The organism is Planococcus maritimus, assembly GCF_001687625.2.
In the GTDB taxonomy this organism is placed as follows: Bacteria; Bacillota; Bacilli; order Bacillales_A; family Planococcaceae; genus Planococcus; species Planococcus maritimus.
Genome location: NZ_CP016538.2, coordinates 2,922,901 through 3,038,243 on the forward strand (window position 1 = coordinate 2,922,901; position 115,343 = coordinate 3,038,243).

Genomic DNA, 115,343 nt, shown 5'->3' on the forward strand with positions numbered 1-115,343 from the left:
GACACCGCGCCCTCTCCTGTCCTCTACATTTTTACTGCCCGCTCGCCCTTTCCATTTCATAACCGAAACCCTCTTTCCGCTTTCATTTTAATAAAGCTATACCCGTTTCAGCGGAAGATTCAATCCCACTTCGGCAACCGGTAAATCAGAAACCGCTCGCGCGGATCTTCCGTCTCTACTGGCAGCTCGATGTCGCCGGTCCATTCAAAAGCGGTACGTCGTTCGAGAAAGTCGGTATACTCGACCGATGGATAAAATAACATCACGACGATTTCCCGTGGATGCTCCGCCACAGACGCCAAAATCCTGTCTATCACCGTCATAAAAACCGGATCGGAAAATGGATTGAAAAAATAAAACCAGCGATCTTCCGGCTGTACCTCATAGTTTTGCGCATAGCCATTGATGAACTCGATGTCCGGGTTTCCTTTATAATTTTTCAAGTTCCGAAGCGAAGCCTCGTGCAGCGATGGGTCGACTTCCACTCCTGCCGACGGCGTCCCAAACAGATGGTGCGCCAAAAAATTCAAGCGTCCTTTGCCACTCCCGAAGTCAACCAGCCTGCCGCTGCCTTTCAGCGGATGCGCACGGAATAATCGAGCTAGCCAGGCATAAGGCGTCACTTCGAAACGGTGCTCATGCATCGACGCGTTAAAGCCCATTTGTTCGCCGCCCGTTTGGATATTCAATTGACGGTCCATTTGCTGATCATTCATTTGAATGCCTCCCTTTTATACATCAACTCATATTCAAGGTTTATACCTAAATTTCCCACATATTACAAAATAAAAAACGCATTTCTACTTGCCATTCCCATTTCTTTCTGTTATATTACAGCTAATTCAATAATTTCTTGCTTCCTTAGCGGAGCGAGGATAGAGGCGCAAAAACCATCAGTACGCAACCCGAGGAGTATGGGCTCTTAGGACGGTTGCCGAAAGGGGGATTTGCCGAAGCGGCAGGATGCTCATATTCCTGTGCGCTGGTTCTGCACTGAAGAAGTGCCGGACTGTCATATAGGAAACTATATGGAGGGCTATCTGACGAACAGGAACGATGGGTAAACATTGTTTCTAACGGCAGCAACGGGCCCCCGTTGCTGCCTTTTTGTTTACTGCGGACCGGCCCCCACCTCTAACTTTTGAAAAAAACTTAGAAAAGGGTGTGTTCTCTATGAATTTCGGTCAAGTGATCACTGCGATGGCGACGCCATTCGATGCAAACGGTGAAATCGATTTTCAGGCAACAACAAATCTTGTGGAATATTTGATCAATAACGGCTCTGACGGCATCGTCGTCGCCGGAACAACCGGCGAATCGCCGACTTTGTCGATAGACGAAAAAGTGGCATTGTTTGTCCATGTTGTTACCGTAGCCGATGGGCGCGCGAAAATCATCGCGGGCACTGGCTCGAACAACACGCGTGCATCGGTCGCTTTGACCGAGCAAGCAGAGCAAGCGGGCGTCGACGGTGTCATGCTCGTCACTCCTTACTATAACAAACCGTCGCAAGAAGGCATGTATCGCCATTTTGAAGCGATCGCAAGTGCGACGACGCTTCCGGTCATGCTTTACAACATCCCAGGCCGCAGTGTTGTCAATCTATCGGTCGATACCATCGTCCGCCTGTCGCTCATCGACAATATCACCAGCGTTAAAGAAGCAAGCGGTGATTTGGATGCTGCTTCTGAAATCATCGAACGCACTGGCACTGGCTTCGCTGTCTATAGCGGCGATGATAGCTTGACCTTGCCGATGCTTTCTATTGGCGGAACCGGTATCGTGTCGGTCGCTTCGCATATCATTGGCAATGACATGCAAGACATGATCAAAATGTTCCGCACCGGCGATACGGTTGGAGCCGCTGCGCTTCACCGCCAATTGCTGCCGACAATGAAAGCTTTGTTCGCAGCACCAAGCCCAAGCCCTGTCAAAGCGGCACTCAACTTGATGGGAGTGCCAGTCGGCGGCGTACGCTTGCCGATGCTCGCTTTAACCGCAGAAGAAACCGCGACGCTGCAACAATTCCTGCCGTCCGCGAAACAAGACGCCGTCACCAATTAAAAAAAGCTTCGCCGCTCCTTTTTCGGGAGCAGCGAAGCTTTTTTTTAGTTATACATCTTTTCCAAGGCTCGTTTCAAGCTGCCCCCGATATTTAAGGTGCGCACATCAACGCCAAGTGCCGTCATGGATTGCGCCGTTTCCGGCCGGATTCCTGTCAGCACTGCTTCGACACCGATCAGCCCAAGCGACTGGATGATTTTGATAATTTGCTCTGCCACCATCGTATCTACACGGACAACTCCGGATAAATCGACAATCAAGGTGCTAATTTTCAATTCACTGGCAGACAATAAGGTTCGTTCTAAAATATAACGCGCCCGGTCGATTTCGATGCTGCCGACTAATGGCAAAATCGCAACTGAATCACTAATCGGAACGACGGGTGCGGACAATTCCAGAAACTCCTTACGCGCGGTTGCCAGATTTCGTTGATAAGAAGTGGTGTAAGCGTGAGTATAAGCATACGTCGCGTGATCCAAAAGTGCATGCAATAGTTCTGCTGCATCGTACGTTATTTCCGGGGAAATAGTTAAGCGGCGGCCTTCGCTTTTAATCAAAGTCGCGATGTGCTTTCGGTACAAGGCGGTTTCCGCAAGCGCCACGTCCAATGTCATGCCATGCGCTAAAAAGAAATTGCCGGTCGCAGTTCCCCATTTTTCCATATCCGCCATAATCTTCTCTTCATAGCAGCTATTCTGTATCGACGTCCCCAACAAATCGATGAAGCGGACGCGCTCTTCCAATACCATCGCTGAAAACTCCTGATTGCTCTCTAAAGTTTGTAATGATGAGTCCGCATGCCGCTCTTCCTGAATCAATCCTGCAATCATATATTTTTCCTCTACCACTCGTTTACCGAATAACACCATTTCCTTTTCCATGGCTACCTCCGTTAGTTGCTGACAGCTTTATTTCTTTCGATAGATTCATTATACCCAATGTCTTATACCTGAATAGTCTTTTATTGCATAAAAAATACCCGCCGGATGGCAGGCATTTTTAAAATATTATTTAGCGAACAATTTTTTCAATGTATCAGATGAAACGGCCCCTTCGCCGCCTAAGATCGTGTAGTAGGAATACTTCGTGCTAAAGTCTTGAATTTGCTCTTTAGAAGCGGCTGTTGGTGTTTTAGCCGTTAAGACCAAAGGCCCGCCATACAAAGCAGCTAAAGAACTTCCTGACAATGCATCCGGATAATTGGTGCCAGTTGCAATAAAGATCTCATTTGGATTTACAACGAATTCGTTTTCCAAAGCAAATTCGTTAAATTGTTGGTTTGTCTCATAACGAGTCGCACCTGCGAAACGAATCGGCTCTTCTTCGAACAACTCTTCAACTGCCGGTCCTACTGCGCTCTTACCACCAACGATAAGCGGCCATTCCGGCTGGTTTTCTTCAATGTAATCCGCAACGACTGTTGGAACCGCGCCAGTTGCCGGCACAAGAAGGATTGGATCTGCGAAAAGCGCTGCTGATGGGGAAACGGACAATGAATCTGCGAAGTTTGCGCCTGTAGCCACGTAAAGCGTGTCTCCCATGCCTACTTCTTCTGCGATGCTAACAGCAGTTTCGTAACGCGTCTTGCCGCTGATACGATCCACTTTTACGCCAAGATTCTTGATTTGAGTTTGGACTTTGTCAGAAATAGCACCAGTTCCGCCGACTAGGATAACGTTATCCGCACCCAATCGCTTCAACTCAGCTGCAAATCCTTCAGGCAATGAATCCTTTTTCGTCAAAAGCAAAGGTGAATAATGAAGACCTGCCAGCGGTGCTGCAGCTAAAGCATCCGGGAAATCGGCGCCAGTCGCAACTACTACTGTTCCAACACTGTCATCGTCCCAGCCGGAAAAAGAAACTTCCAAGCTTGTCTGGTAACGGTCGCTGCCGAAAATGCGTTCTGAATTGTCTTCCGTCAATGTGGCTGCAGAAGCTGCGCTAGTCGGTAAAACTGCTCCAAGAGCCAAAGCTGCAGTCAATGCTGCAGTCGTTAAAACTTTGCTATAAGTCATCGTTAATCGTTTCCCCATTCTGTAATGTATTCATTTCTTTTCCAATTATATGATATTTTACGAACATTACAATAGGTTTACAAAAATTTTTATTACTAGGCACAAATGCTTTTCTACTTTTTTCATTTCAATAAGCTTTTTGCAACTTCGTACTTTCTTCTCCCGAAAGGAAAAGTGTTTATTGCTAAGCTCTTCCAAGGCAAAATAAGCTGAAGGTTTATCGATTCTCGCTTTCCGGGTACATAAGCCATAAAGAAGCGACGGTTAAAAATGACCTTACAGGAGGATACAAGGATGCAAAAACACGGCCACAAAATGATCGGTACATTCGATGTGCAGGCGGAAGTGATTCACGAAATCGGAGAATTGAAAGCACAGGGATATAGAGAACAAGACATGTACGTCGTCGCATTGAACGGCCAACAGCTACAGATGGTACAAGGCCAGACAGATGTCCAATTGAATACGGATGAAGGCGACTTCATGGATAAGTTCAAATCGTTTATTTCCGGGGAAGACCCAACGAAAGATGCGCTCATTCAAATGGGGCTCTCTGATGCGGAAGCGGAACAATATTATCAGCAGATCCAAAACGGCAAGCTCGTTCTTTACGTCGATAGCGAATACGGCATGAACTACCGGAACTTTGAGGCTGCAGCGGCGAAATTGACTGGCAAGGAACAGGACGAAAACGCCTGAATAAAAGGGAAATATTCACAAAGCGTGTTTCTCGCCCATCCAAAATGAAATGAAAAGTTTTAGAATGAACACAAAAAGCGATTCCGAAAATATACGGAATCGCTTTTTTTGCTTTCCTTTAAAATGTCGTAAACAAGATGGCCACTAAGAAAAATATAACGACAACAGCTAGTAGAAAAGAAGGAATCACGATTACGAAAAACCCTTTCCACGCTGAAAATCGATGCGCTTCTCCCACTGCCTTGCATTGAATGACGAAGGTCCAAACTGCGACGATAGACGAAGCGGCTAGAAGTATAAAACCAATTACCATGCCGATACCCGTATCCGCTTGTGTCTGGAGAGGGTCATTTTCCATATAAAATGTTGCTGGTGATGCCAGGAGCCAAATCAGCCACATCGGCAAAAGCCAAATTTGCGGAATGCTTGAGGTGGTGACTGCCCGAAACATTTCCGTATAAGTCCCGACCCCGCCGAACAATTTGCCGAACAAAAGATAAATGCCGGAAGCAATCGAAATCCCAACTAAGATAGCAAGGGGTCCTAAAAACAAAGATCCGAGGATGACCGTCACTGCAGAAAAGATTTGTTCCTCACTCGACGCACCCGAAAGTCCCCCTGCAAAACCAGTCAAAATGAGCAGAATGATAATAAAACTTGTCCGCTTTTCTTCAATAACATAGCGGACGGTCTCGCGCGGACGTGTCCAAATAGCCGTAAACGGATTTAATTGAGTGTATTCAGTCGCTTCACGCATGCCATCGACCACCCTGATGTTCTTTTTCTGTAATATTCATGAGCACTTCCCCCTTATATTTCCATCTAATCATATTCCACTATTCTTGTAAACAACTGGAAGAATAGATTCTGCTCCTATAAAAAAAGCTCAGGCACACTTGCCTAAGCTTTTCGGTGATCGCCGGGAGGTTTCTCCCTTTCCTCTGTCGATTCATGCAGAATTCCACTATGCGCCGCTTCAGGCGGCAAATTTTCAAGATTGACCCTAATGAAACGCACTGAACGTCTCTCCCTTACTTTCGGTGCCATTCGTGACAATAAGCGCACGGTTTTCATTCGTTTGCCCACTTCCACTACTTCTCTCGGCTCATCGATCAAGTCAAGGATCACTTTAGCTGCTTGCCGGGGATCGTTCATCGACTTCATATCGACGACTTTCCCTGAATAATTCCCTGCATATTCGAACCACGGTGTATCTGTTGCCCACGGGAGCACCGAACAAACATGGATGTTGTGGTAGCCTTCGAGTTTCATTTCTTCATTGAGCGCTGAACTGAAACCCAGAACGGCATGCTTGCTGGCGCTGTAGCCGGTAAAATAGGGAAAAGAGACATCACTCGCTACCGAGCCAATATTGATCAAGGTGCCGCTGCCGATTTCTTTAAAATGGCGAAGCGCAAAATGACTGCCGTTGACTGTTCCTTTGACGTTCACTTCCACCATGCGCGTGAGATCTTCAAGCGGAATAGATGTGAACGGGCCAATCACTCCCACACCTGCATTATTAATCCATACATCGATTTTCCCAAAACTGGTCAAGGCTTCCTCAAACAACCAAGCGACATCCGCTTCACGACTGACATCCATCGTTACGGCAATGGCATTTGGCCCGAGTTCACAAGCAAGCGCTTCGATCAAGCCGGTGCTGCGTGCTGCCAGGACTAAGTTGGCCCCGTCCATAGCCAATTGCCTTGCCACTTCCTTGCCGAGCCCACTGGAGGCACCGGTGATAACGATTGTCTGGCCGCGCCGTGATTTTTCCTGTGCCATGTCGCCTCCTCCTTTCTTCACAGCTCTTCTTGTTGTTCAAAACGCTCACGCAAATCTCCCGAAACCGCACGCCCTTCCTCAACCGGCTCATGCAGGTTGCCAGAAGTCAGCCCCGCTGCCGGAGCCGATTCGATCATTTCTTTTAATTCCTGTCCGCTGAGCCCCTTCGAAAGGGTTGGCACAAGCTGCCCAAAAATAGCCGCTGCTTTCCCTTTGCCAACTTCCAAGTTTTTTCTCGGTTCATCAATCAAGCCGAGAATGGCTTCGATTACTTTGACCGGGTCATCCGGCGGACCGACCACTATCTCATGCCCAGAATAATTAGCTGCATGTTCTGTCCATGGAGTGTCCGTGACCCAAGGGTCGATGGAGCAGACATGAATATCCGGAAAATCTTCCAGCCGAAGCTCTTCATACAAGCCATCCGACAAGCCGCTGACGCCAAATTTACTGCCGGTATAAGCAGCTCCATAGGGCATCGGTATTTTGCTTGCAAATGACGAAACATTAATCAAGGTGCCGTACTTCTGCTCCCTGAATCGGCGCAACGCAAAATGGCTGCCGTACATAGTGCCCAGCATATTGACTTCGACTATGCGATTCAAATCGCGCAGCGGCGTGTTGGTAAATGGACCGTAGACACCGGTTCCAGCGTTATTGATCCACACATCGATGCTGCCAAAATTGTTTACCGCCGCTCTATGCAAACTTTCGACATCTTTTGCATGACTGACGTCTGCGGTTACAGGAACGACCAATGGACCCAGTACGCCTGCCAGTTCCTCGATCAATCGCGTCCTGCGGGCAGCAATGACCAATTTCGCCCCTTCTCCCGCTAAGCGCTCAGCCAACCCACGGCCGATTCCACTTGACGCTCCGGTAATGACTACAACTTTTCCACGCATTGAAGTGTTTGCCCCCACAGTACCCGCCTCCTTCTTAGAAAAGTACAGAGTTTTATCTATAAATACCCTTTTTAAATATTCAGAAAACCATTTATGGCAGTGCTTGAGAAGAACAGTTCTAAAGGTACGGATACAAGAATCACACCTCTACCTAAACACCTACGAAAGGAGAGGGTTTGACCGAAAGTTTCCCATACAAAAAGAGCAGCACTTGTATAAGTGCTGCTCTCCAGAGTGTTGAAGAAGTCCATAGTTCGCTCTCAATTATGAAAGAGCGAACCTTTCTCTATGTCCAACAATCAATGACCACTCTAAGTATTTGGAGAAGCGTTCGCTCGACTCCTGTGGATCAGCGAGACGACCGAGACCCCGCAAGACGCGAAGCGGCTGAGGAGGCTTGGGCGCGAGCCCACGGAAAGCGAGCGATAAGCTTCGGAAAATACGACTTTATCACTTTCTCGATTACCTAAAGAGCAGCACTTGTATAAGTGCTGCTCTCAGAATAAGTTTGATGCGCTTATGCTTCTGGCTCGATCGCTGCGCTAAGGACAACTTCTCCCTTAGGCGTAGTGTTCCCGCGATTCGGTTCCAATGTGACTGCGATGGTATCCCAGCCTTCTGTGTCTTCTTCTAGACTGAAGAACACGGCGCCTTCATTTTCCTGGCTCGGCGTGAATGCACCGGTCGGAATCGGCTTACCGTCTTTCAGCAGCCATACCTGATAGACTTCGTCTCCACTCGTCGGCTGCAGCTGATTTGCCTGAACTAAAAGGTTCAGCGCCCCTTCTTCATGGACCAATGCAGCCGTCCCTGCTCCTGCAAATGTTTCACTTGCCTGCAAATCCACTGTCTCAAAAGCAACTTCAGGTGCTGTTGGAGCGTTTGGCTGATCGTTTAGTTCGTAAAACGCGTAGGCGTTTCCGAGCAGCGAGACGAGCAACGCTGCTGCGACGAGCGGTGTCCACTTTGAAGTCCGGAAGCCCCGTTTTGGCACAGCCACAGGAGGCGCCGTTTTTTCACGTATTGGCGTCGGTTTTTCGATAGGCGCATCTTGCTCACTCTCATCGAAGACCGTATCCAAAATACGAGCTTTCATGCCGGCATCCGGCTGTACCGGTTCCGCGAGATAAGGGAGCTCTCCTGTCGCATCTACGATATCACGACATTCCGGACACTCCGCTAAATGTGCTTCAAATTGTTTTTGTTCTTGTTCGTTCAAAGTGCCGTTCAAATAATCGATCAATTGATCACAATTCACGTTTGTCATCCAGAACTCCCCCTTCCTGCACTGCTTGCAAGGATGTTTTCAATTTTTTCAATGCTAAGCGTATTCGACTCTTGACCGTTCCGAGCGGAATGCCGCATGTTTCTGCGATGGTTTCATGTGTGTAGCCTTTAAAATAAAATAGTTGTACCATTTTCTGTTGCTCCTCCGATAAATGCCGGACGGCTTGATGAATCTGGTCGCTTTTCTCTTGCCATTCGGCAGTTTCTTCCACTGAAGACTCTGTGCTTTCCACTTCGGCAATCTCATCCAATGGAACAGATGGTTTTTTCTGCTTGCGGATCAAATCCACTGCCGAATTACGCGACATCGTTACTAGCCAGGCGACAAACTTGCCCTTGCTTTCATCATAACTGCCGATTCCCCGCCATACTTTGACGAATACTTCCTGCAGCGCTTCTTCTGCCAAATCCCGATCACGCGTCATTTTACACAGGTACGAATATAGCATTTTTTCGTAGCGGTCGTACAATTCCTCAAGCGCATCCTTGTCCTTGCTCCTGACGCGCTCGTATAGCAATGCATCTGAAATTTTTTCCATACCGTTTCCCCTTTGTCGCAGATTTCGTATACTTAGCTTACTACACTCTGCAGCATTTAGGTTGTGTAACTCTTTTTTGGTTCTTACTTATTCAACGCACAAGAGGCCAAATTAGTTCACTTTTCCTGATTTTTTCTTTCGCACAACAAAACGGCTGTCCGTAATCGTCCATTGCCAAAAAACACATTAAAAAAGTGATCCAAACAACGAATTTTTACGTTATTACTATAAGAGGCCATTTAGATCACAAACGGCCAAGTCCGGCAAGAAAGCAAAGAAACCTGAAGCTTTCTGTTTCCAAAGCCGGCCATTATCATTCAAAATGAACATATTGATTAACGAACGATGGAAGGTGGATGTGCAGATGAGACAATATTTAATCATGGGATTGGCTACAGCTCTTTGTATTACCCTATTCTTCATTCTCGACCCGTTGAATAGCCAAGATTCACAAAAGACCGAAAGCCAGACGGCCGACACCACCCAGACAGCCGCTAAACCGGCTGAAGAAAAAACGCCAAGCGAACGGCTTGATACCCAGTATAAAGACAAAATTGCTGAGTTTCCTGTTCGCCCCGTGCAACAGGAAAAGCTGGCAGAACTGCGCCAAGAACGAATCGACAATTTGCTCGGTATGAAACCGGTACGCATTTCAATTCCTTCTATAGGAGTCGATGCCGCCATTGAAGAAACCGGCGTATTGGACAACGGCGAGATGGGCGTCCCGGATGATGTCGACCAAGTCGGCTGGTTCGCTCCAGGCTTTAAAGCAGGCGCAGAAGGCAATACCGTTCTTGCCGGCCACGTTGACAGCCTGACAGGCCCCGCCGTCTTTTACAAACTAGATCAATTGAAAACAGGCGATCAATTTACGCTGACAGACAAAGATGGACGCGAAATGGTATTTGAAGTGCGCGGCACCTCAAGTTACATCACAGACGAGGCACCCGTACAGGAAATCTTCGGACGTTCTGACAAACGTATGGTGAACCTTATCACATGCACTGGCGATTACAATCGCGATATCGGTTCTCACGAAGAACGCCTAGTCGTTTCCGCAGAACTCATCTCCGATTCGGCCATGAAAGAACAAGCACCTGACGCTCCTGATAACGTGAAGCTTAATACAGCTTCATTATCATGGTACGCCGTTCGTGACGATTCTGTTGTTGGCTACCGTGTCTATGAAGAAGATATTGAAAGCGGCGAAGCAGAGAAAATTGCAACCATCTCTTTATTCGAACGCAAAAGCATTGCGCTTGAAGCCGACGAATCGAAACGCTATTACGTCGTTTCTGTTAACGTCGACTTGGAAGAATCCGAAAAAGCTTATGTAGCTGAAGAATAGCAAAATCCCTGTCCAGCATTGCCGGACAGGGATTTTTTTGCGTTCGACGCTGAGTGCCTAGGGTGAGCCGACGCGACATGTGAAAATTTCTATCTAGGTATCATATAACTCCCCTTGCCCCGACATCTGCAAGCAAATGCATCGCAAAAAACATTGCAAGCAGATGCGTCTCAAATGAATCGGCGGCGATTAGTAAAACGAATCTCGAGTTAATATTCAGTATTCAGTAACATTTTTATAAAAAACGTCTCGTTACTTTAGCTCACGCTCAACCAGGGAAGCGATTCCCCCACTAGCCGGAACGATGTATGGAAGCCGATTCTAATTAAACATACACATCTTAACGAAATCTCTGAGCCGCCGAGCGCCTAGGGTGAGCCGACGCCGCAAGACGGATGCTCTTTCCGGCTTGAGGCATGAGGCCATCCCAAAGCCCGGGCGGCGCCTCTTCCATAAGACATCCATCCAAAACCCAAAACATTTCCACACCCCTCGTCCGACTCTCAGCAAGCGATTCCAGGATAGAAAAAGCTTAACTGCCTTTCTTAAAGCTCAGCGTCGTCACTGTCAGAAGAATAGTCACCATACCGATAATCTGGACAATCGCCAACTTATCGCCAAGCAGCCCAATCCCGAACAACGAAGCCGTCACCGGTTCTACTATCGCAATAATCGATGCAGTAGAAGGAGCGGTCCACTGAATGTCGATCGTAGGCCGGCAAGCAATAGCCAAAAACCAAAGAGCATCACTTGAACTGAATACAGAAGCCGCTTCCTCGACATTTATAAAGAAGGCAAAAACGACACTGAAAGCAATAAAAGCAAAAGTCAAAACCACCTGTGGCCTGGCGTTTTCAGAAGCATTCTTGAAATCAAATATGAACAAGGTACCGTAAAGCCCCGCTCCAAGACCAGTGGCGACACCAATGAGATTGACTGTAGAAGAGCCCTTATTATAGGCTTCCGTCAATAAGACGATGCCCGTGAGAACACTGGCGATACAGCTCCATTTAAACCAAGTCGGTTTTTCCAATTGATTGATTGAAAATAATTTCTAGCCAGAAATTCTTATGTACGTTGTTTTTTCCATAGAAAAAACCGGAGAAGCTTGGGGCTTCTCCGGTTTCCTAAGTTATGTCGTTCTTATTGTTTTCTTGTACGAACCGATACTGTTGTGATCAACGCTGCAAGCAATAGTCCAGCAAGTGCCCATAGGTAAGGCGCTGTGGAGTTACCGCTCATGCCGCCCATGCCTGTTGATGGCATTTCTGATGGCATTTCCGCTTCACCGAACTGTTCTGGGAACTGGTCAGTGATTGCTGCAGACAAGCCAGCTGCTGGCATGTTCATGTGTGCGTAAGCTTCACGGATCGAAGCGTAAGCTGTTTCGTAATCTCCAGCAACATAGCTGTCGAATGCTGTTAGCAATTGTTCAACGTGTGCTGTCAATCCTTCTTCAAGTGCGTCAGCCGGTACGCGTCCTTCTGTTGCTGAATCCAGGAATGCTGCTTGGTCCATGATGTATTGATCCAACTCAGCGCGCGCTTGTTCTTGGCCTTCTTCGTTGCCTTCACCAGTTGCTGTTACATAGTCGACGAAATAGCCGATGTGGGATTTCCACGTTTCTTCAAACTGTGCTCCGGCTTCTTCACCGTAAACAGAACCGACTGCTGCAGAAAGGTCATCTGCGTTCGCAAGTAGTGCTCCAGCTGCCTGGTCGAAGCTTTCCGCTCCATCAGCACCGTCTTGCATAGCCATTGCTGCAAGTCCAGCATGCTCTGTGAACGTCATGTTAAGGCTAGCACGGAGGTCAACCGCTGGTGTATCAGGGTTTGTGTTGTTGAATTTGTCAGGGAATTGATCTGTGATCGCAATTGACAAAGTTTCAGCGAACATGCTCATGTGGTGAATGGATTCGCGCTCCCACTCATAAGCTGTTTCGAAGTCGCCTTCAACGTATGCATCAAATGAACCGATCAATTGATCAACGTGTGCGTCCAATCCTTTGACGACTGCTTCTTCAGACAAACGTCCTTCTGTTGCTGCATCAAAGAATTTAGCTTGTTCAACTTTGTATTCTTCCAATTCAGCGAGTGCTTGTTTTTTGCCTTCTTCGTTGCCTTCTGCTGTTGCTGTTACATAATCAACGAAATAGCCGATGTGTGACTGCCAGATTGCATCGAATTGCTCTCCGCCTTCTTCACCGTAAACAGAAGCAACTGCCGCTTTCAAGTCTGCTGCGTTAGCGAGCAATGCGCCAGACGCCTGTTCGAAATCTTCAGCGCCGTCTACGCCTTTACGCATAGCTTCAACTGCGAGGAATGCGTGCTCCGTCAATACTGTATCAAGGGCGATGCGAAGTTCTGCCGCTTCCGTAGCTGTCGGCGACTCCATTTGCATTTGGCTATGTCCTCCGTGGTCATCTGCAAGTGCTGCTGTTGGTACGAGTAGGGATAGGCTTAGTGGTAGTGCCACCATCAATTTATTCATTTTCATCATCCATCTCTCCTTTGTTTTTGTTATTGTTTTTTTCGTTCTACTTACTCAACGGAGAGCGGATCAGTTTAGATCACATTTTTTAAAAAGAATTTTAAAATTGATAAAATCTTTTTTGTTTCGGGTAACTCCACTAGCTTTTCTTAGGCAGGAAATCACTAGCGAGTGCTATGCTTAATGAAAAGAAACCGATAGGAGCTGTGGTCATGCAATTTTATTGCGAGCAAGTATTTCACCAATTGGAACTCATCGTTTCCTCCGCCGGTGAATTAATCTCTACTATAGAAGAAAGCGAATGGGAACTGCGGCCAACCGAAGGGAAATTTTCGATTGGCGAATTGGCTAGCCATCTCGCATTGGTTTGTGCAGCAGACCTTCACATTGCAAATGGGGCAGATGAACATGAGATGACGGCCTTTTACAGATCGCGAATGCCCGCTTCCAAAGGCCAGGCATTAACTGAACTGGCCCACAGCTACGATCAGCTCCACCGTTTTTACTTATCATTAGATGAAGAACAACTTCAAAAAAAGCAAATCGCTTACTGGGGCGTTAGCTATAGTCGCTTTGAATGGTTATTGGAAATACTCGTCCACCTCACTCATCACCGTGCCCAATTGCATTCACTTATCGTGCACTATCTAAACAAAGAACCAAACCTCGCGTTATTCGAATAAAGTACTAGAACATTTCAGTACTTCGCTTACAAGTTTTCCATTTTGGGTATGGAAAACAGCCTATTGAAAATACTAAAGGACGTCATGAGTCTGCTCACGCCTCAAATTAGCTAACACCATCGCTCTTGTATAAAATCCCGCTTTGCTCGCTGAAGACTTCACGGTTCGCCGCCAAATCGCTGCCGTTACACCATTTCTAGCTTATTTCAGTACATCTCACAGAATAGACGATGTTACTTATCTTCTGTAATAGTTTTTTATTCTCTATCGATAATTGTCATGAATTTCTTTTCAGTATAACTTTTATAGGTGTTTTTTCTGTACTTTTGTACCGCTCAGATGGGGTATAATAGTCCTCATAATACAATCACGAAGGGACTGTCTCATATGCCTCTCGAATTTGCACGCCTGGTTTTTATGGCGTTTTCTGTTATGACAGCCATCGCCGCTTCCTATATTGCGCTCCTTTTAATCGGCCGGATTGCCGATAGGAGCCGCACGCATCCGCTCTGGTGGGTCATTGGCAGCTCACTGGTGTTCGGCACGGGCATTTTTTCCATGCATTTCATCGGCATCTTGACTTATCATTCCGCATCTCCCGTGCAATACGATCCGATTTTGCTGTGCATTTCGCTGCTCGGAGCATTCGGTGCAGCATTTCCCGCTTTCTATGTATTGCGTACAACGAATCCTCCTAAAAGACATTTGTATTTCAGCGGGTTTTTCATTGGATTCGGGGTGTTGTTCATGCATTACACCGGCAATGCAGCCGCTCAAGTGCCGGGCAATGCCCAGTTCGCCTTAATGCCGTTTCTTTTATCGATAGCCATCGCATTCGGTTTTTCAATTGCCGCTTTGCGCATTTTCTCGCGCACTCGCAAACAGCCGGAATCTTCGGCCAGAAAACTTCTCAGCGCTATAGTTCTTGGCGTAATGATCTCAGGTGCGCATTATGCCGGGATGCAAGCCGTCAGCTATTCCACTGCCTCCGCAGGTCCCGCTTCTTTCACGAACATGGGCCTCGCGTTCGTGGTGTCGGCGCTGATTGTTTTGCTGCTGGCCATTGCAGGGTATTTGGCTTATCTCGACCGTAAACAATTGATCAATGAAAAGCTTTATTTGAGCAAAATCCGTGAAAGTGAACGGCGATTTCGCAGGCTTGCAGAAATATCTCCAGAAGCGATCGCTATTCACAGCGACGGCAAGCTCTTGTATGTGAATAAAGCCTGCCTGGAAATGTTTGGTGAAACCGACGCTTATAAATTGATTGGAACTGCCGTGCTGGATTATGTCCACCCCGACTACCACGACATAGCAAAGTCCCGTATTGCTTCCATGAATCAAGGACTCACCACTCCCCCCGCTGAGCAATTGTGGGTAACGCCAAAAGGCATCTCTCACGAAGTTGAGCTGACGGGCATGAGCATCGAATTTGAAGGCACCTCTGCTGTACAATTACTGATTCGCGATATTACAGTCCAGAAACAAATTGAACGTGAGCTTGAATTGAACCGACAGCGTTACGAATCGCTATTCGAAAACAATCCTGACGGGATTTTTTCAATGGATTTGTCTGGGCGTTTAATAGACGTCAACGACTCGCTCGTTCACTTGCTTGGCTATTCACGGAACGAACTGATTGAAAAAACGTTCCACGCACTGGCAGATCACCGTCAGTTGAAAACCACCGAGACAAAATTTCAAATGGCGCTTAATGGCATCACTCAAAATTTTGAAACAGTAGGTTTACACAAATCTGGCCGACGCGTGTCGTTGCGCATCACCAATATGCCGATTTTGACGGACGGGCAAGTAACGGGCGTCTACGGCATCGCTAAAGACATCTCTGCTGAAAAAGGTGCACTGGCGATGCTTGCGGAAAGTGAAGAAAAATACCGTTCGCTCTTTGACTACAATTTGGACGCAGTTTTTGAAATGGATAAAGATGGGCGTTTCGTCAACGCGAACTCCATGACAGAAGAATTGAGCGACTACACGCGCGCGGAATTGATCGGCATCGATTTCACACCGCTGATCGCAGAAAATCTTGAACGCGTACAAAGCTTTTTCGCATCCGCCGTTTCTGGTGAAGCGGTCAATTTCGAACAGCGCATCAAACGGAAAGACGGCAACATCATCGAAGTCGACATCAATGCCGTGCCAAAACGGCGCAACGGCAAAATTGACGGCGTCTTTGCGATTGTTCGCGACATCACAGAGAAAAAAGCGTCAGAACAAAAAATCAATAACCTGGCCTTTACGGACCAGTTGACGGAGCTTCCAAACCGGCACTGGTTCTATCAAAATATCCGAGATGTACTTTCGAGAACGGAAGAACATCAGCAAAAAATCGCTGTCTTGCTGGTCGATTTCGACGACTTCAAGAACGTCAACGACTTGCTCGGGCATTTCGGCGGTGACCAATTCCTGAAAATTGTCGCCAACCGTATCCATTCCTGCTTGGGTCCACGGGATACCATTTCACGTTTTGGGGGCGATGAGTTTATCATCGTATCGGAAAATACGACCGAAGCTAAAGCCCACGCACTTGCCGAAACGATTCTCGACGTTATGCGTGAGCCAGTGCAATTGCTCGGCCAGGAATTTTCTGTGACCTTGAGCATCGGCATCGCGGTTCAGACAGGCTGTGAAAGCGACGGGGAAGAACTCATTAAGGAAGCCGATTTTGCCATGTATTCGGCAAAAGAGAATGGCAAAAACAATGTTCAAGTATTTACCCGCGAACTCAATAGCCAAATGACACGGAAAACCCAACTGGAACAAGCGCTAAAAAAAGCGCTCGATGAACAGCAATTCGCCCTTCATTACCAGCCGCAAATCAACTTGGCAAGCGGTGAAGTGATCGGCTATGAGGCGCTTCTTCGCTGGCAATCGCCGCTTGGCAACGTATCCCCGTCGGAATTCATCCCTATTGCTGAAGAAACCGGCTGGATTGTGCCGATTGGCGAATGGGCGCTGCGCCAAGCCTGCCGCGACAGCAAAGAATTTTCAGCACTGGGCCACGCAGCCCAAAAAATTTCGGTCAATGTGTCAGCGCGTCAATTCAAGGATCCCGACTTCAGCGAAAAAGTGCGCATCATTTTTGAAGAAGAACAAGTGGATGCGACACGCTTTGAAATCGAGATCACCGAAAGCGTCATGCTCGACATCGAGCAGTCGGCACGCATCATTTGCGAGCTGAAGGAGCTCGGCCTGCGCATCGCCATCGATGATTTCGGTGCTGGCTATTCTTCATTGAACGTTGTTAAAAATGTCGAAATCGATACCTTGAAAATCGACAAATCCTTGATTGATGAAGTCCTGATTAATCGACGGAACTTGTTCATCCTCGCCGCCATCATCGAAGTCGGCAAAAACCTTGATGCCCATATCGTCATTGAAGGCATCGAGCTCGAAGAACAGGCTGAACTATTGAAACCATTTGGGATTCTCGGGCAAGGCTATTTGTTCAGCCGGCCGTTGCCACCGGGAAGCCTCGACTCTTTTCTCAGCGAGTCTACGGCCGTCACTGCCCGCACCGCACCAAAACCAATACAATAAAAAAAGGCGTGCAGCTAGGTCAGCTGCACGCCTTTTCGTGTACCTTATTTGAGGCGCGTGTATTTGCGCACTGCTGGCAAAATTTCTGATGCCAATAACTCAAGATTTCGCTCGAGGCGCTCTATTGGCACCCCACCGAAATCCATTTGCGCGATATAGCGCTGATGCCCATAAAGCTCGTGCTGGTAAAGAATCTTCTCGATAATTTCTTGTGGGCTGCCAATGTTCATGACGCTTTCTTTTTCTGCTCCGTGCTGGAACGCTTCCTGTGGATAACCGCGGCCGTTGGTTTTGAGCATTCCTTTATCCACATGTGGATAATATTCCGCAAGCGCCTGTTGGGTCGTTTCAGCAGCATTGAAAAACCCTGCAGTCGCAACCGGCAATTGCGCAGCGTCATAGCCCGCTTCTGTCGCGGCCTTGCGATACGCGTCGATGGTCATCTTGAAAGTTTCCGCCGGTCCGCCAAGTGTCGCGAGCATCATCGGCACGCCAGCCTGCCCTGCTTTAATAGCACTCGATGGATGCCCACCGACCGCTCGCCAAATCGGCAGACTGCCGTGTTCTGGGCGTGGCAATACTTGAGCATCTTTTAGCGATGCGCGAAAACGGCCGTTCCAATTGACGGTTTCCTGCTCATTGATTTCAAGCAATAGCTTGAATTTTTCTTCGTACAATTCTTCGTAATAGCGGATATCGTAGCCGAGCAAATCGAAAAGCCCGACACGCGATGCACGGCCCGCGATGATTTCAGCGCGGCCTTGCGAAATCAAATCGATCGTCGCAAAATCCTCGAATACGCGAACCGGGTCTGAAGTCGAGATGATGGTCGACGAGCTTGAAATTTTGATTTTTTCAGTTGCCTGTGCGATTGCCGCCAAGACGACCGTATGCGCTTGCGTAGCGAAATACTCCTGATGGCTTTCGCCGACGCTGAAAAAGTCGACGCCTGCTTGTTCGGCGAGTTGTGCGAAGCGGATAATCTCGCGAACGCGTTCCCCTTCCGATTGCCGTTTTCCTGTATGTGGATCCGGCAAATGATCGCCGAGTGTATAAATGCCGAACTCGAGGCCGTTGTTCGGATTAATGCGGTATTGTTCCATGTGCTCCGTCCTTTCGCCATGCGTTTTCCCAATCCTTTTCAGTATAGCGGCTCGCATGACGCAGTGGAAATCAGCCATTCGACTGAAATAGGGAGGAGAAGAACATGCTCATGCTGAACTAGTTAAAGAAGCAGATGCACGAGGAGGCAGACAAATGACTAAATGGACAACCGCTCTCCTGGCACTCGCAGGAATCCTGCTCGTTGCCGGATGCTCGAGCGGAAATAACGAACGTGCAGAAAAAGACGCAACGGCATCGGAAATCGACGGGTTCTGGCAAGGCGCCATCGAAGTGCCCGGACAGCCGATTCCTTTTTCAATTGAATTTATAGAAGACGAAGGGTTCTTAAGCATTCCGCTGCAAGGCGTTAAAAATTATCCTTTGTCGACCGTTAAGCTTGATCTTCCGGAAGTGGCATTCGACGCCAACTTGCAAGGACAACGATTGGTATTCGAAGGTGCCATCGAATCGGAAAAAATCACGGGTCAAATGACGCAACAAAATCAGAAGTTCCCTTTCACACTCGAGCGCGGCGAGAAAGAACCAGCCGCCGACCCTGAGAAAATCATTGAAACAGCCGTAGAGGGCGGTACGATGCAGGCGCTCGAAGAAATTCCGGAAACAGATGGCCCTTACCCCGTCGCGATTTTGATTGCCGGTTCCGGCCCGACCGATAAAGACGGCAACTCGCTGACGCTCGCCGGCAAAAACAATAGCCTGAAGATGCTCGCCGAACAGTTGAAAGCTGAGGGCATCGCCGTGATCCGCTACGATAAGCGCGGCGTCGGCGACAATGCTGCACTTGCAAAAGCCGAATCCGAACTGCGCTTTAATGACTATGCGGAAGATGCAGCTGCCTGGATCCGCTTCGCGAAAGAAGATGAACGGTTTACGGATGTCACAGTCATCGGCCATAGCGAAGGCGCACTCGTCGGGCTCGTTGCCGCCAATCAAGAAAGTGCCGATTCCTATGTCTCGCTAGCAGGCGTCGGCCGAACTGCCGATGAACTATTGAAAGAACAGCTCAGCACTTTGCCGGCAGCGCAAGTAGAAGAAGCACAATCGATTCTCGACCAACTCGCTCGAGGCGACACCGTGGATGATGTGAGTGCGGAACTGCAGCAAGTCTTCCGGCCATCCGTTCAGCCTTATCTTCGGTCGTGGATGGCGTATGACCCCATTGAACAAATCGAACAACTCAACGCCGAGACGCTGATCATCGGCGGTACACGCGATTTGCAAGTGCCAATAACAGACGCTGAACTATTGCACGAAGCGAAGCCTGGCTCTGAATTATTGATTGTCGACGACATGAACCATGTGCTGAAATCTGTACCGGATGACGAAGAAGCCAATCTAGCGGCTTATGCCGACCCCGAATTGCCGCTTGCAGATGGTTTGTTGGAACGAATTGCGGAGTTTGTGAAAAACTAAAAAGAAAAGGCGGCACCCCGTGGGATGCCGCCTTTTCTTTTACTACTTGAGTTCTCTTACCAAAGTATGGGCAAAGCGGTCATGCGGCATTTGTTCGCCCATGTCTCGGCCGCGTTCTTTGTACCATTCGAGCGGCATAATTGAATCACGATAAGCAAGGCGTTTAAAGATTTGCTGATTGGTCAGTTCCCCTCCGTCTTCGCTTTCGATCTTGATGCCCGCTACTTTGTGTCCGATTGTCTGGCCGCGCGTCTTCAACTGCACATATTCCAATCCCCAAGCCAAAGCGGTCGGCGTGATAAGCGCATGCACCCATTCCTGCTTGAACTTTTTACGGAGCAGCGGTTCGATGATTCCGTTCACCGCAGCGCATACCGCAAAATCGATGGCAATGGCTTTGCCGCGCTTTTTCGTCAATGCATCCATCTTCCATTCCCCTTTCTTCCTCATTGCTTTCATTATAACGCTTAGGTTCGGCAAAGACAGCAGGGGCTGTATGCGTTATGATAAGGAAAACTCAAGGAAAACGAGGTGGCACGCATGGCATTTTTAGTGATTTGGCTGATGATGATTACATACGCTGTCTTTTTCGCGCCATCGGGTTCTGGCGGATACGAATTCGGCCCGCTGCTCATGGGAGACTGGGAAGGTGTCGACCCGCTCATTCTCGCCGTTTTCAACTCACTTGGCATTTTCCCACTCGTCTTTTTGACGCTGCTTGTGCCAAATGACCGCTTCCGCTGGCCGGCGTGGCCGTTTGCGCTTGTATCATTCGGGGTTGGGGCATTCTCGCTATTGCCGTATTTCGCATTCGGCAACAAGCCGCCTGAGAAAACACGCCGCGGGCCGAACTGGCTGCACCGTATCCTGCGCTCAAAAGCGTGGCTGATCTTTGTTGCCGCCATCAGCATCATCAATTTCCTCACCGTCTTCCGCGGCTTCTCGCCGAAAACCTACGCGGAAGCGTTCCAGACGTCCAGTTTGGTATCGGTCATGACCATCGACTGGTTCGTGTTATGGGGCTTGTCGGTTTATGCCACGTACCGCTTATTGCCGGACGCACGCTTCAAGCAATTGGCCTTGCTGCCGGTCGTTGGGCCGATTTTGGTCGTATTGTTTAACCGCACAACAAATAAAGAGCATTAAAAACGTTCCCGGCATCATGCTGGGAACGTTTTTTTATGGCGATTTCATTTATTGCAAGATGCCGCCGGCGTTTTTCTGTTTGTCCGCCGCCCACTCGTACGAACCTTCGTGTAAGGTCAGAGTTTGGTGTTCAATCCAAGCGACTTTTGTGAACAGCTTTTGCAGAAAATAGCGGTCGTGGCTGATCGCGATAATCGTGCCGTTAAACTCCTTTAACGTTTCCTCAAGCACTTCGCGCGATTCGATGTCGAGGTGGTTGGTTGGCTCATCCAATACGAGAACATTGCAGTCTTCTTGCATGAGCTGAGCGAGACGCAGACGCATCTTCTCGCCGCCGCTGAGGTCTTTGACGCGCTTGAAGACGTCGTGGCCATAGAACAAAAATTGCGCAAGCACATGACGGGCATCGCCTTCGGTCATCGACAAATGCTCACGGAACGCCTCGATGACCCGTGCCTCCCCGTCAAACGCTTCAAACTGCTGGGCGAGATAGCCGATTTTGACATTGCTGCCGCGGCGTACTTCCCCGCCGACCGGCTCGATTTCGCCCAATAAAATTTTCAACAAAGTTGATTTGCCGGTGCCGTTGTCGCCGACAATCGCCAGGCGATCCTGCCAGTAAACCGACAAGTCAACATCGGCAAACAACACCTCGTCGCCGAAACCGTGAAACACCTCCTGCAGCTCGAAGACTCGTTTGCCGCTACGGTCCTTGGCTTGCAATTTTAAGTTCATCGCCTTTTCCGCTGCTGGCCGTTTGACTAGTTGCATACGCTCAAGCATTTTCTCCATCATTTTCGCCTTGCGAAACAGATCGGGGTTCGGCGGTGAGGCTTCATTCGCCCATTGGCGCAGGCGGCGGATCGATTCTTTGATCTTTTGGATTTTCTTCTGCTGCTCTTTATACGCTGCAAATTGCTGCTCCATTTTTGCCTGCTTATTGCGTAAATAGGCGTCATAATCGCCTTTGCTTTCCCAAATTTCGCCGTCTTCAATTTCGTAAACCTTGTTTACGACATGGTTCAAAAACTGACGGTCATGCGAAATAACGACGACCGATCCGTTGTAATACTCCAAATAATGTTCCAGCCATTCAATCGCTGATAAATCCAAGTGATTGGTTGGTTCATCGAGCAAGAGAACAGATGGTTTGCTTAAAATAAGCTGTGCGAGCATGACTTTCGTCTTCTCGCCGCCACTCAGCGCGTCAAACGGCTGCTCGATCAGCGAAGTGATGCCAAGGCCATTCGCTACCGCTGCGATTTTGGATTCTGTTTCGTATCCGCCCGCTTCCATAAACTGCTCCTGCAATTCGCCGTATTGCCGCAATATCCGTTCATCGGCACTGCTTGCCAAATGCTGCTCAAGCTCACTCAGCCGGCTTTGCATGGCGTGCAAGGCGCTGAAGCTTTCATTTAAGACTTCGTATACGCTGTATTCCGGATAGTCCGGGATTTGGTGCAGATAGCCGATTCGGGTATTTTTTGTCCGGATGATGGTGCCGGCATCCGGCTCTTCCAGTCCCGCCAATAGCTGGAACAAAGTCGTTTTGCCTGAGCCGTTGCGGCCGACCACTGCAATGCGTTCTTGTTCATTGATTTCAATCGATAGATTGGTGAAGATTTCATTGCCGCCGATGGATTTGGTTAATTGTTGTGCCGTAATTTGCATGATTGACGCCTCCAGGGCGCAGCTTGAAAATCGGTACAAAAAAAAGACCGCCCGTATCAGGCAGTCTTTCACACTAGTGAAAAGAATGTCAGATATCAGCTGCGCGTGATTTTAAATTGACTACAAAAGGGCAGACTTCTCCCGTTGGCGTCAAATCAAACGTAATGACACGCGTGAAATACAAAGCTTCCTCCATTTTCACACCCATCACCGCAGCACATTTCTCCATTCTTCTCACCTCCGTTTCGTTGAATTATTTCAATATTATCACACTTTTCTGTGAAGGGGAATATTCAATGCTGTCTTTTCGCGAGATTCGACTTCAGCCAATACGTTTATAAGCTCTCCAAAGCCTTCAATCACCACATCCGCCTCTTTCAATTCCTGTTCCTGCGCAAAATCAAAACGGCAGCCAACCGCCACAAAGTTGTTCGCTTTCGCCGCGCGGATATCGGACAAGCGATCTCCGACAACCGCGCCGTCGGTCACCGCGTATTTCTCTTTGATCATGCGGACCAGGTCTCCTTTATCGAACGTTGCAGCTTGTTCGATGCTGAACGTTTCCGTCACCCATCGATTCAAGCCGTAATAAGATACAATCGCCTCTAAATAGCGCACCAGCCCGTTGCTTGCGATAAACACCGAGTAGCCTTCCGAGCAAAGTTTCTCGAGCACCTCTTCCACTCCCGGATATAAAGCGCCATGGCCTTCTCTGATGTTGTCGATCAGCCGTTCAAGAAAATGCCCATCCATTTCACCTTTCAATTCATCCGACTTCTCCGGCAACAATGCCTGCCATACCGCAGGCAGCGGCACGCCCATAATGTTCCGGTACTCATCGATCGGTGCCGCACCTTGCCATTCGCCGCGCTCACGAAGAATCGCAAATGCCTGTTCTAGCGATTTTTCTAAAATGGTAGCGGTTTGAAACAAAGTCCCATCCATATCAAAAATGACTGCTTTCATTTCTTATCCCTCATTTCTTTTCTTCATTTGATAACGAAAAAAATACCCGCTGCGTTGCACACTCCCTGTATACTGAAGAAAAAAGGAGGGATTCACTTGCTGCTCCTGCGACAGCTTTACTTGCAAGTGACCAGCTTGTCCTGGCTCGTGCTAACCGTCAGCACTTTAGGGTTGATTGCCTTCAGCACCTTCATGATGCCGATCATCGAGCCGGCAACGTTCACCAATTATGCAGACGCCTTGTGGTTTACGATGACCACTGTCCTGACCGTCGGATATGGCGACCTATACCCGGTCACATTAGCCGGAAGAATTTTCACTGTCGCGTTTCTCTACATCGTCGGCATCGGCTTATTTGCTTCGTTTATCGGAAAAGCCATCGACAGTTTGTCCTTACATAGAAGAATGAAAGAAAGAGGTGAGTTGATGTATAAAGGGCGCCACCATATTGTCATCATTGATTGGTCCTATAAAGCAGAGCACGCCATTGCTGAAATCTTAAAGCAAGACGCCACAACAGAAGTCGTCGTCATCGACCGGCTGGAAAAAGCCAAAGAGCTCAATTCAAGAATCCATTACGTCAGAGGCAATGCCACGCACGAAGAAATATTGCGGCAAGCCAATGTCGAGCAGGCAAAAGCGGTGCTGATTTTTGCGGATGACCGCATCGAAGACCAGATGCTGACAGACGGAAAATCACTATTGATCGCGACTGCCGTCGAACGCATGTCTCCAGACGTTCATACGACTGTCGAAGTCGAACGGGAAGAACATTTGCCGAGCTTCTCGCATATCCAAGTCGACAAGTTCATCATGTCCAGCGGCACCATCGCCAAAATGGCCGTCAGCTCGATTTTTACGGAAACCCAGTAAACAAGAAAAACAAAACCCGGCACGTAATTTATGATGGGTTTTTAGAGTGTTCAAGAAATTTTTAGTCTCCTATAAACAAAAAACATACTAAGATTAGTAGGACGGACCAAGGCATTGGTTTGTCTTACTATTTTTTTATAGTAGAGGAGAAGCGTTCGCTCGACTCCAGTGGATCAGCGAGACGACCGAGACCCCGCAAGACGCGAAGCGGCTGAGGAGGCTTGGGCGCGAGCCCACGGAAAGCGAGCGATAAGCTTCGGAAAATACAGCTTCTTAAATTTCTCGAGAACCCGAAAACCCGGCACGCGATTGCATGCCGGGTTTTACTTATGACTTTTTAATGCCCATTGTCTTCTTGTATCCGTCTAGGTAACCCTGTTCAGACGGGCTCGCCATGTCCGGCGCACTCATGGCGCGGTGCCAATGTGGATAGAACGGTGCCGGACGCGCAGCTGCTTCGATCAAATCGTGTTCATCACGCTTCAGCTTAATCTTATAGGAAGCGATATTTTCTTTCAGCTGTTCTTCATTGCGTGCTGCGATGACGATCGGCCCGACGTTCGGACGGTCGCGCACCCACGCATAAGCGATTTGTGGCACAGTGGCGTTATGATTGGCTGCCACTTCCTCTAAGGCATCGATCACTGTATACAAGCGTTCCTGATCGTATACCCAAGGCTCCGGCCAGCCGCCGCCTTGGCGCGTATCTTCCGGAGCTTGTTTGTCACGGCCGATTTTGCCATTCAACAAGCCTTCGCCGAGCGGACTCCAAATCATCGAGCCGACTCCGAGTTCTGCACCCGCTGGAAGCAGTTCATACTCCGCTTCGCGCGCTTCCGGCGTGTAGTAAATTTGTTGGGTGATCGGCGGAATCTTGCCGTTTTGTTCCGCAAAGGTATGTGTTTTGGCCAGCGCCCAGCCGCTGTAGTTCGACACGCCCCAATGGCGAATCTTGCCGGCTTTGATCAAATCGTTCATCGTTTCAACCGTTTCTTCAACCGGCGTCTGCCCGTCCCATAAATGGACAAAGTACAGGTCAAGGTAATCTGTACCCAAGCGCGTCAAGGATTCATCAATCGATTTCAATAAATGATTGCGCGAAGCGCCGCGCGCATTCTGATGGCCGTCAAATGGAAAACCGGTCTTCGACGTCAGCAAGACTTGATCCCGCTTGCCGCGAACCGCTGCCCCCAGTACTTTTTCAGCATTGCCTTGCGAGTATAAATTCGCTGTATCAAACATATTAATGCCTGCTTCAAGCGACAGGTCGATCATGCGGCTCGCTTCGTTTTCCTGGATATTGCCTGCCGCCTCAAACCCATTCGTGCCGCTGAACGGGACCGTTCCGAGAATGTATTTCGGGACGCGCAGCCCCGACTTTCCTAAGTTAATATAATCCATTGAAGAAATCCTCCTCGTCGATTGCTTGTTTTCGATTCATGAGCCTTATTTACCCTTTCCAAAATGCCTTAAACAATCGACCAACCGCTTCACGCATCGGGTTTTTGCCGGATGCCTGCTGCAAAAAGCGGGCCGTGAATGGTCATTCCTGAAATGATGCGCGCGATGTCTTCTGGCGGCTCGATTGCTCCCCATTGAGCCATTCCTGGATGACCCCGATATGGGCGGAAGCAATGTACGAAGCCAAATAACGCGGAGGCACTAGCAGGCCATCCGCATTGAAAATTGCATTTTCCCGCCCGAATAATCCCCGGTTCAAGCATTCTTTCATTTTGACCTGGAAGGCCGCGTCTCCCTTTGGCCCCAGTAATGCTTTCATGAAACTTTGATTGGCGCGGAGGAATTCAAAAAATGGCATCAATGCCGAGATTGGCATTGGCCCAGCATCGTGTTGTTTCGTCTCTTCGATGAGCTTTGGAATATTGGGAACAATCTTAGTTTCCATTTCCTTCAGCAATTGTTCTTAGCATTTGTCCATCAAATCAAATTTGTCCTCGTAATGGCTATAAAAGGTGCCGCGGTTAATAGTCGCCCGCTCGGTAATGTCTTTAACGCTAATGGCTTCAAAGCCTTTTTCTTCAATTAAGGCTATCAAGGCCGAACGGATCGCTTGTTTCGTCCGAACGACCCGCAAATCAGTTGGATTTTCGCTCATTTTTGTTCCTCCTTCACACATTTTCCAACACTTTCTTCCCATGTGTTGTTTAAGCAACAGATTGCCTAGTTTTGATGATTGTCCGCTTATGGCTAAGGGACTATACTAAACCCAAGAAGTAAAACGACAGTTTGTTTATTATCTTAGCCGCAAATGAACAAGAAAAACAGCCCAATTTTCCGGGGCCACTACGCCTGGCTCCGGCAGACGGAGGAGGAACCATCATGGACATTCAGCTTTCTCATGTCAAAAAAAGTTTCGGCAAGACCCCAGTTATTAAAGATTTGAGCTTCACCATTACAGCAGGAGAAATCTGCTGCTTGCTCGGCCCATCCGGTTCCGGCAAAACGACCTTGATCAGCTTGATGATCGGGGCATTGCCGGCAGATAGCGGCACGATTCGTTTCGGCGATACCGAGATGCCCGATATGGCGGTTTTAAAACGACTCGGTTTTATGCCGCAAAACGATGCTTTGTACGACGATTTATCGGCATATGGCAATTTGAAATTCTTTGGCGGCCTCTACCCCATCAAGAAACAGGCGCTCGATATACGCATCACCGAAGTCCTCGACATCGTGGAGTTGACCGACCACCGAAAAAAATTGGTGAAAAATTTCTCCGGCGGCATGAAAAAGCGGCTGTCGCTCGCCATCGCGATTTTGCACAAGCCGGATATTCTGTTTCTCGACGAACCGACTGCCGGCATCGACCCGGTGCTGCGCCGAAAAATCTGGAAGCAATTTCAATCTTTTAAAGCGCAAGGCACGACCATCGTCGTCTCGACGCATGTTATGGACGAAGTAATCGAATGCGACAAAGGAGCACTTTTGTATAATGGCCAGCTCATCGAATACGACACCGTCCCGAAACTGCTCGACAAAACCGCAAGCGGACGCATCGAAGACTTGTTCTTCGCCGCTTCAGAAAGTGAGGCGCGCTCATGATCCAGTTAGCGAAACGCGTCATTCGCCAAACCGTCAACGACAAGCGCAGCGTCATGCTCATTCTCGTCGCCCCGTTGCTGATTTTAACTTTGGTTTACTTACTGCTCGGCGATTCGGATTACGTCGCGACCGTCGGCATTGAGCGAGAAGCTGTTCCGGCACCTATCGTCAGCGCATTGGAACAACAAGAGCTACACGTGGTCGATTTAACCTCCGCCCAAGCGGAACAAGCGGACGATTACCTTCAGCAGCATCAAGACGTTGACGCCGTCCTGCGCTTTCCAGAAAATGTGGGCATGGCCATTACGCTGTACGAACCGTCCAAAAAAGGCGCCACCGCCATGGCAGAAATCCAAGATGCGATGGCTTCGATCAACCCGAGCGCCAAAACCGACGTGGACTATGTCTACGGAACGCCGGATCAGAGCACCTTCGATTCGCTCGGCTATGTGTTTCTCGCGTTATTCTCATTCTTTTTCGTGTTCATCATTTCCGCGATGGCGCTCGTTCGTGAACGCAGCCGCGGAACGCTTGAACGCTTGATGATGACTCCAATTCGGCGTGGTGAAGTCATTGCCGGCTATACCGCTGGCTACGGCGTGTTCGCCATCGCCCAAGCAATCCTCATCGTTTTGTACGCGATCTATGTCTTGCAGCTGAGCAATGCCGGCAATATCGGCTGGGTGCTCTTGACGATGGTGCTGCTCGCTGTCACCGCCGTGTCATTCGGCGCCACCATCTCTATTTTCGCGGGCACCGAACTGCAAGTCGTCCAGTTGATCCCGTTCACCATCATTCCGCAAGTATTCTTCTCAGGGCTCATCCCGCTAGACTTGATCCCGTATCATCTCGGCAATTTATCCTACATCATGCCGATCTATTACGGCGCTGCCGCTATTAAAGGCGTCATGGTCTATGGCGACGGCTTCGCAGAAATCTGGGGCCATCTTGCGGGGCTTACGGCTTACGCGCTGGTACTGTACTTGATCAATACGCTAGCTTTGAAGAAATTCCGGAAACTATAAAAAAACGGGCGAAGCTGATGCTTCGTCCGTTTTTTTGTATTCACTCACTTAGTCCGCCCATATAATCTGGTACGAGCCACCCGGTTCTTGTTCTAAGCGGCAATTATCAGACAGAATCGGCCGGAACGCCTCTACTTGTGCTTCGTCCATAGAAATGCCTGAAAGCCCTTTTTCTGTCTCGGTATAGTCGAGGTCCGCTTCTTGGTCGAATTTCAAGCGCAGCAAGTTCTTCGCCCCGTTGATTGTCAGGAATTTCACTTGGTAGCCGTCACGGAACACAGACTCTAGGTCTGAGCCGAGCGAAGCGAACTTATCGCTGCCAAGCAAGTCCCCAATTTCTGCCCCTCTGCGGCGCACCGTCTCGATGCGAATGGCATCGGGCATGGAAATTTTGGTCAATGTCATCTAATCCCTCTTTTCGAATTTCTCGTGATGCCTCCATTTTAGAAGAAAGGCACCTCAATCTCAAATATTGGAAACCGGCGTCCATTCACTGCGCCCACCAGCGGACCGGCGTATACGCATCGAGCGCGCCTAAAGACAGCGTTTCCCCGATTTTTGGCGTGACAAGTTCTACACCTTGCCGCACGGCTTCCTTAGACGCACGTTCAATCGGGTCTGTCCAGCTATGGAACGCCAACGTGAACGCCGCCCAGTGAACGAGCATCATCTTCTCTCCCCGAACGTCCAGGTGCGCCTGCACTGACTGCTCGGGCGTCATATGAGAAGACTCCCAGCGCGCATCGTACTGGCCGCCTTCGATCAAAGCAAGGTCGAACGGCCCGTAAGCATCGCCGATTTCCTTGAAATGGCTGCCATAGCCGCCGTCGCCGCTCGTATAAAAGCGAGTCTTTTCACCGAGCACGACCCAGCCGCCCCATAGCGTCGAATTGCGGTTAAACAAGCCGCGCCCCGAAAAATGCCGCGACGGTGTCAGCGCGAGCGTCAAGTTTCCAAGCTGCGCTTCTTCCCACCAATTCAATTCGGTAATGCGCGCACCTTCCACGCCCCAGCGCGAAAGATGCACACCGACGCCAAGCGGCACATAGAAATGCCCGACTTTACTTTCCAGCGCACGAATGGATTCGTAATCTAGATGGTCGTAATGGTCATGCGTTAACAGCACTGCATCAATTGGCGGCAAGCGATCAATTGTGGCAAGCCAGTCGTGGCTATAGCGTGCGCTTCCGACAAAGGCTAATGGAGAGGCCCGGTTGCCAAGCATCGGATCGATGAATAATTTACGGCCGTCGATGCTCAATAAAAAGGTCGAATGGCCGAACCACGTCACACTGTCTCGTGGGCTTTCAATGCGCGCCCAGTCAACTTCCGCAACCGGCAACGTTCCTAAAGGAGTGCGCTCGACCTCCCCCGCAAACAAAGAATCCTTCAGCATCGACAAGCCTTCTGATAAATCGACGGCCGTTTCTTCCTCGTCATTGACGAATTTCCCTTCGTTGTAATTAGACAAGCCAGAAAAGCGGTCCCGCTGTCGCTTATCCGGGCTCGACCCAAGTGGTGTGTAAAGCTTTAGTGCGGCACCAGACATAGCGGTGAGAGCCGCAACACCGGCAACTGAATACAGCATTAATTTTTTCATGGCTCCTCCAATGTGGAAATGTATTTTACTGCTTTTAGCAGGATGGTTTCATTTTTACCATAGCTTTATTTTCCCTCATTAGCTAGCAGATCAAACGGCTTTTCGCAGAATTCCATCTTTAACGGCGTATAATGACCGTATAGAAAGAAATCGAACGCCACGGACTAACACCGTTACCGGGGAGTGGATCTTATGCTAAAGCGTTTAGCTATATGGTTTAGTGTTATCGTCACCAGATTTTTATTATTCGCCGCCACACAAATTCCATTTCAAATGGGGCTGTTTGGTGGGTATAGCGGAGTGGGCTTAACCTTGATTGGCGTCTTGCAAGCCGTACTGATTCTTCCATTGTTATACGTTGGCTTGCGTTTATTGAGCATGGATTTTCGCGGCATCGGATGGACAGCGGCACATTGGCAAAAAGACGTTTTGCTCGGAGCCGCAGCCGCATTAGTTTGGACATTGCTCCAATTTCTGTGGATTATCCCGCAGACCGGTGGTGCAGAGCGCCAAGATGTAGCCGACATCATCGCCATGCTCGGCGGTGAATGGGCCAATGTTTGGTGGTACTTGCCGCTTGGCATTATCGGCGGCGGCCTTGTCGAAGAATTGTACAATCGCGGCTTTTTTATTGGTGCCTTCGCCGGTATATTCAAGGACTCTAAACTTGCGCTTTATGGCGCCGCCGTGTTGTCGATCGTTTTTTTCGCAGCCGGCCACTTGCCGCGGAATTGGGTTGAATGGATCGATTTGCTCATCCCAAGTGTTTTGTATACGGTTTTGTACCTGTACACCGGCAGATTGACCGCTTCGATCGTTGCTCACGCTTTATGGAACACGACTGTGGCGATTTTAATCGTGGTGCTCTATACCTGAAAACAGTCGCAAACCAAGGTTCTCTGGTTACCTCCGAAAAGAAAACAAACGATTTTGCCCAAAAGTTGATCTATTTTGCCTGTCGCTGCGTTTACTAAGCAAGAAGCACTTACAAAAAGGAGGAAAAAAACATGATCAACAAAAAATTCACCTTAATGCTCGCTGCCGGCATGTTGTCACTCGCCGCTTGTGGACAAGACGACTCAGCGAACGAAGAAGACATGCAAGCGCCAGCGGAAGAAGAAAGCGCAGAGATGGAAGAAATGCCTGAAGAAGAACCAATGGAAGACACAGAAGAAGAGCCAATGGACGAAGAGATGGAAAATGAGGAAGATGCTGCAGGAGACGAATCTACTGAAGAAGAGCCTGCGGAGGAAGAAGCTGAGGAAGAACCAGCTGAAGACACAGAAAGCGAAGAGCAAGCAAGCGCGCCTGAAGCGATGAGCGGCGAAGCGTCCGACTTATTGTCAAACGGCGAAATGACTAGCTTTGTCTTCAATGAAACCGGCGAATACGCAGTCTATTGCGAACCGCATCCAGTCATGCAGATGACCGTTATCGTTGAAGAAGGCGCAGAAATGATGGATACCGTCTCTGTCGACATCGCCGATTATGAATTTGGTGAAGACACAATCACCGTCGCACCGGGAACGACCATCGAATGGACCAACCAAGACCAAGTCCAGCACAACGTCGCATTCGAATAAACCATAGCGTCAATCCAAAAAAGCCTAAGCTCCCTTCAAAACAGGAGCTTAGGCTTTTTTCAGTCGCTTATACGCTTTGCGCGTCCGGCAAAAATTCCGCGATCGACTGCTCACGCTTATCGAGCAGGATCTGTTCGCGCGCCACCCCTTGTCCGCGAAGCAATTCAATGTTCTCTTTCAAAAACTCATCACTGCCAACGATATAAAATAAACCGTCCGCATCACTCGCAAAGCCTTTGACCGCTTCGTAATACGTTGCGCGGCTATCGACGAATTGCGCCGTGAACTTATGCTCAGGGTTTGTTTCGAAAACATCTTGGAACAAATACTGCTTGGACGAATCCACGTTCAAGGAGTGAACCGACTGAACCCCTTCGGCATTGCTCAAATACTCCAGCACAAGCGGGCGGAATGTCGCGAGGCCAACCCCTGATGACAATAGGTAGACATTCTTGTCCTCACGCTTCAGCGGCACATTGGAATGCGTCTTGAAGATCGCCACTTCGTCGCCCGGTTTCATGTCGCGCAAAATCGACTTGAACTCCGAACATTGATCTTTAATGCGCGTCGTAATGCCGATCGACTTTTCGTGCGGCAAGGTGCAGATCGACATATGGCGGATCAAGCCGCGGTTTGGTTTCTCCCCCACATCAAACCCTTCAAATGCGAAATGAGTATGCGAGCCTTCCTGCCACGTAAAGCCTTCCGGCAAATCAAGCAGATACGTTTTTACTTCCGGGCTTTCCTCGATGATGTGATTGATTTTCGTCCAATATATTTGCATCGCTATTCCTCCTAAGAATTCTTTAGTACAGTTATCATACCCCAATTGATAATCATTCTCAAATAAACAGTGATTTATTTTTTCTGACAGCGGAACTGGGAATCCTCTTATAATCGTTGTAAATTATTGGTATAATAATGAATAAAGGAACATATTTCTTCCAACAGCTCTATCCGATCAACAGAACCGATGCCGCCAATGACCTAAATTGCACCACGACCGACAAGAGGAGTGTCTTGAATTGAAAAAACAGATGAACTATTGGATCGTCTTGTTGCTGGCCGTCTTGATGGCTGGCTGCACAGACGCAGCAGAAACTGCCACCACTGAGGCAGAAGTACAACAAGAAACCACCACTGAAACCGCAGTCGCGGACGATGCGACAGAAGAAACCGAAGCACCCGAAGAAAGCGAAGAGGAAACTTCCAGCGAACAGCCAGCTGATACTGAAACCGCAGCGCCAGAAGAAGAAACAGAAGCGCAACCGGCAGACGACCGCTTCACCGGATACGAACTCGTTGAAGTCGACGGCGGCGACCTGTCCGGCTATCGCGAAGCGAATACCGTCGTATCCATCGGCTTTGGCGACCGTGAATACTGGGCGTTCACGAACGAACACGGCCAATTAGAGCGCGTCATCGCGGACGAAATCATCTTGCAAGATGACGCGAGCGAACCGGTCTTGTCAACCGGCCGTTATTATTCCGACGAAGCCAAAGTGCCAGGCGTCGAAAGCGATATTCTGGACGAAGGGCACGTCATCGCAGATTCACTCGGCGGGGTATCGAACGCCTATAATATCACCCCGCAAGAAAGCACGCTCAACCGCCACGGCGACCAGGCGTATATGGAAGACGTCATTCGTGATGCGGGCGGCGCCACCGATTTCGAAGCCATCATCAGCTATCCCGATACCGAAACGCAAATTCCGTCCAGCTACCAATACAGCTACACCGTTAGAGGCAACGAAGTGGTCGACACATTCGATAACGTCAACCCCGATGAAGTCAACGCCGCCCTCGGCTTGACCGACAGTGAGCCCGCAGAAGCAGAAGCAAGCGCGCCGGAAACGAGCAGCCCAGCCGCAAGCGGTGACGTCTCAAGCGTCGACACTAACGGCAACGGCCAAGTGACGATCCAAGAAGCCAAAGACGCCGGCTTCACCATGCCGATCACGAGCGACCATTGGCTCTATCCGCATATGGACGATCGAGATGGCGACGGGATGGTTGGGGAATAAGTTTTTGAAGAAAGATTTAACTGAAACGCATCATCTGAAAACACTGAGATTTTGTCAGTGTTTTTTGTTTTACAATATAAAAAACACCGCTATGAGCGATGCTTTTGCCGTTTCTTCTTAAATTGTCAGTTGGAACTGAGTCTACGTTTCGCCGCATTTAAATCCTCTTCCAATCATGCGCTCCCTTCGCCCAACCCCCAATCGCGACACCCATCGCAATCAAAGGCGACGCGAATTCGACATCTTCCATCACCAAATACTGGTGGCCAAGCGGCATCAGTTTCCCCGACAGCAATAACTCTTCCCGCAGCTTCAAATAACGCTTCGGGCATTTCGCCGTGGTCGTGCCTGCAAACTTCGAGCCGCGTTGCACGACAAACTGCTCCCCTTGGTAAAACCCGCTCGCATCCGCCCCGCGCTTTGACGTGATATAGAACAATTCCGGCGGTGTCTCATGATAAAGCTTCACCATCCCGCTATCGAACGGATCAATCGCCTGCTCTTCCCCGGTCGCCGGATCCACCTCAAAAAAGCGGTACACTTCCCCAAACTCCGGATGCTCAATCGCCGCAACAAAAAACTCCTTTTCCATCAGCCTTCCCCCTATTCTAAGAAAATTGCCTTTCATCTCTTAGATAGATGGACACTGCGGAAAAGGAGACAGGATGTTGAAAGTTTTTTTAAAAAATTTACTGTGAATACTTTATTGCTTCAGTAACGACTGAACACGCTGCGGATCGAAGCCGAGCACCCACTCGCCGTTGACATTCGCCTGTGGGACGCCCATTTGGCCAGTGGTTTGAACAAGGCGGTTCGCCGCTGCCTGATCTTCCTGGACGTTGACCTCGGTGTAAGCAACCCCGTTTTGATCCAAATAATTTTTGAGCATAGTGCAGTATGGGCATGTATTGGTTGAGTAAACAGTTACTTGGTTTTGCATGTGGGTTCCTCCTGTTTGATAAGTTATTTATAAACTAAATATACCTTCCGGGGTATTATTTTTCAAATAGATTGCTCACGGATTTAAGCGTAATGAGTATATGCCCAGCCGTAATTCAGATAGCTCTTCCTTCAGGCACATTTTTACTATAATGTAGGTATAAACAAAGGAGAGGATTTTCTGCCATGGCTAAGATTCCAGTAAAACTAGTTGCCGGTTTAGCAATAAAGCACGGACCGAAAGTCGTTGACCAACTTACGAAAAACGCCCATCTCATAAAACCGGCTGTTGATAAAATTGACCAATTTGCTAAACAGCAAAATGAGCGCAAGAACGAGAAAGTCACCTCAAGAACAACTCCTTATCTGGAGCAGCATTACCAGTTTTACAATGACGAGATTCTTCCGAGTTTGAGTACCAGCCAAAGAAGCGAGCTGATTGGTTATAAACTTGATCTTAAGAAAATACTCGAACAAGTCAGCGTAGATAAAAAGAAAGTCGCTCTCCCCAACAAGAAAAGCAAGAAATGGGAACAGGTATTATCTCAAATCGAAGGCAAGCTGAACGCAAAGGATTACGAGGAATATTTAAAGCTCTATCATAACCCTGAAAGTGAAAGCACTTATTTTCAAGGCTATGAACAAAACACGGCCACTTTTAAGAAGCTCTTGGCTGAGAATGATTCCGACAAAATACGTGTATATCTTTCTAAGCAAACCAATATGAGCTCGGAAGACATTACCCGGGATTTCTTCCTCGAATTTTCATAATAACTTTAGTTAATACCAAAAGGACCACAGAGAGAGTAGTACGACGCTCCCCTGTGGTCCTCTTAATTTCTTTTCGCTGCCTTACGCTCAAAATAAGCATGCAGTCGATATTCCGCAATTTCCTTTGTCCAGTCATATAGAATTCGTTGATGCTCTATAGTTGGCGATAAATTCAATGAAAACAACTTATCATCGAATGTCACTAAACCGCCTTTCGCACTACTGCTCCATTTCGTCATCGGCATCCGTTCAATCAGATCTGCAATTTTCTTTTCATCGTAATTCCTGAGCTTTCTGCCCTGCACATCATTGAAGTCTTCATTCAAACGGTATTGTTTCGCCGTCAGGAATTCGTGGAAATACGGTGCGGCTTCCACTGGCGTGATTGGCTTCAGCCAACTCTCCATGCCCCTCGAAAGCATGTAACTCAATATAACCATCTTATAGCTTTTATTCATGCCGGTCTTCTCAACTTCCAAAAACCAATTCTGATGCTTTATCCATACTTCAATCTCGTTTGCATTCAGCTCCGCCGCATAAGCGAGCAGGCCGAACCAGCTGCCAAATTCTTGCTTGATTGTTTTCGAGTCCGCCGTTCCTTGGAGATGAAATTCCAAATATGTCGGTCGTCTGCCGAGCTCACGCTTTAATTCACGGTAAGCAAGAACCATTGCTTCTTTTCTAGGCGCTCGTTTTTTCCGTAGCTCTTCCAATAAATTGACGACTGCCAATTCTAAAATGAAATCGCAATTCGCAGGAACTAACGGTTCGACACCTTGAGCTTTTCCTTTGGACTGTGGCGCTGTATCAAATACGGAAAGCTTTAAATCCGCGTTACGGTAGTTGCCGATAAAGTCGATAATGACGCAATGATCTTTTTCGTCCGCAATGCGCAGTCCCCGGCCGATTTGCTGGGTGTAGACTGTGAGCGACTCGGTAGGACGGATGAATAGCAAAGTATCCACTTTTGGAATATCGACGCCTTCATTGAACAAATCAACCGTGAAGATAATTTCCAAGTCTCCTGAATCCAACTTAGCTCTCGCTGCTTTCCTTTCTTCTGCAGGCGTACCGCCCGATAAGCTCATCGAACGAATGCCGCGCTCCAGGAAAAATTGATCCATAAACTGCGTCTGTCGAACCGTCGAACAAAAGACAATCGTACGCGTTTGTTTGTGCTTTTGCCACGCCTCAAATACCGCTTCAGCATAGTCTTCCCTCAGTTGCGCCTGAAGCAGTTCCTCTTCATCATAGCGGTTCCCGAGCCAGCGAATCTTCGAGTAATCGGTGTTGTCGTATACGCCAAAATAACGAAACGGCGCGAGCCAATTGCGTTCGATGGCATCGAGGAAATGAATCGAAATGGCCACGTTGCCATCGCATAAGGCATAGACATCCTGGTTGTCCATCCGATCCGGTGTTGCTGTGATCCCGAGTAAAAACTGCGGATCAAAATGCTCCATCAACCTTCTATAAGTCGGAGAAGCTGCATGGTGGAATTCATCCACGACAATTAAATCGAACGCATCCCGCTCGAATTGATCCAAGTGATACTCGCTTCCCAGTGTATAGATGGAAGCGAACAGAAAATCCGCGGAGGTATCTTTTTCAGTTGCATGGTAGAACGCAGATTTTTTATGTGGATGAACTTTTTGGAATGATTCTTTTGCCTGCTGGAGGATCTCCTGGCGATGGGCAACAAACAACACTCGTTTGAATTTCTTCGCAAAAAACGCCGCGAGATAAGTTTTCCCAAGCCCTGTCGCAAGCACAGCCATCGCGCGAGTGTATTCTTCCTTTATCACAGTATCGAGTGCATCAAGCGCTTCCTGCTGGGCAGGCCGAGGCTTTAATTCGGTTATGTACGGGGCTGCTGTTTCAATAATTTCTTGGGACTGCGCTCCCCCCAGCATAAGCCCGGTTTCTTCTGCTTCCGACCACACAGGGCTGATGGGCCGTTTGAGATTCGCTTTTTCATGAAGCATTTTATATTCCTGGAGCGTTTCTTTGTTCAAAGGAATCGTCTGATCGGCGTAGAAATGCGCTAAAAACTGCTCATCCGCTTCATCAAATACCGTTTCATCCACTGAAGTCGGCGCCATCAAATTCCATTCCACCCCTTCGGTCAATGCGGAGCGGGACAGGTTGGACGAGCCAACAATCAGATGCGAAGTTTCTTTTCCGCGGAATAAGTAAGATTTCGGATGAAACGAAGCACCTCCGCTTTTCCATAAACGAATTTCAGCAGAAGGTAATTCATCTAGCAGAATCTCAAGTGCTTCCGGTTGCGTTACGAAAAGATAATCACCAATCAATAGCTTGATGGGCACACCTCGGTCCGCAGCTTCTTTCAAAAATGGTGTTACGATTCTCACACCCGACTTCATCGCAAATGCCATGATCCAATTAATCTCTACAGCATTTTGAGAAAGTCGGCTCAAGTGATTCACGAGCTGAGAAGTGACTAGTTGCAGTTTACTCATCCTCAACCTCGATTAAAAAGATACGCTCTTTAAAGCCGCCGCGTTTTTCTGCTTTTTTGACACGAACTTCTTCAACTTCTTCAAACGAAGATCCATTGAGTTCCGCAGCTGCATGAATCAGCTCGAGAATGTCTGCGAGCTCTTCTATTGCATCTTTCTGATTATCAGTTTTCTCATATTCACGAAGCTCCTCTGTGAGTTTCTTCGTTACTTCTGTGTTGTATTCTTCTTCTGATAAAATACGGGTTTCGAATTGAAGACCGCTGTTTTCGATTACTTGTGGGATTTTATCTCTTACTAGCTTTTTATATATTGTCATATACTTATCTCCTTTTGAATTTCTTATTAACAAGTAGGATATATATATATTGATTTGTGATAAACCACTCTATCATACGCATATATATATCCTTCTACTAGTCGCGGAGGCAGACAAATTACTCCCTCAAACTCTTCTATGTCGTGTATATCATAGTTCAAAATAATAATATCTCCCTTACTACTATTACGTATATTAGTAAGGGTACTTAGGATATCATCGGTTAGCCCCAGTATTACATTCAACAATTATAGTTCCCCCTTTAAAGTAGTGAAAGCTGTTCACTTAAAGGTTACTAATTTATAAAATGACTAGTCTTCATTCAAGGATGCACCTCTATTTTTTACTGGTAGTGATTATAATCAATTAATTAATACATGACACCCAAAATAGTTCTCAAAAAATGGTATTATTATGTACTAAAGTAAATTTATTTGAAGAGGTGTTTTTTATGAAATTATTAGAAGCAGATACAAAAAACTTAGAGTATCTATTGTCTTTATCTTATGGCACATTGAATATTCCGTATAGTCAACGACCTTATGAATGGGAAAAGGGACAAGTGTCTAGACTCTTTAAGGATTTTTATTCAGTTTACTTGGATCCGGAGTCAACTCATGTGTTGAACTTCATTACTATTAGAATCGATGAAGACGAAAGTAATACTAAATATATTTACGATGGTCAACAAAGAACTATTACCTCCTTACTGATTCTTACTGCTATAGTTAATGAGCTCAAAAAGCTTGACAGTGATGCTAAAGATTCAGCTGATGCTTTGACTCGATTATTTTTATACACATCTCACTGGAAAAAAACTAGTGATATTAACTACAAAATTATCTTTGAAAATGATGAAGCAAATAACATGCTCCATAAATTTATATTCAAGGGCGAACAACTCCCAAAAGATTATATTTTATCCGATTATGATAATGCTATATATAATAACTATAATTATATAATTGAATTAATCCATCAAAATTTCGGTTCTTCTCCCACTAAAGATCAATTATCTGATTTTGCTGAGTCAATAATAAAAAGAGTTTTGGTAATAATTATAGAGACATCTTTTGAAAATATTGCAGAAGAAATGTTTGAAACTTTAAATAGTACGGGGTTACAATTAGAAGATTTTTATGTGTTGAAAAACCGGCTTGTCAGGACTCTTGGTGAAGGAACTGTTAAACCCGTCTGGTCAACAATTGAATTTAATACAGACAGAATTAGTAAAGGGAAATTTTTAAGTGCATATGTAAATACTATTAAAGGGAAAACTCCCTCAAACAACTTATATACTCGCATAGCTGATAAAAAGAAATTGACTAATATAGAATCTGCTACAGTTTTTTTGGATGAACTAGCAAAAGCATCAGACATTTTCTTAAAAATCGAAAAACCTTCTCAAAAACTCGATGGTACTGAAAAGGAAAATTTGCAATATGCAAAAGCTATTAAAACCCTTACATTACTAAGCGCTAACCAGTATAAACCTGTAATTATAGCAATGGGGTTAAAAGATTTTCCATCTAATGATATCAATATAATTCTGACAAAAATCATAAGTTTACAAATTAGAAATATTTTCATTTCTGATTTTAACGCTAATACACTTGAGCAGTTCTACCCGTCTCTAGCTAAAGAGATTTACGAAGGAAAATATACTCAAGTTGAACAAATAAAAAAACAAATCAGCAATATTATTGAAAATGACTCTACTATTTATGAACATTTCAACAATAAAATTATAAAAACCACCAGAGAAGAGTCGATAATTAGGTTCATCCTAAAAGAAATTTACAACTTTGAAAATCCTGAGATAAAGATTAACGAGAGTTCTTTAGAAGTGAATTTAGAGCACATTTTACCTAAAAATCCGAATGAAGATAGTCAATGGTTAGTGAACTTTCAAGACGAAGAGTCAAGATTCAATACTACAAGAAAAATTGGGAACCTAACTGTTTTATATGGAAAATTAAACTCCTCAATTAAAAATAGCGATTTCGAAAAAAAGAAAACTGCTTATAACGAAAGTGTTATTCCCCAAAATAAGCTAATAACTCATTACTCAGAATGGAAGAAGCCGCAAATTGATCAAAGAACCATCGATCTTTACAAAAATTTTATTAGTGTATGGCCAAAATAATATCCTTTTTTTGTACAATATTCTCCTTGACAATATTAATAGTCAAACAGAGTTATAGTTTTTAAATAATGGATAGTCATTTTCCTTACTTGACTTCCCTTCATACTTGCTATGAATTTTTTTAAAAAGCTTGGTATACTTGTTTTGAGGAGTTGGAATATGGCATGAACGTGATTGATTTATTTGCAGGTGCTGGAGGCCTATCTGAAGGTTTTCGAAAAGCAGGATACAATATAATTTCGCATATTGAAGTCGATAAAAGTGCGTGTAATACTTTAAGAACTAGAGAGGCATACTATTATCTAAAAGAGATCGAAAAACTCAACGTTTATGAAGAATATTTAATGAAGAAGATTTCTCGAGACCAACTTTATAGTGAAGTTCCTGACTATATACTTAATAAAGTTATTGAAGCAGAAATAAATGATAAAAACTTCAATAATATAACTTATAAAATTGATGAACATTTGTCTCGACAACAGGACCAAGAAGTAGATTTGGTAGTAGGAGGCCCTCCCTGCCAAGCATTTTCATCCGCTGGAATCTCTAGAGATCCAAATCGTATGAAAGGTGACCCGCGCAATTTTTTATATAAGCAATACATTAAATTTATTGTCAAATACAATCCGAAATTCTTTATTTTTGAAAATGTTAAAGGAATCATAACCGCACAGAAGGGTGATATTTTCAGGTCTTTACAAGAGGATTTATCAAACGCAGGATATAAAATTGATTACCGTATATTAAATGCTAAAGACTTCGGGGTTTCCCAAAACCGCCAAAGAGTTATTTTAATTGGATGGCGAAAGGAGTATGAGTTTTCTTACCCAAGCTTCGATTTACTTTCTCCTGCTAGCCTAATTAGCATCTCTGCACTTTTTAATGACCTGCCTTATTTGAAAAGCGGACAATCAATAGATGGTGAAAAAAGTTATAGAATGAATGCTAAAATAGCAAATTCATTTATTAGGACTAAAGATTGGAAAATATTATCTCAACATATAGCAAGGGTACACAACAGAAATGACCTTGAAATTTATAAGTTAGTAGTTGAAAATTGGAATAAACATAACAAACTTATAAAATATAATGAGCTACCTCTAGAAAATCAAACACATAATAACCGTGCAATATTTCTAGACAGATATAAATTAGTGCCATCTAAAGGAATTTCACATACCATAGTTGCTCATATTTCAAAAGACGGTCACTACTATATCCATCCCGACTTAGATCAAAACCGATCAATTTCCGTAAGAGAAGCTGCTAGGATCCAGTCTTTTCCTGATGACTTTTATTTTGAAGATTCCAGAACTGCGGCTTTTCGTCAAATTGGTAATGCTGTACCGCCCTTAATGGCATATCATATAGCGAGTCATTTAAAAAATACTTTGAAGGAAATTATTTGACCTAATCAGTTATTTGCAACTTTATGCAAAAAGTAAAACCAAGCTGCTTTATTCCGCAGCTTGGTTTTATTTAATTCTCACAAAGTATTCTTTTGATATAAGTTCCTCGAAAATGTCTTTAAATTCTCTAAGAGGTTTCCCCTTTGCAAATATTCCCATCTCAAGATTATTAATGATTCCATTATAGGATAAGTTTGAAGAGGAGATAAAAGCATTATCATCATCGATAACTATAAGCTTTGCATGCATACTTGAATTAATTTTACTATTTCGATATTTATAGAGTTCAAAATTGGAATTTAGAGTTGCTTTAGCAAATATATCAGTGTTAACGTTCTTATCTATAAAAAATTTTATTCTTACCCCCTCTCTAGCTTTATTCATTAGCAACACTATAATTTCATTGGCAAATTCTGAGACTGAATAACCTGTAATTAAAATTGTCTCTTTAGCATTTTCAATAGATTCTCTCAAAACCCCAATTGTTCTCCGCTGATTTAATATTTCAGATGGAGCAGTAACGACTACTTCCATTTGAACATTTTGCAAAGCATGCAATTCGTGCTGAATTTCCAATAGTGCGAAAAAACGTTGTATATCCTCATCTTCAACATTTGGAAACATTTTTTTCAATTCTTGCAGTGACTCAGTCTGCATCTTAGAATTTCTATTCTCAAATTGTAAATTTAGCTCCTCAGCTATGACATACAAACGGGGATTTTTAAAACTCATATCACATTAACCCTTTGAAAAAAGGAACAGCTTCGCTCTCCATAGTTTCTGTTACAAAAGAACGGCTTAAAAGGATATTTCCATTTTCACAAGCTGTTTCAGGAAGCATGGCACATGCGAAGCACGAAGCCCCATTTAAATAACTCTTCTCAGATGGTTCTTGACTAGAACAAGATGGATCATTAGAGCAGAATTTTGCTTCATCAAGAGCATTGACCAAGATTTTACGAAAACGTGATATTTCTCCCATCTCAACTAATCCACCCAAGGATCCTTCCTGATCGGTGTTACCAGTATAAATTAGAATTCCCGTCATCTTCTCACCATAATAAATCCGCTCCTTAATAGCTGTTGAAGAATAGCCAGATTCTTGGCTTAATTGTTTTATAAGTAAATGCGATAAAGTGTGAAGTAATACATACACTACATCCTTTTCAGATTGCTGAGTCCATTCTTTATTTTTCAGGTACTTCTCATAAAGAGACTTATATTTCTCCGAACTTTTTAAGACCTCTTTGTTTTCTGATAACCACTGCTTAATTGTTTCCCGATTCAATTCTAAAAATATTCCTTCTCCAAATATTTCTACAGCTGGCAACCAATTTGAATTGCTCCCCCCTAATTTTACTATGTTTTTCACATCATTGACTTCAGGCTCTGGACTATCAATTCGAGTAAAACCAAGTAATACTAAAACTTCTTTAAGCCTTTCAGCTTTAATTATTTTTGAAAAGTACTTCTGCAGATCTTTAGGCACCTCTTGGACCTCGGCTTTAAAATTATTACCTTTGTCCTCATGACCTTTGATACCTACAAAAGCTTCATATTCTATTTCTTTTATTTGCTCATAGTGTTGTGTATCTTCCAAAAGATCCGTTTTGCCCTTTCTATACTTCTTCAATTCTTTTGTAAAATCATTATAGTTTTCAAAAACTTCTAGCGCATTGAATTTTTTATCAAAAATTCTACGTATTCCTTCCTCTTCAAAATAGTCTTCGATTTTATCAATATCTTCGATGTTCTCCGAAATTATGTTCTGTTTAACATTTTCCATTTCTGGTATAGATATAGCACTCCTAAGTACAGAGAAATAAACATTAGATGCCCCCCGCTGGAGCGGTATTAATTGTTTACTTGAACAATTTTCTTTTTTCAGTAGCTGAGGATGATTTCCAGTACAATTCAAGCCTTCAAATGAGCTTCTTTGAGTAGCTCTTCCCATATCGTTATATGCTTTACATCCTGTACAGCTCACGGTCATAGAGGAAAGTCCTGAATTTTGTCCTGAGCTTGTAAGTTTCAATTTTCCCTCGCGGCAATCATGATTTCCAGTTCTTTTATGAGCCCACCAATGCCAAGGAAAATCTTCTAAATGATTTCCCTCGGTGCATGAAATAATAAACCGTGCTGGATATGACTTTTTACTGCAACTAGGACAAATAGGGCCATTCTTTAAATATCGTTCCATCGAAAACCCTTCTCTGATATCAAATATTTCCCTGCACTTCAAGTCTGAACAAACGTGAGAATAAGGGAACGGAATAGCAGGAAGATCTTTATATCCATTTGATGGTATTTTCTTAAAATAATCCTTTCTTAAAAACCCTGCTAATCTTTTATCGTGTATAGTTTCTAGATTTCCCTTCCAAAAACTAATATCTAGAATCATGAGAGAGTCATCCACTGCATCCATTACAGCTCCAGGGCCGTAAGTAGTAATAAGTTGACCAGGTCGTACTTCTCCTACCTCTTGTTTCATTTTTTTTCCCAACCCTCTTGAATATAAATTTTTGACACTTTTTCAATTTGTCTCATAGAATCTAAAGTATCGAATTCGTTATTATTTTTCGGTGTTATGTCATTGAATCTCGACATTAATCTATATTGCCCATTAGGCAGCCTATTGTTTGTCGGGTACTTATAATACTGCAAATTTTGATGATCGCTACTTAACTGTCTCCACTTGTCTACAAATTTTCTCAAGTCACTAATCGTGTCTTTCTTATTTTTTTTATCCGATTTAGTGACTCTGCTCTCAACTGTCTCATATAAGTTTTGAGTATTAACTTTATTGACAGATGCTGCACTTTCATTCTTTGCCGTCTCTGTATTGGTTAATCTTATAATACTTATTGCTAGTGCATGAAGTGCTCTATCCCGTGCTCTTGCAGCAAATGGGGTTGCTGTCGTACCTTCAACATAATTATAAAGTCTACTGTGATAGCCCTTAAAATTTTCATAATGTGATAAATCTCTTGCTCTGTAAGGATTGTATATAGTTACGACTAATCCTGGCTTGCTTCTGCCTACACGACTAGTGGCCTGAATATACTCAGATGTCTGCTTCGGTTGTCCTGTAACTACCATCATTCCTAATCGATCCACATCCATTCCCACCGAAATCATATTAGTTGCCAATGCAACATCAATCTCTTTGTTTCCTATTGTATTTTCAAGTAATTCCAACACTTTCGGGATACGATGAGAAGGTATCCTCGATGTTAGTTCTTCTGTTCTGTCCAAATATCTAGCTTTTTCATAGCCATTTCTATTCTTTAAAAGCTGAATTCTTTTTTTAATGTCATCATCAAGTAATCTTACGGTACCACCCAACTCTCGAACACTATTAAAGTATCCAATTAGAGTTCGATAAGGATCAACATATTCTTTATACTTATCAAACTCTTTAGAACTACTTAATGTTTCAGTAACTTGAAGCAACACTGCATATACTCTTAGTAAAACAGTTTTCATAGAATGACCACTCACACAAATACCGGTATAAAGCCTAAAGGGAAATTGTTCAATACCAACTTCTCTTCCATAAAATGAATCCTCGATACTTAATCCTGGGGGTGGAAACTGGCTTACATTCTCTCTTCCAAATATTTTAGCTACCTGTTCTTCCGCGCTTTTTATTGTTGCAGTTGCAGCAATATACTTGGGTTTAATTTTCCGACCATTATCGTATGCACTTGAAAGTTCTTCAATCGCAGTTTCATATAATCCATAAATGGTCCCTAATGGACCTGTTATTAAATGAAGTTCATCTTGAATAATTAATTCTGGCGGATAAAAAGGTCTAACTTTTTTTACTGTTGCAACTGGATTCCGATGTGCTTTCGCATGAATTTCTCCAGCAGAAATAAAACCACACCGTTCACAATAACGGTCTACTTTCCCGAATATCGAACCCGTTTGCTCTTCCCAAGCTATTCTTGCAAACTTGTCTACCGTAGAGATAATGATGGTAGGGGTTTTCCGATATATTTCTTCATCTACCAAATATATCGGCATGTGGTTATTAAAGTAGAAGCATGCTTCATTTCGGCAGGTTATGCGAACTCCCGTTTTATTTGTTGTATATTTTTCGTCAGGTAAAAATTCATAAGAAGGATCTTTAGTTCCACAACATGGACATTCAATAACTTGCTTTTTAATTTTTTTATATTCATTCTCGATTTTTCCAGGTGTCATATATCCTGATGCCTTTAACTTCTCAAACTTATTTATAGTAACTTGACCACCGACCCAAAATCCAATTGAAAATTCTCTACTACCCAATTGATTTTGAGTCGTTTTTCTAATATACTCTGCTGCCGAAATTAATCTCATTAGACGGTCTCTTTGCTGAGTTGTAAGAAGTCGCAAAGTATATCGCAATATAACCGTAACTCCACCATCTCTTTCATAAAAATCATTGTTGTTATTTAATAGTCTTCTGTACGCCATTAGAAAAGCTATTATACCTAAATAAGCTTCGGTTTTTCCGCCACCTGTAGGAAACCAAAGTAAATCCACCAACTCGTGATCTGCAGAATTTTTATCGACTATTCCTTCAATATTCGACAAAATAAAAGCTAATTGAAATGGTCTCCAATTGAAGTTTTCTTTTTCTAATTCAGCTTCTAAAGTTGTAATTTTATTATTTTTTGAATAATTTTTCATACTAATCTGAGTATGCATTACTTCATTCATAAATTTAAAAGCTTGATATGCTTTAGGATTTTTTTCAATAATTTTTATCCCAGACTTAATTCGGTTTAATGACAAATAACATTTTTCTATAGCACTCTGAGCAGATTTCTTATCTTCGACATCATTAATAGGCAATTCTTTAATCCAGTTTTCGTACCGCTGCGACAAATCTTTTAGATTTTTCAAAAGAGCCTCAGCGTCCTTTTCTCTAGACATCCCCCTTATAGAGAATCCGTTTTCTTGAAATATTCCTTTTATACGGTCAACTGGTAATTCTGTACTCATACTTTCAATTTCATGGGAAGGAATAAATGCCGTTTTAAGTTTTGAAGCATATTCAGTATCAAAATTTTCCCACTCTACTGCACAGCCATATCCTTTTGCAAATATTGGTTTATTTCTATATAGGAACTCTTGAAAATCATCCTGATTTAACCTCGCCTTATTTTCACAAATAAAAGGATGAGAATTTCCCACTCCAGTTACTTCGATACTGGTTTGAAATATTGATTTTTGGTTTGATTTATCAATATTTTCATTCACTAAAAACAAAGAAATAATAAAATTAGACGTATTTTTTATTCTTCTCTTATTAAAGACAAAATAAATATTTTTTAAATATTCTTCTTTAATACCTTTTAACTCAGTCTTTTTATTAGGTGAATCTAAATCCAACTTAAATTCATGCAAAATCATTACTCTTTCCCAAGAGTCTTTTTTCTTACCATTTACTTGATCTACTTTGGTCAGTTTGTTGTATTCTCCCCACCGAATAGCAATATTAATTTCTTTGACATCTTCATTTAAAAAAAATCGTATTCCACATGAAGATTGTTTTTGTTGTGTGATTTTAAGTATATTTACATTATCTTCATTTTCGACTTCATCTGCATCATTTTGGATATCATATTCAGCAGAATGTATGTCTTCTAAAACCTCTTCTTCTTCAACTTCAGCTTCTAATGGATAGAGTATTCCAGTTATGTATGCTTGTGTAGGAGGTTCTGTCAATACATCAATACTCGAATATTCAGGACCTACCAAATCCTTTTTCAGTTCTTCTAATATAATATTTCTGACCTCTGAATATATTTCTCGACTCATCTTATATCCCCCTTAAATATTTTCCCTGTTTCTTTAGGCTTAACTATATATTCTTCAGATGAAATATGCTTTACTCTTTTAATATGAACAGCTGACTGCACTTCTTCAAAAGTAAGCTGATATTTTCTCAAAAAAGCATTGTCTTCTGAGTTTAAGTTTTGATTACTAAAATAAATAATCTTATTCAATAAACGTGCTGCATTTCTGGCTTCTGTTCTGATATGGTTCATAGAACTATAATAGAAATCTATATCTTTAATGAACTCTGGGATTTCAAGTACCTCGCCTAAAATCAAAATATCTTTTTGATCTCTCGGTCCGTAACTGATTCCTCTGCGCCAATTTTTTAATATTTCTTTACTAGTTTTATTCCATCCATTCAACCTCATTAAATTGAACAATTCTTCATCTTTCATCTTCAGATGTACAAATTTATCTTCATATAACTCTCGCCATTTTTTGACTACTTCGAAATGTTTTTTGCTTTCATTTCTAGAGTTCACGTTTTTTATAAATATGGCATATAAGTCTTCTCTTACATCTCCATTAATTAAAATTACTTCATCCTTTTCTTTTAAATCATTTAAAGTTTTTGTAAGGATTTTTTTTCCATCTTCTCTTCTAAAATTAATTTCATCAGTTATTTTCAAGAAAGTATTATGTCCATCTTCAAAAGTAATTAGTCTAGCGCTAATACCATTGCTTCCTATATATTGTTTAGTCAGTCTAAAACTATAATTTTCAGGAATTTCGATGATGCTTTTTGATAAGGTATCAATACTCAGATTTGATATCTTGTCTCTTTTAGAATCAGCCGTACGAAACTTTTTATAAAGCTTCTTATAAATCGTCTCTCCTTCATTACCTAATCCCAAATCGAAGATACTGTTCCTAATTTCAACTAAATTACCCAATGCTTTTTTAATTTCCCTGAGTTCTGTCTTATATAAAATGAAATCAATTTTACTGCCTAGCTCTTTTTCTAAAATAATGAGATCTTTCATATCTATTAAAGAAGTTACTAAAACTTCATCATAATAATCATCAATAAGAGTTAAATTTTGGTAATTCAAAACCTTAAAACTCACACTTTCTAGGGCTGATATATCTATCTTAAATTTTTTGGCTAGTTTCTCCCGTAAAGACATAGTTTCAATTTTCCCATCCACTAGAACTAATATTCTACTTTCTCGTTTTAAAGCGTTCTCAATCCAAACCTCAATTTCGGCGAATTTAGGGGATTCCCTATCAAAGTCATATTTATTATATATGTCTTCAAAATTCTTTATAATATCTTCAAAATCTTTATGCTCATATCTCGAATCACTATCTTTTAATTCCTTTAGAATATCATCAGTTTTTTCTTCGTTATATTCAAATTCAGCTACTAAATCGTATAGTACGCTTTCTACAGGAGCTCTCAAAATATGTTTTAAAAGTTTCCAAATCACTCTTAACGTATGACTATCAAAATTAATAGACCTTAATTTATCTAGTTTTTCAATAATTTCATTTACTTCATGATCGAAAGAACTTTCTACCAACTTGATAGAAGGAAGGATCATGTCCATTTTTTTCAAGGGATAAAACCCATCAATTTTTTTTGCTACGAACGGAACTCGGTAATCAAAATAACTTTCAAAAAAGACCGTATACTTGGCTGAAATTTTATGAACTTCTATAGGTCTTTTAATAGTTTCAGCATCTATAAATACATGGTCAAATGCCAGTTCTTCATCATACGCTGTCGAGAGAATATCACTTATAAGAAAAACTGGTTTTTGTTTATTATCTTTTCTACCTAGTTTATTTCTATTTCCTCTAGAATATTCCTTAAAGTTTTTACGCCCTTTAGCAATTGGAAAAATATAGTGCGTCGGAATAATAGCAGGAGTATTACTATTATAATAATTTGCTAAAACATCTCTCCAATAAACAAAAGCAAAAGTAGCATCATTCATGTCACAAAAAATATCATTTTCTCTAAGTTGACGTCCTTTTAATTTACTGTATTCGTAGACATCTTCTGTTAATGTTTCTAACTCTAAAATGAAGTCTATCAGCTCACTATTTTTTGTAACTATTAATATACTCGTACGTTTCATAGGATTTTTCTCGTTATAATATTTTTTCTCGAAATCAATTACATTTTGTACGATTAGTGAATTACGAAAGATATTATCCGTATTAACAAATATTGAATCATTTTTCTCATTTATAAAATTTTTTTTAAATACGAGTTTTTCTGGAATATCATCAAATTCCGCTATAACCTCATATAAAGATTTCATTTTATTTCCCCTTCTCAATTTATAAAACATAAGAATTATAGTATTAGTACTTTCTTATGAATTTTATTTATGATGAGTCATTTTCTGTTTCAAACTCAATAAATTGCAATAGTTTATTTGCCATAATTTTTAAATTTCTTTAACCCTATTGTAACATATGTAAAATATCCCCTATTCTTTATTTTTCAAAATCCTTATTGTTTCATTTAAGCTTTTTACCTTGTTTGAACCGGTCTGGTCCATTATTATGAAATACTTCTAATATCTAAACTCGACTTTTTATTCGCTATAAGCTGTAAAGTTAATCGACAGCTAGTTGAAATGGCGTACAATATCTACTAATAGATATCCATACAGCCAGTCAGTCTAAGCAGATATAAAGGAGGTACGGCTTTGTTAGAAGCATTTCAGGCATACATTTCTTCAATCAAGCAAGAAAGATCAATCCGGGTATATCTGCCAAAAAGCTATTCGACAGAAAAGAAAAGCTACCCCGTGTTGTATATGCACGATGGGCAGAATGTATTTCAAGATTTGGAGGCTATCGGCGGGAAATCGTTAGGTCTTGAAAATTATTTGGATGCATATGAACTGGACCTTATCGTGGTTGCAGTCGATCAAAATCCACAGGCAAGAATTGATGAGTATTGTCCTTGGGTAAGCGGTGAATACAGCAAAAGCATATTAGGCAAGGAGAATACAGAAGGCGGAAAGGGCATGCACTACGTGGATTTTATCGTCAGCGAACTAAAGCCGCTGATAGACAGCAAATACCGCACAATCCGAGACCAGACCGCGATGGCCGGTATTTCTTTAGGCGGCCTTGTCTCTATTTACGCCATGTGCCGCTATCCCCACATTTTTAAACACATAGCCGTCCTCTCTTCCGCCTTTTACCGCAATCAAGAAGAAATCATGAAGCTGATCGAGCAGACGGATTTGTCGCTAGTTGAAAGTGTTTATATGGATTGCGGGTCCAAGGAAGCGGGAGCTGATACGGAAGTGAGCCAGAAGTTTCTAGCTTCCAATCAAATGGTCTATGAACTACTAAAGGACAAGATATCTAATACACAATTCGAAATCGTTGATGAGGCGGAACACAATTATTCGTATTTTAAAGAAAGAGTGCCTAGTGTATTTAGGTTTTTAACATCAAAAGATTTTTCAGGGAACTAGCACTCAGTTACTTGGGGAAACTGCTTATACATACAAAATAGTTCTATCCTTTATCTAATTGAAAAATATGCAATAGTTGCGCTTAGAAAAGTTACTTAATTACTTTACTCATAGTCGATTGAGAGACCCATATTTACCACGTGCAAAGCACCCAACTTCCGTAATATTCCAATCCCACCTCTGTTATACTGGAAGAAAGAGGGTTTTATTCGCCGAAGGGAGAGTCACGAATGAAAACGTACTGGTTGCTTGGCATCATGTTACTCGTCGATATGACGCTGCTGTTGGTGGACGATTACTTTCCGGGTGCACTCAGTTCCTTAAGTATCCCGGTGTGGTCTTTATACGCACTGCTTGGGGTTTTGGTTCTGGTGAGCCTACTGACACACAATCCTGAACTGGAGAAGCGCTTTGGGCTCCATGCCTTATTGTTATTGGCTATCTATCCGATGCTGGTGATGTTTTTATTGACTTTCCTTGGCGGTGAGTCAGAGAGCGGTCTCTCTATAACGAGCCCCCTCCTTTGGATTATATGGGGAGCGGTTTTGTGGATGGGATGCCGTGATTATAAGAAAGACAAAGAGCAAGATGGGCAAGCGCTGGATTGAACAGTTCTCTAGGATACATATGGCAAGAGTTTATTGCTCAAATGGAAAGGATGACCTGTTGTTATGCTATGGATACTTACGCAAAATAAACAAGACCTGATGAATGTTAAGAGTGTTGCTGTAAAAGGAAAGCACGTGGAAGGTTTTGTAGAAAACAGCTTATTGGATCAATGGAATAAGGTGATGGGCAAATACGAATCAAACGATCGAGCATTAGAAGTTCTTACGGAGATTTTTGCGAAGATTGACCAAAGCGACGGGGCTGCTGTGACCTTCACTATGCCTGAACGATAACCCTATATGGCTTATGCTTAGATTCTGTAACCTTCAAAAGGCGGAAACTCCCCTTTTGGAGGTTTTTCTTTTTATTCACCTTATTCAAGTGGATTTATACAGATTTCAGTAGAGGACGGAAAAGCACACTGATTTTTTTATGTTAAAATATGGTTATAGGCAATCAAGCAATTGGTCCAACTAAAGTTAAGTAACTTATATTAGGTTTTTCAATAGAAAGGGCGGATACAATGGATGAAGCGCAACAGAAGCTTAAAGAAATAACAAAGTTAAAGAAGAAGCAATTGCTCTGGAGCAATCTCTTCATGCTGGTGATTTTCTTATTGCTTAGTTATTTATTGGAGAGCGGAAAAATTTTATTCGCGACCTGGATCGTCATACTATTCATCTTCGTAATGGTCGTGCTTAGCTTATATACCTTGATAACAGGAACGATTATCGGAACCAAGACGACGAGGCGGATTCGGGCATTCGATCGAAAGCGCTGGGGCAAGACGAAATGGAAGCTTCTCAATATAACCGAAGTTGTTCTATATAGTGGTATGGGTGTCGGCTTGATTTATTTAGTTTTCAACACGGATTTCGATTTCGACTTCCACTTCCACGATCGGAGCTTGTCTACTTTTACCTTCCCGTTTATCGGCTCTTGGGTTGGTTATAATTTGGGCGAGATTATAAGAATATTCGGCTTGAAAGAGCAGGCAGCAAATGGCTAGCCGCTCTAGTTTTCCTTGGAATATTACCGCTAATCAATCAGCCCAACTACATATCAAAAACCCCTCGGTTCCAAGACTGAGGGGTTTTTGAGTTTTCGTGATTTGTAAGGTTCTTTCCTATCTTCTTCCGCCTGGCAATTGTCAGGCGTTTGCTTCTTAATTCCAGGAAGTTAAAGAAGATGCGTTAAGACGCCACATCGTCTTTGAGAAATCCTATAATAGAAACCAGAAGACCTGACAGCACGATGATATATTCCATTCCGCCGATGTTAGTAGCCGTATCTACTACAAGAATTCCCCCTAGAATCATAAATGAAATGCCTAGTAACATTAATTTTATGGATTTCAACAAACCGCTCCTCAAGAAAAATTGTGATAACTGAAATTCTTTCATTTTCCTATTATGTATCCGGTCCCCGCACTCACACAAATATATATATACCAGCATTCAATCTAGAGGCTTAGGATGAGCTGATGTGCATAAAAAAAACCCTTATTGATATGCGGATATGTTTATATCCGCTATTCAACTAAAGGGTTTTTACTGATCGGTTACGATGATGTGAACGGCTTCTACGGGTCCATGTACTCCGATCACGATATCCATTTCAATGTCGGCACTATTGCTTGGACCTGAAATGAAATTGATGCAGGTAGGAATGTCCTTTTTCGCCTGTACCTTCTGATGAATAGCATGGGTCGCCTGCGTCATACGCGGGACGATGGAAGATTTGGGGACGATGGCGACGTATACCAGCGGAAGCAGGCTGACTGAACGGGCAATGTCTTTGTCGTTAAACTGAACGACCGTTCCGGATTCTGCCAGGCTGACTTCGCTGAAAAACAAACCGATATTGGCTTTTTTGGCGATTTCGATATTTTCTTGGCCTATCGCCGCATTCCATACATGTGTGTCGTCTGCATTCAGTATGGCTGCAAGATTGAATTCGGTAAACCGGGCATCGTTCGTTGCAACGATGGGCCCTCCGCCAAATTGATGAATGACTTTTTGAATACTTGCTGCCAGATTCGCTTTATCCGTTTCAACTACTCTTACTGACTTTGCCTCGCTGTTTTCCTTGAAGGCCTGGGCCAAGCCTTCAACGGTCTTGTTCTCATATACTTTCCATTGAGGTTGATGTTGCCATGCTGGCAAGGATACTTGCGCTTTTCGATCACGGCCAAGTTTTCCGGCAATCTTATTCAAAAAAGCGTCTTTGTTCTGGACGGTGCCTGGAGTCATTTACAGATCATCGCCTTTCTTATGATTCTCAAACCACTTTCTGAAGTTGCTTTTTCCCGGTGCCGGAAACTCCCGCACGGATGTCCATAATTTCATCGGTCCTGGGCCAGCGGAAATGCTGTCGTCTTTGACGAATGGGCTCATGGCTGCTGGCATTCCTTTAGTGGCAAGCTGGAAAAGTGATGGGGTACTCGCGCCAATGCCGAACGCTTTCATGGCCATTTTTTCGCTTTTCTTTCCTTTTTTCTCTACATAGTTCTGCCGATGCGTGATCAAGTGTTCGTGAAGCGGGATTTTAACCGGGCAAGCTTCCGTACAGGCAGCACACAAGCTTGAGGCAAAAGGAAGCTCCCCGTATTCTTCATACCCGCCTAAAATCGGCGACAACACAGCCCCAATCGGCCCTTGATAAATAGATCCGTATGCATGTCCACCAATGTGGCGATAGACGGGGCAGACATTGACGCATGCCGCACAGCGGATACAATGCAGGGCAGATTGAAATTCGGTGCCCAATGCATTCGATCGCCCTGCATCCAAAATGACCAGATGAAACTCTTTCGGCGCATCGACGCTATCTTCATCTACTTTAGGGGTCAAATTCGTTACGTATGTTGTAATCTTTTGTCCGACAGCACTTCTGCTAAGGAGATTCGTCATGACGTCTAGTTCTTCCCAAGACGGAACTAACCTTTCCATCCCCATAACCGTGATTTGCGTATCCGGGAAAGTGGTTACCATATTGGCATTGCCTTCATTGGTTACAAGCGAAATAGATCCCGAGTCGGCTACGGCAAAATTACAGCCGGTTACACCGATATCCGCTTCCATAAATACTTCCCGCAGTTGGCTACGGGCGAAAGCCGTCAATTCCCGTGGTTCTTCAGTGCCGGTATAATTGGCTTTATCCCTGAAGGTGTCGCGGATCTGTTCTTTGTTTTTATGCAGAGAAGGCACTACAATATGCGACGGACGATCATGGTCATCAATTTGTAAAATATATTCGGCCAAATCGGTCTCGTACACTTGGCACCCGACTTCTTCTAAGGCTTCGTTTAGGCCTATTTCTTCTGTCACCATCGATTTCGCTTTCGTCACTTTTTTAGCGTTCTTTTTTTTGGCCACTTCCTGAATGTAGCGGGTCGCATCGTCTGCTGTTTCCGCGAAATAAACGTGCCCGCCTTGTTTTGAAAAGGTTTCACTCAATTGATTTAAATAATAGTCCAGATTCTCAAGCGTATGTTTGCGGATTTCTTCTCCCGCACTCCGCCATTCTTCCCAATCGCCGATTTCTTCGTCACCTTCAGTAGCGGCAAGTTTTTTGCCACGTAGCCGGTCTTGAGCAGACGCCATGGCATTTCGCATAAAATCGTCTTCAAGCGCATCGTCTACCCGATCAAAAAAAGCCTTTTCTCCGATTTTCATTGGCATCTTACGTCACCCCTTCAACTCGTGAATTCAGTATTTGGGCTATGTGTTTTACTTCGATTGGCTTACCTTTCCGGTTGATCCGGCCTTTAATGTTCATCAAGCAGCCATTATCTGCGGCGATCAGGAGATCAGCTGTCGATTCTTCTACATGACGCACTTTCTCATCTACCATCCGCTCGGAAATCGGTGCCATTTTCACAGCAAACGTTCCGCCAAAACCACAGCAATCATAATTGTTTTTCAATGGCAGCATCTCAAGGCCTTTGACGTTCTTCAATAGTAGAGACGGTGCTTCTTTTTCGCCAAGCAAGCGCGTCATATGGCAGGACGTATGGAAAGTGGCCCTCCCCGGATAAATGGCTCCTACATCTTCGACTTTTAAGACATGAACGATAAATTGAGAGAATTCGTACGTTTTATCCGCTACGGATTTTGCGCGTTCTCTCCAGTTCTCGTCATCATGGAACAGTTCGGGGTATTCTTTGAACATTGCAGCACAGGAACCTGAAGGGGTCACGATGTATTCCGCCTTTTCGAAACTCGCTATCATTTGCTTGGCCGCTTTTTGGGCGTCTTTTTTGTAGCCGCTGTTAAAAGCCGGCTGGCCACAACAGATTTGTCCTTTCGGGAAATCGACCTCACATCCTAAACGTTCCAACACTTCCACGACATCTTTTGCCACGTTTTGATAAAACATTTCTGAAAGGCAAGTGATAAATAAGGATACTTTCATGTACATCCACTCTTCTCATCATGTATTTTCCATCTGCCTGACAACAAGAACCGCGTTCCGAAAAAATTCCGAGCTTTAGGGCCCTGTCACCACTTGTTCGACTGTGTTGATTTGGATGAATTGATCGATCTTTTGCAATGCATCTTGTTCGTCTAGTCCTTCTGCGACGATGTCGATGACTGCGCCTTTTGCTATTGCCAGCGACATAACACCCATAATGGATTTCAAATTGACCGTTTTAGCTCCTACCGTTAAAGAAATCGTCGCCTCAAACTCACTCGCAAGGTTAACCAATTGAGCTGCCAGACGGGCTTGTATCCCTGTTTCCGAAACGACCTTATACGTTTTTTTCAACATAGCAGTCTCCTTTTCTTCTAGCATATTTGTAGGCTAGTTGCTGCTTCCCTGCATGTTTGACTCCAAGAAGATGACAACCAGAAACCTCAGGATAGCTTGATATACTCGGTCTTACACCGCACTATCTATCGCTTCAGACCGGCCAGTCAACACCGTTTTTTCATAGTCCTCAATGTCTTCTAGCCATTGCTCTTTAACAGGGACATCCATGACTTCACAGTAATAGTTCCAAATAGCGCCAAATGGATACGTTTTAAATTCTTCGATAAGAGCGAGCCTTCTAGTGAAATCTCCCTTTTCCTGCAGTTCTTTTAACTGCTCATTTGGCATCAGCATGCCGTATAACAACGCTTTGATCATGTTGCGTGTGCCAATTGTCCAAGCGGCGACCCGATTGATGCTGGCATCAAAAAAGTCCAAGCCGATCATGACTTGATCCAACGCATTATTGCGGACGATTTCCAGCGCGATTTCCTTCAATTCATCGTCAAATGTCACCACATGATCACTGTCCCAGCGTACTGGCCGTGATACGTGCAAGGCTAACTTTTCATTGAACAAAAGCATGGCTGAGATTTTGTTGGATACCATTTCTGTTGGATGGTAGTGGCCGGTATCAAGCAGGCAAAGTTTGTTGTTCCTCGATGCGTAGTTCATGTAAAATTCGTGTGACCCTACAACGAATGCTTCGGAGCCAATGCCGAACAACTTGCTCTCCACCGCATCGATATTCAATTGCTCATCTACTTTTGCTGCAAAAATTTCATCGAGCGACTCTTTTAACCGCTTTCTTGGCGTAAGCCGGTCACTTGGCACATCCTTGTAGCCATCTGGAATCCAGATATTCGTCAAACAAGGAGTCCCTAATTCCCTCCCAAAGTATTCCCCTATTCTTCTGCTGGCGATGCAGTGGTCAATCCAAAACTGTCGGATTTGCGGATCGGGATGAGACAAAGTCAATCCGTCTTCAGATTTTTTATGTGAGAATAAGGTAGGGTTAAAATCGAGCCCCAGTCCATGTTGTTTCGCCCAGGCTACCCATTTTTCAAAATGCTTCGGTTCCAATTGATCCCGCTCCACCACTTCCCCGTCGGTCTCTGCATAAATAGCGTGAAGATTGACGCGGTGTTGTCCAGGAATCAGCGAAAGAGCTTTTTCAATGTCTTGGCGCAGTTCTTCTGGAGTGGTCGCCTTTCCTGGATAATTGCCTGTTACGTCAATTCCACCGGATAAGCTTTCTTTGTTTGTTTCGAATCCTCCTACGTCATCCCCTTGCCAGCAATGAACGGAAATTGGAACATTTTTCAACTTATCGAACACTTCTTCAACATTGATGCCCCAGCGTTCATATTCTTTTTTCGCATCTTCAAATTGATTTTTAACCGTCATACAACTTCCCTCCCCTTGGTGATCCAGTAGCCTTTACTGGTTATGAACGTTCCTTTTCTGCGATCGCGTGAACGAATTTCTTTACCTCAAATGACTCTTTAACTATGCTTCTTGCGGTTTTGAGGTCCGCGATTTCTCCCACCGCAATCAATTGCGCCACCAGATTTCCTATAGCGGTAGCTTCAACCGGTCCGGCAAACACTTCTTTTTTCGTCTTTTCTGCAATCAGTTGGTTCAATAACTCATTTTGTGAGCCGCCGCCGATTACATTTATCGTGCTGAACTTTTTTTCGAAGATATCTTCTATTTCGCAAATGGCTTTTTGGTAACTGACGGCCAGACTTTCAAATACACATTTGGCAATTTCACCTGGTTGTTCCGGCACTTGCTGTCCGGTTTCCCGGCAATAAGCTTGTATTTCGTGCACCATATGTTCAGGTTTCAAAAAACGCGGATCATCCACGTTTACGACGGGCCCCGTCCCATTTGCAGCTTTTGACAACTCGACCAGTTCCGCAAAAGAATAACGGTCCCCATAATTGCGTTTCACTTCCTGAATCATCCAAAGTCCCATGATGTTTTTCAAAAAGCGGAATTGACCATCCATTCCGCCTTCGTTCGTAAAATTATAATCCAGTGCTTTCGTCACACAAATCGGAAAATCATTTTCTACCCCAATTAATGACCAGGTTCCTGAGCTGATATAAACGGTGTCTTCAGGCTGCGGAACTGCCAGTACTGCTGAGCCTGTGTCATGGGTAGCGGGCAAGATCACGGCCATATTAAATCCGAACTCTGCTGCTTGTTCTTCTTTTAAGGGCCCAAGAACCGTTTTCGGCATGTGAACCGCTTGGAACATCTCGACGTCCAAACCCAAGGTATCCATGATTTCTTTGTCCCAATTCTTCGTGAACGCATTGATCAATTGAGTAGTGGTGGCATTTGTGTATTCATTCGCTTTTTCACCTGTCAGTAGAAAATGCAGGTAATCCGGAATCATCAGGAAGGTTTTTGCTTGCTTCAATACTTCAGGATTTTGCTTTTTTAATGCGTACAGTTGATATATGGTGTTGAATTTCTGAAACTGGATGCCTGTCTCCAGATATAACCGTTCTTTCATGAAGATTTCCGTGACTTCCTCCATGATGCCATCTGTTCGAGGATCCCGATAAGCGACGGCATCCGTCAGCAGTTGATCGTCTTCATCGAGCAAGACAAAGTCCACTGCCCACGTATCGATGCCAATGCTTGTAGGGACGATATCCATTTCTTTGCATTTATGGATTCCTGCTTTGATCTCATTGAACAAGGATTCTATATCCCAGCAAAAATGGCCGTTTTTTTCGATTAGTTTGTTTTCGAACCGATGGACTTCATGCAAATTAAGCCGTTTAGCTTCCATATTCCCTGCCACGAGCCTGCCGCTTGAAGCGCCAATATCAACGGATAAACAATACTTTTCCATGTGCCACCTCCTGTAGCGTAAGCTCTCCGCGTATGTATCATTGTGGTGGCGGCTTGTTCCCGCCACCACAACTTTTTTTACCGGGTGAATGCAGCTGGCACACCGCCATCTACAGTAATCATGCAGCCCGTTGTTTTTTCTGCTTTCGAGGATGCCAGGAACAAAATAGATTCCGCAATGTCTTTCGGATAAATGTTCACCAGTAAGGTTGTGCGTTTGCGGTAATGTTCATCGAGCTGATCGGGTTCGATTCCATAGGCAGCCGCCCGTTCCTCTTTCCATTTCGACCCCCAAATTGCAGAGCCCTGCAATACTGCATCCGGTAAAACGGAATTCACGCGTATTCCGAATTCTCCACCTTCAGCAGCAATGCACCTTGCCAAATGAGCTTCGAGTGCTTTCACCGAGCTGTAGGCGGAGGCATTTTTGCCTGCATAGACAGAGTTTTTGGAACCGATAAAGACCATGCTGCCACCGATGGATTGCTCTTTCATTTGGTTAAAGGCTTCACGGGCTACCAAGAAATACCCTTTGCCAAGAACATTCATATTCAAGTCCCATTCTTTTACAGACGTTTCACCAAAAGGACTCGAAGTGGCAAGCCCTGCATTGTTGACGATAACGTCGACTCCACCGAATGCCAGAGCCGTCTGACGGAAAGCTTCCTGTACCTGTTCTTCGCTTGTCACGTCCATTTTCACAGCAAGCGCGCGTTGCTCGCCGTATTGTTCGTTGATTTCAGCAGCCACTTTTTCGGCACCTTCTAGGTTCAAGTCGGCCAACACAACATGGGCGCCGTCGGCAACGAATTGCCGGCAAGTTTCACTGCCAATCCCGCCTGCGCCACCTGTGACAAACGCCACTTTCCGAGAAAATTCAGCCTCTGCCGGGGCAAGTGACAGTTTGTACAGCTCCAGTGGCCAGTATTCAATGTTATAGGATTCCGCCTCATTCAAAGAAACGAATTTCCCGAGCGTCGTTGAGCCTTTCATAACTGAAACCGCCCGGTGATAAAGCGCGCCGCTGACATTCGCCATTGCTGTATTTTTGCCCGAGTTTACCATCCCGATTCCAGGGATTAAGATCACGCGTGGAGCCGGCTCAAACATGACATCCCCTTCATTTTTATTGCGTTCAAAATACGCTTCGTAGTCTTTCTTAAAGTCGGCAATTCCCTTTTTAACGGTCTCGATCAATTGATCGGCATCTTTTGTGGAAGGATCCCAGTCTACATAGAGCGGTTTCATCTTTGTATGCACCAGATGATCCGGACAAGCTGCGCCCACTTGGGACAATTCAGCAGCATCACGGCTGTTTACAAACTCCAAGATGTCGGCGGCGGTGTCATGCGTTAACAGCATTTTCTTTTCGTCACTGACCGCTCCGCGAATCACTGGCATTAGTTTAGCCAAGATCTTCAACCGGTCCTCTTCTGCTAAAGCATCGTATTGTTTTCCTCCGAAAATAGCGTCTTCCTGAAGGCGTCCATTGATATAGTTTTCCGCTTCATTGATCACGGAAATGGTTTTATCGTAACTTTCTTTTGCAGTTTCCCCCCACACAACCAAACCGTGTTTTTCCATCAGTACCAGATCGGCGCTTGGATTGTTTTGAACACCTTCTGCAATCATTTTGGAAAGGGTAAATCCTGGGCGGACATAGGGCACCCATACAAAACGGTCGCCGAAAATCTCCTTGGCCAGTTCTTTCCCATTATCTGCACAGCATAGGCTGATAATGGCATCCGGATGCGTGTGGTCTACGTGTTTGAATGGCAGAAATGCATGCAATAAGGTCTCAATTGAAGCGCGCGGGTGCTTGCTATCGATCATGCATTGTGACAAATAGTCCACCATTTCTGCGTCTGGCATCTCCTCACGATCGATTAATGGCCGAATGTCTTCAAGCTTCAGTCCGGTGAAATTTTTCGCTTCCATAGTAGCAAGGTCAGATCCGCTGCCTTTTACCCACATCACTTCAATATCACGGCCACGAAAATCTTTTTCCACTGTTTTTATTGAGGTATTGCCTCCTCCCCAATTGCAGACTGCCCGATCTGATCCGATTAAATTAGAACGGTAAACCAGCTCGTCGAGTCCTGTAGTTAAGTTGTTTGCGGCCTCTGCACTCCATAAGTTCTTTACCATAAGTACCTCCAGTTAACGTTTATTAGATTTTGATTTCCACTCTTTCACTTTAAATAGAACACTTCTTTCAATGGTTGGATGGGCTCTTGGTCTTGAAAATCAAAAGATCCTTGAACCATCTCGGATGTAATGGCATTCCACTTCTTGCACACATCGCTTTCCGCGATGTATGCAAATGCCGATTCAACATCGCTGCATTCGAAACAATAAAAAAACTGGGTTCCGTTCTGGAAAATCGAATAATTGCTGATTCCCGCTTTCGAATGCTCCGTCATCACTTCATCCCACGGGTCTTCATGCAGTTTCACATACTCTTCCAAAGCTTCATCTTTCACCGTCCACGTCCAAGCATATTTATTACTTTTTTCCATTCACACACCTCCTAAAAGAACAAGAGGCTGCCCGATTTTCAATAAAAGATAATCGCTGGAAAACCACGTTCCGTTTTCCAGCATCACCCTTTTTCTCGAATAAGGACAGCCACTGATACTTCTTAGTACACTTCTTTCCATTCATCAATGTTATCTGCATCAAAGCGGTACGGTTCGCCTAGCATGACTTGTGTTCCATCGCCATCTTCAACGATTTCCTTTTCACCTAGTCTGCCAGCTTCGAATGTTTCACCCACAGCTCCTGTGATTTCCTCTTCAGACAAAGCAACGGCAGTCATGCCTGCCCCGTATCCTACATCGATCGGGTTCCACAAGAACATAGCAGGCGATACTCCATTTTCAATGTACGTTGCCATTTCACTTGGAAGCCCTAGTCCAGTTAAGGCGACTTCACCCTCCAGCCCTTTGTCTGTCAGGACTTTTCCGGCTGCCGCGATGCCAACCGTAGTAGGAGAAATAATCGCTTTCAAATCCGGGTATTGAAGAAGCAATGCTTCAGCTTCAGACGTACTCTTATCACGCAAGTCATCACCGTACGCGACTTTGACCAGTTCAATGTTTTCGTATTCAGGCTCTTCTAATTCTTTTTTCATCCATTCAATCCATACATTTTGGTTCGCCGCCTGAGACGTGGCGCTCAGTACAGCAATTTGGCCTTCCCCGTCAATCATTTCTGACACAGCTTGAATTTGCGTGCGCCCAATCGCTTCTGGATCAGCCTGGTTTACGTGAACCATGCGGCTATCTGCATTTACTGCAGAGTCTGCTGAAAGAACGTCGATTCCAGCGTCCATTGCTTTCTTCAACACTGGCTCCAGCGCGTCTATATCATTTCCTGTCACCATAATCGAGTCGACTTGCTGTGTAATCAATTGTTCGATGATTTGAATTTGCCCTTCAGCCGTTGGTTGGTCTGGAGCGCGAAGAATGACTTCTCCTCCTGCTTCATTGATCGCTTCTTCAAAGCCATCCATCATTTTCTCACCGTACGGATTTCCTGTGTTTTTGAATACCATGGCGTAGGTTTTAGCACCGTCTCCTCCGGTTGCCGAAGCACCGCCTTCTCCCGTTGATGCCTCTTCATCCCCACATGCAGCTAGCATCCCGACAGCCAAGCCGATTGTTCCCCATTTCGTCAGCAATTTCTTCATTTGTCTTCTCCCCTTTGTATGTGATGGTTTTGTATACTCAAACAGCAAATGATTTGCTGTCAGCAACTTACTCCAGTTGTTTCTTTTTTCTAAACCCTTTAAAAGCACTGCCGACATTTACTTTTGGAATCGCGACAGAAGCAAGGAGCAATAACCCGACGATGACTAGCATCATTTGAGAAGGAATATTGATCAACCCGAGCCCATATTGCAGATAACCGATGATAAAGACAGCTATAATAGCACCGACCATCCGCCCTTTTCCTCCGGCTGTGCTGATTCCCCCAAGAGCTACCATCGCAATAACATCCAGCTCATACATTGTTGCGACGTTTGGCCGCGTACTGCCCATGCGTGAGGCAAGAAAAACAGCGGTAATCGCAGCCATGAGTCCGGCGAGGGTAAAGACAATGATCTTGACCTTATCGACCTGTACGCCAGAGAACCGGCTTGCTGTATCGTTATTTCCCATTGCATAAACTTGTCTGCCAAATGTCGTTTTGTGGAGCAGGAGCGTAAAAACAATGGCAAGAACGGTGAAAGCGATCAAAATGAATGGAATTCCTGCGACGCTTCCCCATCCGAAAAAGCTGAACCAGTCTGGAAAATTTCCTGAAGCCTGATCTTCTAAAATGACATAGGCGATTCCCCGATACAGAATCATCGTCGCCAACGTCACGATAACTGCGGAAAGTTCTTTAAACTTCACAATTAGTAAACCATTCACTAATCCGCATACAGCACCGACCAATAAACAAATCACAATGGCTGCGCTCATCGGAACATTAAGGGTGTTGTAAAGTGTCGCCATGACCACTGAAGATAAGGCCACAGTAGAACCTACCGAGATATCGATGTCCCTAAGGATCATGATCATGACCATTGGGAACACAATAAATGCTTTATCCAGGAAAATCATGGTCGCATCTCTTAGTCCCGCTGCATTTAAAAAATAAGGAGAAAGGCTGGTGTTGATGGCAATTACCACGAAGAACACCAGAATCAACATCCACTCCCACTGAAGGAAAAACTTTTTCCAAGAGAACTCCCGCTTATTGCTTAATGTTCTTTGCACATATTCACTTTGTTCGAATGCTCTATTTGCCATGGTCAGATCCTCCTTTTCAGCAAATTGTTTCTGTCCACTCCGCGTTTTACAAGAGCATTGACCACTACAGCAAACAGAATAATCGCCCCTTGAATCGCACTTTGCCAGAACGGAGATACATTCATTAATGGAAGCGCGTTATTTAAAATTCCTAATAGGACAGCGCCTAAAATAACACCCGGTATTTTGCCGGATCCGCCGGCAATGCTTACCCCGCCAAGAATACAGGCAGCAATAACTGTCAATTCATAACCTGAAGCGGTATCGCCTTGTGCTGACGCAAACTTAGCGACCCACAGAACGCCCGACAATCCTGCCAGGCCACCCATGATGGAGTAGACAAGCAATAGAATTTTAGTCTGGTTGATGCCGCTGACTTTTGCTGATTCTGGATTGCTTCCCACCGCATAGATTTGCCTGCCTGTTCTCGTATGATTGATGAAGTAATACGCGACGATGTATATCACAATGGCAATAAAAACAAGTGTGTTGATCCCTATGATTTTACTTGTGGCAATCGACACAAATTGTGCCGGCATCTGGTATGAACTGACCCACTCTCCGTCACTCACTGTAAACGTAAGCCCCCGGAAGATATTCATCATGGCTAAAGTGGCAATGATCGGTAAGATGCCAATTTTAGAAACTAAAAAACCTACTGTGACTCCGCAAATAATACCTATGCCTGTCCCTAGTAAAATAGCGAGCAGTGGGTGTAATCCGCTGTAGGTACTTACCAGTTGGGCAACAATCATTCCCGACAAAGCGAGTGTCGCTCCGATGGATAAGTCAATTCCCCGAGTGATTAATACGAGCATCATCCCTAGTGCAAGGATGCTCAGTATTGCGGTGTTGGTCATCATATCCGACACATTTCCAAGCGTCATGAAACTGGAATTCTTCGTTTGGACGAAAATGCAAAGAATAACGATAAACGCCAGTAACCCTAATTCTCGAAACTTTGATATGGCTGCTAATTTGGATGTTCTCTTTTCAGTGGATAAATCTGTGGAGTTATCGTCCACAATTGACTCTGCCATCACGCTCACCTCTTTTTCACATTTACTTATCCCACATTTTTTTCACCTAAATCGGTCATCGATGCTTCTAGAATCATTTCCTGTGTAGCCGTTTCCTTTGTTAAAATTTTTGTTATTCTCCCTGCTCTCATCACAGCAATCCGGTCGCTCATTCCAAGGACTTCCGGCATTTCAGAAGAAATCATGATAATCCCGTATCCTAAAGCTGCCAAGTCGTTGATAATTTCGTAGATCGCTGACTTTGCTCCGACATCCACGCCTTTTGTTGGTTCATCCATAATAATAATTTCTAAATCAGCTGTCAGTAGTTTGGCGACTGCCACCTTTTGTTGATTTCCTCCAGAGAGTGAACTGACTAGATCGAATACACTGTTTGCTTTCACGTGAACCTTCTCTGCCAATTCTTTTGCAATTTCGTTTTCTTTTTTCTCATTCAGCCAACCGTTTTTACCTGTTTTTTTCAGTGCGGATAAAGTAATGTTTTTGCCGATGCCCCATTGAAGCACAAGCCCTTGCTTCTGCCTGTCTTCCGGCAGATAGCCAATCCCCAATTTAATCGCTTGCTTCGGACTATGAATGGTGACATCTTTTCCATTCAACTTTATTGTTCCTTTATCGTATGGCAAAATTCCAAAGAGAGATTGGCAAACTTCTGTTCTTCCTGCTCCTACCAGTCCAGTCAACCCAAGGATTTCGCCTTTTCGAAGAGTGAACGAAATGTCAGCAAAATACCCTGCCTTACTAAGCCCTTCCACTTCAAGGAGTTTCTCGCCCACTTCTCCTTTTTTCTCCGGGAATACTTGAGTAATCTCACGTCCCACCATGGCAACGATAAGATTGTCATTTGAAATTTCGTCGATAGCCCAAGATCCTATATATTTCGAATCCCTGAGCACCGTAACTTGTGAAGCCAATCGATACATGTCTTCAAAGCGATGCGAAATGAAAATAATCGAAGCCCCTTGGTCGCGTAAACTTTCCGCAATTTTATAAAGCTCTTCGCTCTCTCTTGAAGTAAGTGCAGCAGTCGGTTCATCCATAATAATAATTTTCGCGTTTGTCGAAATGGCTTTTGCTATTTCCACAATTTGTTGTTGCGCAACACTTAACGAACCCATTTCAGATTTCGGATCAATAGACGAGCTTAACGACCGTAAAATCTTTCTGGCTTCCTCATGCATTTCTTTCCACCGCAAACGCCCGGTGAACTTCTGAACTTTTTCATGGCCCATAAATATGTTTTCAGTAACGGTTAAATCCGGATAGTTTGTGACATGCTGGTAAATTGCTGCAATTCCCTTGTCCTGGGCTTCGTTTGGATTCGAAAATTCAACCCGTTCCCCGTTCAAGTACATTTCTCCCTCATTGGGTGCATGAACACCCGTAATCACTTTGATGAAGGTTGATTTGCCTGCGCCGTTTTCACCCATCAACGCATGAATCTGGCCAGGTTCCAATTTGAAATGGACGTTGTCTAGAGCCGTAACACCCGGGAATTTTTTTGTGATCCCTTTTAGTTCGAGAACATAATCAGACATAATTTCCCTCCTTGCCTCATTTATAGGCATCTCCCGCTATGTGATAGCGCTTTCAATTAGTTTATAGCCTTTACGGAAATGGCAAAAGGTGAGAATTTTCGGAAAAAGGTGTGCATTTCTCTGTTTGTTGTTGTTCCCATTAAAAAAAGCCCCCATTTCTGGAGGCTCATCACTACGTTTTGATTTTTTCTTTGTATTTTGAAGGAAGTTCACCGTAATGTTTTTTGAAAAGTTTGCTGAAATATTTTGTATCTGCATACCCTACCTGTTCTGCAATTTCATATATTTTCAGATTGGTCGTAAGCAATAGCTCTCTGGCTTTGTTAATTCGGCTTCTGGTAACGTAATCGAGAACCGTTTCCCCCGTTTCATTTTTAAAATACTCACAGAAGTAGGTTGGATTCATATACACATGTCCAGCTATTTTTTCGATGGTAATACTCTCTTTCAAATTAAGCGTGATCCATGATTTCGCTTCTCTCACTTGATCGTGCACATTTTCCTTATTCACATGCATGAGCTTTTCATAGACTTCTATCAGCCAATCTTCCAATTCCTTTCTCAATTCGTCTATATTTCCTGACTTCTGAAGCAAACTAACCGTGCCTTGAATATCTAGCAAATCATTATTCAGCCTTGGCTTAAATTTAATGATGTAATTGATCAATTGAATACTGAGCGATTGTAGGAAAAACTCAACTTCGCTCGATAAGCGGAGCGTCTGGAGCTTGTCTGCAAACAAGTGAATATGATGCTTTAGTTCTTGTTCGTTCATTCGTTCCATAGCTTGAATGACTCTTTGAATCGCTTGCTGAAGCTCACCTGCGTTCTTCAATTCACTTTCATAACTTGTTTTCACATACAAGTCTTGCTGAAAGATCTGGCTATTGCCAAAGACTGGCCTGTATTGCATGAGAGCCAACACATCTTTGGTGATGGTTTGCAGGAACGTTAAATCCTCAAATGGCTTGCTGATAGCGACAGAGTTAGAAAAAGGAATCGTTTTCTGCACATTTTTTTGCATGGACATTGAAAAGCTATTCAATTCCTCTTTGAATGCAATTTCTTCTTCATCTGTCTTGCTGCACAATAAGATCCAGAAAGAAGCGTCTTCCCCACGCCACTTCCAAAAATCCCTGCTGCTATCTGACAGCATTTCATTGATGATGTTCTCATTGGCAAGTACCCATGTGTTCCATTCGTCTTTTTTCATGGTGCGTGAGTGGCTCATGGGCTGATCAATCGTTACATACATTAAGCTGTATAGACATTCGGGAAACTCTTCGGTCCAGTCAAGCAGCGAGACATCTGGCTCAAAACCTTTCGTGACTTGGCTTAATTTTTCCACTTGTTGGATATACTCCAGCTTGGAAACTTGATGTTGAACGACTATTTCCTTCTCCTGCAGTCTGCGTTGACTTAACACTTCCTGCTTCAATTTTTCCATTTGTTTTTTGAATTCCTCGCGATCAACTGGCTTTAACAGATAATCCAATGCACCTTCACGCAAAGCTGTCTGAAGGTAGTGAAAATCATCAAAGCCACTAATGACGACTGGATTAAAGGAGGTGAATTTCTTCATTTCTTTGATGAGCGTCAGTCCGTCAGTTATCGGCATCCTAATATCGGTAATCAAAACATCAAAGTCGAATGGAGTCTCCTCATAAGCATCAAGCAACTCTTGGCCATCGCCAAACGATGCTGCTACTTCCCACTCTTCTCCGCAGGATAGAACCAGTCTCTCTATGCCTCTTCGAATGCGATTTTCATCGTCTACTACTACTGCCTTAATTTTTTCGGATTTCATTTTGACTCTCCTCACTGCCTCCAACCAAGACTGGGATTTTTATTTCTACTTCCGTTCCTTCACCCACCAAGCTCGAAATCTTCACCCCGTATTCACTTCCAAAGTTCATCGCAACACGCGCATGAACATTCAATAGTCCAAAATGAGAATCTTTTTTGATCATGGGATCGTCCGCCAGCATATGCTGAATTTTTTCCAATGATTCTGGCTTGATGCCTGGGCCGTTGTCTTTTACTTTAAATACAATTACATATGATCCGTTTGCTTGCTGTAGCCATTCCACAGAAACTTCCAACTTGCCATCTTGACCAGACTTCATGCCATATTTCACAGCATTCTCGACCAATGGCTGCAAGATAAATTTGGGTGTATAAAATCTAAGAGCATTCTTATCTTCATGTATGGCAAAGTCGAATTTATCTTCAAAACGGATTTTTTGAATGCGCAAATAATCCTTAATATGCGCCAGTTCGTCGGAAATCGGTACTATGTCCTCTTTGTTGCTAATTGAATATCGCAGCATTCTACCCAATAAGGTAACCATTTCAACCACTGTGTCTTTTTCATCTTCTTCTACCGACATTACGATCGTCTCCAGCGTGTTGTACATGAAATGCGGATTGATTTGCGATTGCAAAGCATAGAGTTCCGCCTCTTTTTGTTTAAGTTCTATCTGGTAATTCTTGCGAACCAACTCTTTGATTTCCGTCACCATGGATGTGAAGTTATTAGCGAGTATCCCTACTTCATCGGTAGTCGTAATGGATAAATCCACATCAAAATTTCCTTTTTCAACGTTCTTCATGGAATTCGTAAGACGATGAAGCGGGCTGGATACATTCCATGCCAGTAATATGGAAATCACCGTGCTGATGAGAACAAATACGATAAAGATAATGATTGTGGCATTTCTCACTAAATCGGTTCTTTCTGTTAAGTTTTCCGCTAGTATGCTATGCGCCAAAATCCATCCGGTCCCATCTAGATAATTAAGGCTAATCAGTCTGTTCTGTTCTTCTTTTGTCGTTCGAAAACTGCCATTTATTTTAGGGTAGTCCACTGCTAAGGAGTCAATTGAGCGAACAAGTTCCGGATTGGTATGATAGATAATCCGGCCGTCCTCATCCATCATCCACAGTTTGGCTTTACCTTCCTCATTTAAATTCTTTATCACATTTTCTAAAAACGAAATATCGACCGCAATCAGCACAGTTCCCAGATTTGTCCGGTTTTCGAGATCAGTCAGTTGCTTCATCAGAAGAACAAAAGGAGGGTTTCCTTCAAACTGGAGTGAGGTTTGATGGGGCAGGAGAAATTTTTCCTCTCCGCCTAATTCAATCTCCTGTCCGTAAATGTCTTTATAGTCCGTCCCTTCAAAATTGGAATAAGGAATTTTGGTACTTTGAAATATCCTGTTTTTTGACAAGACAAACACACCTAATATGTCGGAGCTTTCCCCATTAATGAAATTTCGTGATAAATAATTATTGAAGGTAAACTCATCTTGCAACATCGACGATTGGTTCTGATACGAATCTTTTCGTAAGATACCGACCATTTGATCAGAGTTGTACAGCTGGTCAGGCAAGTTGCTGAACTCCCTTATCTGATTTGAAATATTCTCATTTGCCTGCGCGAGAATCTTAGGAATGTACTCGCCTACTTGCTCTTCAATAGAAGTAGAATATTGACTATATGCGATGTATCCTAACAAAGACATGGGAATCACAGTCAGCAACACATACGTCACAATCAACTTGGTGCGCAGTCTATAGTTTTTAAAGCCCCATAGTTTAGAAGTCATATTGATCCACATTCTCTTTCGTAAAATCCATTGGCTCTCCCATGATGACCGTATCTCCAATCATACGAATTTTACCAACTTCAGGAATTTCCTGCCAATCAGTTGGATCATTTCCTTTGTAAGAGTTGTAAGCAAGCCTGACTGTTAAGTATCCCAATTTTTTCGGACTCCATAGTGTAACAATTTGGGCTGAGCCATCTTTTAAGTGTTCGTTCATTGGTGAAGGTGTCGACAACCCCACAACTGCGACTTCTCCCACTCGGTCAAGTTCTTTTACTGCTTTGGCAGCCGCTGGAGGACCCACCGAAGAATTACCGATAATCCCTTTTAGATTCGGATACTTTTTTAGTAAGTCTTTGGACAATTTATACGCAAGCTGTGGATCGTCATCATTTGCCGCTACCTCTACCAAAGTCATCTCTGGGTAATATTCTTTTTGATGTATTTGAATCCAATAGAGCCATTCATTCAAATTCGAAGCAGATAACGCCCCGGTCAATATAGCAAATTCCCCTTTTTCATCCGTGTTCCAAGCAAGAATATCCATCAGATGCCGGCCAAGCGTTTCTGGATCTACCATATTTATAAAAAAATCTCGGGCTTCCGGAACCGTATCTGCGTCCCATGTGATCACTTTTATCCCTTTCGCTCTGGCTTGTAGCAAAACAGGAGCCAGTTCTTCCGGGTCATTTGCTGATACAGCAATGGCGTCGACATTATTTTGTATCATTTCTTTAATGATTTCTATTTGTTGTGTAGCATTCGCGAAAACAGGGCCTTCGTATAAAATATTCACTCCCAGATCTTCTGCAGCTTCGAGAGCGCCCTCTTCCACCGCTTGAAAATAAGCGATATTTGCGACTTTCGGCACGACAGCTATCGTGATCTGCTGATTTCGATTAAAAGCTGCTTCTTGAGGAGCTTCTTCCTCCATCGAATAAATGATTTCGTATTGCTCCTGCTCTTGAAACCCAGGATTACAAGCGCTTACAAAAAGCAAAGCAATTAATAGACAGTAGATAAACTTCAATGCTTGCATAGCATTCACCCTTCCCAGCACGATCTATAGGTTTTACATACTGAAAGTCACCGAACGCAAAAAAGTTACTAGTACTTATTACATTAACATTTTTCAGATAATTAGCACATACTAATTCCATACTAAAAAGAGCAGCTAGCTGCAGCTGCTCTTCCTATAAAATCACTGACTTGCAACCCAACAGCTCTCCAACCTTCTGAAAGAGCGTTGCATTGTGACCCATAGACATGACACAATGATGCGTTGGTGCTTCAGCGAACCACTGCTCCATGTAATCATCCGGATGTGATTTAAATTTCACAGGCGTCTGTGTATTCCCCACACGGATAATTTCACCGTCTGTGGACTCGCCTTCACCAATGATTAACTTTAAGTTGCCATCCCTTGTTTGCGTTACATTTAAAATCGTTACAGGACCTGTTTGCACCTTCGCTTCGACCGACACCCCGGTTCCTTGCTTACCGTGATATAACCCCAGTCCTCGAAGCACCGGCTTGCTGTCGGAAATCGCTAAATGGAACGGGCCGTCATGACCAAGTAAAATTGTCTCGTCGTCATAATCGATGCTCATCAATTCAGAAAAACTTCCTCCAGCCCCTAAAACATCAGCGATTTTCATGCCAATTGCTGTTTTCAAGTCCCCTTCTCCTGCACAAGGTATCCCTTTTGCGGTTAATAGGGAATGGCCGACAATAAATCCAGATTGCAGTTTTTCCAGATGACTTCCGGGAGAGCCATGATAATAATACGCTAACGCATCCAAATCGAACTCTTTAACCATCTTTTCTTGAGCTACCGCTACTCTAGAAGACCACTGAAGTTGTTCATCCGTCGGTTTCTGAGCGATTGGGTCCGTTGGCGAATCCTCACTGATTTGGAACATTTCATGGATTTCCCGGAGCTTCTCTTTCACTTCCGTTTCGGTCACTTCTTTCAGGAATGCATCGACATCTCCCATTTCTAACACTTCTACATGCAAACCCATCTGCGCATGTATCATTGTAAAATCACTATACATATCCAACATGCCGCTGTAAGTATTCCCGAGAAACCCAAATCTACTTTCGCGCAAGGTGCGTGGGACAGCAGCTGCACGAATCCATTCTTCGATTTTTCTCCATGCGCGAGTGGCTTCTATTCGGGAATGTGTTTTTTCGTCAGCTAGGGAGATCTCCGGTGTTTCTTCCAGTCCAAGCAGCCCATTCACCACCCGGAATGTGATTCCTGCCCGGTTAAAGGCATTTGAAATTTCCGGTACTGGACACGATCCACAATGAGCAAGCCATTCTCCCGTAGTTGTATGCTGATAATTAATCTTGGCAGTCGGCTGCAGATTCAAGATAACAGCCGGCGCTTTGCAAATTTGGTGGACCGGCAAAACAGCCGAACTCGTCGAATAAGTAGCTGCATGACAAAAAACCAGATCGACATTATTTTCATTAAACCAATAACCTGCTTTGCGAGCTTCTGCCTCGGTATCAACTAAACCGTAATTATAAACTTCGCCATGTATAGACATCTTCTTCTCAAGAAATTCTCCATAGGATTCGATTCTTTCCTTCAACCCTGGAAATTGACTCCAGTAGGCCTTTAATCCAATAGTATAAATTCCAATGCGTGCCTTTTTTGCTGGTTTGAATGGTTGAAATTTCATTTCTTGATATTCCCCCTTTTTCCCTCGCACTCACTTTGTTACCGCTTTCATAAATTGTATAGGTAAGCTCTCGTTCAAAAAAGGAGTGTATTCTCTGTAATTGTCAGACATTTTTCGGTTTTTCATCTTTTAAATACGTGATGTATTCCTTCGGCAACCTCTCCCCATCCACAGCGTCCATTTTTAAAACCCCACTCTCAGGAGGCGCTGTGTGATGAAAACATTTTGGCTGTTCGGCTACCGGCAAGCGCTTTGCTGCATTTTTCCGGTCATCATTTTTGCGGCACTCGCTGTGTCGAAATACATTGAGATTCCTTTTCTGCCCCGCTATGATTTTATTTTACTCGTGTGCATACTCGCGCAAGTGTTCATGCTCGCATCCAAACTGGAAACGTGGGATGAGTTCAAAGTCATTTTGGTGTTCCACGCAATCGGGCTCGGTCTCGAATTGTACAAGGTCCATATGGGCTCGTGGGCGTATCCGGAAGACGCCTACAGCAAATTTTTCGGTGTGCCGCTCTATAGTGGATTTATGTACGCCAGTGTCGCGAGCTATATTTGCCAGGCGTGGCGACGTTTCGACTTGCAGATGTACGGCTGGCCCAAGCCCTTCTACAGCATCGCCATCAGCGGCTTGATCTACGCGAATTTTTTTACGCATCATTTCACGTACGACATCCGCTGGGGACTGAAGCTGCTGCTAGTACTGATTTTCTTCCGTACGGTCGTAACGTTTCGCATAGAGGAGAAACTCTTTAAGATGCCGTTGATCCTGTCGTTCCTGTTGATTGGGTTCTTTATTTGGATCGCAGAAAACATCACGACCTTCCTCGGCGCTTGGCAGTACCCGAATCAGGAAGCGGCTTGGTCGCTCGTCCACATCGGCAAAATCAGCTCGTGGTTTTTGCTCGTTATCATCTCAGTCATCATCGTGGCGCAGCTGAAGCGGGTGAAGAGTTCTTTGAAAGAGCCTGCCCGCTCTACGCTTAATACGACAGCACGGTCTGAAATGGACTAGCAGCAACGAAGAGTACTGGATAATTTTCCTCTCCCGGCAATTGATGTCTTGCAGAAAAACGAGTACCCTTAAGATATCAGTCCGTATCTACACAAGAGGACGATAACTGCTAAAGGAGCATGATGATGAAAAGTACAGGAATCGTTAGAAAAGTCGACCAGTTGGGGCGTATTGTTACGCCTATCGAATTAAGAAGATCCATGGGAGTGAATATCGGCGACCCGATGGAAATTTTCCTGGATGATGACCGCATTATTTTGCGTAAGTTTGAGAGCGCACAAACCTGTGTCGTCACGGGTGAGGTTTTCACTGAAAATTTCGAGTCACAGTTGGTCAAAGGCATGCATTTAAGCCCGCGCGGCGCACGCCTTTTGCTCGAAGAACTGCAAAACGTATCAAAGAAATAATTCTTCTCAACCGGCATGCGGATGACTTCCGCTTGCCGGTTTTTTGTGTTCGATGAGAGTGGCTTAGTGTAGGAGCATTCACAACTGAAATCCATTGCTCAGAAATTCAGAGGCAACTTTTGACATTCTCCAGCAAATAGCGTAAATTATCATATGGACGAACAATTATATTCGTTCATCGTTATAATATTCGTGTTTAGGGGTGTAATTAATGGAAAATGTATTTGATTACGAAGATATTCAGTTAGTTCCTGCAAAAGCAGTAGTAAATAGCCGTTCAGAATGTGACACATCCATAGAGTTTGGCGGGCGCACGTTCAAGTTACCGGTCGTGCCGGCCAATATGCAGACCATCGTCGACGAAAAGATTGCGACATTCCTCGCTGAAAATAATTATTTCTACATCATGCACCGCTTCGAACCGGAAAAACGCTTGGCGTTCGCAAAAGACATGCAAGAGCGCGGGCTGTTTGCTTCGATCAGTGTCGGAGTGAAACCGGAAGAGTATGATTTTGTGCAAGCGCTTGTTGACGCTGGCGTGACGCCTGAGTACATTACCATTGATGTGGCGCATGGCCATTCCAATGGCGTCATCAATATGATTCGCCACATCAAAAAATCGCTTCCGGAAAGCTTCGTTATCGCCGGAAACGTCGGGACACCAGAAGCCGTGCGCGAGCTAGAAAACGCCGGTGCTGATGCAACAAAAGTAGGCATCGGGCCAGGTAAAGTGTGCATCACGAAAATCAAAACTGGCTTCGGCACAGGTGGCTGGCAATTGGCCGCACTTCGCCTATGCGCAAAAGCTGCCAGTAAACCAATCATCGCAGACGGCGGCATCCGCACGCACGGTGATATCGCGAAATCGGTGCGTTTTGGCGCGTCGATGGTCATGATCGGCTCATTGTTCGCCGGGCACGAAGAATCCCCTGGGCAAACCGTCGAGCAAGACGGCAAGCTTTTGAAGGAATACTTCGGTTCAGCATCCGAGTTCCAAAAAGGCGAAAAGAAAAACGTCGAAGGCAAGAAAATGTACGTGGAATTCAAAGGCTCGATGAAAGACACGTTGACTGAAATGGAACAAGATCTGCAGTCAGCCATTTCCTACGCCGGCGGCAACCACTTGCTCGCCATCCGCCAAGTGGATTATGTCATCGTTAAGAACTCCATCTTTAATGGAGACAAAGTATATTGATCCACAAAAAAACCAGCCACTGAGGCTGGTTTTTCCAGAGTGTTGAAGAAATCTATGGTTTGCTCTCAGCTATGAAAAAATAGTGTCTTTTGCTTTCTTCAACAGTCAATGACCTCTCTAAGTATTTGGAGAAGTGTTCGCTCGACTCCTACGGGATCAGCGGGTTTGAGAGACCCCGCAGGAGCGAAGTGACGAGGAGGCTCGATTCCCGCCCCGAGGAAAGCGAGCGATAAGCTTCGGAAAATACGACTTGTCACTTTCTCGACAACCTGAAAAAAAAACCAGCCATCGCGGCTGGTTTTTCTTTTACCCGTTTAATTCGTCGTTCATGGTGCGCGCCTGTTTTTTGAAATAGAAGTAAAAAGCGAACCAGATCGCGATGTAGAACAACACGAAGGTGGCGATTGTCAGCAGCATGCTCGGCACGGTGAACGGGAACCAGCCGATGCCGATGGCAAGCACGAAATACAATACGATGACAGTGATGAAATGGGCGGTCGTTTGCTTCGCGAGCGACCATTGGTGGTTTTCGAAATACAAAGTGCTGACGGAGAAGAACCAGCCGCACAGTATGCTGCCGATCGAGTTGCGCAAGAACAGCGCGCCATCCAAGGTTTCCTGCCCGCTCAATACGACCGTATTGGTCATGAGCACGCTGAGAAAAGCGCCGAAGAAGATGCCGAATACACTTCTGATCAAAAAGGTTTTCATTGTTCCTTCCTCCTATTCATTTTTAAGGATTTTTTGATGGCGTTGACGTAATTGCGGGAGACGTATTCTTTCGCCCCCGATTTAAAATAGACGCATAAGGTGCCGTTGAACGACGCTTCAAAGCGGCTCATTTCATCGAGATTGGCGATGACCGATTTCGACAGGCGGATAAATTGGCTCGGCGCCAGCATGGCTTCTAGTTCGTACAGTTTTTCCTTCAAGCGGAACTCGCCTGTTGCGGTCACGGCCGATACGGTGTCGTTGGCCGTGTGGAAATAATGGATGTCGGCCGGCTTCAGGATGTGGCGCATTTCGCCTTTTTGGCCGACGAGAAAACGCGTGCCTTGCCCGTTGATGAAATCGACGATGCTCTTGATCGAATCGTCCATTTCCTTGCACTGAATGACGATGGTCGTTTCCTCGTGTTTGCTGTCGATGTCTACGGATACTTTCACTTTTCTCACCTCTTCTCCCGGATTCCTTTTGTGTTGTCTCTACGAGCGATGACTGCTATTCTTTTGGTGCTTCAGGTGTTCGCTTCTGTTACTAGCCTAAGCTTATGCGAAATTTCGCGTCATGTCCCCCGTTTTTCGGCAACAAGCCGAAAACACCCCGTCATGTGTAGAAATCCAACAGTGAAAAGCAAAAGACAGGCCCGCTCAAACTCGAGTGGGCCTGTCTTTTCAGTTACATTGTTTTCAATTGTTACGATGAACTGCCGCTGCCAAGCTAGAGCTTCTTCTCCAGCACAATTTTCAGCTGTCCGCGCGAATCGACTTCGGTTTCTAGGACATCAAACCCCGTCTGAATGTTCAACAGCAGCATGCCGCGCCATTTGTTCATCGTCTTGGTGCGGACGGTTTCAAAACCCATTGCCTTTAAGTCTTTGTGCTGCCTGCGCATCAGTTCAGAGGCGATGCCGAGCTTCCGGCAATCGTGACGGACGCCACCAAGCCAGCTATAGAACTTTGCGTCATCCAGCCCGTAGCCAATTTTATAGCCCGCGACATGCCCATCGGCTAAAGCAAGATGGATCAATACGTGTTCTTGACTATTCAGCTTTTCCAGCCAGTGGCCGGGACCGCCGAAAATTTCCCGATGCAGCGCGGTGATTTCTTCTGTTAGGGTGTTCGATGGTTCGAAAGTGAAAGTTTGGTAGCGAATGTCCATAAGTGTGCCTCTTTCTTATGTAAGATAGTATTGCAAGGTCTCCTACTGTATGTCTAAAAGCTGAAATACCAAGATTCATGCCTATTGCAGACTATTTCTCCTGACCGTCTTTAAAATTTCAGCAACTCCTACTGCTATTAAGCCATTTAATACGGCAAACACTGAATACAGGACAGCTTGCCCGTTTTCGCCATCAGATGCAATCGACATGACGATGGTAAAGACTCCCGCAAACATGATCAATATGCCAAACATGTAGAGCATCGGTACCAGTTTCATCTCTATCCCCTTCCTTCTGTAGGTCACATACTGAATTTGTTAACTAGCAAAATCGTTTGGTGTCAGTAAGGTCATCTTCATCCAATTGACTTTTATCCGGGAAATCCGGACTGGACTACTACTATTTTATCGATTCTTTTCACGAATAAATTGTATAACCAACAGCTTGCTGATGTAATATATAGACCCTACGACTGCCACTGCAAATGCTAAAAAACTAATTGTCATCAACCAACCGCCAACAGCCATATCTAACACATTGTTCAAGATAAGAGTCGCAACCGCAAAGACAACTGCTATAGTCCAAACTGCTTTTTCGTTCATCTTATCCCTCCGAGTTCATTATGTCTTAACGAGGAAACGCCAACCAATAAGCAAGTGGGAGGAAGATCAACGCAAAGATACCGAGACTGATCCATACATGCTTTTTCGGGATCCCCCACTTTTTTTCAAGCGAACGAACATGAATGGAGACCAACGAGTAGCCGATAAATCCAACCAAAAAGCCGAGCTGATCGTGGTGAATCGAGAGCGTTCGAACGAGGTTCAGTCCCAACAACAACATGGCAACTTTACAAAGTGTTAGATGAACATACTGCATTTTCTTTTCTTCTGTCATCTTTTCGCTCCTTTCAGACATTATTAGATTGGCGTCAAAATGGCCTGTTTTGGCTGATTGGAGTGCTTCCACTAAAAACTAGAAACTTTTACTATCTATGCTCTTACACAGTAAAGTCCTCGAATTTATTTTTTTGACCATTGATTGCCGTGAAAAACATTCAAAATGAACTCTTTTTCTGGAACGTTCAATTGTTCATATCCTAAAAGGAAATCTTGGTTATTATAAGGAGCTTGCTTTAATACGACATTGATTTCTTTAGCCGTTAATTCAACGATCGCATAACTGGCAGACGGTTTGTCATAACAGCCAAGTGAACCCGGATTTAAGTAAATTCGTTGTGCCGAAGAAAAATGATGCACTGGATGGTGATGGCCGAAACAAACCAAATCGAACGCTGACGCCTTATAAAACTGGTCCAGTTTTTCAACCGTCGGCTCAGAATCAATAGGAAGAAATTGTTGCTCAGCGTCTAAGTGATAGTGAGTAAACAATATCTTATGACCTTCATACTCCGCTACTATTTCTTTAGGGATGGTTTTTAACTTGGGAAGCAGACTTTGATCCAATCGTTTCGCTAACCATTCGTGATGAACCTTTTCTTCGCCTTGGCTTTGGCCACTTTCTCCCTCCAAAATCGCGATCAATTCTTCTTCATGATTCCCGATAACAAATGAAACGTCTTTTCTGGAAAACAAATCTCGAAGTACTTCGTTGGTCTCATACCCTATCCCAACCATATCTCCTATACAGTAAATGTGCTTCACTTCGGGGTTTTGATCGATTTCAGCCAACACTGAAAGTAAAGCACGACTATTTCCGTGGACATCAGCTATTACTGCGATAGTTGTACTCATGGACGTTACACCTCTCCAACTTCTTGAGTTGTGTTATCAATAAGTTGCAGATAGAAACTAACTCCAGTTCCCACCAATATGATATTATGAAAAATATGGAAGTTAAATTAACTGGATCGCTCAAAACAATTTCATGGCCTTAGGTTTGTTAGAATAACCGTCCTTGACCAATGTCTTTGATCTTCTTTTTACGACGTGTCATTTACATCTATTTACTTTGAAATAAAAAGGGGGGACCACTTTGAGTAATATGAGCAAGAACGTCCTTAACAGCAACTTTGAAAAAATACGAAGACCCCGAATACTACGACCTAGAATATCAAAATTATTTAAATGATGTTCCGTTTCTTGCTGCATGGGCTGAAAAATTAACTGGTCTCATCGTAGATTTAGGCTGTGGTACAGGGCGAGTAACCATTCCTTTAGCCCAGCAAGGGTACCAATTAATTGGTGTAGATATACATGAAGGCATGCTTGCGCGGGCTAAAGAAAAAACATTTGACACCAATTTATCAATCGATTGGATTTTGCAAGATTGTACACGGCTCGCATTGAATACCGAGGCATCCCTTATATACATGACAGAAAATTCTTTTCAACACTTTCTCACGAACGAATCACAAAACCAGTTACTGAAGTCGGTACAAACTCATTTAAGCGATAACGGTGTCTTTATTTTCAATACGCGTTTTCCTATTTTGAGTGAACTCGCACAAGTCGAAGAATCAACACGGATATATACAGATAAACGCCATCGTAAAATCCGAGAAAAAATCGTTGAAACTTATCATCCATTGACCCAAATTTTGCACTGCACATCAGTCCGAGAATTACTTGAAGTTTTCAATGAAACTCCTGTAGAACAAGACAGCATTTCCCTTCGCTATGTGTTCCCTCTTGAAATGGAGCGCCTTCTCACAGAAAATGGATTCGCGATATTGGAATCGTATAGTTCATGGGACAAAGAGCCATTACGCGCTTCCTGTAGTGAAATGATTTATGTCTGTAAGAAATGCTGATTCTGTTAATTTGAGCTAGCTACCTGACAAATACTAAGGTTCAGTATCTCCGTAACAAGTATGCTATTTAGTTTCCGTAGCTTCCGCTTTTGACACTAATTTTCCGAGCAAGTTCTTTTTTTGAATAAACAAGATCACCAGCGCTTGAATCGACATGGCGATGATGACGAGGATCAAATGCGAACTGTGATAAAAAGTATGGGCAAGCGCAAAGTAAATCGGGCCTGCGCTCAAATAAGAAATGTATTGGTTTTTAGTCAGGATGTAGACGATGGTTGCGAGGCAGCTTGTGATGAAGAATAGCTCCCCATATAGTGAAATGTACTCCAAGACCAGACTGATGGAATACGCCAAGTCGTTTATAAACATCTTTTCCCTCCTTCATCAAAATCAATAAGCTCTTCATTAATGGTAACATTTAATGGAAAAATTGTTATCAATAATCATGAAATTCCCATATAAAAGCCCCCTGTTGCTCAACAACAGAGGGCATTTTTGGCGGTCTCTCGCCTATGTATTAAAAGCGTTTCATCTTCTCCTGGGACATCGCGGCTTTCATGCGCGGATAATTGGCGATTGTGCCGCCATCTATTCGCAAATCGATGCCGGTGATATAGGAAGCCGAATCGCTCAATAGAAACTCGATTGCGGAGGCGATTTCTTCCGGTTCGACCGTCCGCCGCAGCGGCGTGTGGTCAAGCATGGTTTGAATGTCTCCCGTATCGCCTGGCAGACTCATCATTCCGGGAGATACGGAATTGAGGCGAGCGCCTTTTTGGCCCCATACCCATGCCTGATCTTCGACGATCAATTGAACAGCGAGCTTCGCCATACTGTTGGCGGCTCCTGCGTCTCCTTGCGTGAACTGGTCGAGCGTTTCCACCAAATTAGCCGACAACTGCTGCTTTAAAACCTCCATGTATTGGCCATTTTGCGGCACCATGTAGGCGGTCATCGACGACATCATGACCGCGGATGTCGATTCGTTGGCAAGTGGCAAAAACGCCTCGAGTACATGGTTCATCCCGACGACCTTATCGGCCATCATACGCTTGGAATCGTTCGCGTTCGACATGCCTGCCATATGAACTAGCCCTCTCAAAGCCCCAAGTTCCGATGCTTTTTCCGCTACCTTTCCGACCGCTTGTGTCGATGTCAGATCGGCTGTTTCGCAGTGGATATCGGTAATGCCCGCTTGCAAAAGCTGTTGTCTCGCAAGCTCAAGGCATTTTTCGCACGAATCCACCAACACTAGCGTGCCTCGTGCGCCGATTTGTTTCGCTACGGCGACGGCCACTTGTTCTGAACCGCCTGTGATCACGTATACGTCCTTCGTCATAAGCAATTCCCCCTGTTTTCTACTATAATTAGCGTAAGCGTAATTACCGTAAAAAACACAAGACATTTTCTGTGATTTTGTCCAACGAGGTGACATAAATGATAACAGCGAAACAAACCATTACCGAAACCTTCATCCATTTGCTTACGGAACAAACTTTTGAAGACCTGTCTGTCAAAGACATCGTTTCGTACGCAGGCATTTCCCGCTCGACGTTCTATCTGCATTTCACCGATAAATACGAATTGATGGATGCGGTGCGCAGCCAAGTGAACGGACGGCTCCTGCAAATTTACAATGAACCGTCAGCCGCAGAGACGATCAACTTGAAGATCTGTCAGCACGTTTTTCGCTACCGCTCGTTTTACCGCCAGGAATTTTCCGATGCCGGCCGCATCCATGAATTGACCCGCCGCTTTGCAGACGAGCTCGAACATGTCTTTGGTGATGAGGATTTGGCCGTGTTCGCCGGATGGGGCACGATTGGTTATTTGGTATCCTGGGTCAAAGGCGGATTTGCAATGGCGCCTCGAGAAGCCTCTGATAAGCTGATGAAGATCCTCTTTGCTGATTGGACGGCGAATTTAGCGGATACCCGCGAACGCAGCAATTGATCTTTCGTTCCCGCTAAATGGGCAATAGCAGTAGCTATCCGCAAAACGAAAGGACTGTTTTGATGACCTTATATCGATTCTTTACCATCGCCATTTTAATCGTCGGGTCGCTTTGGCTCGTTAATGACTTCTTTCCGAATCTGCTTGGCATCTCTTCATGGCTTTTACTTGCTAGTCTGGTTGTTTTGTTCATCACTCTTTTTATCACGTCGCCCGATGATGAACAGCCAAGAAAAAGAGGAAAACATTCCAAATTGATCTTTACAGCCCTTGGAATGGGTTGTCCGATTGCATTGATTGCCTTGCTCACTTTTCTTGGCGGCGAGTCAAGCCTCGGCCTTGCACTCGACAGTTCGACTCTGTGGATTCTTGTCGCTGTTTCTTTATGGCTCAGCTATTCTGATGATAAGAAAGCATATAAAGAAACAGCGGAGGAGGCCGAACAGTAAAAGTATTGCACGGCAGGCGGTGCTGTAAAACGAACCCACACACCCCAATGCTCTTTCTTACTTTTATCAATCAAGCTCTTCGCTACCGGAGGGCTTGTTTGTTGCTAGCTTTAAGCGTCACGAAATCTTCACAGCGAACGAGGGATTCCGCCCAACGCCTTTTTTCTCCCCTTATCTTTGTTAGACTGAGGGGTAGGCCGTTCTATGCCAATCATGAGAGGATTTTTATTGTGAAAACCTATTGGCTTATTATTGCTGTATTATTGCTGAACTTATCGCTGCTGCTGATCAATGATTATTTCCCGGGTACGCTCGCCGAACTCGGCATTCCCTCGTGGATTTTGTTCGTGGTGATCGCCTTGATGGTGGTCTTTAGCTGGGCTGCAGTCAAGCCGCGCCGCGAGAAAAAGCGCTATATGATCATCTTTCCTGCATTGATGGTCGGCGTGCCGCTTGTGGTTATGGCCGTTTTGACGGCGCTTGGCGGGGAATCACAAAACAGCCTATCGCTGGCAAGCCCGGCCGTATGGATCGGCGCTGTCTTGGCGATATGGATTTCTTGGCTCGAGTATACGAGGGTATCAGAGAAAAAAGCAGGGAAAGCATAAAGTTTGCATGAAAAAAGGCTCTTCCACATGGGAGAGCCTTTTTTCATGCCTTGTCAGTCCTTAAACGATAAACCTGCTTGTGTTAAATGCTTCTTGAAAATCGGTAGCGATGCGGGCCCGACGCCATGAAGCGCCAAAATTTCCTTTTCGCCATAGCCCGACAACTTGTCGAGCGTATCGATTTCTTCGCGCAACAGGGCATTCCGCGCCGGCGCGCTAAGTTCCCGGAGAAATCCCTTGTTCGGCTTATTGGCTTCGTTGCATACAGGACATGTTGGACAATCGCTGCTTTTGTAATACCGGTGGCCTTGATCACAGATGCGCAAAGTTTTTTCCGCTGCCATGTTCATCACCCTTCTATTTTTCCCCATTAATTAAACTCAATTTACCACCCCTCGCTAGCTCTGCCAACAAAGAAATCTCCCCCCCTATCATTTCCCGGGGAATGAAATTCACACCTTCATCGCTCTTATCAGGCACAAACTTGACGAATGCAATGGCTTGCCGCTTGATAGCGAGCAGCGAAAGACGGTACAGTTAAACAAAGCCAAACGAACGAAGCGGCTTATTGGCACTCAAAAACAATCGGCCAATTGGTTTTTAACCATTGGCACCGATAAAACGATAAGGAGTTTGGATATGATGGCAGCTACAAAAAACTATGATCCTGAGAAAAGCTTAAAAAAAGTAATGACACTTTACGGAGCCGCTCTGTTCTTAGGGCTTGCGATTTCGATTTACACCCATCACATTGAAGATGTCGGCGGCTTCCTGACATTCCTTGTCCCCGCAGCAATCGTCTACTTTTTCGTTTTGTTCGCTTTCTTTAAAGAAGGCATGTTCCGGAAAATCGTATACGGCCTTATGGCACTCATCGGACTGGTCTCCGTGTTCATGGCTTTTTACCTCGAACTTACAGGCGGCGGCCATTGATTGTTTCGCTATTTCCACACCGGCGAAAGCGCATGAATATGCTACACTTCGTTTAACTTTACGTCAATATTCACACAAAAGGAGCGGGCGGCATGAATGAGACAGTGCTTTTTGTGCTACTGGATGAGTATGCAGACTGGGAAGCGGGATCTTTAGCGGCGGCTTTAAACGAGGAACCAGAAGGCGATGGACAGCGATTTGATGTCAAGACGGTGTCGCTGACGAAAGATCCGGTCAAGTCGATTGGCGGCTTCACCGTCTTACCAGATTACGGAATCGATGATGCGCCTTCGGAATTCGCCGGATTGATCCTGATCGGCGGCAACTCCTGGCGAAAAGCTGGCAGCGAACGGGTCATGGAACTGGCCGATCGAGCGCTTCGCCAGCAAGCTGTGCTCGGTGCCATTTGCGATGCGACCGTATTTCTCGGGAAAAACGGCTTGTTGAACGACGCCCCACATACGAGCAATCAGCTGGACGATTTACAGGAAACGGCAGGCGATCGCTACACGAATCAAGCGCATTACCTAAAGCAGCAAGCCGTCCGTAGCGGACAGCTCGTCACTGCCAATGGCACGGCCTTTCTCGAATTCGGTAAAGAAGTACTCGAAGCATTGAATGCTGCCCCTCAGTCTGAAATCGACGAATGGTACGGGTTTTTCAAAAAAGGTTATTACGAATACTTAAAATCAAAGCAATAGAATGAAAAAAATCCCCTCGTCGCAAATTGGAACGAGAGGATTTGACAGTTTATCGATTATTTCTCTTGCAACCGCTGGATCACTTGTTGCACCGTTGAAAACGTCAGCAGGTTTTGGTCATTGTCTTTTATATTGACGATTTCCATCGCCGTTTTCGGGCTGATGCCCGAGATGTAAAGCTTGCTCCCCATCAACCTCAGCACGTCCTGGATCATTAACAGGTTCGTGTAGAGGAAATTCTTTTCCCATAATACTCCCGTGACATCGATGATGATGTGGCGCGTGCGGGTATCGCGGACAAAATGGCTCAATTTAGAAGTCAGTACATCAAAACGTAAATTGTTCATTTTGCCCACTAAGGCCACTGCCCCGATATGGTCGTCAATCGGCAAGATCGGCAGCATTTGCTCATTGATTTCCCGCTCTTTTTCATTTAATTCCACTTGTTGCTCGACTTCTTGAGTGATGTCCGTTTGGGTACCGATAAAATACAGGTGGCCGTCCACGGTGACCGGTTCGATGTTCAGCCGATTCCAGAACGTCGTGCCGTCTTTTCGGTAATTCTCCAATGTCACAGTCACTTTCTCGCGTTTTTTAATCGCTTGTCTGAGCTTGTCGATGGTGAACCGATCGGTCTTGTCGCCTTGTAAAAAACGGCAATTGTTTCCGATGATTTCATGCTCTGTAAACCCTGTTAATTGTGCGAAGGTTTCGTTATAGTAGATGATCGGATTATCTGGCTGTTCGGGGTCCGTGACAACGGCCGCTACTCGGCTGCCGTTAAGCATGGCTTCCAATAAATCGCTCTTGATTTCGGTCTTTAACTGATTCATTTCACTTCTCTCCGATCTGTAGGGGGTCGATGGCAATCACTGGCGTTGCCGGCATGTGTTATAGCTCAGCCGGAGATGATCACTATTCGAACAGTTTTAGCGCAGCATCTAATCGCCGCGCGAAATGCCCTGGTGGCTCCAAGGATTCCAGCACTATTTCAACAATGTGTTGATTCATTTGGGTATGCTGGCGAAATGCAATTGGCAAGGAAATAGGAAATCGCCGCAAAGTATGCGTAAATGCCAGTACTTCTTCCGGCAAGATGTAAACGCGAGCCCAGTTAATAGCAGCCCCGTCTTGCTGAAAATGCTCAAAACTAATTTCCATATCCAACGTGAACACGAACAAACTGGGGCCTTGGAAGACTTCCAGCTTTTTAGTTTTAGTAAAGTGAAATTTCCCTTCACGGTACTCACATCGCGCTTTCAACGTCCTTTGTACCTCATCAGCAATCAACAGCTCTTCGCTCACATTTACCGCCCTTTCCCCGTACCTCTCAGCTTGCCCTTAGAATCCCATACCCCTCTATACCCGAAATCGTTGCTTTTTCCCCACAGAATACGAAATTCTTCTAAGAGTTTTTCATCTTTAACCAGTAAACGCTAAAAATTAAATTTTAGATTAAAATTCTTCAAAATATATGAAACTATTGCCTCCATAAAAAAGACACGCCATTGTTCAGCGCATCCCTCTTCTTCAGTATTCTAGCTATTGCTACGATTCATCCAGCCTGCTATTCGAGCTTAGTCGTATTATCACCTGAATCGCTACGCTTTTTTCTCATCCTCCCCTTTTTGGACGATCCAGTAAATCAGGCCGATGAATAAAATAAAAAAGGCCAGCGCAACCGTAAGCCTCGCCACTGAATCAGGCAAAACACCTCTTAAGTCAAAGAACAGATGCCACCAAACGATCACGGCTGACAAGGCAATCGCGCCGAAAAATGTGCGCTGCATTCAATTCCCCCTTTTAGTCATTTCGCTACTTTTGAGAAAGTCAGCATTACGCTAGTTCATCAATGTAAGCCTTATACATTTGGTGGAATTTTGTTTTTTCCTCCAGGAATGGGTAGTGGTTGCTGTTATCGAAAGTGACCAGTTGTGCTCCTGGAATCAGTTCAGCCATTTCTTGTGAATACATTAGCGGACACTGCACATCCTGACGGCCACACATGATCAGTGTCGGCGTTGTTATTAACTTCAGTTTCCGTGTTAGATCAAAGAGCTGTAATTCACGATTGAAAAAATCCATCCGAATCGCCGACATTTTTTTGGTTATCGGGCTGGAGAAATAATTTTCGTAATTGTCCGGATTAGTTAAAGACAGCTGGGTTCTTTCAGTTTTCCATTGCTGCTTTTGCTGTTCTGTGGCTTCTGTACTTTTAAGGTTTTCAATCAGCTCCTGCATTTGGGAAAAGCGGGGATGTTTAGGGTTATAGATGCAGTCTGCAGAAAACGTCATGTACTCTCTTGCTGCTGCACCGACAACGACCAAGAAGCGAAGATGTGCTGAAAAGTAGATACCGTAAACGATACCGAGCATGCCTCCAGTTGAATGCCCTGCAAATCCCCATTGCTCAACACCTAAACCTGTGCGAATCGCCTCTAAGTCAAAGACGCTTTCCAGCATGCTCAATTCGTATGGATGCTGTGCTTTCACAGAATTTCCTGCCTCTCGCAGATTAACTAGGTAGACACGATGTGTTTCCGTAAAAGTGTCAGCAAAATAGTCTCCGGTCTCATTAAATTCCGAATAAAGATGCGTCACGCAGACTGGTTCACCGGTGCCCTTGGCGAACACTTCAAACTCACCGCGAGAAGTTGAAACCATCATATGCTCCCAAACCATTCCCATCTCTCCCCCTTATACTAAAAATACCTTAAGCTGACTTTTCTATTTTTCTTTTCTTCAAATATGTATAAATAGCGTAAATGCCAATTGCTATTAAAATACTTATCGCTACTGCATGATAACTAGATTTGATTGTGTGGCTAAGAGAGGAAGCGCTGACGGCGGATGAGCCCAATACACTTGATAAGACAACGACGAGAATGATTCGATCTTTCATTCTAAAACATCCCCCTTTTCCTTTTACAGGAAATTTTCATATTTTAACGATACCATTAAACTTGCAGCCAATAAATAGAAAAACTGTTTGCCCTCTAGGCAAACAGTTTTTACGGTTTAATTTATAGGTCATTTAATTCCCTACCACTACATTATCAAAGGGTATGAGCTGGCCATCCAGAAACACAGCGATGGTGTCGTGTTCTTCACTGGTCTTTAATTTATACGAATACTGCTGAATCTCATGCTCGGCTTTTTCTTCTGAAACGTTCAAAAGCATTTTTACCGTACTGCCTTCAACCTGCATGCCGTGTTCGACCATTCCGGGACTATGAAAAACGATATAGGAGTAATCCTTTCGATAAATCTGTTGAAGTCTGAGGTCTGCATCCACGTTTTTCTGAACATCATAAGGCAAGGTGTGGACTTTTTTAAAACTTGTCCGATCGTTCAAGTTGTAGATACCGATACCTATGATTAAAATCATTGCTGCCCATAAAAATCGTTTTTTCAATTGACCTTCTCCTTCCCCGTTTTCGAGGCGATTTCCTGATGTCGAAGACCTGCTTCACTAGCGGAATAATTCTTTTTTATACAACACATGCCTTTTCAACGAACTGCCTTCCGCAACACGCGGATGCTCGAATTCACCAGTTTTCTCCATGCCGATTCGCTTCATCACGGTGATAGACGGGATGTTAATCGCTGCCGTAAACGAGTAGATTGCTGTTTTGCCGAGCTCTTCAAACGCGTAGGCGAGGCACGCTTTTGCCCCTTCTGACGCATAGCCCTGTTTCCAAAACTTCGGATCCAAGCGCCAGCCGATCTCCGTCGCGCCTTTAACGCCGATGTCGAAAGTGACATCCAGTAAGCCAATAAAACCGATGAACGCCCCATCTTCTTTTCGTTCCACTGCCCATAGCCCGTAACCTATTTTTTCGATATGGGCTTCGATGCGGTCGATTAAGGCGTCTGATTCAGCGCGACTCAAGGTGTTCGGAAAGAACTCCATAACGTCAGGGTTCGCGTTCATCGCCGCAAACGGTTCGCGATCAGAGGTTTGCCACCGTCTGAAGCCAAGCCGTTGGGATTCGAATACGTAATCCATGCAATCTTCCTTTCATGATTCTGTGTCGTTTGGCTTTGTATCTTCTGCTATTAAAAAGTATTTTCCCTTCCATTCATTGTCGATCGCCTTGAATAAAAGTACCAGTCCAATGATGAAAAAAATTATACTCAAGACGAGCGGAACAATGCCCACTTCCCACAACGCTGATAAATACAGCCCATACTCTGAGTAGTAACCCCCACTGCCCAGTGTGTAGACTGCCGCTGCGACCAAAGTGAAACCGAATAACAAAACCCCTGAAATCACGGCGATACCGCCACCGATTAATTGTTTCATCATTATGCCTCCTCGTTAAGTTATAAAAAAACAGGCGTCCGGAATCCGAACGACCTGTTTTCTTGTATTACTCGAACATTTGCTGGATGCTTTGCGTCGGCAATGCACCTTCCCCACCGAGGACGTAGATCCCTGTGACGGTTTTCAGCTGTTCTTGGACCGTTTTCACTGTCGCTGCATTCGGCCCGTTTGGTGACGTCAAGACAAGTGGTGCTTTTGTTTTCGCTGCGAGCACAGAGCCAGCAAGCGCATCTGGATAGTTCGCGCCAGTCGACAAGTACATATCTTCGCCGCCAAACGATCCCTTGAAATGATTGATGATCGCGCTGTTTGTTTCGTAGCGTGATGCACCAGACAAGCGAACCGGATTCTTCAATTCTTTCGCTGTGCTATCAGACACGGCGCCTTTACCGCCGACCACGAAAGTTTTGCTGTAAGCTTTCGCCGCAAAATGCGCTTTTACTTCTGCCGGTAGGGCGTTCGGTTTCGTCAGCAAGATCGGCATTTTCTGGCTGCCTGCGACCGGTGCGATCGACAAGGCATCGGCAAATGTTGAACCGGTTGCTACAACGGCTTGCGTCGAAGTCTTCATTTGTTTCGCGATATTGACCGAAGTTTCGTAACGGTTTTTGCCGTTGATGCGTGTTGTTTTAATGTTAAGGCCTTTCAGTTCCATTTCGACCATCGGGCTGATGGCGCCCTCTCCGCCGATCAATGTCACTTCTTTTACTTTCAAGCGTTTCAATTCATCTTTTACCGCTGTCGGAAGTGAATCCGTTTTCGTCAGCAATAATGGTGCATCTTGGTAGGCTGCAAGCGGTGCTGCACTTAAAGCATCCGGGAAGTCTCCACCGGTTGCGATCACGGCTTTCGTTGACATGCTCCAGCCTTTTTTCGATACTTCCACTGCTGTATCATAGCGGCTTACTCCGCTGATGCGGTCAACTAAATTCCATTTATCGTTTATTGCGAGAATCGCTGCCGCGCCGTTCAAACGTCCCCAACCGGAGATCAAGTCGTAGCCCGGTGCCAATTCTTCCATTTCATACGGGAAGTCTTCCTCGAAGCCCCAATCGTCTTCGTAGCTTGGCGGTCCGTCTTCTTCTACAAACGTGACGTCATCTGCTGAAGCCGTTAGTAGATTTTCTATTTGTGCTGGTGTGAGGTCCATATTGACTGATTTCAAGACGCCGGCTACTGCCGCGACATGCGGTGTGGCCATTGATGTACCAGACATTAAGGTCACATTGCCATCTGGCATCAAGCTCGGGATGTCTGTGCCTGGTGCAACCAGGTCAAGCCCTTCGCCATAGCTTGAGTAATCTGAAACCAAGTCCAGTTTATTCGTTGCGCCGACAGCGATGGCGTATTTCGAAGAAGCTGGGTAGGAAACTTCTTCCCATCCATCATTTCCGGATGCTGCAACAATCGTTACACCGCGCTCGTGTGCATACTTCATCGCGTATTCGAGCACGCGGCTGTAGCCGCCGCCAAGGCTCAGGTTAATGATGTCTGCGCCGTGGTCAGCTGCGTAGATGATGCCATAGGCGATTTGTTCCGTGTCGCCATAGCCTGAAGCATCGAGCACTTTGATCGGCAAAATTTTCGTGGACGGGTTGATGCCCGTCATCGAATAATCGTTGCCCGCTTCAGCTGCAATAATACCTGAGACGTGTGTGCCGTGGCCTTGATCGTCCATGGCTTCATTGTCATCGTTGATAAAATCGTAGCCTGTGCTGGCCATACGGTTTTGAAGGTCGGCAAGTGTGTAGTCAACGCCTGTATCGATCACTGCTGTGATGGTTTCTCCTGTTTTCTTCTTGGCCGCAAGTTTAGTCATCTCTTCAAAATCGATGTCTGCGTCTTTGATGCCAAACGACTCTCCTGTATTTTCCAACGACCATTGCTCATCATAATAGATGTCTTCACTATGCAGCGAGTAGCGCTGGACCGCTTCTACAAATTCAACTTCTGGCAATTCTTCTAGCTGGCTTAGTGTTTTGTCAGCAGATGCGGCTGACATGCCCGTCTTCAAATCCACTACATAAAATTGGTCGAATTTCGGTGCAGCTGTTTCAAACTCAGAGACCGATTTGACGCCGGCCGCTGATGCTTTCGCTTTGCTAAACGTAGCGCCTTCTTTCACCTTGACGATGACTTTGTTCGCTGACGTATCTTTGATCATGTAATCCGTTGGCAGCATGACTGACATGACCGTGCGTCCTGTCAATTTAGTGATTCCCACTTCATCTGCAGCGGCCTGTACTTCAGCTTTCAATTTTTCAGGTGCTGTTTTCATCGCTAACGTATACAATTCGTTAATGGCTTTTTGGTCCGCAGCCGTGAATTTTTGATTGCTGTGGAAACCGTCTTGGGCAATGCTATCGATCACGCCTGTGAGCTGCGTCAAATTTTTCTTGAGCGAGTCGCGGACGGACGGGTCTGTTACTGCTTGGTAGCCAACAAACGGGGCAATTTTATAATACAGCTTAGTCAATTCCTTGCCGCTTTGGGTTTGGCTCAATACTTCGCTGCGGATGACCCGCAATTGATCCAATAGGTCCTGATCGGCCGCTTGTTTATCGTCCATCACCAATTCGATGGCGCATTGCTCATCATTTGATGGTTTAGAAGCTTTGATCGTTTTGCCTTCAAAGCCAATTGTGTAGCTTCCGTTTACTTCCGGTGCGCCTTCCTCTTCAACTTCTTCTGTATAAGAAGAAACCTTTACATAATAAGGGCCTTCCCAAGCAATCGGGAATTTAACAACGGAGGCCTTTTCAGCAAACGTGTAATTGCTGAACGGATCAAACGGTTCATCGGCGGTCGCGCGTTCTGCGTCCGGGTAGACGGTGAACGTCAATTCTTCATCAGATTGGAGAGAAACTTCAAAATGCGTATGTGCTGAAACTTGCGCAGGATCGACGTCAATCCGGTACCAATGCTCGTTATCTTCTGCCGAGAAAGTCTCGGTTACGTCCTCTCCTTGTTCCAGTACATCTGCATCCACTAAATCTTCGGCTTGCGCCGTTTGTGTTGCCGGCAAAACCCCTAAAAGTGATACACCCATCAAAAAACTCGTCGCAATCTTGAACGCGCGGTCCATCCTACCATCCCCATTTCAATTTTTTTACAATTGCATTAAATCCATTAAAGCACATCGGAAGACATAAAAATAGATACTTTAAAAAATATTTTTTCGGGACTATTGATGCCCTTCAGATTTGAGAGAATTTAGCGTTTTAGACATGAAAAAAAAGGAGAAGGCGCGCTGGCATCAGCACCTCTTCTCCTCCTCGGGCTCTATCCTGTTACGTTTTTTGTTCGGGCATATCGAGCGGCGTGAAGTAATACGAACAATCAGGCCAGCCCAGTTCCTCGCTGAGGATATCAAAAGTCGTACGGAAAAATTCCTGCATCGCTTGAGTAGGATGCGGTAAAGCCGCTACTTTATCGAGCATCAGGAAGTATTCGCTCAACGAAGCTTCAAAATACGCCTCTTCAGGCTTCAAACGCTCGCTGTCGAGTTCTTTATTGATGAAGGGATACGGCAGCACAAAAAATGCCGGTACATCCACCTTGTCATCGCCAGCCCAGAATCCGTATTCGATGAAATGTTCATCAAACGCTGCTTTTTCGATCACTTTGTCTTCTGGATACGGCTGTCGGATACCTGGCAAAACGAGCGATGAGACATCAAATGTTCCCCAGAACAAGGCGGGCTTCATTTTTCTCGCTCTCAGCGGGGCGATAAACTTCAGCTGTGCTGCGGCCGCAAAGTGAAATAATTTAAGCCCGCGGATTGCCTGTTCCCAGTTAAACGTCAAAGGCGTATCGTCTTCATTGAGATTGGTTTTATACGCCATCTCCTGCGGTTTCGGGTTGATGTTCAATTGTATGCTTTTTGAGGCCAGCGCTTCGAAAATCTCTTTGAAATAGGTTTTGATCGACTTAGCTGTCTCGATCGGCACAGCCTGCACGTTTCCTTCCACATTGATGAAGACGCGGCTTTCGTATATATCCAAGTCGATTTGAAACGCCTGATCCCTGTGGAACAATAAACCAGTCGTAAATCCGTTTGGTGTGATGGCGAGTGTTACATGCCCCCACTGAGGTTCTTGCTGGGCAGTTTCAAGTTTGATCTTGCCGAGGATTTGGGACAGTAAATGCAAAGTGAACTTCGTGTCGGCCCATTCGGAATGCTTAACCACGTCCATTTCGTTTCCTCCTCTGGATTTTGAATCCATAAGCGTCGGCAGCTTTTAATCTTCACCTACTTTATTCGACACCCGCCTCAATTTCCCTACACTTCAGCAATAAAGAAGTTCTCACTTCACCAGTACAAGAGACGAATGTTACAGTCGGCCGAAATGAAGTTTGTATGGTAGAACTGGCGGGTACCTACTATTAGTCTAGACAACCCACAATTTTTCGGAGGTCCAAAATGAAAACCATTAGAAATATAGCCCTTATACTTGTCGGCTTATTGCTTGTTGTCGTTGCGTACGGTTTTTTCGAACCTTATCTGCTCGATGTCACCGAGGAACAAGCAGTTGTTCCGAATCTTCCGCAGGAATGGGAAGGTTCGGAAATCGCAGTGCTAGGAGATTTTCAAATCGGCTTGTGGGGGGATAACGCTGACACGGTAGAAGAAGCAGTAGAAGAAATTGTCGAAAGAGATCCCGTCGCCGTTTTGATGCTTGGGGATTTTATTTATCATCCCCAAAACGCAACGCAAGAGAAAGTAGCTGAGAATATCGACGTGCTGAAGCCTTTGAAGGATGCGAATATTCCCATGTACACGGTCATGGGAAATCATGATTTCGGCTTGAAAGAGAAAAACTCAAAACCACTAAACGAAGCTGCTGAGAGAATGCGCCAAGCATTGAAAGAACTGGGTGTACAGGTTCTGCACAACGAATCCATCATGCTGACTACAGACGACTCGACTGAGGACACTTCCGGACTTTATCTTGCAGGTGTCGGTTCCAACTGGATGGATGAGGATGATGCCGCAAAAGCATTAGAGGGCATTCCGTCTGAAGCAGCGCGTGTCGTCATGATGCACAATCCCAATTCTTTCGAGAAGTTCCCCGCCGATTCGGCACCATTTGCAGTTGCGGGGCATACACACGGTGGACAAATCAGACTTCCCGGCATGCCTGACTGGTCTTGGATGGACTTAACTTCCGGGGAAGAAAAACATACGGATGGCTGGATCGAAGATTACAGTGCCGCTGGTAATCAGTTATACGTTAATCGCGGAATTGGCATGAGCACGGTACCGATTCGCATCCACGCTAAACCCGAACTGACGATGTTTACACTAGTTTCTAAGAACTGATTCAAACTATTAACCAAAAAGTGTTGTCCTTCCTGTATTTTTTGAGAAGAACAGCGCTTTTTTTCTTGTTTTGAACACAAAAAAAGCTGAGCCCTTGAAGCATCAGCTTTTCTAATTACCGCTTAGTAGTGATTTACTGCCTTGCCCAATAAATCACACACTCTTTTTCTATCGTTTTTTTCATCTTTACTTTTTCCAGCACACGGATAGAGGCCAGATTGCTCCGATCGGTCTCGGCCATTACTTTTTCTACCGCTTCGTTTGCCAACGCCCATTCGATCAAGGCGTTTATTGCTTCAGTGGCATAGCCGTTATTCCGATACTGCTCGAGCAATCCATACCCGATTTCTACTCGCCGCTGATCATCCGGTTTGCCTTTGAACCCGGCATCTCCAATGACCCGGCTATCCGATTTGCGTATAATTAACCAACTCCCCCAAGTAAACAAACTGGGGTCTTTCGACAACTCTTGTAAATGGCGATCAATCTCCGGCCCATTATCGTACTGTTGACTTTGAAGCAAGTGCACTGAATCAGCGGTGCAAGGAACGATTGCCAAACGTTTCGTTTCTAATTTCTTCATGACTGTTTTTTGGCAGCCGCTGCAAGGTGCTTTTCAGTCAATTCTAGGTATTCTTCAATAGCGGAGGTCAGTGATTTTTGTGCATCTCGCCAGAATGCTATTTGCGTAATGTCCGCCCCCAGATAATGCTCGCCCAATTGCTCGACAGTCATCTTCCCGGAATCGCGCAATAAGGCATCATAGCGCTCTGGGAATCCGTCAGGCTGCTTTCTCGCCTGTTCGTATACGCCATTGCTGAATAAATAGCCGATCGTGTACGGAATATTGTAGAACGCTTTTTCGGCATCGTAGAAATGGCCGATGAACATCCACTTATGAAGCGCCAACTCCTCGACCAATCCGCCGTAAATATCATTTTCCACTTCTGCGATCAAGGTTTTGATTTGCTCTGCCGAGATCATGCCGCTTGCCCGCTGGCCGTAAAATTGTTGTTCAAAGCGGAACATATTCGGCACACTGACGACATACTTCAAGCCGTCACGGATTTTCGTTTCGAGCATGGCGAGCCGTTCACTTTCTTCTTGCGTCTGGTCGATGACGGCATCCAGCACCAGATTCTCCATAAATGTAGAAGCCGTTTCTGCCACACTTACGCCTTTTTGTTGTGCGAGCGCCGGTTCGTCGTGAAGAATGTAGTTATGGTAAGCGTGTCCCAACTCGTGCGCTAAGGTGATCAAATCTTGATAAGTATCACGATACGTCAGGAAGATCCGACTTTCTTTCGCCAACGGCATTGACGCACAAAATCCGCCTTCCGCTTTGCCTGGCCGGTTTTCGGCTTCAATCCAGTCTTGTGCAAAAGCACGATCAGCGAAATGTCCAAGCTTATCGCTGAATTGATGGAATTGCTCGCTGATGATCGTTTTCGCCGCTGCAAAATCCACTTTTTCGGAAAGCGAGAAAACCGGCGTCTCCAAATCAGACCAATTGGCATGTGCCACTCCAGCCAATTTCAATTTCCGTTCAATATAGGCTCTGTATAAGTTTTTATTGCCATCGATAGCCGTGAGCATCGCATCAATCGACGCTTCCTGGATCCGGTTATGCTCGAGCATTTCTTTCAACTTATTGTCCCAGCCCCGCTGTTGGTAGATCGCCAACCGGGATCCGGCCACACGGTTCAAAATGGCCGCAACAGTATCAGCGTGCACGTCGCAGACCTCATCAATGGCTCTAACTGCCTGAAGTCGGCTGTCGCGGTCTTTGCCGTTGACCGCTTCATTTAAAGCCTGGCCGATCGATACTTCCTGTAGCTCCCCTTCCACTGTGATCGGAATTCTCAATTTCGTCAAAGTCAATTCGTGTTGCTGTTCCCATCCCGCTATGCCATTAACGGACAACGCACTGATCATTCGCTCCAGTTCAACCGGCAAGCGGTCTTTGACCATCTGCCTTCTTTCATTTAAATAAAAAGACATTGCCTGTATGCGGCCGTTAGCGATAAACGCTTGCCACTCCGCATCTGGAAATTCAGCAAAAGCTTGGTCTAATTCAATCTGCAATGAAGAGAGTTTCGCTTTTAACACCATGCTTTCGTCCATCAAGGCAATCGCGTTCTGATCCTTTACGTCTTCTGCATATGTGCAGATGGCGAAATCATCGAGTTGTTCCCAGCCGAGCAAGGCAAATTGAAATTGGCCAATGACCTCAAGCAAGGCATCGGTGTCACGCACCTCTAAATTGCGGTAGCTTTGCAGTTGCCCGGCCGCCTGTTCGAGTGTATGACGCAACTCGTCCATGAAGATTTTCAATTCCGCTGATTGGTTCGTTCCGTCATATAAAGAAGTTAAATTCCACGTTTGTGCAGTTGTTTGTTCCACGAACAATCTCCTTTTTGTCTACGGCAGCATCCAGCTGCCTTATTCACTCACCTCTATATCCATTCTTCTTTTTCCTTAAAATCCCTTTTTTAAAAAATCGATCTAAGCTACCGAAACTACCGCGGCTCGTTGCCGGGGCGCGTGGATTCGCTTTCGACCTCGATCGTCCAAGACAAAATGGTCGTACTGTCGCGAACATTCTTGTCTTTGATTTCGCTCAGCAGCGCTTCAACACCTTGTTTGCTGGACCCCGGATTAAAACGTTTGGCCACTTCCAGCGGATCGGAAAAGTCGGTGTTCGGACATTCGACAAGTCCGTCCGTCGTCAGCAAGATGCGGTTGGTGCCTTTTCGCAATTCCTTTGTGCCTGTGCTATAGCAAGGCACCGGCAATTCGAAAGTGTTTACTTTGCCAATCCACTCGTAAAAGCTGCGGTGGTTTTGCTGCGTCTCATTGAGTGCTTCCAGCTCAGGGTGAAACAGATACAACAAGCAATCGCCAATCGATAGCCACCAAAGGAATTTGCCTTTACGCACTGTGCACAAGACGGCGGTTTCGCCTTGGACTTCTTTGCATGCCGCTTTAAAGTGTTCGCTGTTAAAAGTCGCCAACAAGACTTCCGATAACTGGCTAAAAGCCTCTTTGAGCGGCAAGTTCAATGCCTCCATAATTGCAGATTCCAAACGACTTATCTCCGCTAGAACGAGTTCCGCGCTTTCCGCTGTTTGATGCGCATCCAATAACACCGTGAATTCCCAGTCATGTGCTTTATTCGCCCACACCATGCAGCCGTCTTCGTTTTTCGTTTGACCCGCCGCTGAGTTGCCGCCAAACCGGCCGATTGTGACAGGGCCGATTTGCTGAATATCGAGCCGATCGACAAATGCGTTCTCGCTACCCACCCAGCTGAACCGCGTTTCCTCTTTTCGATTTTTCATATGTATCGCTCTCCTTCCGCTAACTGAAACACCAAATAACTTTTGTTCAGTATACGGCAAGCAACTGTTTGTCTGCATAAAAAAAGAAGACCTGCTTGCGCAGATCCTCCGGTTTAGCTCAAGCTTACTCTTTTCTCCGGTATAGATACATGGTCAGCGGCGCGAAAATTACCACAAAAATCGCGGATACGACAACGACCCAACCGACCTGTTCCCACGTGCCATTGCCGTGCATTAACCCGCGAACGGCTGTAGCGAGAATGGAGATCGGATTGATGTTGACGAAGCCTTGCAGCCAAGACGGCAAAGTCGACGGATCGACGAAAACGTTGCTGACAAAAGTCAGTGGAAACACCACCAAAAAGCTGACCATCATCAAAGATTTTTCCGAACGCATGATGATTCCCGCGGCCGTCCAAATCCAGGAGAAGCTAAACGAAAACAATAAAATGACCAGCACCGCGCCCACGACACCGAGCGCGCCGCCTTCTGGGCGAAATCCGAGGATCAGCCCAAGGCCAATCATAATCGCTGATGCCAGCGAGTAGCGAATAACATCGACAAGCAAAGCCCCAATCAAAGCGGAAGGCAGCCAAATCGGCAAGGTGCGAAAGCGGTCGAAGATGCCTTTGCGGATATCGTTGTTCAAGTCGATGCCGGTGTACATCGTAATTTGCGAGACCGTCATGACCAAAATACCCGGCAAGAGAAACTGCAAATATTCACCGGTAGACCCGGCGATTGCGCCGCCGAATAGATAGGTGAACATCAATAAAAAGATAATCGGAAACACCGTGACGTCAAACATCTGCTCTGGCACGTGCTTGATCCTGAGCAGTGCGCGATGGGCAAAGGCCATCGTCGACGCCATCGCGCTCGGCGGATCCGGCCGTTTGCCGCCCGCAACGGCATTTAATGGGTGTACTTCTTGATACTCCGTATGGTCTTGGTCGATCTGCACGCTCATGAGTGTTCCTCCTCAGTCGGTTGATCGCTGGCGGATTGTCCGGTCAATGTCAAAAATACTTCATCCAAGCTTGGCCGTCCGAGCGCAAAATCGCTGATGCCTATTTTTTCTTTGCCCAGTTCTCCGAGTGCTTGAGCGACAATGGATGAATCTTTTGCCTGTGCACTCAGCGTCACGCCGTCTGTCGAGATGTGAATCGGAACGCCGAGCTGTTGTTCAAGAATAGCCGCTGCTTTGGGCTGGTCAGCCGCATTCAGTAATTGCACCGTCAATGTGCCCGTCCCGACCGATGCTTTTAACTCGCTGCTCGTGCCTTCTGCGATGATTTTTCCATGGTTGATGACCGCAATCCGGTCCGCCAACTGGTCTGCTTCCTCCAAATTCTGAGTCGTTAACAGTACCGTCGTTCCTGTCCCAACGAGCGCGCGTACAATCTCCCATACCTGGTTGCGGCTCCTCGGATCCAGCCCTGTTGTCGGTTCATCAAGAAACAGCAAGTCCGGCGTCACGACGATGCTTGCGGCGATATCAATGCGTCGTCTCATGCCGCCTGAATACTTTTTCACTTGGCGTTTTGCTGCTTGTTCCAAACCGAATGCCAATAACAATTCCGATGCCCGTTGCTTTGCTTCTTTAGTCGTATAGCCCATGAGCCTAGATATCAGCACCAAATTCTCAATACCGGTCAGATCTTCGTCGATCGAGGCATACTGGCCGGTCAAACTAATACGGCTTTTGATCGCAGCACTCTCTGTCTTTAGATCATGGCCAAAAATAGAGGCACTTCCATCGTCCGGCTGGATCAAGGTCGACAGCATGCGGATCGTCGTTGTTTTCCCCGCTCCGTTTGGCCCCAGAAAGCCGTACACCGTTCCTCTTGGAATCACCAAATCCACTCCATCTACCGCCCGTTCTTTGCCGTACACTTTCACCAGTCCCGTCGCTTCTACAGCTAAGCCGTTCGCCTGCTGCCATTTTCTTGTTTCCATGCTCCTCACCTTTTCTTTGAAGGATACATTCATGTGATGATGGCTTTTATTATAAACTAATTAGCTGAATATTCACTCTTTTAATTCCATTATAGAACAAACGTTCTTATTAATCCACTATTATTTTTGCCCAAAAGAAAAACTCCTGCAAAAAGCAGGAGTTCGACCCTATCACTATTAAATCGACCATTTCACTAGCATACCCGCATGGGTCAAGCCGCCGCCAAATCCATACAACAGCAATTGGTCGCCCGCTTTGATGCGGCCGTCTTTCACCCCTTCTGCTAGCGACAAAGGAATCGAGCCGGCAGAAGTGTTGCCGTAATATTCAAGAGAATAAATGGTTTTTTCAAGTGCGAGACCGCTTCTCGTGCAAATCGATTCAATGATTCGCAAATTGGCGCTATGCGGCACGAACCAATCCACTTCTTCAGGCGTTACGCCCGCTTTCTCCATTAACGTGTTGACGCCTTTAGGTACCGTATTGACCGCCCATTTATACACTTCGCGGCCGTTTTGCCAAACGACATTGCGGGCTTCTAGCTCGTCGCCGAACATTTCGCCGGCTAAGTCTGTACAATACAGGTTGTTCGCCAAGGCGCCGTTTGTTCCCATATGCGATTCGATAAAGCTCGGGTTGTCTGCGTCGTATTCGACCAGCACTGCCCCGCCACCGTCTCCGAACAAGATACACGTCGAGCGATCGGTGTAATCGAGGATCTTGGAGAAGGTTTCCGCCCCAATGACCAGGATTTTTTTGTGCAAGCCAGAGGTGATCAACCCGTTTGCTACTTGTAGGCCATAGGAAAATCCTGCACAAGCCGCGTTCAAATCAATCGCGCCGGCATTCGGGATATTCAGTTTCGCTTGAATCATCGCGGCCACGCTCGGTGTTTTGAAATCGGGCGTCATGGTGCAGGCAATGATCATGTCGACATCATCACAGGTTTTTTCATAGCGTTGTGCCAAATCTTGTACCGCTTTCACACCTATATCACTCGTAAATTCGTGTTCTCCTGCAATGCGGCGCTCACGGATACCGGTGCGCTGGAGGATCCACTCATCATTTGTTTCGACCAGTTGTTCCAAGTCCAAATTCGTCAGCCTCTTCTCGGGTACATACGATCCGATGGCCGTGATTCGTGCTGCTGATTTGCTCATTCATACACCCCTTTAACTTACTCACCTCATTTTAGCACCTAACATTAGGATTAGGTACCAATAAATCCGAGAAGGATATAAATACTTTTATATGTATAATATTTTTGTTTGCATTCTACTCTATAAGGTGGATGCCACATAGGTAATACGGAACCCCTTAGCTCATCTTTCCTTTTGTTCAGATAAATTCATCGACATTGTGGTAGATTTTTTATGGCAGCGGAAAAATTTACAACGATATAGAAATCCGTAAAGCTATAAAATGAATAATAAATTTTCGAAGACGTGCTTTAGAAAGCAGCTAAGACTCGCCCTTCAAAATCGATCTATGAAATAATAGCGAAAAGAGAACTTATTCGCAGGAGGCGTTGGAATGAAACGAAACCGAACCGCAAAGAATAGGGAATTCCGCAAGCTTTCGGCCAAAACTTTGCGCAGCCAACAGCGTTTCATGAGCCTATTGTTTTCGCCTTATAGCCCGGATATCGAAGCCGAGCCAATTGAACTGAAGAAAATGCATACCAACTTGAAGCTAGTCCTCGTTACCGCTCGAGGTGAATTGCCGCAGCGAACAGAAAACCTCTCCCATTTGCAATAAGTATTTCTCGCTGCCGAACAGCTTGGATTCCTGCTTGAGAACGCGGCGCAAAAAGACCGACTCGTCTTGTCACTCGCGCAACTCGGACAGCTTTACTTGTTCTTTGAAATGATGGCAAATGCGATAGAGGGCAATTGGCCATTTGCCGAGCATGTGATTCCAGAAATTCCATGATTCCCGAAAATTGAACAAGAACTCGCTGCTCTTCAGGAAACAATTCGCATGAGCACACGCGAGCCTAAACTAACTGAACAAGACGAAGCCTTGGAATAGGCTTCGTCTTTCAGAGTGTTGAAGAAGTCCACATTTCGCTCTCAACTATGAAAGAGAGAACCTTTTTCTATATCCAACATTCAATGATCTCTTCAAGTATTTGGAGAAGTGTTCGCTCGACTCCAGTGGATCAGCGAGACGACCGAGACCCCGCAAGGCGCGTAGCGGCTGAGGAGGCTTGGGCGCGAGCCCACGGAAAGCGAGCGATAAGCTTCGGAAAATACGGCTTTTTAACTTTCTCGACAAGCTGCAAGACGAAGCCTTGGAATAGGACTCGTCTTTTTTCTATATAATTTTAATGACTAATATGTAAAGCTCACTTGACATGCCACAACCCTTCCACGTAGCATAGAATCATACCTATAAGGATGTGATGGCGTGGATAATAGATTAAAGGAATTGCGGGAAGCACACGGGTATTCCCAAGACCAGCTCGCCAAACAATTAGGCGTATCCAGACAGACCATCATTTCGATCGAAAAAGGGCGCTATAACCCGTCCCTCCCCCTCGCCTTGCAGATGGGCCGACTTTTCGACACCCACGTGGAGAACATCTTCTTTTTATAAAATGGCTCGTAAACTTTTAAATCAATAAGGAGGAATTGCTATCAGCTACCGCATTGCATTTTCAGCACTAGGCTCAGTATTTTTTCTGATGGGCGGATTTTTGCTCCTCGCCGCATTCATGGCCAATAGCGCTCCGCTACCTGCAACCTATGTCATCCTTTCCATGGCTGTCATGACTTTTTGTTTAAGTTATTTGTATCCACAATTTGCCCAAAAAGATGAACGGATGCAGCTAATCCGCCAGAAAGGCATGTTCTTTACTTTTTTTGCTTTTTTATTTTATTCTTTCACCCTCAATTCATTGCTTGAATTTAATATCATCAATTTAACCGCCAGTGACGCGATCACTATTTTAACCGCATTGATGATCAGCACTTTGTTTACGTCTTGGGTTTTTCTGGCGAGGCGTTATTGATGAAAACAGTAATTATATTGTTGAAAATTTTGCTGGCCATCGCTGCGGCATGCAGCATTTCACTGGGAATTTCCTTATTCTCCAATGCCGACACTGAAATGGCAGGTATGTTGACTTCATGGGCATTGCTCTCGAATTCCTTCATTGTTGTTCTCTTACTCGGAATACATTTGCTGCAAAAGCGGATAAAGCGAGAGGCTCCAAACCTTTAGATTACCTATTAAAATAAAAAAATCCCGCTGGTTCCTCTCAGCGGGATTTTTTAGGATATTAAATCAGGTGATATTGCGTTATGAATCAAACAGAAATTATCTATTTTAAATTTAGTTGTGGCCTGTGGTAGATAATTTTAAAAGCGACGATTCTAAATACAGCCAAGTTCCGATTAACGGATGTGATAGACTTGGAACACCTAATTTAATGGAAAATGATAATTATTCATCCTCGAATAAAGGAGGTCAAGATTGGAATGAAATATAGTATATACTCGGTTATTTTAATCATCGTCGGAATTTTTATCGCCTATATGATCTTTCCACCTTTCAATATCACTTTTGGAACCTGGTCTATGGTAGCCATCCCAATTGGTTTGGCTATCTATTTCACAGGAGTAATATTTGGAATCATCGCTTTCATTAAAAAAGAAAAAGGATTTTTAAAATACGTTTCGTTCATCTCTATTCCATTAGGTGTGGCGTTTGGAATATTTCTAGCGTTTATATTTGGAGGAGAAATCTAAGCTAAGATCTTGAGGCTGTTTAATTAGATATAGAAAGTCCTGTTGCTTTTTCGCAGCAGGACTTTTCTTTATTGTCTCTATTTCACATTTCAGTATTGTTTTGCACGGGTCTGTTTCAAATGTAAGATGCCAACCAAACGGATTAAGACCCATCCTTCCATTGACCAACTATTCTTTCGTTTTCCCTCCTGAAACATTCTTTCCCGCACCCTTTTCAGTTGCTATACTGAAAAAACTTTGCTGTAGACACACTCGATTTGCGGGTGGTATCCTACTCAAGGACTTGCGAGACGGAGGAATTCAACATGGAACAGGAACGCTTTGACAATCTCAAATTAGGCGAGCGGGGCGCGATGCTCAGTATTGCTACATACATTGTTTTATCCATTATTAAACTATGGATCGGTTATCTAGCCGGATCGGAAGCATTACAGGCAGATGGATTGAATAATGTCACGGATATCGTGGCATCTACTGCTGTCTTGATCGGCTTGAAACTATCGCAAAAGCCGGCAGATGGCAACCACCCCTATGGGCACTGGCGGGCAGAGACCGTTGCTTCTTTGGTGGCCTCATTTATCATCGTGGCAGTTGGCCTGCAAGTCGTCTATTCGGCAGTCATCTCACTTTTCCAAGGAACCAGTGAAACGCCAGGCTTGCTTTCCGCTTGGACTGCCGGTTTTTCCGCTCTTGTTATGTATTTAGTATATCGATATAACAAAAAGTTGGCTGAACAAATCAATAGCAAAGCCGTCGCAGCAGCGGCCAAAGACAATTTATCCGATGCCTGGGTCAGCATCGCAGCAGTCGTCGGGATTATCGGCGCGCAGTTTTATCTACCGTGGCTAGATCCCATCGCGGCGCTTCTTGTTGGCTTATTGATCATCAAAACCGGCTGGGGCATCTTTTGGGATGCGACTCACGAACTGACGGATGGTTTTGATGAAGAACTCATCAAATCGTTCAAAGAAACCGCGCTCGCTACACAAGGCGTTGAAGAAGTTCGCGAAATTCGCGCAAGAAATTATGGCAATCGCGCCGTCGTCGATGTGACCGTCCTCGTACCTGGTGATTTAGGCATCGCCGTCGCTCACGATATCTCAACCAAAGTGGAAGTCAAACTCATGAAACGTTATGATATTTCGGCTGTGCATGTCCATGTGGAGCCACATTGAAAACACCGGTTACTGCCGGTGTTTTTATGTACTTTAAGGATATGGATTAAGCATGTGCATCGAGGCCCTTAAGATAATCTTCAAAATCTATTTTCCTAAAAACATGCAAAACACAAGCTTGTTTTTCCTTGTCTTCAAGCGCCCGATGCTCTTCAGGGAATTCTGCTTCCACATCTAAGCTGATAAACGGCAGTTTTTCCTGCGCTTTTTGAGAACGGATATTGACCGTTCTAGCCCCTGCGAAGACACGCGACAATCCCAACTCTTCAAAAGCGATTTTCAATATGGCGATTTTCGAAGCTTCGTTAAACCCTTGTCCCCAGTATTCCTCGCCGATCCACGTTCCAATATGGCAGGAGTTTTTCGCGTAATCGATAAACATCAAATCAGTCAAGCCGACCAGCTGATTTTGTTCATTCAAAATCATCCGCGGTACTCTCTTTCCTGATTTTTCTTCTTGTCTTACCGAGCGGCTAAAACGGATCGTATCTTCAAGTGTCCCATCCGGCAAACCTAAAGCATCCTTTATAGCTGGAACGGAAGACAATCGGAAAATTTCTTCGCAGTATTCGTCCTTGTGCGGTAATAATATTACATTTTTCATTATTATCTCCCTCTAAAGTTTCGAATAGCTTAAAGTAAATACGCATTTGGCTAAAGAATAGTCCACTATTCAAAAATCTCATTAATTAAATCGGCATTGATACACTCCACTTGTAGTCTTATATAATCCCTCGCTTCATTTAAATCCCTTTTTATAAAAGTACAGTCTATATTTTCTGAATCGTAAGCCTCTACAACTCGTTTAATCAGGACCGTGAACTTCTTCGGCAAGTTTTTAACCCCCCAAACGCCAGCCTCTTTCTTCGAACAGATTTTGCCTTCTTTCAAATACCAGTACACGCGAATCAAATTCAACAAGCAATATACGGGCTTGTCATGAATTTTCACCAAGCATTCTTTATAATCCTCTAGGATAGAGGCCAAATAATCTTCGTGGGGTACACTCGGAAAAATTTCATGAATCGGCCGGCCCGAGAGAACGATTCCGCGATGGTGCGTGATCATGAAATGTGCAGCCAAATCGACATCGGTCTTTTCTTCATTGTTTAAATATAAAGCTGTCCCACTCTGTAATTCAGCCTCGTAGCGCGCACGCCAAAACTCACTGAAATGAAAATCGTAGGGTGTCGGGTAACTCCAGTTCTCAATTTGCGAAAGGGTAAGTGAGCTGATTTCGAGTGGAAACGGTTGGCTGGATCGCTCCAACAAAAAACGAACCAATTCCCGCTTCTGCTGATTAGATAAAGGCAGATTGGTCACCAGAATCAGATCTATGTCACTTCTTTTGGGATTGAATCCACCCATTGCCAGAGAACCATGAAGGTAAACGCCTACAGGTTGTTGCTCTATAATGTTGACCATTCCGTCCACCGAATCGAGTACAAAGCGCTGGAATTCTCGCGGACAATTTCCCCAGTTATAACTTATCAGAATCCTCCCCTTTTGAAGGTGCCGCTCTAGCGTTTCATCCAATAGACACAGTGGAACCGTTCGACCCCCGTATATTTCTCGCCTAAGTTGCTTACCAAGAATCCATATTTCCTGTAAAACTCCACTGCTTGTTGATCGGTCTCGGCGATTATTTGACAGAACGGATAGGATTGACAGATGAAATCGATCATTTCACTGCCAATATTCTGTCCTCTCATTTCTGGGGAGACAGCGATATGTTTAATTTCACACTGGGAGTCCTCTAGAAATTCAACGCCGATGCAAGCAAAGAACTCTTCACTCTTGGCTATTCCGTATAATTTTCGGTTTGGAAAAGATATGTACTTTTCGTACTCATAGGTCACTTTTTCAGGAGAAGCCGCATAGGATAGTAACTTTTGTAGAGAACACTCCAGTATGGCCGCATTGATTTCTGTTATGCACCTACCATGTACTCCTGAATCACCCATCCGTCTTCATCGCCATCTTCACAAAATCATACTGCCCGCCGTTCGTCGCCTGCACGAAAGATTCCGTTTTCTTAAATCCAATCTTTTCGTACAACCTGATTGCCCGCTTATTGAACGCCGCTACCGATAAAGTGAAATGCTTCGGGCGGTACTTTGTTTCGGCAAACTGCAAACCAGCTATTAGGAATGCCGCGCCCGCGCCTTGGCCAGTCAGCTCTGGCTTCATCCCAAGTCCGAGTTCCACTGTATCCGGGTCCGGTCGTTGGAAACTATAAAACCCAATGATTTCAGTGCGGTCGAGAACTACAAAATAACTGCCTTGTCGTTTTTCGGGATCCAGAAATTCTTCCAAATCTTCTGCATCTGCGTCCATATCGTAAAAAGAATAGTCTCCTTGATAACGCCAAGTTTCTGCGATCACTTCTGCTTGTGCTTGTGTCATGGCTTGAAACGTGTAATGCATCTACTCTTCACCCCACAATTCCTGAGTTTTTTATGTCGACCAGTAAACCTTCCCTTCGCGCTCCCCTAAACTCGTGAAACCCGCTTTTTCCAGAACTCTAGCAGAAGCCGCATTGTTCGGGTCGCAGCTCGCGATAATCCGCTCGATGCCCTCCAAGTTAAGACCCCACTCAATAATCGCTTTAGCCATTTCCGTCGCATAGCCTTTGCCTTCATACGCAGACACGATGCTATAGCCCAATTCAATTTCTTTCGGATTATCAGTGCTTCGCCGGAAGCCCATATCCCCGATGATGCGCTGGTCTTGCTTATGAACAATGAGTCCTTCCCATTCGTTTTCTTCTGGGAAGTCGCGGTACCGCTGAATTTTATAAGGCAGAATTTCTTTATAAGTTTCGCTAGGGTAGCCAATTACTACCGGGTAGCCTGTGGCCTGTTCCAACTCTTCCCTTGTGGAAGTCGCAGCTTGCATCATTCCTGCCGTGAAAGTGATCAACTCTAACCTATCTGTAGAGAGATGTGGCATCTTTTGTCCTCCTTCAGTTTTCAAGATGTCATCCCAAGGCAATGCCTTAGAATCTTATTGTTTAGTCGCTTTCACAATCAAAAAATTTGGCGCTTTCATTAAACGCCCGTAACGCTCCGCATCCAGCTCTTTGAACTTTTGTGTCGGTTTCGGTTCGATGACCTGTTCTACTGAAAAGTGCTGAAGCGTTTTCGTTAAGATGTCGCTAAGCGGCCTTCTGAAAAACGGGACCTCATAGACTTTTCCTTGCTTTTTCCACGTGTCCACGATCAATTCAGTAGAGAAGTATTCCATCTCACGTGACAGCTTAATATCGGTGAACGGGTGATGGACCGAGAACAGCAACTCGCCTCCAGGTTTTAAGATGCGCTGAAATTCTTTGAACGTGAGCTCCCAGTCTTCTATGTAATGAAGCGTCAAAGAGCTGACAATATAGTCAAAACGCTCCTCTTCAAAAGGCAGTTTAGAGGCCAAATCCAAACACCTAACATCTGCTTTATCTCCGATGCGCCTTTTGGCAGCCGCCACCATTTCCAGGCTCATATCCACTGCACTTACCCCGGCTCCTCTATCTACCAATTGTTCTGTATACCACCCCGCTGCACACCCGGCATCCAATATTCTTTTTCCGGATAAATCCTCCGGCAACTGAGCCAGCATGGCCGGTCTTTCGTACTCACTATTGTATAAATTCTGCGTGTCTATTGAATGTTCATATGAACCAGCAAGGTCGTTAAAGGTTTCTTTGATTTTGTCCTTCATGAGTCACTGCCTCCTCATATTTCAAAGAGTATTATACCAATAATTCCCACGTGCCGTTTGTAATAATTGAATTTTACATCTATTGGTTTTTTATCCCTGCTCTATAAAAAAAGACATTCACGTGGAATGTCTTTTTCACTGAACACTTTCTTTCGCTTCAATATCTTTCGCGATGTCTTCAAGCGTCAGGTTCTGGAACACCTTTTCCATCGCCGACTGGGCGGCCATGAAAATCGGCTCGATGGTGCTTTGGATGTTTTTGCCGACGACGCAATCGGGATGCGGCTTGTCGTGGATGCTGAATAATTCGTTTTCTTCCACTACGTTTACGGCTTTGTATATGTCGAAGAGCGTGATCTCAGATAATGCTCTTGAAAGTTTAGCGCCCGCCACTCCTGGCTGCACTTCGATCAACCCTGCTTTTTTCAGCATCCCCATGATTTTTCTGATGACTGCCGCATTGGTATTGACGCTTCCTGCGATAAATTCGGAAGAAGAGGCCGTTTCTTTATTCAAATCGATTAACGCCAGTATATGGATTCCGACGGCGAATCGGCTGCTGATAGACATGTCGAGCCCCCCATTGCTTATTTATGTTGAATTTCACATGATGTAATTGTTCCGGTTACAAGTAATTGTATCAAAGTTCGAGCTGAAAACATATTAAATCCAACCTGTTGACAAGATGGTTACAAGTGAATAAACTAAACATGTAATCAATGCAGTTACAAGAACAAATGAACAGGAGGAATTACTGATGAAAATTTTGGTAACAGGAGCTACAGGAAAACTGGGCTCAAAAGTAGTGGCATCTTTATTGAAACAAGTACCTGCTAGCGATCTTGCAGTAAGCGTCCGCAATCCGCAAAAGGCGGAAGACCTGCGCGCTCAAGGAGTGGATGTCCGACACGGTAATTTTGATGCCCCGGAAACATTGGATCAAGCTTTTCAAGGGATTGACCGCTTATTGATCATTTCAACCGACGGCGATAACGAAACGAGAATCCGCCAGCACGAGAATGCGGTTCACGCCGCAGAACGTGCAGGCGTGAAATTTATCGCCTATACAAGTCTCGCCAATGCGACAGAAAGCCAAAACCTGATGGCCCCGCCGCATGTAGCGACAGAAGCGGCCATCATCAAAACGGGCATCCCTTATGCCTTCCTTCGCAATAATTGGTATTTGGAAAACGAACTGGGCAGCATCCAAGCTGTAGAAGCAGGCGCGCCTTGGGTTACTTCGGCTGGAGAAGGAAAAGTCGGCTGGGCTTTACAGCAGGATTACGCTGACGCAGCTGTCGCCGTATTGACTGGCACGGGACATGAAAATAAAACTTATGAACTTTCTGGCCCCTTGTTAACACAGGAACAACTGGCTTCAGAGTTGGGTAAAGTATTAGATAAACAAGTTCCAGTGAAGCAAGTAAATGATGAAGAATATGCAGAAGTGATGAAAAATGCCGGTGTGCCGGACTTCGCCATTCCGATTGTCGTCGGCATCCAGGGAAGCATCCGCAACGGTTCGCTCGAAGTCGCAAACAGCGATCTTGAACAAGTGCTCGGCCGCCCACTGACACCGATCAATGATGGTCTCGCACAGCTGGTTTCAAAATAAAAAACCATACAAAAAACGGAGCTGATCTTGTCAATCGGCTCCGTTTTGTTCTTATTGCTCAACCGCCAATTCTGCTTCAAGCTGTTTCTTCAACTCAATCAAGGCCATCCGATTTGCGGAGAGATCTTCAGGATATCGTGCTAAAACCGTATCGATCAGTAAAACTTTTTCCTTTTGGTTGTTTATAACTTCTTTATAAGCATGTTCACCAGTGAGAATTGTAAGATAAGCTTTTAAAGGCGCACCGTTTTCAATATCCGCCTGTAAGGCTTCTATTTCAGCTAATACGCCCTCACTCCATACATTTCCTTCTTCAGGCAACACTTCTACTGCTTTGAGGGCTGCTTCTTGAGCTTGCTGAACATCGGTAAACAATAGATCGATAGCTAAATAGCTATAGGCAGCGGATAAATTTTCAGAACGCTCAGCTTCTAACAATGCGAGCTCTTTTTGACTGTAGATGAGTGCCGCTTTATAGTCTCCTAGCTCTAAGTACAGATTCGCAATCCGATGATTCAACGACTCCATATTCGGAACGATTTCGGCTACTTCTAAATAAGCGTTTAAACTCTCTGTTACATCTCCACCCAATTCTAAGGGAACGATTTCATCCCACAGCCTGGGCACTCGTTCAAATTCAGTAAAGAATTCCTGCTCGTATTCTTTTACCGTTTTGCCTGTCACTTGCTCAAAACTTCTTGGGAATATGGAACCTTCCATATCCGCAAAAATTTCCCTGATCACGCTTTCGCCTTCTTTACCTACTAGGTATTCCATGAAAGCACGGCTTTGAAAATATGGGTCTTCGGGAAAACCCAAATGATTTTCCCATCCACCGGGCTCTTCCACCTGTTCAAATGCTATGTGTTCTGCTGTTTGCATAAGATCGTAAGACAAAGGCTGCCCTTTTTCCGATAAATAAGTCGCTACACCCTCCGAAAACCAAACCGGGATTTCAATACTATACATCCCCCGCTCCTCCGCCATGCTGTAAAACAAATGATGCGTATATTCATGGACGACCGATACCTCGTCAATCGGCAGAGGCAAGTGGATGGTTTGGTCATGCTCTTTGTAAAATCCGCTATACTCTTCTTGAATCGTTTCGCGAATCGGCATATCGAGTTCCTCGCCGTAAAGAACAACCGAAACCGCAGCGTCGGTTTTGCCACCGAGCTCATGTTCCAAAAATGGATGATTGGATTTCACTAGTTTTACTACCTGTTCCATCTCATCTAAAGGCGCACTTCCCGGCGCAAAATAAAACGTGATGCCATCGATTTCTTTTGAATCGAGTGTTGCTAAATCAACGGAGCCGTCATTTCCTGTGACTAACTGCCGGTAATAAGCCAGCTTTTCTCCAGGCGTCAGCTCCGTCGCTTCTGTCAGCTCGTACTCAAGCTCGTAAAGCAGGAAGTTGGCAGCACACAAGAACAGTGAAACAAGCCCGAACAAAAGAGATGACGCAATAACAAACCCGGCATCCGTCCGCTTCCTGCCGTCATGTTCATCCGCTTTTACGATCCGAACAATCGCTAGGACAATCCCCGAGATAACGAATACGCCGGCGATAAGTAAAGCGATCAAACTTTGCCCCACATCCAAAAACAATAGCAGTACCCCAAACCCCGCCGTCATCAATAACAAGCCAATGAAACTCAAGACCATATTTATAAATATGCGCATACTACGCCCCTAACCGAATCAAGCATTTGAATTCGATTTCCTTTTAGGTTTCGGCAAGAAAATGGAACTGGTGCCCATCAACCCGCCACCTACTATCGCCAGTACCGTCCCAACAGCCACCGATAAAGTGGATAAGTATGTGGATAGATACATACCCGCCATCAATATGATCCAGCCTGTGGAAAACATTATCGCAGTTTTCGTCATTTCACCCACTCCTTCAATAGTTTATCCACCGTTTTTAACATTCAGGAGCTCAATTTCAATCGCCAAACTGCCCCATTCCTTTTCATGCTCTGATGAATACAAATTGTGGATAGATTTCACGTTTGTTTCGATGCAGTTATCCACAATCCCCAGTTTTTCGGCAGACAGATCTTCAAACATCTCCCGAAACGTCGGATATGTGTATAACTTTTTGACTTTCACATTTATTTTTTCATCTTCCTCCGGCAGTTTTGCGAATTCAATCGTGTCTCCCTGCTTCACTTTTCGTCTCTTCTCATCGTACAGCCTAATTTCAATTGTTTTCTTTCCAGACTGAATTTCCCGGAAAGGTTCTTTGTAGAGTTTCATTTTGTGTTTGATGTTCATCAACTCTCCAGATTCATTTTTTCTGTACTAAACTTGTTGCTTCGGCAATACTATTCCAAGTAATTCAGCAACGGCTTGATTTACTGCTTGTCGATCCACATGACCCATCAAAGCGATTTGTATCCAATTCCGCTTCAATAAATAATCGCTCTCGTAGCTGATCTCGATTCCTTTGGCTTTGAGTGCATCGCCCACCGCACGACCGTCTATTTCGACCGGCAAAGCGATTGTCAAGATGCCGGGCGAGTACCGGTCATCTCCTAAAACGTCCAACCCGTCATCCATTAGCCGGTTGCGGATTTCCGTTGCCAATAGCGGGTCGGGAAAGCGGTGATGGGCGATCGCTGCTTGAAGTGCGGCTACGCTATTCGAAGAATGGGTGAACGGCACCGAGCCGCTCTTTTCGTACAAGCCTAAGTCCAAATATGCAGGCAAACTGTCATCTGAAGAAACGTTGTCTTGATGAAACACGATCGCTAGACCGGGGTACGAACCTAAGCCTTTTCCACTTACTGCGCTTGCCATATATACATTCGATAAATCGGTTGGGACGTTGCCTATACTGCTGCAAGCGTCCAGGCACAGTCGAATTTCCTGTTGTTCACATAAGGACTTTAATTTTTCTAATGGATACAGGTAACCGGTCGACGTTTCGCAATGAACCGTCCATAGCCAGCGAAACTCCGGGTGCTGTTTCACTAGTTCTGCCAATTCGTTTACCACAAGCCGTTCATCCCAGTGCTTTTGCAGATGCAAAAAGTCCAATTGCCAACGTTTTGCCTGTTCCGCCAATCGTTCACCAAATTCGCCATTCGACAGGATGAGCCCTTTTCCGCCAAGCCGGCTCAGCTGGGCTGCAATCAATTCATTCGCCAAAGTGCCTGTTCCGACAGCCAGTTGAACATGAGCCGCTCCCGTTAACTGCTTGAGCTCCGCCTGCAATGAGTCGATTTCTTTACAAAAACTGTCCGAACGGTGGGAAACTGCCTGCATGGCCCAGGCTTCCTCGACTTTCGGATGCATCGAGACCGGACCGGGCAAAAGACGAATTGAAAACGGCGGCTTCTCCACTTGGATCATTTGATCGAAAAGCTGCCCAGCCGAAGCAAAATAGTCTTTGGTCAAGAGCATCGGCTGGTACTGTGCATTTTCAGTGCCGATCAAAGGACCAAATGGCTTGAACCCTAAATGCTGATACAGCCGCGTCTGCCGCACTGTCCCGGAAATGAGCACGCAATTATAGTTTTGCTGCAAACAGGAGGCTACGACTTGCTGAAGAAGACCGAAAAAAACTCGCTTGCCGCGATACTCTCGCCGCACCGATAGCAAGCGAATCTCACACGGCTTGGCATCATCCGGCAAATAAGGATCTACAGCCCCGAGCTTCTGATCTAGAGAAAAGGGACGGATACCCCGAAGCGCCACCATCCCGATCAAGCGGCCGTCTTGTTTGGCAATCCAATAGGTGTTCTCTTCGTGGAAACGATCGACCAGCCGTTGTTCTTGGCTTTGGCTATGCTGGGGAATTTCTTCCACAAAGGTTTCGTAATTCAACCGGTGAATCTGTTCCATCTCTTCTTTTGAATCAGCAATTTTATAGTAGATGGACGGTTTGTTATTCATTGAAGACACTCCTTTTATAGCAAAAATCATTCTTGTGAAGATCGAACTGAAGTACAGGCTGTTTATTTTCCGCTCTATGCAAGAGGACCGATGAACACAAGCGCTAAGACCCATAGCTTTATATGCTGTCAGCAATTCCTCTGTTTTCTTGCGGTTTCTTCCCGTTTTCTTGCGCTTTCTCCCTGTTTTCTTGCGGTTTCTTCTCGCTTTCTTGTGGTTTCTTCTCGCTTTCTTGCGGTTTGTTCCTGCTTTTTTGCGGTTTCTTGTTTCTTCCTGCTTTCTTGCGGTTTTTTCCCACTGAAATTGTGTTTCGACGGACTTTATCACATTAAGTTTCAATGCATGCCTACTTTAACGGAGCTGTTCATTTACCACTCCCCTTACTATATCCAATTATTGTATATACATCCATCCAATTTACAGAATATTGTAGTATAATGAAGAAAAAATTTAAAAGGCATTAGTTAGATGACTTGTTCGATGAAATGGAGGAAACATATGACGAAGCAACTGGAAAGCCGATGCACTGATATCGGAGGAATTCAGCTTTATTGCAAAGTGTTGGGGGAAGATACAGACGGTCCCGTAATTGTTTTCGATTCAGGATATGGTGTACCTACGAGGAGATGGAACAGCATCAAGACGGAAGTCTCTTCTTTTTCTAAACTGCTTATCTACGATAGAGCGGGACTTGGACGAAGCACTTTAGACTCACGACCGCGCCATAGTCTTCAACATGTTGAGAATCTACGAAACTTGCTTCAAAAAAAGGAAGTAAAACCTCCCTATATGCTAGTAGGCCATTCTTTCGGCGGCTTGAATGTTCGCTTGTACGCCAGTATGTATCCGGAAGAAATAGCTGGACTGATTCTTTTGGATTCTTGTCACGAAGATCAAAATAAGCTGATGGCCGAGGAATTATCTTCGGACATGCAAGCTGATTATTACGGACAGTTCGGCGCGGAAGGCACTTTAGCGGAATTCGAACAAAGCTTGGAGCAAGTGCGGAAATACAAAACGCTCGGCGATATGCCTTTGACTGTCGTAACCGGCGGCAACCAGCCCGATCATACCGAAGAATCTTGGGGACATTGGATGGATTTCCAGAAAGGTTTAGCAGCTTTGAGTACGAAAAGCCGTCACGTTGTCTTAACAGATGTAGGGCATTCCGTTCACATCGATAAT

The 115,343-nt window shown here is 44.9% G+C and carries 119 protein-coding genes, 1 pseudogene and 1 riboswitch (2 of these 121 only partly in view); of the genes and pseudogenes, 38 read left to right on the forward strand and 82 right to left on the reverse strand.

Going from position 1 to position 115,343, the window contains the following annotated elements:
* A protein-coding gene (ypfJ, locus tag BBI11_RS14450) for a KPN_02809 family neutral zinc metallopeptidase (RefSeq protein WP_068464980.1) crosses the window boundary here: on the reverse strand, positions 1–60 show its beginning. Its footprint begins 786 nt before the window's first position; 60 of the gene's 846 nt are visible here — the first part of the coding sequence; the start codon lies at positions 58–60; its stop codon lies beyond the left edge, outside the window.
* A 59-nt stretch (positions 61–119) separates the two neighbouring features.
* A complete protein-coding gene (locus BBI11_RS14455; RefSeq protein ID WP_068464984.1) occupies positions 120–716 on the reverse strand; it encodes a class I SAM-dependent methyltransferase in 597 nt (198 codons plus the stop codon).
* Between the two features lie 152 nt (positions 717–868).
* Positions 869–1,047: riboswitch (Lysine riboswitch) on the forward strand.
* A 126-nt stretch (positions 1,048–1,173) separates the two neighbouring features.
* On the opposite strand from BBI11_RS14455, the gene dapA reads away from it, so the two are divergent.
* Entirely contained in the window at positions 1,174–2,064 is an 891-nt protein-coding gene (gene dapA, locus BBI11_RS14460) for a 4-hydroxy-tetrahydrodipicolinate synthase (RefSeq protein ID WP_068464987.1), read from the forward strand.
* A gap of 44 nt (positions 2,065–2,108) precedes the next feature.
* On the opposite strand, the gene BBI11_RS14465 is transcribed toward dapA, so the two are convergent.
* Together BBI11_RS14465 and BBI11_RS14470 are read right to left on the reverse strand one after the other, a co-directional pair.
* Positions 2,109–2,945, reverse strand: coding sequence for an STAS domain-containing protein (locus tag BBI11_RS14465; RefSeq protein WP_068464990.1), 837 nt, complete (start codon positions 2,943–2,945; stop codon positions 2,109–2,111).
* Between the two features lie 126 nt (positions 2,946–3,071).
* On the reverse strand, positions 3,072–4,097 hold the full coding sequence (locus BBI11_RS14470) for a cell wall-binding repeat-containing protein (RefSeq protein WP_083389114.1): 1,026 nt from the start codon (positions 4,095–4,097) through the stop codon (positions 3,072–3,074).
* Between the two features lie 276 nt (positions 4,098–4,373).
* Between BBI11_RS14470 and BBI11_RS14475 the strand changes: the two genes are divergently transcribed.
* Positions 4,374–4,778, forward strand: coding sequence for a YflT domain-containing protein (locus BBI11_RS14475; RefSeq protein WP_068464996.1), 405 nt, complete (start codon positions 4,374–4,376; stop codon positions 4,776–4,778).
* A 118-nt stretch (positions 4,779–4,896) separates the two neighbouring features.
* Here BBI11_RS14475 and BBI11_RS14480 read toward each other — a convergent pair whose 3' ends face one another.
* From BBI11_RS14480 to BBI11_RS14505, 5 genes are all read right to left on the reverse strand, one after another.
* Positions 4,897–5,547 carry a Yip1 family protein gene (locus BBI11_RS14480; RefSeq protein WP_208597157.1) on the reverse strand — a complete coding sequence of 217 codons (651 nt, stop codon included), beginning with the start codon at positions 5,545–5,547 and terminating at the stop codon, positions 4,897–4,899.
* A gap of 131 nt (positions 5,548–5,678) precedes the next feature.
* Positions 5,679–6,566 (reverse strand): SDR family NAD(P)-dependent oxidoreductase, encoded by an 888-nt coding sequence (locus BBI11_RS14485; RefSeq protein ID WP_068465003.1) that lies wholly within the window; start codon positions 6,564–6,566, stop codon positions 5,679–5,681.
* A gap of 17 nt (positions 6,567–6,583) precedes the next feature.
* A complete protein-coding gene (locus BBI11_RS14490) occupies positions 6,584–7,489 on the reverse strand; it encodes an SDR family NAD(P)-dependent oxidoreductase (RefSeq protein ID WP_237150286.1) in 906 nt (301 codons plus the stop codon).
* A 499-nt stretch (positions 7,490–7,988) separates the two neighbouring features.
* On the reverse strand, positions 7,989–8,738 hold the full coding sequence (locus BBI11_RS14500; RefSeq protein WP_068465009.1) for an anti-sigma factor: 750 nt from the start codon (positions 8,736–8,738) through the stop codon (positions 7,989–7,991).
* Complete coding sequence (locus tag BBI11_RS14505; protein ID WP_068465012.1) at positions 8,719–9,297, reverse strand: RNA polymerase sigma factor; 579 nt, start codon at positions 9,295–9,297, stop codon at positions 8,719–8,721. Before BBI11_RS14505 ends, BBI11_RS14500 begins: the two co-directional genes overlap by 20 nt.
* A 364-nt stretch (positions 9,298–9,661) precedes the next feature.
* Here BBI11_RS14505 and BBI11_RS14510 point away from each other — a divergent pair, with 364 nt between their 5' ends.
* Positions 9,662–10,645 carry a class F sortase gene (locus BBI11_RS14510; RefSeq protein WP_068465014.1) on the forward strand — a complete coding sequence of 328 codons (984 nt, stop codon included), beginning with the start codon at positions 9,662–9,664 and terminating at the stop codon, positions 10,643–10,645.
* A 532-nt stretch (positions 10,646–11,177) separates the two neighbouring features.
* Here BBI11_RS14510 and BBI11_RS14515 read toward each other — a convergent pair.
* Both BBI11_RS14515 and BBI11_RS14520 read right to left on the reverse strand, forming a co-directional pair.
* Positions 11,178–11,678, reverse strand: a complete 501-nt coding sequence (locus tag BBI11_RS14515) for a DMT family transporter (protein WP_156889082.1) — start codon at positions 11,676–11,678, stop codon at positions 11,178–11,180.
* 110 nt (positions 11,679–11,788) lie between these two features.
* Positions 11,789–13,141 (reverse strand): copper amine oxidase, encoded by a 1,353-nt coding sequence (locus BBI11_RS14520; protein WP_068465020.1) that lies wholly within the window; start codon positions 13,139–13,141, stop codon positions 11,789–11,791.
* A gap of 206 nt (positions 13,142–13,347) precedes the next feature.
* Between BBI11_RS14520 and BBI11_RS14525 the strand changes: the two genes are divergently transcribed.
* Complete coding sequence (locus BBI11_RS14525; protein WP_068465023.1) at positions 13,348–13,818, forward strand: DinB family protein; 471 nt, start codon at positions 13,348–13,350, stop codon at positions 13,816–13,818.
* A 387-nt stretch (positions 13,819–14,205) separates the two neighbouring features.
* Complete coding sequence (locus BBI11_RS14530) at positions 14,206–17,379, forward strand: bifunctional diguanylate cyclase/phosphodiesterase (protein ID WP_068465026.1); 3,174 nt, start codon at positions 14,206–14,208, stop codon at positions 17,377–17,379.
* 44 nt (positions 17,380–17,423) lie between these two features.
* On the opposite strand, the gene BBI11_RS14535 is transcribed toward BBI11_RS14530, so the two are convergent.
* Positions 17,424–18,482, reverse strand: a complete 1,059-nt coding sequence (locus tag BBI11_RS14535; protein WP_068465029.1) for an LLM class flavin-dependent oxidoreductase — start codon at positions 18,480–18,482, stop codon at positions 17,424–17,426.
* A 154-nt stretch (positions 18,483–18,636) separates the two neighbouring features.
* Between BBI11_RS14535 and BBI11_RS14540 the strand changes: the two genes are divergently transcribed.
* On the forward strand, positions 18,637–19,917 hold the full coding sequence (locus BBI11_RS14540) for an alpha/beta hydrolase family protein (protein ID WP_068465032.1): 1,281 nt from the start codon (positions 18,637–18,639) through the stop codon (positions 19,915–19,917).
* A gap of 42 nt (positions 19,918–19,959) precedes the next feature.
* Here the strand turns inward: BBI11_RS14540 and BBI11_RS14545 are convergent, their stop codons facing one another.
* Positions 19,960–20,367 carry an RDD family protein gene (locus BBI11_RS14545; protein ID WP_237150287.1) on the reverse strand — a complete coding sequence of 136 codons (408 nt, stop codon included), beginning with the start codon at positions 20,365–20,367 and terminating at the stop codon, positions 19,960–19,962.
* Positions 20,368–20,457: 90 nt separating this feature from the next.
* Between BBI11_RS14545 and BBI11_RS14550 the strand changes: the two genes are divergently transcribed.
* Complete coding sequence (locus tag BBI11_RS14550; protein ID WP_068465038.1) at positions 20,458–21,063, forward strand: hypothetical protein; 606 nt, start codon at positions 20,458–20,460, stop codon at positions 21,061–21,063.
* Between the two features lie 48 nt (positions 21,064–21,111).
* On the opposite strand, the gene abc-f is transcribed toward BBI11_RS14550, so the two are convergent.
* The 3 genes from abc-f to BBI11_RS14560 form a co-directional block, all read right to left on the reverse strand.
* Positions 21,112–22,734: a ribosomal protection-like ABC-F family protein gene (gene abc-f, locus BBI11_RS14555; RefSeq protein WP_068465041.1), complete on the reverse strand. Its 1,623-nt coding sequence runs from the start codon at positions 22,732–22,734 to the stop codon at positions 21,112–21,114.
* A gap of 88 nt (positions 22,735–22,822) precedes the next feature.
* Positions 22,823–22,963 (reverse strand): hypothetical protein, encoded by a 141-nt coding sequence (locus tag BBI11_RS16410; protein WP_156889083.1) that lies wholly within the window; start codon positions 22,961–22,963, stop codon positions 22,823–22,825.
* 38 nt (positions 22,964–23,001) lie between these two features.
* Complete coding sequence (locus tag BBI11_RS14560) at positions 23,002–23,700, reverse strand: HAD family hydrolase (RefSeq protein ID WP_068465043.1); 699 nt, start codon at positions 23,698–23,700, stop codon at positions 23,002–23,004.
* A 96-nt stretch (positions 23,701–23,796) separates the two neighbouring features.
* Between BBI11_RS14560 and BBI11_RS14565 the strand changes: the two genes are divergently transcribed.
* Positions 23,797–24,573, forward strand: a complete 777-nt coding sequence (locus BBI11_RS14565) for a potassium channel family protein (protein WP_068465046.1) — start codon at positions 23,797–23,799, stop codon at positions 24,571–24,573.
* A gap of 327 nt (positions 24,574–24,900) precedes the next feature.
* Here BBI11_RS14565 and BBI11_RS14570 read toward each other — a convergent pair whose 3' ends face one another.
* Complete coding sequence (locus BBI11_RS14570) at positions 24,901–25,974, reverse strand: aldo/keto reductase (RefSeq protein ID WP_068465049.1); 1,074 nt, start codon at positions 25,972–25,974, stop codon at positions 24,901–24,903.
* 89 nt (positions 25,975–26,063) lie between these two features.
* Positions 26,064–26,689 (reverse strand): annotated as a pseudogene (locus BBI11_RS14575) (TetR/AcrR family transcriptional regulator).
* Positions 26,690–26,913: 224 nt separating this feature from the next.
* On the opposite strand from BBI11_RS14575, the gene BBI11_RS14580 reads away from it, so the two are divergent.
* Positions 26,914–27,636 (forward strand): ABC transporter ATP-binding protein, encoded by a 723-nt coding sequence (locus tag BBI11_RS14580; protein WP_068465052.1) that lies wholly within the window; start codon positions 26,914–26,916, stop codon positions 27,634–27,636.
* Entirely contained in the window at positions 27,633–28,661 is a 1,029-nt protein-coding gene (locus BBI11_RS14585; protein WP_068465054.1) for an ABC transporter permease, read from the forward strand. Before BBI11_RS14580 ends, BBI11_RS14585 begins: the two co-directional genes overlap by 4 nt.
* Positions 28,662–28,709: 48 nt before the next feature.
* Here BBI11_RS14585 and BBI11_RS14590 read toward each other — a convergent pair whose 3' ends face one another.
* Together BBI11_RS14590 and BBI11_RS14595 are read right to left on the reverse strand one after the other, a co-directional pair.
* Positions 28,710–29,066 (reverse strand): hypothetical protein, encoded by a 357-nt coding sequence (locus BBI11_RS14590; protein ID WP_068465057.1) that lies wholly within the window; start codon positions 29,064–29,066, stop codon positions 28,710–28,712.
* 85 nt (positions 29,067–29,151) lie between these two features.
* Positions 29,152–30,249 (reverse strand): MBL fold metallo-hydrolase, encoded by a 1,098-nt coding sequence (locus BBI11_RS14595; RefSeq protein WP_068465829.1) that lies wholly within the window; start codon positions 30,247–30,249, stop codon positions 29,152–29,154.
* 204 nt (positions 30,250–30,453) lie between these two features.
* On the opposite strand from BBI11_RS14595, the gene BBI11_RS14600 reads away from it, so the two are divergent.
* Both BBI11_RS14600 and BBI11_RS14605 read left to right on the forward strand, forming a co-directional pair.
* Entirely contained in the window at positions 30,454–31,137 is a 684-nt protein-coding gene (locus tag BBI11_RS14600) for a CPBP family intramembrane glutamic endopeptidase (RefSeq protein ID WP_068465060.1), read from the forward strand.
* A gap of 131 nt (positions 31,138–31,268) precedes the next feature.
* Positions 31,269–31,844: a plastocyanin/azurin family copper-binding protein gene (locus BBI11_RS14605; protein WP_068465063.1), complete on the forward strand. Its 576-nt coding sequence runs from the start codon at positions 31,269–31,271 to the stop codon at positions 31,842–31,844.
* A 67-nt stretch (positions 31,845–31,911) separates the two neighbouring features.
* Here BBI11_RS14605 and BBI11_RS14610 read toward each other — a convergent pair whose 3' ends face one another.
* Entirely contained in the window at positions 31,912–32,628 is a 717-nt protein-coding gene (locus tag BBI11_RS14610; protein WP_068465065.1) for a ferredoxin reductase domain-containing protein, read from the reverse strand.
* A 241-nt stretch (positions 32,629–32,869) separates the two neighbouring features.
* Here BBI11_RS14610 and BBI11_RS14615 point away from each other — a divergent pair, with 241 nt between their 5' ends.
* Entirely contained in the window at positions 32,870–33,868 is a 999-nt protein-coding gene (locus BBI11_RS14615; RefSeq protein WP_237150289.1) for a DNA/RNA non-specific endonuclease, read from the forward strand.
* Between the two features lie 157 nt (positions 33,869–34,025).
* Here the strand turns inward: BBI11_RS14615 and BBI11_RS14620 are convergent, their stop codons facing one another.
* Positions 34,026–34,460 (reverse strand): DUF4357 domain-containing protein, encoded by a 435-nt coding sequence (locus BBI11_RS14620; RefSeq protein WP_068465067.1) that lies wholly within the window; start codon positions 34,458–34,460, stop codon positions 34,026–34,028.
* Between the two features lie 111 nt (positions 34,461–34,571).
* Positions 34,572–34,808: a glutaredoxin family protein gene (locus BBI11_RS14625; RefSeq protein ID WP_068465070.1), complete on the reverse strand. Its 237-nt coding sequence runs from the start codon at positions 34,806–34,808 to the stop codon at positions 34,572–34,574.
* A gap of 185 nt (positions 34,809–34,993) precedes the next feature.
* On the opposite strand from BBI11_RS14625, the gene BBI11_RS14630 reads away from it, so the two are divergent.
* On the forward strand, positions 34,994–35,578 hold the full coding sequence (locus tag BBI11_RS14630; protein ID WP_068465073.1) for a hypothetical protein: 585 nt from the start codon (positions 34,994–34,996) through the stop codon (positions 35,576–35,578).
* A gap of 62 nt (positions 35,579–35,640) precedes the next feature.
* On the opposite strand, the gene BBI11_RS14635 is transcribed toward BBI11_RS14630, so the two are convergent.
* Together BBI11_RS14635 and BBI11_RS14640 are read right to left on the reverse strand one after the other, a co-directional pair.
* Positions 35,641–38,061, reverse strand: a complete 2,421-nt coding sequence (locus BBI11_RS14635; protein WP_068465076.1) for a DEAD/DEAH box helicase family protein — start codon at positions 38,059–38,061, stop codon at positions 35,641–35,643.
* Positions 38,054–38,380: a nucleoside triphosphate pyrophosphohydrolase gene (locus tag BBI11_RS14640; protein WP_068465079.1), complete on the reverse strand. Its 327-nt coding sequence runs from the start codon at positions 38,378–38,380 to the stop codon at positions 38,054–38,056. The genes BBI11_RS14635 and BBI11_RS14640 overlap by 8 nt, the downstream gene beginning before the upstream one ends.
* Before the next feature lie 451 nt (positions 38,381–38,831).
* Here BBI11_RS14640 and BBI11_RS14650 point away from each other — a divergent pair, with 451 nt between their 5' ends.
* Both BBI11_RS14650 and BBI11_RS14655 read left to right on the forward strand, forming a co-directional pair.
* On the forward strand, positions 38,832–40,526 hold the full coding sequence (locus BBI11_RS14650) for a DUF262 domain-containing protein (protein WP_068465084.1): 1,695 nt from the start codon (positions 38,832–38,834) through the stop codon (positions 40,524–40,526).
* Positions 40,527–40,690: 164 nt separating this feature from the next.
* A complete protein-coding gene (locus BBI11_RS14655; RefSeq protein ID WP_068465086.1) occupies positions 40,691–41,935 on the forward strand; it encodes a DNA cytosine methyltransferase in 1,245 nt (414 codons plus the stop codon).
* A 66-nt stretch (positions 41,936–42,001) separates the two neighbouring features.
* On the opposite strand, the gene BBI11_RS14660 is transcribed toward BBI11_RS14655, so the two are convergent.
* The 4 genes from BBI11_RS14660 to drmE are packed head-to-tail and all read right to left on the reverse strand — an operon-like array spanning position 42,002 to position 50,040.
* A complete protein-coding gene (locus tag BBI11_RS14660; protein WP_068465089.1) occupies positions 42,002–42,667 on the reverse strand; it encodes a phospholipase D-like domain-containing protein in 666 nt (221 codons plus the stop codon).
* A gap of 1 nt (position 42,668) precedes the next feature.
* Entirely contained in the window at positions 42,669–44,426 is a 1,758-nt protein-coding gene (drmB, locus tag BBI11_RS14665) for a DUF1998 domain-containing protein (RefSeq protein ID WP_068465091.1), read from the reverse strand.
* Entirely contained in the window at positions 44,423–47,749 is a 3,327-nt protein-coding gene (gene drmA / locus BBI11_RS14670; protein WP_068465094.1) for a DISARM system helicase DrmA, read from the reverse strand. Before drmA ends, drmB begins: the two co-directional genes overlap by 4 nt.
* Positions 47,746–50,040 (reverse strand): DISARM system-associated protein DrmE, encoded by a 2,295-nt coding sequence (gene drmE / locus BBI11_RS14675; RefSeq protein ID WP_068465097.1) that lies wholly within the window; start codon positions 50,038–50,040, stop codon positions 47,746–47,748. Before drmE ends, drmA begins: the two co-directional genes overlap by 4 nt.
* Positions 50,041–50,433: 393 nt before the next feature.
* Here drmE and BBI11_RS14680 point away from each other — a divergent pair, with 393 nt between their 5' ends.
* From BBI11_RS14680 to BBI11_RS14695, 4 genes are all read left to right on the forward strand, one after another.
* Entirely contained in the window at positions 50,434–51,216 is a 783-nt protein-coding gene (locus tag BBI11_RS14680; protein WP_068465100.1) for an alpha/beta hydrolase, read from the forward strand.
* Between the two features lie 230 nt (positions 51,217–51,446).
* Positions 51,447–51,824 carry a hypothetical protein gene (locus tag BBI11_RS14685; protein ID WP_068465103.1) on the forward strand — a complete coding sequence of 126 codons (378 nt, stop codon included), beginning with the start codon at positions 51,447–51,449 and terminating at the stop codon, positions 51,822–51,824.
* A gap of 63 nt (positions 51,825–51,887) precedes the next feature.
* Entirely contained in the window at positions 51,888–52,118 is a 231-nt protein-coding gene (locus tag BBI11_RS14690) for a hypothetical protein (protein WP_068465107.1), read from the forward strand.
* Between the two features lie 305 nt (positions 52,119–52,423).
* The gene (locus tag BBI11_RS14695; RefSeq protein WP_208597159.1) at positions 52,424–52,834 is read left to right on the forward strand and encodes a hypothetical protein; all 411 of its coding nucleotides are present in this window, start codon (positions 52,424–52,426) and stop codon (positions 52,832–52,834) included.
* Between the two features lie 541 nt (positions 52,835–53,375).
* On the opposite strand, the gene BBI11_RS14700 is transcribed toward BBI11_RS14695, so the two are convergent.
* From BBI11_RS14700 to BBI11_RS14775, 16 genes are all read right to left on the reverse strand, one after another.
* Positions 53,376–54,077 (reverse strand): LutC/YkgG family protein, encoded by a 702-nt coding sequence (locus BBI11_RS14700; RefSeq protein ID WP_068465113.1) that lies wholly within the window; start codon positions 54,075–54,077, stop codon positions 53,376–53,378.
* Complete coding sequence (locus tag BBI11_RS14705) at positions 54,078–55,508, reverse strand: LutB/LldF family L-lactate oxidation iron-sulfur protein (protein WP_068465116.1); 1,431 nt, start codon at positions 55,506–55,508, stop codon at positions 54,078–54,080.
* A gap of 1 nt (position 55,509) precedes the next feature.
* Positions 55,510–56,241 carry a (Fe-S)-binding protein gene (locus tag BBI11_RS14710; RefSeq protein WP_068465833.1) on the reverse strand — a complete coding sequence of 244 codons (732 nt, stop codon included), beginning with the start codon at positions 56,239–56,241 and terminating at the stop codon, positions 55,510–55,512.
* A gap of 75 nt (positions 56,242–56,316) precedes the next feature.
* Positions 56,317–56,598 (reverse strand): HPr family phosphocarrier protein, encoded by a 282-nt coding sequence (locus tag BBI11_RS14715; protein ID WP_068465119.1) that lies wholly within the window; start codon positions 56,596–56,598, stop codon positions 56,317–56,319.
* Between the two features lie 111 nt (positions 56,599–56,709).
* Complete coding sequence (rhaA, locus tag BBI11_RS14720) at positions 56,710–57,987, reverse strand: L-rhamnose isomerase (RefSeq protein ID WP_068465122.1); 1,278 nt, start codon at positions 57,985–57,987, stop codon at positions 56,710–56,712.
* Between the two features lie 40 nt (positions 57,988–58,027).
* The gene (rhaB, locus tag BBI11_RS14725) at positions 58,028–59,452 is read right to left on the reverse strand and encodes a rhamnulokinase (protein ID WP_068465125.1); all 1,425 of its coding nucleotides are present in this window, start codon (positions 59,450–59,452) and stop codon (positions 58,028–58,030) included.
* A gap of 77 nt (positions 59,453–59,529) precedes the next feature.
* Positions 59,530–61,599: a bifunctional aldolase/short-chain dehydrogenase gene (locus BBI11_RS14730; RefSeq protein WP_068465127.1), complete on the reverse strand. Its 2,070-nt coding sequence runs from the start codon at positions 61,597–61,599 to the stop codon at positions 59,530–59,532.
* Between the two features lie 44 nt (positions 61,600–61,643).
* Complete coding sequence (locus tag BBI11_RS14735) at positions 61,644–61,970, reverse strand: L-rhamnose mutarotase (protein ID WP_068465130.1); 327 nt, start codon at positions 61,968–61,970, stop codon at positions 61,644–61,646.
* A gap of 122 nt (positions 61,971–62,092) precedes the next feature.
* A complete protein-coding gene (rhaS, locus tag BBI11_RS14740; protein WP_068465133.1) occupies positions 62,093–63,142 on the reverse strand; it encodes a rhamnose ABC transporter substrate-binding protein in 1,050 nt (349 codons plus the stop codon).
* Between the two features lie 67 nt (positions 63,143–63,209).
* The gene (locus BBI11_RS14745) at positions 63,210–64,250 is read right to left on the reverse strand and encodes an ABC transporter permease (protein WP_068465136.1); all 1,041 of its coding nucleotides are present in this window, start codon (positions 64,248–64,250) and stop codon (positions 63,210–63,212) included.
* Between the two features lie 2 nt (positions 64,251–64,252).
* A complete protein-coding gene (locus tag BBI11_RS14750; RefSeq protein ID WP_068465138.1) occupies positions 64,253–65,290 on the reverse strand; it encodes an ABC transporter permease in 1,038 nt (345 codons plus the stop codon).
* Positions 65,291–65,316: 26 nt separating this feature from the next.
* A complete protein-coding gene (locus BBI11_RS14755; RefSeq protein WP_068465140.1) occupies positions 65,317–66,828 on the reverse strand; it encodes a sugar ABC transporter ATP-binding protein in 1,512 nt (503 codons plus the stop codon).
* A gap of 172 nt (positions 66,829–67,000) precedes the next feature.
* Complete coding sequence (locus BBI11_RS14760; RefSeq protein ID WP_068465141.1) at positions 67,001–68,635, reverse strand: response regulator transcription factor; 1,635 nt, start codon at positions 68,633–68,635, stop codon at positions 67,001–67,003.
* On the reverse strand, positions 68,616–70,451 hold the full coding sequence (locus BBI11_RS14765; RefSeq protein ID WP_083389118.1) for a cache domain-containing sensor histidine kinase: 1,836 nt from the start codon (positions 70,449–70,451) through the stop codon (positions 68,616–68,618). The genes BBI11_RS14760 and BBI11_RS14765 overlap by 20 nt, the downstream gene beginning before the upstream one ends.
* Positions 70,429–71,478, reverse strand: a complete 1,050-nt coding sequence (locus BBI11_RS14770) for an autoinducer 2 ABC transporter substrate-binding protein (RefSeq protein ID WP_068465147.1) — start codon at positions 71,476–71,478, stop codon at positions 70,429–70,431. Before BBI11_RS14770 ends, BBI11_RS14765 begins: the two co-directional genes overlap by 23 nt.
* A 154-nt stretch (positions 71,479–71,632) precedes the next feature.
* Positions 71,633–73,132, reverse strand: coding sequence for an L-fucose/L-arabinose isomerase family protein (locus tag BBI11_RS14775; RefSeq protein ID WP_068465150.1), 1,500 nt, complete (start codon positions 73,130–73,132; stop codon positions 71,633–71,635).
* Between the two features lie 214 nt (positions 73,133–73,346).
* Between BBI11_RS14775 and BBI11_RS14780 the strand changes: the two genes are divergently transcribed.
* The 3 genes from BBI11_RS14780 (at position 73,347) to guaC (ending at position 75,752) form a co-directional block, all read left to right on the forward strand.
* Entirely contained in the window at positions 73,347–74,150 is an 804-nt protein-coding gene (locus BBI11_RS14780) for a DUF817 domain-containing protein (protein WP_068465153.1), read from the forward strand.
* A 125-nt stretch (positions 74,151–74,275) separates the two neighbouring features.
* A complete protein-coding gene (locus BBI11_RS14785; protein ID WP_068465156.1) occupies positions 74,276–74,557 on the forward strand; it encodes an AbrB/MazE/SpoVT family DNA-binding domain-containing protein in 282 nt (93 codons plus the stop codon).
* 211 nt (positions 74,558–74,768) lie between these two features.
* On the forward strand, positions 74,769–75,752 hold the full coding sequence (gene guaC / locus BBI11_RS14790) for a GMP reductase (RefSeq protein WP_068465158.1): 984 nt from the start codon (positions 74,769–74,771) through the stop codon (positions 75,750–75,752).
* 306 nt (positions 75,753–76,058) lie between these two features.
* Here guaC and BBI11_RS14795 read toward each other — a convergent pair whose 3' ends face one another.
* The 7 genes from BBI11_RS14795 to BBI11_RS14825 form a co-directional block, all read right to left on the reverse strand.
* Positions 76,059–76,463, reverse strand: a complete 405-nt coding sequence (locus BBI11_RS14795; protein ID WP_068465161.1) for a DUF3021 domain-containing protein — start codon at positions 76,461–76,463, stop codon at positions 76,059–76,061.
* On the reverse strand, positions 76,460–76,918 hold the full coding sequence (locus tag BBI11_RS14800; protein WP_068465164.1) for a LytTR family DNA-binding domain-containing protein: 459 nt from the start codon (positions 76,916–76,918) through the stop codon (positions 76,460–76,462). The genes BBI11_RS14795 and BBI11_RS14800 overlap by 4 nt, the downstream gene beginning before the upstream one ends.
* 274 nt (positions 76,919–77,192) lie before the next feature.
* A complete protein-coding gene (locus tag BBI11_RS14805) occupies positions 77,193–77,633 on the reverse strand; it encodes a GNAT family N-acetyltransferase (RefSeq protein ID WP_068465167.1) in 441 nt (146 codons plus the stop codon).
* 81 nt (positions 77,634–77,714) lie between these two features.
* Positions 77,715–77,912, reverse strand: a complete 198-nt coding sequence (locus BBI11_RS14810) for a hypothetical protein (RefSeq protein ID WP_068465170.1) — start codon at positions 77,910–77,912, stop codon at positions 77,715–77,717.
* A gap of 126 nt (positions 77,913–78,038) precedes the next feature.
* Entirely contained in the window at positions 78,039–78,236 is a 198-nt protein-coding gene (locus tag BBI11_RS14815) for a hypothetical protein (RefSeq protein ID WP_068465173.1), read from the reverse strand.
* A 25-nt stretch (positions 78,237–78,261) separates the two neighbouring features.
* The gene (locus BBI11_RS14820; protein WP_068465175.1) at positions 78,262–78,531 is read right to left on the reverse strand and encodes a hypothetical protein; all 270 of its coding nucleotides are present in this window, start codon (positions 78,529–78,531) and stop codon (positions 78,262–78,264) included.
* Positions 78,532–78,656: 125 nt separating this feature from the next.
* Complete coding sequence (locus BBI11_RS14825) at positions 78,657–79,388, reverse strand: metallophosphoesterase family protein (RefSeq protein ID WP_068465177.1); 732 nt, start codon at positions 79,386–79,388, stop codon at positions 78,657–78,659.
* A gap of 278 nt (positions 79,389–79,666) precedes the next feature.
* Between BBI11_RS14825 and BBI11_RS14830 the strand changes: the two genes are divergently transcribed.
* Positions 79,667–80,407: a class I SAM-dependent DNA methyltransferase gene (locus BBI11_RS14830; RefSeq protein ID WP_068465178.1), complete on the forward strand. Its 741-nt coding sequence runs from the start codon at positions 79,667–79,669 to the stop codon at positions 80,405–80,407.
* A gap of 63 nt (positions 80,408–80,470) precedes the next feature.
* On the opposite strand, the gene BBI11_RS14835 is transcribed toward BBI11_RS14830, so the two are convergent.
* Both BBI11_RS14835 and BBI11_RS14840 read right to left on the reverse strand, forming a co-directional pair.
* Entirely contained in the window at positions 80,471–80,776 is a 306-nt protein-coding gene (locus BBI11_RS14835; protein ID WP_068465181.1) for a hypothetical protein, read from the reverse strand.
* Between the two features lie 148 nt (positions 80,777–80,924).
* The gene (locus BBI11_RS14840; RefSeq protein ID WP_068465184.1) at positions 80,925–81,746 is read right to left on the reverse strand and encodes an SDR family oxidoreductase; all 822 of its coding nucleotides are present in this window, start codon (positions 81,744–81,746) and stop codon (positions 80,925–80,927) included.
* 98 nt (positions 81,747–81,844) lie between these two features.
* On the opposite strand from BBI11_RS14840, the gene BBI11_RS14845 reads away from it, so the two are divergent.
* The 3 genes from BBI11_RS14845 (at position 81,845) to BBI11_RS14855 (ending at position 83,417) form a co-directional block, all read left to right on the forward strand.
* Positions 81,845–82,360, forward strand: coding sequence for a TetR/AcrR family transcriptional regulator (locus BBI11_RS14845; protein WP_068465187.1), 516 nt, complete (start codon positions 81,845–81,847; stop codon positions 82,358–82,360).
* Positions 82,361–82,422: 62 nt separating this feature from the next.
* Positions 82,423–82,809 carry a hypothetical protein gene (locus BBI11_RS14850; RefSeq protein WP_068465190.1) on the forward strand — a complete coding sequence of 129 codons (387 nt, stop codon included), beginning with the start codon at positions 82,423–82,425 and terminating at the stop codon, positions 82,807–82,809.
* A 230-nt stretch (positions 82,810–83,039) separates the two neighbouring features.
* The gene (locus BBI11_RS14855) at positions 83,040–83,417 is read left to right on the forward strand and encodes a hypothetical protein (protein WP_068465192.1); all 378 of its coding nucleotides are present in this window, start codon (positions 83,040–83,042) and stop codon (positions 83,415–83,417) included.
* A gap of 53 nt (positions 83,418–83,470) precedes the next feature.
* Here BBI11_RS14855 and BBI11_RS14860 read toward each other — a convergent pair whose 3' ends face one another.
* A complete protein-coding gene (locus BBI11_RS14860; RefSeq protein ID WP_068465194.1) occupies positions 83,471–83,761 on the reverse strand; it encodes an RNA polymerase alpha subunit C-terminal domain-containing protein in 291 nt (96 codons plus the stop codon).
* A 295-nt stretch (positions 83,762–84,056) separates the two neighbouring features.
* Between BBI11_RS14860 and BBI11_RS14865 the strand changes: the two genes are divergently transcribed.
* Together BBI11_RS14865 and BBI11_RS14870 are read left to right on the forward strand one after the other, a co-directional pair.
* Positions 84,057–84,350, forward strand: a complete 294-nt coding sequence (locus BBI11_RS14865; protein ID WP_068465197.1) for a hypothetical protein — start codon at positions 84,057–84,059, stop codon at positions 84,348–84,350.
* Between the two features lie 92 nt (positions 84,351–84,442).
* Positions 84,443–85,051, forward strand: a complete 609-nt coding sequence (locus BBI11_RS14870) for a type 1 glutamine amidotransferase family protein (RefSeq protein ID WP_068465200.1) — start codon at positions 84,443–84,445, stop codon at positions 85,049–85,051.
* A gap of 56 nt (positions 85,052–85,107) precedes the next feature.
* On the opposite strand, the gene ytvA is transcribed toward BBI11_RS14870, so the two are convergent.
* The 10 genes from ytvA to BBI11_RS14920 all read right to left on the reverse strand — a co-directional run bounded on the left by ytvA (position 85,108) and on the right by BBI11_RS14920 (position 93,574).
* Positions 85,108–85,884, reverse strand: a complete 777-nt coding sequence (gene ytvA / locus BBI11_RS14875; RefSeq protein ID WP_068465203.1) for a YtvA family blue-light photoreceptor — start codon at positions 85,882–85,884, stop codon at positions 85,108–85,110.
* Positions 85,885–85,966: 82 nt separating this feature from the next.
* Positions 85,967–86,356 (reverse strand): hypothetical protein, encoded by a 390-nt coding sequence (locus BBI11_RS14880; RefSeq protein ID WP_068465206.1) that lies wholly within the window; start codon positions 86,354–86,356, stop codon positions 85,967–85,969.
* A 296-nt stretch (positions 86,357–86,652) separates the two neighbouring features.
* Entirely contained in the window at positions 86,653–86,841 is a 189-nt protein-coding gene (locus BBI11_RS14885; protein ID WP_068465209.1) for a hypothetical protein, read from the reverse strand.
* Positions 86,842–86,887: 46 nt separating this feature from the next.
* Positions 86,888–87,733: an alpha/beta fold hydrolase gene (locus BBI11_RS14890; protein ID WP_418312507.1), complete on the reverse strand. Its 846-nt coding sequence runs from the start codon at positions 87,731–87,733 to the stop codon at positions 86,888–86,890.
* A 31-nt stretch (positions 87,734–87,764) separates the two neighbouring features.
* Positions 87,765–87,953, reverse strand: coding sequence for a hypothetical protein (locus BBI11_RS14895; RefSeq protein WP_068465215.1), 189 nt, complete (start codon positions 87,951–87,953; stop codon positions 87,765–87,767).
* A 132-nt stretch (positions 87,954–88,085) separates the two neighbouring features.
* Positions 88,086–88,466: a hypothetical protein gene (locus BBI11_RS14900; protein WP_068465218.1), complete on the reverse strand. Its 381-nt coding sequence runs from the start codon at positions 88,464–88,466 to the stop codon at positions 88,086–88,088.
* 57 nt (positions 88,467–88,523) lie between these two features.
* A complete protein-coding gene (locus BBI11_RS14905) occupies positions 88,524–89,060 on the reverse strand; it encodes a GNAT family N-acetyltransferase (RefSeq protein WP_068465221.1) in 537 nt (178 codons plus the stop codon).
* 12 nt (positions 89,061–89,072) lie between these two features.
* Positions 89,073–89,360, reverse strand: a complete 288-nt coding sequence (locus BBI11_RS14910; protein WP_156889084.1) for a phosphatase — start codon at positions 89,358–89,360, stop codon at positions 89,073–89,075.
* Positions 89,361–89,424: 64 nt separating this feature from the next.
* A complete protein-coding gene (locus BBI11_RS14915) occupies positions 89,425–92,463 on the reverse strand; it encodes a cell wall-binding repeat-containing protein (protein WP_068465227.1) in 3,039 nt (1,012 codons plus the stop codon).
* A 205-nt stretch (positions 92,464–92,668) separates the two neighbouring features.
* Complete coding sequence (locus tag BBI11_RS14920) at positions 92,669–93,574, reverse strand: DUF5996 family protein (RefSeq protein WP_083389120.1); 906 nt, start codon at positions 93,572–93,574, stop codon at positions 92,669–92,671.
* Between the two features lie 227 nt (positions 93,575–93,801).
* Here BBI11_RS14920 and BBI11_RS14925 point away from each other — a divergent pair, with 227 nt between their 5' ends.
* A complete protein-coding gene (locus tag BBI11_RS14925; protein ID WP_068465230.1) occupies positions 93,802–94,701 on the forward strand; it encodes a metallophosphoesterase in 900 nt (299 codons plus the stop codon).
* 133 nt (positions 94,702–94,834) lie between these two features.
* Here BBI11_RS14925 and BBI11_RS14930 read toward each other — a convergent pair whose 3' ends face one another.
* The 6 genes from BBI11_RS14930 to BBI11_RS14955 all read right to left on the reverse strand — a co-directional run bounded on the left by BBI11_RS14930 (position 94,835) and on the right by BBI11_RS14955 (position 101,159).
* Positions 94,835–95,284: a GNAT family N-acetyltransferase gene (locus BBI11_RS14930; RefSeq protein WP_068465232.1), complete on the reverse strand. Its 450-nt coding sequence runs from the start codon at positions 95,282–95,284 to the stop codon at positions 94,835–94,837.
* Positions 95,281–97,104 carry a M3 family oligoendopeptidase gene (locus tag BBI11_RS14935; RefSeq protein ID WP_068465237.1) on the reverse strand — a complete coding sequence of 608 codons (1,824 nt, stop codon included), beginning with the start codon at positions 97,102–97,104 and terminating at the stop codon, positions 95,281–95,283. The genes BBI11_RS14930 and BBI11_RS14935 overlap by 4 nt, the downstream gene beginning before the upstream one ends.
* A gap of 116 nt (positions 97,105–97,220) precedes the next feature.
* Complete coding sequence (locus BBI11_RS14940; RefSeq protein ID WP_068465241.1) at positions 97,221–98,042, reverse strand: PP2C family serine/threonine-protein phosphatase; 822 nt, start codon at positions 98,040–98,042, stop codon at positions 97,221–97,223.
* 124 nt (positions 98,043–98,166) lie between these two features.
* The gene (locus tag BBI11_RS14945) at positions 98,167–99,009 is read right to left on the reverse strand and encodes an ABC transporter permease (RefSeq protein WP_068465243.1); all 843 of its coding nucleotides are present in this window, start codon (positions 99,007–99,009) and stop codon (positions 98,167–98,169) included.
* On the reverse strand, positions 99,006–99,998 hold the full coding sequence (locus tag BBI11_RS14950; protein ID WP_068465245.1) for an ATP-binding cassette domain-containing protein: 993 nt from the start codon (positions 99,996–99,998) through the stop codon (positions 99,006–99,008). The genes BBI11_RS14945 and BBI11_RS14950 overlap by 4 nt, the downstream gene beginning before the upstream one ends.
* Before the next feature lie 177 nt (positions 99,999–100,175).
* Complete coding sequence (locus BBI11_RS14955; RefSeq protein ID WP_068465248.1) at positions 100,176–101,159, reverse strand: ketoacyl-ACP synthase III; 984 nt, start codon at positions 101,157–101,159, stop codon at positions 100,176–100,178.
* A gap of 373 nt (positions 101,160–101,532) precedes the next feature.
* On the opposite strand from BBI11_RS14955, the gene BBI11_RS14960 reads away from it, so the two are divergent.
* From BBI11_RS14960 to BBI11_RS14990, 6 genes are all read left to right on the forward strand, one after another.
* Entirely contained in the window at positions 101,533–101,757 is a 225-nt protein-coding gene (locus BBI11_RS14960) for a hypothetical protein (RefSeq protein ID WP_068465251.1), read from the forward strand.
* Between the two features lie 651 nt (positions 101,758–102,408).
* Complete coding sequence (locus tag BBI11_RS14965) at positions 102,409–102,597, forward strand: helix-turn-helix transcriptional regulator (RefSeq protein WP_068465255.1); 189 nt, start codon at positions 102,409–102,411, stop codon at positions 102,595–102,597.
* An 88-nt stretch (positions 102,598–102,685) separates the two neighbouring features.
* Complete coding sequence (locus tag BBI11_RS14970) at positions 102,686–103,012, forward strand: permease (RefSeq protein ID WP_083389121.1); 327 nt, start codon at positions 102,686–102,688, stop codon at positions 103,010–103,012.
* Positions 103,012–103,224 carry a hypothetical protein gene (locus BBI11_RS14975; RefSeq protein WP_068465261.1) on the forward strand — a complete coding sequence of 71 codons (213 nt, stop codon included), beginning with the start codon at positions 103,012–103,014 and terminating at the stop codon, positions 103,222–103,224. Before BBI11_RS14970 ends, BBI11_RS14975 begins: the two co-directional genes overlap by 1 nt.
* Before the next feature lie 257 nt (positions 103,225–103,481).
* Positions 103,482–103,751, forward strand: coding sequence for a hypothetical protein (locus tag BBI11_RS14980; protein WP_068465264.1), 270 nt, complete (start codon positions 103,482–103,484; stop codon positions 103,749–103,751).
* 305 nt (positions 103,752–104,056) lie between these two features.
* Positions 104,057–104,926, forward strand: coding sequence for a cation diffusion facilitator family transporter (locus BBI11_RS14990; RefSeq protein WP_068465276.1), 870 nt, complete (start codon positions 104,057–104,059; stop codon positions 104,924–104,926).
* A 46-nt stretch (positions 104,927–104,972) separates the two neighbouring features.
* On the opposite strand, the gene BBI11_RS14995 is transcribed toward BBI11_RS14990, so the two are convergent.
* The 7 genes from BBI11_RS14995 to BBI11_RS15025 all read right to left on the reverse strand — a co-directional run bounded on the left by BBI11_RS14995 (position 104,973) and on the right by BBI11_RS15025 (position 109,210).
* Positions 104,973–105,530 (reverse strand): GNAT family N-acetyltransferase, encoded by a 558-nt coding sequence (locus BBI11_RS14995; protein WP_068465279.1) that lies wholly within the window; start codon positions 105,528–105,530, stop codon positions 104,973–104,975.
* 65 nt (positions 105,531–105,595) lie between these two features.
* A complete protein-coding gene (locus BBI11_RS15000; RefSeq protein WP_156889085.1) occupies positions 105,596–106,351 on the reverse strand; it encodes an aminoglycoside adenylyltransferase domain-containing protein in 756 nt (251 codons plus the stop codon).
* 95 nt (positions 106,352–106,446) lie between these two features.
* Entirely contained in the window at positions 106,447–106,890 is a 444-nt protein-coding gene (locus BBI11_RS15005) for a GNAT family N-acetyltransferase (RefSeq protein WP_156889086.1), read from the reverse strand.
* On the reverse strand, positions 106,883–107,353 hold the full coding sequence (locus tag BBI11_RS15010) for a GNAT family N-acetyltransferase (protein ID WP_068465282.1): 471 nt from the start codon (positions 107,351–107,353) through the stop codon (positions 106,883–106,885). The genes BBI11_RS15005 and BBI11_RS15010 overlap by 8 nt, the downstream gene beginning before the upstream one ends.
* A 30-nt stretch (positions 107,354–107,383) precedes the next feature.
* Positions 107,384–107,878 (reverse strand): GNAT family N-acetyltransferase, encoded by a 495-nt coding sequence (locus BBI11_RS15015; protein WP_068465286.1) that lies wholly within the window; start codon positions 107,876–107,878, stop codon positions 107,384–107,386.
* 54 nt (positions 107,879–107,932) lie between these two features.
* Positions 107,933–108,640, reverse strand: coding sequence for a class I SAM-dependent methyltransferase (locus BBI11_RS15020; protein WP_068465287.1), 708 nt, complete (start codon positions 108,638–108,640; stop codon positions 107,933–107,935).
* Positions 108,641–108,775: 135 nt separating this feature from the next.
* Positions 108,776–109,210, reverse strand: coding sequence for an Rrf2 family transcriptional regulator (locus tag BBI11_RS15025; RefSeq protein WP_068465290.1), 435 nt, complete (start codon positions 109,208–109,210; stop codon positions 108,776–108,778).
* Positions 109,211–109,397: 187 nt separating this feature from the next.
* Here BBI11_RS15025 and BBI11_RS15030 point away from each other — a divergent pair, with 187 nt between their 5' ends.
* The gene (locus BBI11_RS15030) at positions 109,398–110,255 is read left to right on the forward strand and encodes an SDR family oxidoreductase (protein ID WP_068465293.1); all 858 of its coding nucleotides are present in this window, start codon (positions 109,398–109,400) and stop codon (positions 110,253–110,255) included.
* Positions 110,256–110,306: 51 nt separating this feature from the next.
* Here the strand turns inward: BBI11_RS15030 and BBI11_RS15035 are convergent, their stop codons facing one another.
* The 4 genes from BBI11_RS15035 to BBI11_RS15050 are packed head-to-tail and all read right to left on the reverse strand — an operon-like array spanning position 110,307 to position 114,158.
* Complete coding sequence (locus tag BBI11_RS15035) at positions 110,307–111,941, reverse strand: tetratricopeptide repeat protein (protein WP_068465296.1); 1,635 nt, start codon at positions 111,939–111,941, stop codon at positions 110,307–110,309.
* Between the two features lie 18 nt (positions 111,942–111,959).
* Positions 111,960–112,148: a hypothetical protein gene (locus BBI11_RS15040; protein WP_068465305.1), complete on the reverse strand. Its 189-nt coding sequence runs from the start codon at positions 112,146–112,148 to the stop codon at positions 111,960–111,962.
* Positions 112,149–112,169: 21 nt separating this feature from the next.
* Positions 112,170–112,535 carry an ASCH domain-containing protein gene (locus tag BBI11_RS15045; protein WP_083389123.1) on the reverse strand — a complete coding sequence of 122 codons (366 nt, stop codon included), beginning with the start codon at positions 112,533–112,535 and terminating at the stop codon, positions 112,170–112,172.
* Between the two features lie 27 nt (positions 112,536–112,562).
* Positions 112,563–114,158, reverse strand: a complete 1,596-nt coding sequence (locus tag BBI11_RS15050) for a GNAT family N-acetyltransferase (RefSeq protein WP_068465307.1) — start codon at positions 114,156–114,158, stop codon at positions 112,563–112,565.
* Positions 114,159–114,656: 498 nt separating this feature from the next.
* Between BBI11_RS15050 and BBI11_RS15060 the strand changes: the two genes are divergently transcribed.
* Positions 114,657–115,343 carry the 5' portion of an alpha/beta fold hydrolase gene (locus tag BBI11_RS15060; protein WP_068465314.1) on the forward strand. The gene runs 81 nt beyond the window's last position, so only the first 687 of its 768 coding nucleotides appear in the window; it begins with the start codon at positions 114,657–114,659; its stop codon lies off the right edge, out of view.

Coding starts and splice junctions, on each gene's coding strand:
- BBI11_RS14455 (WP_068464984.1), bottom strand. CDS start 716: ATGAATGATCAGCAAATGGACCGTCAATTGAATATCCAAACGGGCGGC.
- dapA (WP_068464987.1), top strand. CDS start 1,174: ATGAATTTCGGTCAAGTGATCACTGCGATGGCGACGCCATTCGATGCA.
- BBI11_RS14465 (WP_068464990.1), bottom strand. CDS start 2,945: ATGGAAAAGGAAATGGTGTTATTCGGTAAACGAGTGGTAGAGGAAAAA.
- BBI11_RS14470 (WP_083389114.1), bottom strand. CDS start 4,097: ATGGGGAAACGATTAACGATGACTTATAGCAAAGTTTTAACGACTGCA.
- BBI11_RS14475 (WP_068464996.1), top strand. CDS start 4,374: ATGCAAAAACACGGCCACAAAATGATCGGTACATTCGATGTGCAGGCG.
- BBI11_RS14485 (WP_068465003.1), bottom strand. CDS start 6,566: ATGGCACAGGAAAAATCACGGCGCGGCCAGACAATCGTTATCACCGGT.
- BBI11_RS14500 (WP_068465009.1), bottom strand. CDS start 8,738: ATGACAAACGTGAATTGTGATCAATTGATCGATTATTTGAACGGCACT.
- BBI11_RS14505 (WP_068465012.1), bottom strand. CDS start 9,297: ATGGAAAAAATTTCAGATGCATTGCTATACGAGCGCGTCAGGAGCAAG.
- BBI11_RS14510 (WP_068465014.1), top strand. CDS start 9,662: ATGAGACAATATTTAATCATGGGATTGGCTACAGCTCTTTGTATTACC.
- BBI11_RS14520 (WP_068465020.1), bottom strand. CDS start 13,141: ATGAAAATGAATAAATTGATGGTGGCACTACCACTAAGCCTATCCCTA.
- BBI11_RS14525 (WP_068465023.1), top strand. CDS start 13,348: ATGCAATTTTATTGCGAGCAAGTATTTCACCAATTGGAACTCATCGTT.
- BBI11_RS14530 (WP_068465026.1), top strand. CDS start 14,206: ATGCCTCTCGAATTTGCACGCCTGGTTTTTATGGCGTTTTCTGTTATG.
- BBI11_RS14535 (WP_068465029.1), bottom strand. CDS start 18,482: ATGGAACAATACCGCATTAATCCGAACAACGGCCTCGAGTTCGGCATT.
- BBI11_RS14540 (WP_068465032.1), top strand. CDS start 18,637: ATGACTAAATGGACAACCGCTCTCCTGGCACTCGCAGGAATCCTGCTC.
- BBI11_RS14545 (WP_237150287.1), bottom strand. CDS start 20,367: ATGAGGAAGAAAGGGGAATGGAAGATGGATGCATTGACGAAAAAGCGC.
- BBI11_RS14550 (WP_068465038.1), top strand. CDS start 20,458: ATGGCATTTTTAGTGATTTGGCTGATGATGATTACATACGCTGTCTTT.
- abc-f (WP_068465041.1), bottom strand. CDS start 22,734: ATGCAAATTACGGCACAACAATTAACCAAATCCATCGGCGGCAATGAA.
- BBI11_RS16410 (WP_156889083.1), bottom strand. CDS start 22,963: ATGGAGAAATGTGCTGCGGTGATGGGTGTGAAAATGGAGGAAGCTTTG.
- BBI11_RS14560 (WP_068465043.1), bottom strand. CDS start 23,700: ATGAAAGCAGTCATTTTTGATATGGATGGGACTTTGTTTCAAACCGCT.
- BBI11_RS14570 (WP_068465049.1), bottom strand. CDS start 25,974: ATGGATTATATTAACTTAGGAAAGTCGGGGCTGCGCGTCCCGAAATAC.
- BBI11_RS14580 (WP_068465052.1), top strand. CDS start 26,914: ATGGACATTCAGCTTTCTCATGTCAAAAAAAGTTTCGGCAAGACCCCA.
- BBI11_RS14585 (WP_068465054.1), top strand. CDS start 27,633: ATGATCCAGTTAGCGAAACGCGTCATTCGCCAAACCGTCAACGACAAG.
- BBI11_RS14590 (WP_068465057.1), bottom strand. CDS start 29,066: ATGACATTGACCAAAATTTCCATGCCCGATGCCATTCGCATCGAGACG.
- BBI11_RS14595 (WP_068465829.1), bottom strand. CDS start 30,249: ATGCTGTATTCAGTTGCCGGTGTTGCGGCTCTCACCGCTATGTCTGGT.
- BBI11_RS14600 (WP_068465060.1), top strand. CDS start 30,454: ATGCTAAAGCGTTTAGCTATATGGTTTAGTGTTATCGTCACCAGATTT.
- BBI11_RS14605 (WP_068465063.1), top strand. CDS start 31,269: ATGATCAACAAAAAATTCACCTTAATGCTCGCTGCCGGCATGTTGTCA.
- BBI11_RS14610 (WP_068465065.1), bottom strand. CDS start 32,628: ATGCAAATATATTGGACGAAAATCAATCACATCATCGAGGAAAGCCCG.
- BBI11_RS14620 (WP_068465067.1), bottom strand. CDS start 34,460: ATGGAAAAGGAGTTTTTTGTTGCGGCGATTGAGCATCCGGAGTTTGGG.
- BBI11_RS14625 (WP_068465070.1), bottom strand. CDS start 34,808: ATGCAAAACCAAGTAACTGTTTACTCAACCAATACATGCCCATACTGC.
- BBI11_RS14630 (WP_068465073.1), top strand. CDS start 34,994: ATGGCTAAGATTCCAGTAAAACTAGTTGCCGGTTTAGCAATAAAGCAC.
- BBI11_RS14635 (WP_068465076.1), bottom strand. CDS start 38,061: ATGAGTAAACTGCAACTAGTCACTTCTCAGCTCGTGAATCACTTGAGC.
- BBI11_RS14640 (WP_068465079.1), bottom strand. CDS start 38,380: ATGACAATATATAAAAAGCTAGTAAGAGATAAAATCCCACAAGTAATC.
- BBI11_RS14650 (WP_068465084.1), top strand. CDS start 38,832: ATGAAATTATTAGAAGCAGATACAAAAAACTTAGAGTATCTATTGTCT.
- BBI11_RS14655 (WP_068465086.1), top strand. CDS start 40,691: ATGAACGTGATTGATTTATTTGCAGGTGCTGGAGGCCTATCTGAAGGT.
- BBI11_RS14660 (WP_068465089.1), bottom strand. CDS start 42,667: ATGAGTTTTAAAAATCCCCGTTTGTATGTCATAGCTGAGGAGCTAAAT.
- drmB (WP_068465091.1), bottom strand. CDS start 44,426: ATGAAACAAGAGGTAGGAGAAGTACGACCTGGTCAACTTATTACTACT.
- drmA (WP_068465094.1), bottom strand. CDS start 47,749: ATGAGTCGAGAAATATATTCAGAGGTCAGAAATATTATATTAGAAGAA.
- drmE (WP_068465097.1), bottom strand. CDS start 50,040: ATGAAATCTTTATATGAGGTTATAGCGGAATTTGATGATATTCCAGAA.
- BBI11_RS14685 (WP_068465103.1), top strand. CDS start 51,447: ATGAAAACGTACTGGTTGCTTGGCATCATGTTACTCGTCGATATGACG.
- BBI11_RS14690 (WP_068465107.1), top strand. CDS start 51,888: ATGCTATGGATACTTACGCAAAATAAACAAGACCTGATGAATGTTAAG.
- BBI11_RS14695 (WP_208597159.1), top strand. CDS start 52,424: ATGCTGGTGATTTTCTTATTGCTTAGTTATTTATTGGAGAGCGGAAAA.
- BBI11_RS14700 (WP_068465113.1), bottom strand. CDS start 54,077: ATGACTCCAGGCACCGTCCAGAACAAAGACGCTTTTTTGAATAAGATT.
- BBI11_RS14705 (WP_068465116.1), bottom strand. CDS start 55,508: ATGCCAATGAAAATCGGAGAAAAGGCTTTTTTTGATCGGGTAGACGAT.
- BBI11_RS14710 (WP_068465833.1), bottom strand. CDS start 56,241: ATGAAAGTATCCTTATTTATCACTTGCCTTTCAGAAATGTTTTATCAA.
- BBI11_RS14715 (WP_068465119.1), bottom strand. CDS start 56,598: ATGTTGAAAAAAACGTATAAGGTCGTTTCGGAAACAGGGATACAAGCC.
- rhaA (WP_068465122.1), bottom strand. CDS start 57,987: ATGACGGTTAAAAATCAATTTGAAGATGCGAAAAAAGAATATGAACGC.
- rhaB (WP_068465125.1), bottom strand. CDS start 59,452: ATGGAAAAGTATTGTTTATCCGTTGATATTGGCGCTTCAAGCGGCAGG.
- BBI11_RS14730 (WP_068465127.1), bottom strand. CDS start 61,599: ATGGTAAAGAACTTATGGAGTGCAGAGGCCGCAAACAACTTAACTACA.
- BBI11_RS14735 (WP_068465130.1), bottom strand. CDS start 61,970: ATGGAAAAAAGTAATAAATATGCTTGGACGTGGACGGTGAAAGATGAA.
- rhaS (WP_068465133.1), bottom strand. CDS start 63,142: ATGAAGAAATTGCTGACGAAATGGGGAACAATCGGCTTGGCTGTCGGG.
- BBI11_RS14745 (WP_068465136.1), bottom strand. CDS start 64,250: ATGGCAAATAGAGCATTCGAACAAAGTGAATATGTGCAAAGAACATTA.
- BBI11_RS14750 (WP_068465138.1), bottom strand. CDS start 65,290: ATGGCAGAGTCAATTGTGGACGATAACTCCACAGATTTATCCACTGAA.
- BBI11_RS14755 (WP_068465140.1), bottom strand. CDS start 66,828: ATGTCTGATTATGTTCTCGAACTAAAAGGGATCACAAAAAAATTCCCG.
- BBI11_RS14760 (WP_068465141.1), bottom strand. CDS start 68,635: ATGAAATCCGAAAAAATTAAGGCAGTAGTAGTAGACGATGAAAATCGC.
- BBI11_RS14765 (WP_083389118.1), bottom strand. CDS start 70,451: ATGTGGATCAATATGACTTCTAAACTATGGGGCTTTAAAAACTATAGA.
- BBI11_RS14770 (WP_068465147.1), bottom strand. CDS start 71,478: ATGCAAGCATTGAAGTTTATCTACTGTCTATTAATTGCTTTGCTTTTT.
- BBI11_RS14775 (WP_068465150.1), bottom strand. CDS start 73,132: ATGAAATTTCAACCATTCAAACCAGCAAAAAAGGCACGCATTGGAATT.
- BBI11_RS14780 (WP_068465153.1), top strand. CDS start 73,347: ATGAAAACATTTTGGCTGTTCGGCTACCGGCAAGCGCTTTGCTGCATT.
- BBI11_RS14785 (WP_068465156.1), top strand. CDS start 74,276: ATGAAAAGTACAGGAATCGTTAGAAAAGTCGACCAGTTGGGGCGTATT.
- guaC (WP_068465158.1), top strand. CDS start 74,769: ATGGAAAATGTATTTGATTACGAAGATATTCAGTTAGTTCCTGCAAAA.
- BBI11_RS14795 (WP_068465161.1), bottom strand. CDS start 76,463: ATGAAAACCTTTTTGATCAGAAGTGTATTCGGCATCTTCTTCGGCGCT.
- BBI11_RS14805 (WP_068465167.1), bottom strand. CDS start 77,633: ATGGACATTCGCTACCAAACTTTCACTTTCGAACCATCGAACACCCTA.
- BBI11_RS14810 (WP_068465170.1), bottom strand. CDS start 77,912: ATGAAACTGGTACCGATGCTCTACATGTTTGGCATATTGATCATGTTT.
- BBI11_RS14815 (WP_068465173.1), bottom strand. CDS start 78,236: ATGAACGAAAAAGCAGTTTGGACTATAGCAGTTGTCTTTGCGGTTGCG.
- BBI11_RS14820 (WP_068465175.1), bottom strand. CDS start 78,531: ATGACAGAAGAAAAGAAAATGCAGTATGTTCATCTAACACTTTGTAAA.
- BBI11_RS14825 (WP_068465177.1), bottom strand. CDS start 79,388: ATGAGTACAACTATCGCAGTAATAGCTGATGTCCACGGAAATAGTCGT.
- BBI11_RS14835 (WP_068465181.1), bottom strand. CDS start 80,776: ATGTTTATAAACGACTTGGCGTATTCCATCAGTCTGGTCTTGGAGTAC.
- BBI11_RS14840 (WP_068465184.1), bottom strand. CDS start 81,746: ATGACGAAGGACGTATACGTGATCACAGGCGGTTCAGAACAAGTGGCC.
- BBI11_RS14845 (WP_068465187.1), top strand. CDS start 81,845: ATGATAACAGCGAAACAAACCATTACCGAAACCTTCATCCATTTGCTT.
- BBI11_RS14850 (WP_068465190.1), top strand. CDS start 82,423: ATGACCTTATATCGATTCTTTACCATCGCCATTTTAATCGTCGGGTCG.
- BBI11_RS14860 (WP_068465194.1), bottom strand. CDS start 83,761: ATGGCAGCGGAAAAAACTTTGCGCATCTGTGATCAAGGCCACCGGTAT.
- BBI11_RS14865 (WP_068465197.1), top strand. CDS start 84,057: ATGATGGCAGCTACAAAAAACTATGATCCTGAGAAAAGCTTAAAAAAA.
- BBI11_RS14870 (WP_068465200.1), top strand. CDS start 84,443: ATGAATGAGACAGTGCTTTTTGTGCTACTGGATGAGTATGCAGACTGG.
- ytvA (WP_068465203.1), bottom strand. CDS start 85,884: ATGAATCAGTTAAAGACCGAAATCAAGAGCGATTTATTGGAAGCCATG.
- BBI11_RS14885 (WP_068465209.1), bottom strand. CDS start 86,841: ATGCAGCGCACATTTTTCGGCGCGATTGCCTTGTCAGCCGTGATCGTT.
- BBI11_RS14890 (WP_418312507.1), bottom strand. CDS start 87,733: ATGGTTTGGGAGCATATGATGGTTTCAACTTCTCGCGGTGAGTTTGAA.
- BBI11_RS14895 (WP_068465215.1), bottom strand. CDS start 87,953: ATGAAAGATCGAATCATTCTCGTCGTTGTCTTATCAAGTGTATTGGGC.
- BBI11_RS14905 (WP_068465221.1), bottom strand. CDS start 89,060: ATGGATTACGTATTCGAATCCCAACGGCTTGGCTTCAGACGGTGGCAA.
- BBI11_RS14910 (WP_156889084.1), bottom strand. CDS start 89,360: ATGATGAAACAATTAATCGGTGGCGGTATCGCCGTGATTTCAGGGGTT.
- BBI11_RS14915 (WP_068465227.1), bottom strand. CDS start 92,463: ATGGACCGCGCGTTCAAGATTGCGACGAGTTTTTTGATGGGTGTATCA.
- BBI11_RS14920 (WP_083389120.1), bottom strand. CDS start 93,574: ATGGACGTGGTTAAGCATTCCGAATGGGCCGACACGAAGTTCACTTTG.
- BBI11_RS14925 (WP_068465230.1), top strand. CDS start 93,802: ATGAAAACCATTAGAAATATAGCCCTTATACTTGTCGGCTTATTGCTT.
- BBI11_RS14930 (WP_068465232.1), bottom strand. CDS start 95,284: ATGAAGAAATTAGAAACGAAACGTTTGGCAATCGTTCCTTGCACCGCT.
- BBI11_RS14940 (WP_068465241.1), bottom strand. CDS start 98,042: ATGAAAAATCGAAAAGAGGAAACGCGGTTCAGCTGGGTGGGTAGCGAG.
- BBI11_RS14945 (WP_068465243.1), bottom strand. CDS start 99,009: ATGAGCGTGCAGATCGACCAAGACCATACGGAGTATCAAGAAGTACAC.
- BBI11_RS14950 (WP_068465245.1), bottom strand. CDS start 99,998: ATGGAAACAAGAAAATGGCAGCAGGCGAACGGCTTAGCTGTAGAAGCG.
- BBI11_RS14955 (WP_068465248.1), bottom strand. CDS start 101,159: ATGAGCAAATCAGCAGCACGAATCACGGCCATCGGATCGTATGTACCC.
- BBI11_RS14960 (WP_068465251.1), top strand. CDS start 101,533: ATGAAACGAAACCGAACCGCAAAGAATAGGGAATTCCGCAAGCTTTCG.
- BBI11_RS14970 (WP_083389121.1), top strand. CDS start 102,686: ATGGGCGGATTTTTGCTCCTCGCCGCATTCATGGCCAATAGCGCTCCG.
- BBI11_RS14975 (WP_068465261.1), top strand. CDS start 103,012: ATGAAAACAGTAATTATATTGTTGAAAATTTTGCTGGCCATCGCTGCG.
- BBI11_RS14980 (WP_068465264.1), top strand. CDS start 103,482: ATGAAATATAGTATATACTCGGTTATTTTAATCATCGTCGGAATTTTT.
- BBI11_RS14990 (WP_068465276.1), top strand. CDS start 104,057: ATGGAACAGGAACGCTTTGACAATCTCAAATTAGGCGAGCGGGGCGCG.
- BBI11_RS14995 (WP_068465279.1), bottom strand. CDS start 105,530: ATGAAAAATGTAATATTATTACCGCACAAGGACGAATACTGCGAAGAA.
- BBI11_RS15000 (WP_156889085.1), bottom strand. CDS start 106,351: ATGGTCAACATTATAGAGCAACAACCTGTAGGCGTTTACCTTCATGGT.
- BBI11_RS15005 (WP_156889086.1), bottom strand. CDS start 106,890: ATGGGTGATTCAGGAGTACATGGTAGGTGCATAACAGAAATCAATGCG.
- BBI11_RS15010 (WP_068465282.1), bottom strand. CDS start 107,353: ATGCATTACACGTTTCAAGCCATGACACAAGCACAAGCAGAAGTGATC.
- BBI11_RS15015 (WP_068465286.1), bottom strand. CDS start 107,878: ATGCCACATCTCTCTACAGATAGGTTAGAGTTGATCACTTTCACGGCA.
- BBI11_RS15020 (WP_068465287.1), bottom strand. CDS start 108,640: ATGAAGGACAAAATCAAAGAAACCTTTAACGACCTTGCTGGTTCATAT.
- BBI11_RS15025 (WP_068465290.1), bottom strand. CDS start 109,210: ATGTCTATCAGCAGCCGATTCGCCGTCGGAATCCATATACTGGCGTTA.
- BBI11_RS15030 (WP_068465293.1), top strand. CDS start 109,398: ATGAAAATTTTGGTAACAGGAGCTACAGGAAAACTGGGCTCAAAAGTA.
- BBI11_RS15035 (WP_068465296.1), bottom strand. CDS start 111,941: ATGCGCATATTTATAAATATGGTCTTGAGTTTCATTGGCTTGTTATTG.
- BBI11_RS15040 (WP_068465305.1), bottom strand. CDS start 112,148: ATGACGAAAACTGCGATAATGTTTTCCACAGGCTGGATCATATTGATG.
- BBI11_RS15045 (WP_083389123.1), bottom strand. CDS start 112,535: ATGAACATCAAACACAAAATGAAACTCTACAAAGAACCTTTCCGGGAA.
- BBI11_RS15050 (WP_068465307.1), bottom strand. CDS start 114,158: ATGAATAACAAACCGTCCATCTACTATAAAATTGCTGATTCAAAAGAA.